General features: G+C 63.1%; 102 protein-coding genes, 2 pseudogenes and 1 riboswitch (2 of these 105 only partly in view). Of the genes and pseudogenes, 45 read left to right on the top strand and 59 right to left on the bottom strand.

The window, feature by feature from the left end; genetic code table 11:
- From IB262_RS15570 to coxB, 6 genes are all read right to left on the bottom strand, one after another.
- Positions 1–451, bottom strand: the 5' portion of a protein-coding gene (locus IB262_RS15570; RefSeq protein ID WP_034801236.1) for a cytochrome c oxidase subunit 3. 428 nt of this gene lie to the left of the window's left edge; 451 of the gene's 879 nt are visible here — the first part of the coding sequence; it begins with the start codon at positions 449–451; the stop codon falls past the left edge of the window.
- A 64-nt stretch (positions 452–515) separates the two neighbouring features.
- Positions 516–1109 (bottom strand): cytochrome c oxidase assembly protein, encoded by a 594-nt coding sequence (locus tag IB262_RS15565; protein WP_192493684.1) that lies wholly within the window; start codon positions 1107–1109, stop codon positions 516–518.
- Between the two features lie 11 nt (positions 1110–1120).
- Entirely contained in the window at positions 1121–1261 is a 141-nt protein-coding gene (locus IB262_RS15560) for a hypothetical protein (RefSeq protein WP_043619862.1), read from the bottom strand.
- The gene (locus IB262_RS15555; RefSeq protein ID WP_034801469.1) at positions 1261–2217 is read right to left on the bottom strand and encodes a heme o synthase; all 957 of its coding nucleotides are present in this window, start codon (positions 2215–2217) and stop codon (positions 1261–1263) included. Before IB262_RS15555 ends, IB262_RS15560 begins: the two co-directional genes overlap by 1 nt.
- Positions 2218–2315: 98 nt before the next feature.
- Positions 2316–4004, bottom strand: coding sequence for a cytochrome c oxidase subunit I (gene ctaD, locus IB262_RS15550; RefSeq protein WP_034801224.1), 1689 nt, complete (start codon positions 4002–4004; stop codon positions 2316–2318).
- A gap of 20 nt (positions 4005–4024) precedes the next feature.
- Positions 4025–4906 (bottom strand): cytochrome c oxidase subunit II, encoded by an 882-nt coding sequence (coxB, locus tag IB262_RS15545; protein WP_034801222.1) that lies wholly within the window; start codon positions 4904–4906, stop codon positions 4025–4027.
- Positions 4907–5272: 366 nt separating this feature from the next.
- On the opposite strand from coxB, the gene IB262_RS15540 reads away from it, so the two are divergent.
- A complete protein-coding gene (locus tag IB262_RS15540; RefSeq protein WP_034801218.1) occupies positions 5273–5803 on the top strand; it encodes an invasion associated locus B family protein in 531 nt (176 codons plus the stop codon).
- Positions 5804–5933: 130 nt separating this feature from the next.
- On the opposite strand, the gene ribB is transcribed toward IB262_RS15540, so the two are convergent.
- The 3 genes from ribB to IB262_RS15525 all read right to left on the bottom strand — a co-directional run bounded on the left by ribB (position 5934) and on the right by IB262_RS15525 (position 11465).
- Positions 5934–7034 (bottom strand): 3,4-dihydroxy-2-butanone-4-phosphate synthase, encoded by a 1101-nt coding sequence (gene ribB / locus IB262_RS15535; protein WP_112975862.1) that lies wholly within the window; start codon positions 7032–7034, stop codon positions 5934–5936.
- Between the two features lie 39 nt (positions 7035–7073).
- On the bottom strand, positions 7074–8171 hold the full coding sequence (aroC, locus tag IB262_RS15530) for a chorismate synthase (protein ID WP_034801213.1): 1098 nt from the start codon (positions 8169–8171) through the stop codon (positions 7074–7076).
- A gap of 114 nt (positions 8172–8285) precedes the next feature.
- Positions 8286–11465, bottom strand: coding sequence for an EAL domain-containing protein (locus IB262_RS15525; RefSeq protein WP_112975861.1), 3180 nt, complete (start codon positions 11463–11465; stop codon positions 8286–8288).
- 296 nt (positions 11466–11761) lie between these two features.
- On the opposite strand from IB262_RS15525, the gene IB262_RS15520 reads away from it, so the two are divergent.
- A complete protein-coding gene (locus IB262_RS15520; RefSeq protein ID WP_034801209.1) occupies positions 11762–12022 on the top strand; it encodes a DUF1344 domain-containing protein in 261 nt (86 codons plus the stop codon).
- Between the two features lie 156 nt (positions 12023–12178).
- Here the strand turns inward: IB262_RS15520 and IB262_RS15515 are convergent, their stop codons facing one another.
- The 4 genes from IB262_RS15515 to IB262_RS15500 form a co-directional block, all read right to left on the bottom strand.
- Positions 12179–12763, bottom strand: coding sequence for a histidine phosphatase family protein (locus IB262_RS15515; protein ID WP_112975860.1), 585 nt, complete (start codon positions 12761–12763; stop codon positions 12179–12181).
- Between the two features lie 47 nt (positions 12764–12810).
- The gene (fabI, locus tag IB262_RS15510; RefSeq protein WP_034801205.1) at positions 12811–13629 is read right to left on the bottom strand and encodes an enoyl-ACP reductase FabI; all 819 of its coding nucleotides are present in this window, start codon (positions 13627–13629) and stop codon (positions 12811–12813) included.
- Positions 13630–13837: 208 nt separating this feature from the next.
- Positions 13838–14929, bottom strand: a complete 1092-nt coding sequence (locus IB262_RS15505; RefSeq protein ID WP_060516310.1) for a DnaJ C-terminal domain-containing protein — start codon at positions 14927–14929, stop codon at positions 13838–13840.
- A gap of 219 nt (positions 14930–15148) precedes the next feature.
- Entirely contained in the window at positions 15149–15601 is a 453-nt protein-coding gene (locus IB262_RS15500; protein ID WP_034801195.1) for an RT0821/Lpp0805 family surface protein, read from the bottom strand.
- Between the two features lie 71 nt (positions 15602–15672).
- Here IB262_RS15500 and pdxH point away from each other — a divergent pair, with 71 nt between their 5' ends.
- Together pdxH and IB262_RS15490 are read left to right on the top strand one after the other, a co-directional pair.
- On the top strand, positions 15673–16362 hold the full coding sequence (gene pdxH, locus IB262_RS15495; RefSeq protein WP_082566261.1) for a pyridoxamine 5'-phosphate oxidase: 690 nt from the start codon (positions 15673–15675) through the stop codon (positions 16360–16362).
- Between the two features lie 30 nt (positions 16363–16392).
- On the top strand, positions 16393–16968 hold the full coding sequence (locus IB262_RS15490; protein WP_162728760.1) for a GNAT family N-acetyltransferase: 576 nt from the start codon (positions 16393–16395) through the stop codon (positions 16966–16968).
- A gap of 33 nt (positions 16969–17001) precedes the next feature.
- On the opposite strand, the gene IB262_RS15485 is transcribed toward IB262_RS15490, so the two are convergent.
- A complete protein-coding gene (locus tag IB262_RS15485; RefSeq protein WP_060584358.1) occupies positions 17002–18033 on the bottom strand; it encodes a polysaccharide deacetylase family protein in 1032 nt (343 codons plus the stop codon).
- A gap of 245 nt (positions 18034–18278) precedes the next feature.
- Here IB262_RS15485 and IB262_RS15480 point away from each other — a divergent pair, with 245 nt between their 5' ends.
- Positions 18279–19556, top strand: a complete 1278-nt coding sequence (locus tag IB262_RS15480) for a D-alanyl-D-alanine carboxypeptidase family protein (protein ID WP_083523616.1) — start codon at positions 18279–18281, stop codon at positions 19554–19556.
- 25 nt (positions 19557–19581) lie between these two features.
- Here IB262_RS15480 and IB262_RS15475 read toward each other — a convergent pair whose 3' ends face one another.
- From IB262_RS15475 to IB262_RS15465, 3 genes are all read right to left on the bottom strand, one after another.
- Positions 19582–20238: a hypothetical protein gene (locus IB262_RS15475; protein ID WP_060603845.1), complete on the bottom strand. Its 657-nt coding sequence runs from the start codon at positions 20236–20238 to the stop codon at positions 19582–19584.
- 6 nt (positions 20239–20244) lie between these two features.
- Positions 20245–21660 (bottom strand): metalloprotease TldD, encoded by a 1416-nt coding sequence (gene tldD / locus IB262_RS15470; RefSeq protein WP_112975859.1) that lies wholly within the window; start codon positions 21658–21660, stop codon positions 20245–20247.
- Between the two features lie 137 nt (positions 21661–21797).
- Positions 21798–22994, bottom strand: coding sequence for a winged helix-turn-helix domain-containing protein (locus tag IB262_RS15465; RefSeq protein WP_060584146.1), 1197 nt, complete (start codon positions 22992–22994; stop codon positions 21798–21800).
- Positions 22995–23126: 132 nt separating this feature from the next.
- On the opposite strand from IB262_RS15465, the gene IB262_RS15460 reads away from it, so the two are divergent.
- Genes IB262_RS15460 through IB262_RS15440 form a run of 5 tightly spaced genes read left to right on the top strand, consistent with a single transcriptional unit; the run spans position 23127 to position 27672 of the window.
- Positions 23127–23807 carry an energy-coupling factor ABC transporter ATP-binding protein gene (locus IB262_RS15460; RefSeq protein WP_060603842.1) on the top strand — a complete coding sequence of 227 codons (681 nt, stop codon included), beginning with the start codon at positions 23127–23129 and terminating at the stop codon, positions 23805–23807.
- On the top strand, positions 23801–24406 hold the full coding sequence (locus IB262_RS15455) for an energy-coupling factor transporter transmembrane protein EcfT (protein ID WP_112975858.1): 606 nt from the start codon (positions 23801–23803) through the stop codon (positions 24404–24406). Before IB262_RS15460 ends, IB262_RS15455 begins: the two co-directional genes overlap by 7 nt.
- Before the next feature lie 36 nt (positions 24407–24442).
- A complete protein-coding gene (locus IB262_RS15450) occupies positions 24443–25006 on the top strand; it encodes a biotin transporter BioY (RefSeq protein ID WP_060584143.1) in 564 nt (187 codons plus the stop codon).
- 4 nt (positions 25007–25010) lie between these two features.
- Entirely contained in the window at positions 25011–26513 is a 1503-nt protein-coding gene (locus IB262_RS15445; protein ID WP_060584141.1) for an AMP-binding protein, read from the top strand.
- Positions 26491–27672, top strand: a complete 1182-nt coding sequence (locus IB262_RS15440) for a thiolase family protein (protein WP_192493688.1) — start codon at positions 26491–26493, stop codon at positions 27670–27672. Before IB262_RS15445 ends, IB262_RS15440 begins: the two co-directional genes overlap by 23 nt.
- 187 nt (positions 27673–27859) lie before the next feature.
- Here the strand turns inward: IB262_RS15440 and IB262_RS15435 are convergent, their stop codons facing one another.
- Positions 27860–28261 carry a thioesterase family protein gene (locus IB262_RS15435; protein ID WP_034801160.1) on the bottom strand — a complete coding sequence of 134 codons (402 nt, stop codon included), beginning with the start codon at positions 28259–28261 and terminating at the stop codon, positions 27860–27862.
- 16 nt (positions 28262–28277) lie between these two features.
- Here IB262_RS15435 and IB262_RS15430 point away from each other — a divergent pair, with 16 nt between their 5' ends.
- The 7 genes from IB262_RS15430 to IB262_RS15400 all read left to right on the top strand — a co-directional run bounded on the left by IB262_RS15430 (position 28278) and on the right by IB262_RS15400 (position 35900).
- Positions 28278–29249 carry a zinc-dependent alcohol dehydrogenase family protein gene (locus IB262_RS15430; RefSeq protein ID WP_112975917.1) on the top strand — a complete coding sequence of 324 codons (972 nt, stop codon included), beginning with the start codon at positions 28278–28280 and terminating at the stop codon, positions 29247–29249.
- 62 nt (positions 29250–29311) lie between these two features.
- Entirely contained in the window at positions 29312–30241 is a 930-nt protein-coding gene (locus IB262_RS15425) for a histone deacetylase family protein (protein ID WP_060516323.1), read from the top strand.
- Between the two features lie 2 nt (positions 30242–30243).
- Positions 30244–30495 (top strand): exodeoxyribonuclease VII small subunit, encoded by a 252-nt coding sequence (locus IB262_RS15420; RefSeq protein ID WP_034801154.1) that lies wholly within the window; start codon positions 30244–30246, stop codon positions 30493–30495.
- 165 nt (positions 30496–30660) lie between these two features.
- The gene (locus IB262_RS15415; protein WP_112975856.1) at positions 30661–31584 is read left to right on the top strand and encodes a pirin family protein; all 924 of its coding nucleotides are present in this window, start codon (positions 30661–30663) and stop codon (positions 31582–31584) included.
- Positions 31585–31830: 246 nt separating this feature from the next.
- Entirely contained in the window at positions 31831–33744 is a 1914-nt protein-coding gene (dxs, locus tag IB262_RS15410; protein WP_034801149.1) for a 1-deoxy-D-xylulose-5-phosphate synthase, read from the top strand.
- Between the two features lie 138 nt (positions 33745–33882).
- The gene (locus IB262_RS15405; RefSeq protein ID WP_060584131.1) at positions 33883–34653 is read left to right on the top strand and encodes a TlyA family RNA methyltransferase; all 771 of its coding nucleotides are present in this window, start codon (positions 33883–33885) and stop codon (positions 34651–34653) included.
- Positions 34650–35900: a class I SAM-dependent RNA methyltransferase gene (locus tag IB262_RS15400; protein WP_112975855.1), complete on the top strand. Its 1251-nt coding sequence runs from the start codon at positions 34650–34652 to the stop codon at positions 35898–35900. Before IB262_RS15405 ends, IB262_RS15400 begins: the two co-directional genes overlap by 4 nt.
- A gap of 128 nt (positions 35901–36028) precedes the next feature.
- Here the strand turns inward: IB262_RS15400 and IB262_RS15395 are convergent, their stop codons facing one another.
- From IB262_RS15395 to IB262_RS15380, 4 genes are all read right to left on the bottom strand, one after another.
- Positions 36029–38215, bottom strand: coding sequence for a methyl-accepting chemotaxis protein (locus tag IB262_RS15395; RefSeq protein WP_246802647.1), 2187 nt, complete (start codon positions 38213–38215; stop codon positions 36029–36031).
- 330 nt (positions 38216–38545) lie between these two features.
- Positions 38546–40624 (bottom strand): methyl-accepting chemotaxis protein McpU, encoded by a 2079-nt coding sequence (gene mcpU, locus IB262_RS15390; protein ID WP_246802653.1) that lies wholly within the window; start codon positions 40622–40624, stop codon positions 38546–38548.
- A 378-nt stretch (positions 40625–41002) separates the two neighbouring features.
- Positions 41003–41755 (bottom strand): crotonase/enoyl-CoA hydratase family protein, encoded by a 753-nt coding sequence (locus IB262_RS15385; protein ID WP_034801139.1) that lies wholly within the window; start codon positions 41753–41755, stop codon positions 41003–41005.
- Between the two features lie 11 nt (positions 41756–41766).
- A complete protein-coding gene (locus tag IB262_RS15380) occupies positions 41767–43548 on the bottom strand; it encodes an acyl-CoA dehydrogenase (RefSeq protein ID WP_060584124.1) in 1782 nt (593 codons plus the stop codon).
- 289 nt (positions 43549–43837) lie between these two features.
- Between IB262_RS15380 and IB262_RS15375 the strand changes: the two genes are divergently transcribed.
- The gene (locus tag IB262_RS15375) at positions 43838–44827 is read left to right on the top strand and encodes a transporter (RefSeq protein WP_112975853.1); all 990 of its coding nucleotides are present in this window, start codon (positions 43838–43840) and stop codon (positions 44825–44827) included.
- A gap of 87 nt (positions 44828–44914) precedes the next feature.
- On the top strand, positions 44915–45349 hold the full coding sequence (locus tag IB262_RS15370) for a VOC family protein (protein WP_112975852.1): 435 nt from the start codon (positions 44915–44917) through the stop codon (positions 45347–45349).
- 131 nt (positions 45350–45480) lie between these two features.
- Here IB262_RS15370 and IB262_RS15365 read toward each other — a convergent pair whose 3' ends face one another.
- On the bottom strand, positions 45481–45909 hold the full coding sequence (locus IB262_RS15365) for a BA14K family protein (protein ID WP_034801454.1): 429 nt from the start codon (positions 45907–45909) through the stop codon (positions 45481–45483).
- A 415-nt stretch (positions 45910–46324) separates the two neighbouring features.
- Here IB262_RS15365 and IB262_RS15360 point away from each other — a divergent pair.
- Positions 46325–47335, top strand: a pseudogene (locus IB262_RS15360) (GH25 family lysozyme); the annotation flags it as partial.
- Positions 47336–47584: 249 nt separating this feature from the next.
- On the opposite strand, the gene IB262_RS15355 reads toward IB262_RS15360, so the two are convergent.
- Both IB262_RS15355 and IB262_RS15350 read right to left on the bottom strand, forming a co-directional pair.
- Positions 47585–48679, bottom strand: a complete 1095-nt coding sequence (locus IB262_RS15355) for a hybrid-cluster NAD(P)-dependent oxidoreductase (RefSeq protein WP_112975851.1) — start codon at positions 48677–48679, stop codon at positions 47585–47587.
- Between the two features lies 1 nt (position 48680).
- Positions 48681–49925, bottom strand: a complete 1245-nt coding sequence (locus IB262_RS15350) for an aromatic ring-hydroxylating dioxygenase subunit alpha (protein ID WP_112770477.1) — start codon at positions 49923–49925, stop codon at positions 48681–48683.
- A gap of 103 nt (positions 49926–50028) precedes the next feature.
- Positions 50029–50230: riboswitch (cobalamin riboswitch) on the bottom strand.
- 317 nt (positions 50231–50547) lie between these two features.
- On the opposite strand from IB262_RS15350, the gene IB262_RS15345 reads away from it, so the two are divergent.
- From IB262_RS15345 to IB262_RS15335, 3 genes are all read left to right on the top strand, one after another.
- Positions 50548–51147: a DUF6656 family protein gene (locus IB262_RS15345; RefSeq protein WP_060516344.1), complete on the top strand. Its 600-nt coding sequence runs from the start codon at positions 50548–50550 to the stop codon at positions 51145–51147.
- A gap of 77 nt (positions 51148–51224) precedes the next feature.
- Entirely contained in the window at positions 51225–52199 is a 975-nt protein-coding gene (locus IB262_RS15340; RefSeq protein WP_089044751.1) for an L-threonylcarbamoyladenylate synthase, read from the top strand.
- Positions 52200–52343: 144 nt separating this feature from the next.
- Complete coding sequence (locus IB262_RS15335; protein WP_112975850.1) at positions 52344–53777, top strand: FAD-binding oxidoreductase; 1434 nt, start codon at positions 52344–52346, stop codon at positions 53775–53777.
- A gap of 69 nt (positions 53778–53846) precedes the next feature.
- On the opposite strand, the gene IB262_RS15330 is transcribed toward IB262_RS15335, so the two are convergent.
- Complete coding sequence (locus IB262_RS15330) at positions 53847–56321, bottom strand: DUF1217 domain-containing protein (protein WP_112975849.1); 2475 nt, start codon at positions 56319–56321, stop codon at positions 53847–53849.
- A gap of 343 nt (positions 56322–56664) precedes the next feature.
- On the opposite strand from IB262_RS15330, the gene IB262_RS15325 reads away from it, so the two are divergent.
- The gene (locus IB262_RS15325; protein WP_034801118.1) at positions 56665–57231 is read left to right on the top strand and encodes a DUF6101 family protein; all 567 of its coding nucleotides are present in this window, start codon (positions 56665–56667) and stop codon (positions 57229–57231) included.
- A 401-nt stretch (positions 57232–57632) separates the two neighbouring features.
- Here the strand turns inward: IB262_RS15325 and ubiA are convergent, their stop codons facing one another.
- From ubiA to IB262_RS15310, 3 genes are all read right to left on the bottom strand, one after another.
- Entirely contained in the window at positions 57633–58592 is a 960-nt protein-coding gene (ubiA, locus tag IB262_RS15320; RefSeq protein WP_112975848.1) for a 4-hydroxybenzoate octaprenyltransferase, read from the bottom strand.
- Between the two features lie 74 nt (positions 58593–58666).
- The gene (locus IB262_RS15315; RefSeq protein WP_051659573.1) at positions 58667–59473 is read right to left on the bottom strand and encodes a MipA/OmpV family protein; all 807 of its coding nucleotides are present in this window, start codon (positions 59471–59473) and stop codon (positions 58667–58669) included.
- Between the two features lie 170 nt (positions 59474–59643).
- A complete protein-coding gene (locus tag IB262_RS15310) occupies positions 59644–60459 on the bottom strand; it encodes a helix-turn-helix transcriptional regulator (protein ID WP_034801113.1) in 816 nt (271 codons plus the stop codon).
- 109 nt (positions 60460–60568) lie between these two features.
- Between IB262_RS15310 and IB262_RS15305 the strand changes: the two genes are divergently transcribed.
- The 5 genes from IB262_RS15305 (at position 60569) to IB262_RS15285 (ending at position 67351) form a co-directional block, all read left to right on the top strand.
- A complete protein-coding gene (locus tag IB262_RS15305; RefSeq protein WP_060516356.1) occupies positions 60569–61765 on the top strand; it encodes an MFS transporter in 1197 nt (398 codons plus the stop codon).
- A 172-nt stretch (positions 61766–61937) separates the two neighbouring features.
- Entirely contained in the window at positions 61938–62978 is a 1041-nt protein-coding gene (locus IB262_RS15300) for a spermidine/putrescine ABC transporter substrate-binding protein (protein ID WP_112975847.1), read from the top strand.
- The gene (locus tag IB262_RS15295; RefSeq protein WP_034801106.1) at positions 62975–65344 is read left to right on the top strand and encodes a GGDEF domain-containing phosphodiesterase; all 2370 of its coding nucleotides are present in this window, start codon (positions 62975–62977) and stop codon (positions 65342–65344) included. Before IB262_RS15300 ends, IB262_RS15295 begins: the two co-directional genes overlap by 4 nt.
- A 108-nt stretch (positions 65345–65452) precedes the next feature.
- The gene (purD, locus tag IB262_RS15290) at positions 65453–66724 is read left to right on the top strand and encodes a phosphoribosylamine--glycine ligase (protein ID WP_112975846.1); all 1272 of its coding nucleotides are present in this window, start codon (positions 65453–65455) and stop codon (positions 66722–66724) included.
- Positions 66725–66829: 105 nt separating this feature from the next.
- On the top strand, positions 66830–67351 hold the full coding sequence (locus IB262_RS15285; RefSeq protein WP_112770484.1) for a plant virulence effector HPE1-like domain-containing protein: 522 nt from the start codon (positions 66830–66832) through the stop codon (positions 67349–67351).
- Positions 67352–67469: 118 nt separating this feature from the next.
- Here IB262_RS15285 and IB262_RS15280 read toward each other — a convergent pair whose 3' ends face one another.
- The 6 genes from IB262_RS15280 to IB262_RS15255 form a co-directional block, all read right to left on the bottom strand.
- Positions 67470–67973 carry a DUF523 domain-containing protein gene (locus IB262_RS15280; RefSeq protein ID WP_110818497.1) on the bottom strand — a complete coding sequence of 168 codons (504 nt, stop codon included), beginning with the start codon at positions 67971–67973 and terminating at the stop codon, positions 67470–67472.
- A gap of 63 nt (positions 67974–68036) precedes the next feature.
- The gene (locus IB262_RS15275; protein ID WP_060584107.1) at positions 68037–68417 is read right to left on the bottom strand and encodes a cupin domain-containing protein; all 381 of its coding nucleotides are present in this window, start codon (positions 68415–68417) and stop codon (positions 68037–68039) included.
- 112 nt (positions 68418–68529) lie between these two features.
- On the bottom strand, positions 68530–70695 hold the full coding sequence (glyS, locus tag IB262_RS15270) for a glycine--tRNA ligase subunit beta (protein WP_060516363.1): 2166 nt from the start codon (positions 70693–70695) through the stop codon (positions 68530–68532).
- 112 nt (positions 70696–70807) lie between these two features.
- Positions 70808–72748 carry a DUF2207 domain-containing protein gene (locus tag IB262_RS15265; protein ID WP_192356882.1) on the bottom strand — a complete coding sequence of 647 codons (1941 nt, stop codon included), beginning with the start codon at positions 72746–72748 and terminating at the stop codon, positions 70808–70810.
- A 109-nt stretch (positions 72749–72857) separates the two neighbouring features.
- Positions 72858–74129 (bottom strand): 3-phosphoshikimate 1-carboxyvinyltransferase, encoded by a 1272-nt coding sequence (locus IB262_RS15260; protein WP_112975940.1) that lies wholly within the window; start codon positions 74127–74129, stop codon positions 72858–72860.
- A 72-nt stretch (positions 74130–74201) separates the two neighbouring features.
- Positions 74202–74750: a LemA family protein gene (locus IB262_RS15255; RefSeq protein ID WP_034801085.1), complete on the bottom strand. Its 549-nt coding sequence runs from the start codon at positions 74748–74750 to the stop codon at positions 74202–74204.
- A gap of 247 nt (positions 74751–74997) precedes the next feature.
- Here IB262_RS15255 and IB262_RS15250 point away from each other — a divergent pair, with 247 nt between their 5' ends.
- Positions 74998–75195 (top strand): hypothetical protein, encoded by a 198-nt coding sequence (locus IB262_RS15250; RefSeq protein ID WP_034801082.1) that lies wholly within the window; start codon positions 74998–75000, stop codon positions 75193–75195.
- Here the strand turns inward: IB262_RS15250 and IB262_RS15245 are convergent.
- From IB262_RS15245 to IB262_RS15220, 6 genes are all read right to left on the bottom strand, one after another.
- Positions 75188–75754 carry an AAA family ATPase gene (locus tag IB262_RS15245; RefSeq protein ID WP_112975941.1) on the bottom strand — a complete coding sequence of 189 codons (567 nt, stop codon included), beginning with the start codon at positions 75752–75754 and terminating at the stop codon, positions 75188–75190. The two genes, IB262_RS15250 and IB262_RS15245, sit on opposite strands and share 8 nt — an antisense overlap.
- A complete protein-coding gene (locus tag IB262_RS15240; RefSeq protein ID WP_060516372.1) occupies positions 75751–76707 on the bottom strand; it encodes a glycine--tRNA ligase subunit alpha in 957 nt (318 codons plus the stop codon). The genes IB262_RS15245 and IB262_RS15240 overlap by 4 nt, the downstream gene beginning before the upstream one ends.
- A gap of 125 nt (positions 76708–76832) precedes the next feature.
- Entirely contained in the window at positions 76833–77024 is a 192-nt protein-coding gene (locus IB262_RS15235; protein ID WP_034801076.1) for a membrane protein, read from the bottom strand.
- A gap of 34 nt (positions 77025–77058) precedes the next feature.
- On the bottom strand, positions 77059–77925 hold the full coding sequence (locus IB262_RS15230; RefSeq protein ID WP_110818499.1) for a S49 family peptidase: 867 nt from the start codon (positions 77923–77925) through the stop codon (positions 77059–77061).
- Positions 77926–78098: 173 nt separating this feature from the next.
- The gene (locus IB262_RS15225) at positions 78099–78869 is read right to left on the bottom strand and encodes a tRNA1(Val) (adenine(37)-N6)-methyltransferase (protein ID WP_060584101.1); all 771 of its coding nucleotides are present in this window, start codon (positions 78867–78869) and stop codon (positions 78099–78101) included.
- A gap of 11 nt (positions 78870–78880) precedes the next feature.
- A complete protein-coding gene (locus tag IB262_RS15220) occupies positions 78881–79102 on the bottom strand; it encodes a DUF2007 domain-containing protein (RefSeq protein WP_034801069.1) in 222 nt (73 codons plus the stop codon).
- A 107-nt stretch (positions 79103–79209) separates the two neighbouring features.
- On the opposite strand from IB262_RS15220, the gene IB262_RS15215 reads away from it, so the two are divergent.
- From IB262_RS15215 to moaB, 4 genes are all read left to right on the top strand, one after another.
- Positions 79210–80226: a polyprenyl synthetase family protein gene (locus IB262_RS15215; RefSeq protein ID WP_034801067.1), complete on the top strand. Its 1017-nt coding sequence runs from the start codon at positions 79210–79212 to the stop codon at positions 80224–80226.
- A 160-nt stretch (positions 80227–80386) separates the two neighbouring features.
- Positions 80387–82222 carry a tetratricopeptide repeat protein gene (locus IB262_RS15210; RefSeq protein WP_060516379.1) on the top strand — a complete coding sequence of 612 codons (1836 nt, stop codon included), beginning with the start codon at positions 80387–80389 and terminating at the stop codon, positions 82220–82222.
- 7 nt (positions 82223–82229) lie between these two features.
- The gene (locus IB262_RS15205) at positions 82230–83141 is read left to right on the top strand and encodes a 4-(cytidine 5'-diphospho)-2-C-methyl-D-erythritol kinase (RefSeq protein ID WP_192493682.1); all 912 of its coding nucleotides are present in this window, start codon (positions 82230–82232) and stop codon (positions 83139–83141) included.
- A gap of 1 nt (position 83142) precedes the next feature.
- On the top strand, positions 83143–83685 hold the full coding sequence (moaB, locus tag IB262_RS15200; RefSeq protein ID WP_034801059.1) for a molybdenum cofactor biosynthesis protein B: 543 nt from the start codon (positions 83143–83145) through the stop codon (positions 83683–83685).
- 293 nt (positions 83686–83978) lie between these two features.
- Here moaB and IB262_RS15195 read toward each other — a convergent pair whose 3' ends face one another.
- Positions 83979–84500 carry a hypothetical protein gene (locus IB262_RS15195; RefSeq protein WP_060602136.1) on the bottom strand — a complete coding sequence of 174 codons (522 nt, stop codon included), beginning with the start codon at positions 84498–84500 and terminating at the stop codon, positions 83979–83981.
- A gap of 175 nt (positions 84501–84675) precedes the next feature.
- Between IB262_RS15195 and IB262_RS15190 the strand changes: the two genes are divergently transcribed.
- Together IB262_RS15190 and IB262_RS15185 are read left to right on the top strand one after the other, a co-directional pair.
- Positions 84676–85833 carry a PA0069 family radical SAM protein gene (locus tag IB262_RS15190; protein ID WP_034801053.1) on the top strand — a complete coding sequence of 386 codons (1158 nt, stop codon included), beginning with the start codon at positions 84676–84678 and terminating at the stop codon, positions 85831–85833.
- Between the two features lie 221 nt (positions 85834–86054).
- Positions 86055–86705 carry a ribonuclease HII gene (locus IB262_RS15185; RefSeq protein WP_060584097.1) on the top strand — a complete coding sequence of 217 codons (651 nt, stop codon included), beginning with the start codon at positions 86055–86057 and terminating at the stop codon, positions 86703–86705.
- A gap of 299 nt (positions 86706–87004) precedes the next feature.
- Here IB262_RS15185 and IB262_RS15180 read toward each other — a convergent pair whose 3' ends face one another.
- The 12 genes from IB262_RS15180 to IB262_RS15125 form a co-directional block, all read right to left on the bottom strand.
- On the bottom strand, positions 87005–87490 hold the full coding sequence (locus IB262_RS15180) for a F0F1 ATP synthase subunit B (protein ID WP_034801048.1): 486 nt from the start codon (positions 87488–87490) through the stop codon (positions 87005–87007).
- A gap of 13 nt (positions 87491–87503) precedes the next feature.
- A complete protein-coding gene (locus tag IB262_RS15175) occupies positions 87504–88121 on the bottom strand; it encodes a F0F1 ATP synthase subunit B (RefSeq protein WP_034801046.1) in 618 nt (205 codons plus the stop codon).
- Between the two features lie 76 nt (positions 88122–88197).
- Positions 88198–88425, bottom strand: a complete 228-nt coding sequence (locus IB262_RS15170; RefSeq protein ID WP_025426100.1) for a F0F1 ATP synthase subunit C — start codon at positions 88423–88425, stop codon at positions 88198–88200.
- A gap of 82 nt (positions 88426–88507) precedes the next feature.
- A complete protein-coding gene (locus IB262_RS15165; protein ID WP_043620932.1) occupies positions 88508–89260 on the bottom strand; it encodes a F0F1 ATP synthase subunit A in 753 nt (250 codons plus the stop codon).
- A 60-nt stretch (positions 89261–89320) separates the two neighbouring features.
- A complete protein-coding gene (locus IB262_RS15160) occupies positions 89321–89680 on the bottom strand; it encodes an AtpZ/AtpI family protein (protein WP_034801042.1) in 360 nt (119 codons plus the stop codon).
- 300 nt (positions 89681–89980) lie between these two features.
- Positions 89981–91102 (bottom strand): cell wall hydrolase, encoded by a 1122-nt coding sequence (locus IB262_RS15155; protein WP_060516388.1) that lies wholly within the window; start codon positions 91100–91102, stop codon positions 89981–89983.
- Between the two features lie 345 nt (positions 91103–91447).
- Positions 91448–93349 carry a potassium transporter Kup gene (locus tag IB262_RS15150; RefSeq protein WP_034801041.1) on the bottom strand — a complete coding sequence of 634 codons (1902 nt, stop codon included), beginning with the start codon at positions 93347–93349 and terminating at the stop codon, positions 91448–91450.
- A gap of 16 nt (positions 93350–93365) precedes the next feature.
- A complete protein-coding gene (locus IB262_RS15145; protein ID WP_112770490.1) occupies positions 93366–94343 on the bottom strand; it encodes a magnesium transporter CorA family protein in 978 nt (325 codons plus the stop codon).
- Between the two features lie 362 nt (positions 94344–94705).
- Positions 94706–95869 (bottom strand): Mrp/NBP35 family ATP-binding protein, encoded by a 1164-nt coding sequence (locus IB262_RS15140; RefSeq protein WP_034801037.1) that lies wholly within the window; start codon positions 95867–95869, stop codon positions 94706–94708.
- 460 nt (positions 95870–96329) lie between these two features.
- Positions 96330–97103 (bottom strand): LuxR family transcriptional regulator, encoded by a 774-nt coding sequence (locus IB262_RS15135; RefSeq protein WP_051659571.1) that lies wholly within the window; start codon positions 97101–97103, stop codon positions 96330–96332.
- Between the two features lie 142 nt (positions 97104–97245).
- Positions 97246–97986, bottom strand: coding sequence for an autoinducer binding domain-containing protein (locus tag IB262_RS15130; protein WP_034801035.1), 741 nt, complete (start codon positions 97984–97986; stop codon positions 97246–97248).
- Between the two features lie 195 nt (positions 97987–98181).
- The gene (locus tag IB262_RS15125) at positions 98182–99000 is read right to left on the bottom strand and encodes an IclR family transcriptional regulator (protein WP_060516565.1); all 819 of its coding nucleotides are present in this window, start codon (positions 98998–99000) and stop codon (positions 98182–98184) included.
- A 154-nt stretch (positions 99001–99154) separates the two neighbouring features.
- Between IB262_RS15125 and IB262_RS15120 the strand changes: the two genes are divergently transcribed.
- From IB262_RS15120 to IB262_RS15100, 5 genes are all read left to right on the top strand, one after another.
- On the top strand, positions 99155–99925 hold the full coding sequence (locus IB262_RS15120) for an SDR family oxidoreductase (RefSeq protein WP_192370695.1): 771 nt from the start codon (positions 99155–99157) through the stop codon (positions 99923–99925).
- On the top strand, positions 99925–100842 hold the full coding sequence (locus tag IB262_RS15115) for a 2-dehydro-3-deoxygalactonokinase (RefSeq protein WP_060584091.1): 918 nt from the start codon (positions 99925–99927) through the stop codon (positions 100840–100842). Before IB262_RS15120 ends, IB262_RS15115 begins: the two co-directional genes overlap by 1 nt.
- Positions 100843–100857: 15 nt before the next feature.
- Positions 100858–101493, top strand: coding sequence for a 2-dehydro-3-deoxy-6-phosphogalactonate aldolase (locus IB262_RS15110; RefSeq protein WP_112975945.1), 636 nt, complete (start codon positions 100858–100860; stop codon positions 101491–101493).
- A complete protein-coding gene (locus tag IB262_RS15105) occupies positions 101493–102377 on the top strand; it encodes an SMP-30/gluconolactonase/LRE family protein (RefSeq protein WP_192370693.1) in 885 nt (294 codons plus the stop codon). Before IB262_RS15110 ends, IB262_RS15105 begins: the two co-directional genes overlap by 1 nt.
- A 96-nt stretch (positions 102378–102473) precedes the next feature.
- Positions 102474–104198 (top strand): IlvD/Edd family dehydratase, encoded by a 1725-nt coding sequence (locus IB262_RS15100; RefSeq protein WP_192370691.1) that lies wholly within the window; start codon positions 102474–102476, stop codon positions 104196–104198.
- Between the two features lie 63 nt (positions 104199–104261).
- Here IB262_RS15100 and IB262_RS15095 read toward each other — a convergent pair whose 3' ends face one another.
- On the bottom strand, positions 104262–105356 hold the full coding sequence (locus IB262_RS15095) for a hypothetical protein (RefSeq protein ID WP_192370689.1): 1095 nt from the start codon (positions 105354–105356) through the stop codon (positions 104262–104264).
- Between the two features lie 357 nt (positions 105357–105713).
- Here IB262_RS15095 and IB262_RS15090 point away from each other — a divergent pair, with 357 nt between their 5' ends.
- Positions 105714–106352, top strand: coding sequence for a PRC-barrel domain-containing protein (locus tag IB262_RS15090; RefSeq protein WP_110818504.1), 639 nt, complete (start codon positions 105714–105716; stop codon positions 106350–106352).
- Between the two features lie 75 nt (positions 106353–106427).
- Here IB262_RS15090 and IB262_RS15085 read toward each other — a convergent pair.
- Both IB262_RS15085 and IB262_RS15080 read right to left on the bottom strand, forming a co-directional pair.
- Positions 106428–106994, bottom strand: a pseudogene (locus tag IB262_RS15085) (N-methylproline demethylase); the annotation flags it as partial.
- 85 nt (positions 106995–107079) lie between these two features.
- Positions 107080–108630 carry a trimethylamine methyltransferase family protein gene (locus IB262_RS15080; protein ID WP_110818589.1) on the bottom strand — a complete coding sequence of 517 codons (1551 nt, stop codon included), beginning with the start codon at positions 108628–108630 and terminating at the stop codon, positions 107080–107082.
- Positions 108631–108722: 92 nt separating this feature from the next.
- On the opposite strand from IB262_RS15080, the gene IB262_RS15075 reads away from it, so the two are divergent.
- Complete coding sequence (locus IB262_RS15075; RefSeq protein ID WP_060584079.1) at positions 108723–109661, top strand: LysR substrate-binding domain-containing protein; 939 nt, start codon at positions 108723–108725, stop codon at positions 109659–109661.
- A 6-nt stretch (positions 109662–109667) separates the two neighbouring features.
- Here IB262_RS15075 and IB262_RS15070 read toward each other — a convergent pair whose 3' ends face one another.
- Both IB262_RS15070 and IB262_RS15065 read right to left on the bottom strand, forming a co-directional pair.
- Positions 109668–111014, bottom strand: a complete 1347-nt coding sequence (locus IB262_RS15070) for an EAL domain-containing protein (RefSeq protein ID WP_246802652.1) — start codon at positions 111012–111014, stop codon at positions 109668–109670.
- A 263-nt stretch (positions 111015–111277) separates the two neighbouring features.
- Complete coding sequence (locus IB262_RS15065) at positions 111278–112996, bottom strand: response regulator (protein ID WP_110818506.1); 1719 nt, start codon at positions 112994–112996, stop codon at positions 111278–111280.
- Between the two features lie 381 nt (positions 112997–113377).
- On the opposite strand from IB262_RS15065, the gene mutL reads away from it, so the two are divergent.
- A complete protein-coding gene (mutL, locus tag IB262_RS15060; RefSeq protein WP_060516411.1) occupies positions 113378–115195 on the top strand; it encodes a DNA mismatch repair endonuclease MutL in 1818 nt (605 codons plus the stop codon).
- Between the two features lie 90 nt (positions 115196–115285).
- On the top strand, positions 115286–115343 hold the beginning of the coding sequence (locus IB262_RS15055) for a DUF2093 domain-containing protein (protein WP_034801006.1). 176 nt of this gene lie beyond the right edge of the window; the window shows 58 of its 234 coding nt (coding positions 1–58); its start codon is at positions 115286–115288; its stop codon lies beyond the right edge, outside the window.

Here is a 115343-nt window from a genome sequence, read left to right as displayed (position 1 = left end):
GCCACGGATCGAGCACTTCGATGCCCTTCGGCGGCCAGACGCCACCGGTGAAGGTAGCGCGGGTTGCCTGGATGGCTTCACCCGGGAACAGGCTCGCATCGAAGAAGGCCCAGAACCAGGCCGCGAAGAACATCACTTCAGAAGCGATGAACATGAGCATGCCGTAGCGCAGATGCAGCGAAACGACGCGGGTGTGGTGGCCCTCGTGCGCTTCCTTCACCGTGTCCGACCACCAGCCGTACATGGTGTAGAGCACGATGATGAGGCCTGCGAGCAGGATCCAGACGTTGGCAAGCTCGAGGCCGAAGATCTTCAGCGAGCTACCCGACAGGTAACGCATGTAGCAGATGCCGCCGAACGCCATGACAAAGGCGCCGATGGAAGCAAGCAGCGGCCAGGGGCTCGGGTCGATGATGTGGTAGTCGTGATTCTTCTGATGCGCACCGGCCATGTCAGTAATCCCCGATATGTCTCTCTCTTGTCGCCCTTCCGGCATAGCCGAAAAGGACCTCCAGTCAAAGTTTGTTCTGTTCCGTCTTCATCTGTGCGACCGGTTTCGACGGTTCGCGCGGATAGAAGGTATAGGAAAGGGTCAGCGTCTTGATGTCCTTGGTCTCCACCGCCTTGACCATGTCCGGATCGACGAAGAATACCACCGGCATCTCCATCTCCTCTCCCGGCTGCAGGGTCGTCTCGGTAAAGCAGAAGCACTGGACCTTGTTGAAATAGGCGCCCGCCTGCATCGGCGTGACGTTGAAGGTCGCCTGGCCCGTCGTCGGCTTCGACGACAAGTTCTTTGCCTTGTACATCACCTGCACCGTTTCACCGATGCGGATGTCGATGTCGCGCTGGACCGGCTTGAACTCCCAGGGCAGGCCCCCCGAAGTGTTCGCGTCAAAGGTGACCTTGACCTTCTCGTCGAGGATGACGTCGGACGCCTGCTCGACGCGCTGCGTCGTGCCGTTATAGCCGGTGACGCGGCAGAACATGTCGTAAAGCGGTACAGCCGCATAGGCCATGCCCACCATGCCGCCAACGAAAGCGAGGCAAGTGCCGACGACGACGCGGTTGGAGCGCTGCGAGCTTGTGGTCTGCGGTGATTTCGTCATGCCATTTCGCCTCAGTTGACCATGCCGTTGCCGAACTTGATCAGCGTGACGATGTAGAAGAGGACGACGAGGCCGAAGAGCACGAAGCCGAGCGCGATGTTGCGGCCGCGGCGCGATTTCTTCTGGGCATCAGTGAGCTTGACGGTTTCCATCAGGCAATACTCCCGGCATTCAGCCAGATATTGACGATCAGGTGATCCGCCATCAGGGCGGAGAAGATCACGAACAGATACATGATCGAGAAGGCAAAGAGCTTCTTGGCCGGCAGCATGCGCTCATCTGATTCCGGCATGCGCAACACGCCGATAGAGTACCACACGAAGCCAAGGCCGAGGGCCGCTGCGACTGCGCCGTAACCAATGCTCGCAAAACCGAGCAAGGTGGGACAGATGCCGATAAGTGCAGTCAGAACGGCGTAGATGACGATTTGCTTCTTGGTGGTCGCCTGGCCGCAGACATTCGGCATCATCGGTACGCCGACGGCGCCGTAGTCGCCCATCTTGAAGAGGGCGAGCGCCCAGAAGTGCGCCGGGGTCCACAGGAAGGTGATCAGGAAAAGCACGATGCTCTCCACCGACACGGCGCCGGTCACGCAGGCCCAGCCGATCATCGGTGGGAAAGCGCCGGCAGCACCGCCGATGACGATGTTCTGCGGCGTCGAGCGCTTCAGCCACATCGTGTAGATGACCACGTAGAAGAAGATGGTGAAGGCGAGCAACCCGGCTGCGAGCCAATTGACGGCGAGCCCGAGGATGATCACGGAAAAAGCAGACAGCGTCAGGCCGAATGCCAGCGCTTCCTGCGGCAGGATCTTGCCTGCCGGGATCGGGCGCTTGGCGGTACGGGTCATGACCGCGTCGATGTCGGCGTCATACCACATGTTCAGCGCGCCCGAGGCGCCAGCGCCGACGGCGATGCAGAGGATGGCGATGAAACCGATGAAAGGATTGATGTGTCCTGGTGCCAGCACCAGCCCGGCGAATGCCGTGAAGACGACCAGGGACATGACACGCGGCTTCAGAAGCTCGAAGTAATCGCGCGCAGAGGCTTCGGACAGGCGCGGTACGCCTTCCATGCCGACTGCTTCGTGATTGTCGATGACCGTCATGTCCTGTCCCTGCAAAAGTCCCGGCCGCAAGGGCCGTGTGTCGCCGGTTGCCCGGCGGGGTGAAGCCGCCGGAACCGGCGGCTTCTGTTCGTTGCCCGTCACTTGATGCGCGGGAGCTGTTCCCACTGGTGGAACGGCGGCGGCGAAGACAGCTGCCATTCCAGAGTGTTCGCGCCCTCGCCCCACGGGTTGTCGCCAGCGACGCGCTTCTTGGCGAAGGCTTCGAAGACGCCGAAGAGGAAGATCAGGACGCCGACGGCTGCGATGTAGGAGCCGTAGGACGAAACCATGTTCCAGCCGGCATAAGCATCCGGATAGTCGATGTAACGGCGCGGCATGCCTGCGAGGCCGAGGAAGTGCTGCGGGAAGAAGATCAGGTTCACGCCGATGAACATGACCCAGAAGTGCAGCTTGCCGACGAACTCGGAGTACATGTAGCCGGTCATCTTCGGGAACCAGTAGTACCAGGCAGCAAAGATTGCGAAGACAGCGCCGAGCGACAGAACGTAGTGGAAGTGAGCAACCACGTAGTAGGTGTCGTGCAGCGAGCGGTCGAGGCCGGCGTTGGCGAGCTGAACGCCCGTGACGCCACCGACGGTGAACAGGAAGATGAAGCCGATCGCCCAGACCATCGGGGTCGTGAAGCGGATCGAACCACCCCACATCGTCGCGATCCACGAGAAGATCTTAACGCCCGTCGGAACAGCGATGACCATCGTCGCGAAGACGAAGTAGCGCTGCGTGTCGAGCGACATGCCGACTGTGTACATGTGGTGTGCCCACACGATGAAGCCGACGGCGCCGATCGCGACCATGGCGTAGGCCATGCCGAGGTAGCCGAAGATCGGCTTGCGCGAGAAAGTGGAAACGATGTGGCTGACGATGCCGAAGCCCGGCAGGATCAGGATGTAGACTTCCGGGTGACCGAAGAACCAGAACAGGTGCTGGAACAGGATCGGGTCGCCGCCGCCTTCAGGCGCGAAGAAGGCCGTGCCGAAGTTGCGGTCGGTGAGCAGCATGGTGATGCCGCCTGCCAGAACCGGCAGCGAGAGCAGAAGCAGGAAGGCGGTGATCAGAACCGACCAGGCAAAGAGCGGCATCTTGTGCAGCGTCATGCCCGGAGCGCGCATGTTCAGGATCGTGGTGATGAAGTTGATCGCACCGAGGATCGAGGACGCGCCGGCAATGTGCAGGCCGAGGATGACGAAGTCCATCGCCGGTCCTGGCATGCCCGATGTCGAGAATGGCGGATAGATCGTCCACCCTCCCCCTGCGCCGTAGGCACCGGCCGGGCCTTCGACGAACATCGAAAGCAGCACGAGCAGGAAGGCAGGAATGATCAGCCAGAAGGAGATGTTGTTCATGCGCGGGAACGCCATGTCCGGCGCACCGATCATGATCGGAACCATCCAGTTGGCGAAGCCACCGATCAGCGCCGGCATGACCATGAAGAAGATCATGATGAGCGCGTGCGCGGTCGTGAACACGTTGAACATGTGCTTGCCGCCGTCGATGGCAGCATCGCCCTCGAAGCCGTAAACCATCTGCGCCAGGCCGTGGAAGATCTGGATGCCTGGCTCCTGGAGCTCGGCGCGCATGAAGATGGACAGCGTGCCGCCGATGATGCCCGCGAAAATCGCGAAGATCAGGTAGAGCGTGCCGATGTCCTTGTGGTTGGTCGACAGGAACCAGCGCTGGAAGAAGCTCAAAGGCTTATGCGCATGGTCTGCGTGGCCATGATCGGAGTGATCATGGCGTTGGTCGTGATGAACGGCTGTTCCAGCCATGGGTCGAGCTCCCCTTCCGATTACTGTGCGGCGTTAGCGGCGACGTCGACGGTCTTGGCCGAGTCGATGGACGCCATGAGCGCCTTGTTCGCATCGCCAACATTCGTTGCGGCGGCTGCGAGCCAGGTGTCGTATTTTTCCTGCGAAACCACGCGGATGGCGATCGGCATGTAAGCGTGGTCCTTACCGCAGAGCTCGGAACACTGGCCGTAGTAGAGACCTTCGCGCTCGGCCTTGAACCAGGTTTCGTTCAGGCGACCGGGAACGGCGTCGATCTTCACGCCAAAGGCAGGCATTGCAAAAGCGTGGATCACGTCAGCAGCGGTGACGAGAACACGAACCGTCTTGCCGACCGGCACGACGACTTCGTTGTCGACGGCGAGCAGGCGCGGATATTCTTTCTTGTCTTCCTTGCCGAGCGTCGCGCGATCTTCTTCCTTCATCATGATGCTGTCGAAGGTGAGCGGGCTTTCGCCGACTTCATACTCGTAGGACCAGTACCACTGGTTGCCGGTCGCCTTGAGCGTCAGGTCCGGATTGGCCGGCGGCGTCAGCTGCGCGGTCAGGAGCTGGAAGGACGGAATGGCGAGGAAGAGAAGGATGACGACCGGACCGACGGTCCAGACGACTTCGATCGCGGTGTTGTGGCTGGTCTTGGACGGAACCGGGTTCGCGCTTTCGCGGAACTTGATCACAACGATGATCAAAAGGAGGAGAACGAAGAGAGTAATCGGGATGATGAACCACAGGGTATAATGTTCAAACCACGTGATTTCTTCCATGATGCCCGTAGCGGCCGTCTGAAAATTCGTCTGCCATTCGACAGGCTTGTCAGCAAAGGCGCTCGAAGCAAAAAGCAGACAGGCAAGCGCTGCCAGAACTGCATAAGCCTTGTTTTTCACAATGTGTCTCCCCAATGCGCTTGATCAGGATCAAACCGGAACGCAGAATCCCTGCGATACTGCTGCGCTTCAAACCACAGTTTGTCCGATGCCGCAACATCTGACCAATCAACCCCATGCGGCATTTTTGCACAAACGCAGCTTTTCACACAGGCACCCCTCGAAACCCGTGGCGAAACCACCTATAGGGGCTCTTCTGCGCGCTTGGCGATCCGATTGCACAGCGCTTTGACGGCGGCGCGCCGGATAGGGCGCCCAACCCGCCCAATTTCCGCCATATGGCGCTGGAATGTGCCCCGCAGGGCTTTTCATTTATTCCTGCGCGCTTCAAGAATAGCCCTGATGATTCGACGTTTTGAGGTTTACATGGGCCTGCCCCTCTTTTCCCGACTGTCGGCCTTCGCCGCCTTCGGCCTTGCCGTTCTCGCTCTCCCGGCTCAAAGCCTGGCCCAGCAGCCCGCCGGAACACCCGGCACGGTCAAGTCCAACCATGGCGCATGGTCGATCGTCTGCGATCAGCCGCCGGGCGCCTCCGCTGACCAGTGCGCGCTGATGCAAAACGTCATCGCCGAAGACCGGCCCGAAGTTGGCCTGTCGGTGGTCGTTTTGAAGACTGCGGATCGCAAGGCCAAGATCCTGCGCGTACTCGCTCCGCTCGGCGTGCTTCTGCCGAACGGCCTCGGCCTGAACGTCGACGGCAAGGATATCGGCCGCGCCTATTTCGTGCGTTGCTTCTCCGACGGCTGCTACGCAGAAGTGGTGCTCGAGGACGAACTATTGAAGACCTTCCGTTCCGGTGCGACCGCGACCTTCATCGTCTTCCAGTCGCCCGAAGAAGGCATCGGCATCCCTGTCGACCTCAAGGGCTTCGGCGAAGGCTACGACGCGTTGCCCTGAACGGCGACAAATTCAAAGACAAACAAAGAGCCGCGCTTCGAGCGCGGCTTTTTTGTTGGCTGCCGCCGAGCATAAAAGACAAGGCCCGGATCGATGATCCGGGCCTGATGCATGCGAGAGCGACGCGTCTTTAGATGATGTCGGTCCCGACGATCTTGATGCCGAAGCCTTCGAGGCCGACATAGTGGCGTTCGCGCGAAGCGAGCAGCCTGATGGAGCTGATGCCGAGATCCTTCAGGATCTGCGCGCCGAGGCCGATTTCCAGCCACTCGTTTTCGCGCGCCTGCGCCTCGTCGTGCGCTTCGCGCTCGTGCTTGCCCTTGCGCGCCGTCTGCGACACGCCGACGCCGACCGAGCCTTCGCGCAGATAGACGATGACCCCCCTGCCCTCATCGGCAATGCGCTTCATGATGCGGTCGATCTGGCAGTCCCTGCCGAAGACGTCGGCGCCGACATTTTCGAGATGCAGGCGAACCGGGATATCGACGCCGTCACGGATGTCGCCAAAGACGACGGCGAGATGCTGCATCGGATCCCAGGGCAGAGAATAGGAATGTCCCTTGGCCGGACCATAGGGCGTCTCGATATCGAAGGAGCCGCCATGCTCGATCAGCGTTTCCTTGCGCTGACGATAGGCGATGAGATCGGCGACCGAAACCTGCTTCAGGTCATGGGTGTCGGCGAAGCTCGCCACCTGCGGCCCACGCATGACGGTGCCGTCGTCATTGACGAGTTCGCAGATGACGCCGATCGGCGGCAGGCTGGCGAGCCTGCAGAGGTCGACGGCAGCTTCCGTATGGCCGGAGCGCATGAGAACGCCGCCTTCGCGCGCGACCAGCGGGAAAATGTGGCCGGGGCGAACGAAGTCCGTCGGCCCGACATTGGGATTGGCGAGGTTGCGTACCGTCAGCGTGCGGTCGTCGGCGGAAATGCCCGTCGTCGTGCCGTGCTTGAAGTCGACCGAGACTGTGAAGGCGGTGGTGTGCGCGGAATCGTTTTCCGCCACCATGGCGTTGAGGTTCAGGCGCTTGGCCTCCTCGCGCGGCATCGGCGTGCAGACGATGCCCGAGGTGTGGCGCACGATGAAGGCCATCTTTTCCGGCGTGCAATGCACCGCCGCGACGATCAGGTCGCCCTCGTTCTCGCGGCCGTCGTCATCGGTGACGACGACGATTTCGCCGGCCTCGAAGGCGCGAATGGCATCGACGACACGCTTCTGATCATAGGACATGGTGTTCTTCCCGAATTGTCTGGGCCGGTTGAAGCCGAATTACTTGAGGCGGCCGGTCTGGCCGCGGTCACGCAGGTAGTGATCGGCGATCGTGCAGGCAAGCATCGCCTCGCCGATCGGCACGGCGCGGATGCCGACGCACGGATCGTGGCGACCCTTGGTACGCACATCGACCTCGTTGCCGTCGCTGTCGACCGAGCGTCGCTCGGTGAGGATCGACGAGGTCGGCTTGATGGCGAAACGCGCGATCACCGGCTCGCCGGTGGCGATGCCACCAAGAATACCGCCAGCATGGTTCGACAGGAAGACCGGCTTGCCGTCAGCGCCGATGCGCATTTCGTCGGCGTTTTCCTCGCCGGTGATTTCGGCCGCACCGAAACCGTTGCCGATCTCGACACCCTTGACGGCGTTGATCGACATCAGGTTCGAGGCGATGTCCTGGTCAAGCTTGGCATAGATCGGCGCACCGATGCCGGCGGGCACGCCCTCGGCAACCACTTCGACGACGGCGCCGATCGAGGATCCGGACTTGCGGATGCTATCGAGATATTCTTCCCAGACCGGCACGATCTCCGGATCCGGTGCGAAGAAGGGGTTGTTGTCGACCTCGGTCCAATCCCAGTTGGCGCGGTTGATCTTGTGTTTGCCGATCTGCACGAGCGCGCCGCGCACGACGAGACCCGGCACGACCTTGCGGGCGACACCACCGGCAGCGACGCGCGCCGCGGTCTCGCGCGCCGAGGAACGGCCGCCACCGCGATAATCGCGGATGCCGTATTTCAGATCGTAGGTGTAATCGGCGTGGCCCGGGCGATAGCGCTTGGCGATCTCGGAATAGTCCTTCGAGCGCTGGTCGGTGTTTTCGATCAGCATCGAGATCGGCGTTCCGGTCGAGATCATCGTCTCGCCGTCCTCGTCGAACATGACGCCGGAGAGAACCTTGACCAGATCGTCCTCGCGGCGCTGTGTCACGAAGCGCGACTGGCCGGGTTTGCGCTTGTCGAGCCAGACCTGGAGTTCGGCGAGCGTGAAACGGATGCCGGGCGGGCAGCCGTCGATGACGCAGCCGAGCGCCGGCCCGTGGCTTTCGCCCCAGGTGGTAACGCGGAAGAGATGACCGAAAGTGTTATGCGACATGAAGGCAACCGACCCTAAGCAAGCAACGGCCGTACGTTTTGTACGCGGATGCCTTCTCTTAGTGGAAAGCCGGAGATGGGGAAAGGCTTTTGCGACCCGACGCGACCTCCTTCATCACGACGCCAGGCGCAAGCCGCGTTCGGTTGCAAAGGCGAGAAACTTCTCCGCGCTCAACGGCCGGGCAAATGCGTAGCCCTGCAGCACATCACAGCCCAGAATGCCGAGCATTTCGGCATGCGCCATGGTTTCCACGCCCTCGGCCACGGTCTCGATATTGAGCGAGCGGGCAATCTCGATAATCGAGCGCACCAACGCCTGCTCCCTGCGGGCGCTCAAAACCGGAACGACGAGCTGGCGGTCGATCTTCAACCGCTTCGGCTTGATCTTCAAAAGGCTGACGATCGAGGTATGGCCGGTGCCGAAATCGTCGAGTTCGATATCGATCCCGAGCTTCTTGATGCCCTCGATGTTGGCGGCGACGATATCGTCGCTTTCGTCGAGGAAGATCGACTCCACCAGTTCGAAACAGATCTGTCCGGGCGTGATGCTCAAGCCTTCAAGCGAGGACAGCAGGTCGTCGTCCTGCAGCCGCTTGGCCGAAACATTGACCGAGATCTTGGGAACCCGAATGCCGGCCGCTGCCCATCGCATCTGATCGGTGAGAGATTTCTCCAGAACGAGACGGTCGAGCATCGCCGTCACGTTGAGTTCGTCGGCGATGCCGAGAAAACGATCCGGCGTCAATATGCCCTCGCGCGGATGCCTCCAGCGCACCAGTGCCTCGACGCCGCAAAGCGCGAGCGTCGTCGCATCGAACTGCGGTTGATACCAGGGTTCGAATTCGTCGCGCTCGATGCCTTCCAAAATCTCGTCGGCAATGCGCTTGGCGGTCACCACTTCCGCCTGCAGCACCTCGGTGAAGAACTGGTAGCGGTTCCGGCCCGCCTCCTTGGCGCGATAGAGCGCGATATCGGCGTTGACGAGCAGTTTGCGCGCGTCGATGTCGGCGCCATGCCCGACTGCCACGCCGATGCTGACACCAAAGCGGCAGGGAAATCCGTTGTAGTCGACCGGCTGCCGCATCGCGGCAATGATCCGGTCGCAACGGGCAGCAAGCGTCGCCTCGCCCTGTTCACCGGTAACGGCGACAACGAACTCGTCGCCACCGATGCGGGCAATGATGTCGCCCGCCGATGTGTTCGCCCGCAGGATCTCCGAGGCATGGATCAGCATGGCGTCGCCGGCTGCGTGACCCAGGGTGTCGTTGATCTGCTTGAACCGGTCGAGATCGATATGAAGGATGGCGATGTCCTCACGGTCGCTGCCGGCGTCCAGAGTCAGTCGCTCCAGCGCCTTGTCGAGCATGCGGCGGTTGCCGAGCCCTGTCAGCGGGTCATGCAGTGCGTTGTGCTCGATGCGAACCCGGGCCTGCTCCAGCTCGGCGTTCTTTGCGTCCGCCATGGCCTTGGCCGCGCGCAACTGTTCCGTCATCAGCACGTCGTCGGTAACATCGAGCGCCATGCCGACGAATTTCCGTGCACCGTCCGGGGCGACGTGCAGCTTGCCGACCGAGCGGATGTGGCGAACCGTTCCGGCCGACAATATCACCCGCACCTGATGCACATAGGTTTCGTCCGCTTCGATGGCGCGATTGACCGCGTTGAGCGCCGGCTGCCGGTCATCGGGGTGCAGCGCTTGAAGCCATGTCTGCTCGTTGGTGGCGCCGTCGGTATAGACCAGCCCGTAGAGCTGATGCATGCGCTCGTCCCAATAGGCGACGTTGTTGTCGAGATCGGCCTCCCACATGCCGCAGCGATAGGAATCAAGAGCGAGGTCGAGACGTCGTGACAGGAGCTCTAGATCCTGTTCACGCTCGTAGAGACCCTTCAGCGCCTGCTCGAGCTCAAGGTTCTGCTGGTCGACCTGTGCCTTGGCCGCACTCAGCCGCTCGTTCTTCAGCACATCGTCGCTGACATCCCAGCTGATGCCGGTGACCTTGGCGCGGCCATCGGCGCCGCGGTGGCTGGACCCGACATTGCGGATGTGGCGCACCGTACCGTCGTGCAGAATGACACGATACTGCGATCGGTACTCGAGGCCGTCATCGAGGCTACGGAACAGCGCATTGGCGGCAATACCTATGTCGTCGGGATGCACGGTCGCGCGCCACTCGTCGTACGTGGGCTCGTCCAGATGCACCTCCAGTCCATGCAGGTGGAACATCCGGTCGTCCCAGGAACGCTGCTGGCTCTCGACGTCGATTTCCCAGATGCCGATCTTCGACGCGTCGAGCGCGAGGTTCAGGCGGTGAGACAGCGTCATCACCTCCCCTTCCCGCGCCTTCAGCTTGGCGATGTTGCGCTGTCGCTCGTTGACGAGGCCGCCAGCCAGGAGGATCGGGATAACCACCACCGTGACGGCGACGGCGATCGCCAATTGGATGAAGATGCTGTTTTCGGGAAGCTGCTGCCATCCACCGACGGGCATGGCCGCTAGCTCCCACACGCCGCCTGCTAGCTCCAACCGGCGGTTGACCGGCGCGGCGCGAAAAAGAGCGTCGTCGCCATAGAACGCATCCTGTATGCGGTCCGGCTCGGAAATATCGCGGATCGCCAGGTGAACGTCGACATGGCGGTGGTCCCGCGCCAGTTCCGGCGCCTCGCCGCCCGACTCGAGCAGGCGCGCGGCGCGGTACAGCGCCTTCTCGTCGAGTATGGCCTCGACGTAGCCCCAACGCTCCATGCGTCCCTGGATCTTGGAAAAGACTGGCAGGAACAGCTCGAAACCATTGCGACCGCTTGGCAACCGGATCGGGCCGATCATCACCGGCCTGACCGTCGAGGACGCGCGCTCGATGGCATGTCTTGTCGCGCCGAATCGCTTGAAGTCGCTGCCGACGAACCATTGCTGGCTCTCGCGCGGAAAGGCGATCCGCACGACGCCACCGGGCGCTGCCGAGGCGCGCACCATCTGCGGATTCTGCAGGAGGAGCTTCGTCGCCATGACGGTGAAATCGTCTGTTGTCATGGCCGGATGCACGCCGATGCTGTTGGCAAAACCGTTCAGCGCGGCAATGCTGGTGTTAACCTCCGATTGCAGGCGGTTGGCAATGAGGTTCAGTTCGTTCTCGACGTCGATCCTGAGGTCGTTCTGGAAGTTTTCACGGTTTTGCCGCTCATAGACATGCCCGCCCGTAAACACGACGAGGCCCGCGATCGCCGCCGGAATGAGCGAGGGTTTCGCAAATCTGGCGGCGGCCCGAATGCGCTGGCGCAGAACGTCAATGATCTTCAATCTCTTCCCCTCGATCCCCAACCAAAGGTAGCGAGCGAGTCTTAAGATTGGCTTTCGTCACAATTCCTTGGCAAACCCTATAATTCATGGGGAAACCACCCCGCCGATACCCGGAGTTCGGCCCCTGCCCGCTTGAAAAATACGGTACCGCCGTCCAGTCTCCAGAGTTCGGATAGACCATCAAAAAAGCGGGGGCGTCCGGCCAAAAGCTACGCCGCAAGGCAATTTTTGCCACAATCGGGGATCAAAGGGGAGTGACAAGGATGTTCGCAGAAACGTTGAAGAGGGCAAGAAGAATGCGTTTTGTTATTGCCGCACTCATGGCCACCGCAGGGCTGCTCTCCCCCTTGTCCGCCCTTGCCGAAAGCGCCGACGTTGAAGCTACCATTACGGGTGTTGATACCGAAAGGCTGAGCCTGTCGCTTGACGACGGCAAGAACTATCAGGCGCCGGAGGAATTCAATTTCGAAGGCCTGAAGGCCGGCGTAAAGGTTCTCGTCTTCTACACGGAAGTGGACGGCAAGCGGGTCATCAACGATCTCGAAATCGTTCAATAGAAAGCGCGGCCTTTCCTACAGGCCGCTGCGCGGTTCGCCCGAACCGGATTTTCACATTTCTGGAAAATGACCTTTTATCGGATGCCCCTCGCGCGGGCATCCGTGTGAAGCGCTTTGCGCGTCGCTGCGCCAATCTACGCCCTACGCTTCAGGCTATCAGACCCAGCCGATGGCATTGCCGGAGATGCGCAGAAGGCGGTCCTGCGGGATCGCCGCGGTCGCGGCCTCCTCGGCTTCCATTTCCCCGAAAAGCTTGAAGAGCACGCGAATGACGCCGCCGTGGCTGACGCAGACCGTCGGCTTCGTCACGTCCCTGAGCCAGGCGGCTATGCGCCAGGACAGAATTTCGTAACTCTCGGCATCCTCACCGGGCGGAATGAAGTCCCATTTCACCGCGCGCCGCTCGGCGATCCTCTGTGGCGCCGAGCGCTTGAGTTCTGGCAGCGTGTGCCCTTCCCAATCGCCGAAGGAAACTTCCTTGAGCCGCTCGTCGGCGCGGTAGGCGGCCGGATCGAGCCCCATGGCCCGCCGGACACGCTCCATGGTCTCGCGCGTGCGGCCGAGCGGACTGGCGACGAAGTCGAAATGCCGGGCGTCAGCGCCGAGGATGCCTCCAAGCGCCACGCCGTTGCCGGTCGCCTGCTGGCGACCGAAGTCATTGAGAGGGATATCCTTTTGCCCCTGGAGCCGGCTTTCGGCGTTCCAGTCTGTCTGTCCGTGACGGATCACATAGATCAGCACAACATGTCTCCGGGCAGCAGGCTGCCGAATCCGCCTTGGCGGTTCGGTCAGTCCTTGATCACGGAGATATCGGGCGCGTCCACAGCCTTCATGCCGACGACATGGTAGCCGCTGTCGGCGTGGTGCACTTCACCAGTAACCGAGCGCGACAGGTCCGAAAGCATGTAGAGGCCGACGTCGCCGACTTCCTCGATGGTGACGGTGCGGCGCAGCGGCGCGTTGTACTCGTTCCACTTGAGGATATAGCGGAAGTCACCGATGCCCGAAGCGGCCAGCGTCTTGATCGGGCCTGCAGAAATCGCGTTGACGCGGATGTTCTTGGGGCCGAGGTCGACGGCGAGGTACTTGACGCTTGCTTCCAGAGCAGCCTTGGCGACACCCATGACGTTGTAGTTCGGCATGACCTTTTCGGCGCCGTAATAGGTCAGCGTCAGCATCGATCCGCCGTCCGTCATCAGCTTTTCAGCGCGACGGGCAACCGAAGTGAAGGAGTAGACCGAGATCTGCATCGTCTTTGCGAAGTTGTCGGCCGAGGTATCGACGTAGCGGCCGGTCAGTTCGTCCTTGTCGGAGAAGCCGATCGCATGCACCACGAAATCGATCTTGCCCCACTTCTTCTCAAGCGCGTCGAAGACCGCGTCGATGGTGGCTTCGTCGCTGACGTCGCAATGGCCGGCCATGAAGCCGTCGATTTCCGCGAGCAGCGGCTCGACGCGCTTTTTCAGAGCGTCGCCCTGATAGGTCAACGCAACTTCACCACCCTGCGCGTGGATGGCCTTGGCAATGCCCCATGCGATGGAACGGTTGTTTGCAACGCCCATGATGACGCCGCGCTTGCCCTTCATCAGACCGGATGCCTGAGCCATGGTAAGTCCCCAATACTATTCCAGCATCGGCCGTCGCCGGTGCCAAAGATCAAAAATGTCACAGACGCCCCACGAGAACGGGTGCGGCAAAATGTCGAGAATTGCCTATGGCATAGCCGCAAGGGTGGTTCAAGCACGGCTGAGATCAGGAACTGTTAGTCCCCGTAATATTGGTTCAGTGTGTCAGCGAACTGTCACAAATGGCCTGTCACAGATAGAGGCCGTCGCGCTGCGACTTCATCAGATCGGTGATCTTGTCGTCGGGCGCCTCGGGCAGGACCAGCCGCAATTCGACCAGAAGATCGCCATGCGTACCATAAGCACCGGGCATCCCCCTGCCCGCAAGGCGGATGACCTTGTCGGAGCCGGACCAGGCCGGCACGACCACCGTAACCTGCCCGACCGGGGTTTCGAGCACCTGTTCGCAGCCGAGCACGGCGCCCTGCAGATCGATCGGCAAGGTGGTCATGAGATCGAGGCCGCGGGCGCGGAACGTCCCGCCCTGGTCGACCCTGAGCGTGACGACGACGTCGCCACGGGTCATGCCCGTCACCCGATAGCCCTGCTCTGCCAGACGAATGCTCTGACCGTCGACGGCACCCGGAGGGATCTGCACCTTCAGGCTTTCGCCGTCTGGAAGCTCGACGGAGAGGCGCTGGCGGTTGATCAGGTCGTCAATACTGACGGCGAGATCGACAGGAAGATCCGGGACCTTCTCGGCCGTCTTTGCCGCGCGACCCCGGATCCGCCGGACGATCGCCGCCACAAGCTCGGCGGCCGGTGCGGCTGCACGCTGCATCAGCGGAGTCTCTGTCTTGAGAGCGCTTTCCTGCTGCGGTTCGGGGGCTGGTTCCGGCTTGCTTTCGGAAGCCTGGGCCGGGCGCTCCGGCTCCTTTGCTGCCGCAGCCGGCTTGGGCGATGGTTTCGGCGTCGGCTTCGGCGATGGGCGGGCCGACTTGCTGCGGGTCTCCGCGCCGAAAATCTGTGAAATGGCGTCCTCGGCGGTCTCGGCGTCGACCGGCGCCTCTTCCTGAGGCCGCATCTTTGCCTTCATCGCCTCCATGCGACGAAGCTCGGCTTCGCGGCGCGCGTAGTCGTAGCGGCTTCTGAGCTTCGGGTCGCGCAGCAGCTCATAGGCCTTGCCGGCCTCGGCAAAACGCTCCGCGGCGTTGGGATCGTCCTGGTTATGGTCCGGATGCACGGCCTTTGCCAGCGAACGCCAGGCGGCCTTGATTTCATCCTGCCCGGCATTGCGCCGGACCCCGAGGATCACGTAGGGATCACGCATGGTTTCTACCATCTTCTCTGATCGGCGGCCTCTCCCTGATGCCCGCCTTTGCCCCGATTGCAGGCGCCATTGTCGCCCGTCCACTGAACGCCGATGATCCGGAGAAGTTGCTAAATAGTGGTTAGCCACGCGGCCTCATGTGGCCGTTGAGACGGCAACGCCGGCCGTCATGCGCGCATTTGCCAAAACGTGGTTAATCACCGATTTCAACGGCTTGCGTCGAACGCTCGCTCAGGCGCGCGGGCCGAAGCTCGTCAGATACCAGGCGCCGTCGCCGCCCTGGCAAGTGCTGCCGTCGAACTTGGCGATGCCTTCGTAGGAATGACGCGTCGTGGTGAATCGGCGGCAGAGCATGCCGCTGGCGCGGTCTTCCTGGATGCTGCTGATGACACCGGCACTGCCGGAGGTCGCATTGGCCCAGGGAATAGGATTGATGGCGCCGCTGTTGAGCTCGGCCGATGTCACGGCGTTGCGAACCATCACCGCATCGGAAAGGCCATCGGAGGTCTTGGCAACGGGAACTGTGCCCGTCGAAACCGTGCGGTCGACTCCGCTGCCGAAAAGGTCGAGGCCAGCCCCCATGCAGCCGGACAGCGCCAGGACCGGCAGGCAAATTGCCGCGCTACGCAGCAAGGCGAAGGAATACCCCTTCTTGGCGTCGATCCACTTTGCTATGTCTTGCACGGCAATCCTGTCAGACTCGCTGGAGCCGCACGTTTCTCGACAAGGTCAACATACAGGCTCCGACATTTTCGATGCGGAAACACCGGTCGGGCTCATCCCGAAGTATTTCCGCGCCAGACATCACGGCATTGGAACGCAATATGGCGGCGAATGAGTTAACAAGCGGTGACTTCACCGAATCAAATGAACCCTTTTCCCTGTTTGGCACATGGCTGAAGGACGCGGAAGGTAGCGAGATCAACGACCCGAATGCGGTGGCGCTCGCAACCGTCGATGCCGACGGACTGCCGAATGTCCGCATGGTGCTGCTTAAGGGTTTCGACGAGCGCGGCTTCGTTTTCTACACGAATTTCGAAAGCCAGAAGGGTGAGGAGATCCTCGGTGCCCGCAAGGCGGCGATGTGCTTCCACTGGAAATCGCTGCGTCGGCAGGTGCGCGTGCGCGGCCCGGTCGAGATCGTCACCGACGAGGAGGCCGACGAGTATTTCAAGAGCCGGCCGCGCGGCAGCCGCATCGGCGCCTGGGCCTCGAAGCAGTCGCGGCCACTCGAAGGCCGCTTCGCGCTGGAAAAGGCCGTTGCCGAATACACGGCCCGCCACGCGCTCGGCGAAATCCCGCGCCCAAGCTATTGGTCAGGCTTCCGCATCTGCCCGACGTCGATCGAATTCTGGCACGACCGCCCCTTCCGGCTTCATGACCGGATGGAGTTTCGCCGCGAGGCACCCGAAGGCGGCTGGGAAAAGGTGCGTATGTACCCATAACCCGCGCGTCCGTCGCAAGAGAGGCGCCAGATGCAATCACGACGCTCGGCTATGCAGGTGGCCGAGCGGATTTTGTCTTTTGCCCGGCCCGAGCCGGGCATTTTCGTTGAGTGCCTATTGATAACGATCGATGTTCGTGACGCGACGCTCGACGATATAGCCGGTTGTCACCGCTGCCTCGATGACGTCGCCCAGGAAGGCCGCTGGCTTTCACGGCTAAGCGCACCACCCTTCGACGGATGCCGCATACATGACAGTCCTGCATCGCGCCCGGGCGCCCAGATCGTTGCTGTCGACGATCGCGTGGTCGGCTGGTGCGATATCCGGCTGGATGCCTCGCCCGTTCGGCGCATGTCGGGACCGTGGGCATGGGGCTCCTCGGTATCTATCGTGGGAAGGGAATTGTACGCCGCCGCCTGCAACTGCGATGCAACGCGCTCGCGAAGCGGATTGGAACGCATCGAGCTTTCCGTCCTTCATGAGAACGCCGCTGCCCGGGCGTTTTACGCGCAGTTTGACTTCCAGATCGAAGGCCGTCGTGTTCGCGACTGGAAACACGACGGTGTTTACCAGGACAGCATTCTCATGGCTTTTGCCTTCAATTGACGTCGAAGCACTCGGCTGCCCAAGTCGCCTTTTCTAGCCGGCCGCCAGGCGGAACGGTATGCCGGAGGCCAGAGCCGAAACGTAGCGGGCGCGCTGGAAATGGCCGTTCAGAGAAATGCGCGGTAGCGCATAAAGGCTGGCTTTCGCGCGAGCGATGAGCGTGCCGGGTTGGGTGGTGACGGCCAGGGTGAAACCCAAATCGGCGACGATGCGGTGGTCGCGTGCGGATACCGCCGGTGCGTCGCCATAGGGATAGGCGAAAGTCTGGGGCGGCCGACCGGTGATCGCCTCGACGCGCCGCAGCGATCCCTCGATCTCCCGCCGCGCCTCAGCATCCGTCAGGCGCGCGACCGCGCGGTGGCTGATCGTGTGGGCGCCGAGGCTCGCGATAGGACTTTCGATCAGGCGCCGCAAACCGGCCTCGTCCAGTGTGAGGCGTTCGGTTATCGCCTGCGGATCGATGCCGCCATCGAGGGCTGCAGCGTTCAAGGAAGCGATCGCCTTTGCCTCATCATGGCCGTGAATGAACGCCGCAATGCGATTGAAGACGGCCTGCCTTTCGGCCGTGGTCGACGCCTGCAATGTTTCTACGCCACGGCCGAAGTCAAAGCGCAGCTTCTCGCGCGTTGCGAGCATATCGGCAAGCGTCTCCCACCAAAGCGTATGGGTGCGATCGACGAACCCGCCGGTAACGAACACCGTGAATGGCGCCTGGTGGCGCTGGAAGACCGGCAACGCGTGCTCGAGATTGTTCCGGTAGCCGTCATCAAGGGTAAAGCAGGCGACCGGCCCACCTTTGGCGGCCAGCGCCTCCGGCAAGTGTTCGAGCGGGGTGAAGCGATAGCCGTCGCGCTTCAGCGTCCTCAACGCGACATCGAGGAATTCCGGCGTGATTTCCAGGTGCGCATTGGGATCGAAGGCACGGGCAGATTTCGGCCGGACATGATGCAGGGTAAAGATCGCCCCCTGCCCGCGCGCGCCGGCAATCAGCCCGGCGCGGCTCAGCCCCCCGGCGACTTCCAGCCCACCGGCAATTGCGGCGCGGCGAACAATTGTCCTGATCATGCCCTTGATGGTCGCCCCCAAATCTGGCCCGCGAGGTTCCGGCGCGGACTATCAGCCTGGAAAGTTAACGGCGAGGGCGTTAAACCTTGTTGAACGGGGAGAGCGTTCATCGGCCATTTACCACAACCTCGAAAACAAGGTCGGCTCGCCACATTCCGCCCTAAAGTTGCAGCAAAGACACGGATCTTGTCACAAAACGAAACAGCTTTGCGCCTTGCCGAGGGCGCTACTCGACGGGGATCGATATGAAAACTTTGCGCTGCCTCCTGCTGGCGACCTTCGCACTGGCGCTCGGGACGGCGACAGCCGTCGCCGGAAGCGCCTCGCTGGTGCTCGATGCGCGCACCGGCAAGGTCCTCTCGTCTGAAAACGCCGATGTCCTCAATCATCCTGCCTCCCTGACCAAGATGATGACGGTCTATATGGCCTTCGAGGCGCTGAAGAGTGGCAAGCTTTCCTGGGACAGCAAGATCAAGGTTTCGAAGGCGGCGGCTGCCAAGCCGCCGATGCGGCTCGGCCTCAAATCCGGCATGACGATCACGGTGCGCGAGGCGGTCCTCGGCATGATCGTGCGCTCGGGCAACGATGCCGCGGCAGCGATGGCCGAGAAGCTCGGCGGCTCCGAGGCGAATTTCGCCCGCATGATGACCGCCAAGGCGCGTCAGCTCGGCATGAGCAAGACCATCTTCATCAATGCCTCCGGCCTGCCTGCCAGCAAGCAGGTGACGACGGCGCGTGAAATGTCGACGCTCGCCGTGGCGCTGATGCGCGACTTCCCCAGGGAGTACCGGCTGTTTGCGACCGAAAGCTTCAATTTCCGCGGCCGCAAGGTGCGGGGGCACAACAACCTGATGTACCGCTACGACGGCATGGACGGCATCAAGACCGGCTACACCAACGCCTCCGGCTTCAACCTCGTCAGCGCCGTCAAGGACGGCAATCGCCGGGTGGTCGGCGTCGTTCTCGGCGGCAAGACGGCGCGCAGCCGCGATGCCAAGATGGCGGCCCTTCTCGATCGCCATGTCGGCAAGGCAGCCAAGGGCGGAAGGCAGCTGGTGGTATCCACGCGCGGCGGCAAGACGGTCGAAGCCCCCGTCGAAGTGGCCGCGGTCGCGACATCCGAGGTTCCGATGCCCTACACCGCACCGCAGCGGGCCAAGCGGGATTCGGTTGCTGCCCTGATTACAGCGACATCGACGGCCGCCATCCCCGCGGAACGGCCGACGGAGCTTGCCGAGATCGAAACGACGGCTGCAGTTCCGGCTGCGTCAGGCGGCTGGCAGATCCAGATTTCGGCCGCGCCATCCGCAGAGGCTGCGCGCATGCTGCTGGCGCAGGCGCGCTCGGAAGCCGGTGCGCCGCTCGCGGGCGCCACGCCCTACACGGAAGCCGTCGGTAAGGGTGCCAAAGCGATCTACCGCGCCCGCTTCGTCGGCTTTTCGAGCCGCGACGCGGCAGCAGCAGCCTGCGATGCCCTCAAAGAGCGCTCCTATGACTGCATGATGCTGCCGTCGCGCGGCTGATTGGCCGCCGGCCTCAGAGCCTTCGTCACTCTTGCACGACGGCTCTACGGAAGCGGTTGGCGAGCCACCAGTCGCACTGCTCCTGGCTATAGCCAAGCAGCAGCCCCTCCTCGCGCTCGTCTTCTGCCGTCCATGGGCGCCAATTGCAAAAGAGCTGGTGGCAGCGTTGCCTGAAGCGCGCGAAACGCCACTCTTCCTCCGGCAACGCATAGGTGAGGTAGAGAACCCTTTGCTCCTTCTCGCCACCGGTCGTTGTCGGGCACATCCGCGAGAACTCGAACATGTCCGCAAGCAAAGTTCCGTCGGCAACGTGCGGCGCGAACAACTCTTTGGTTTCGGCAAGCCAGGGCGACGCGGCATCGTCGCTGAAGAAGGCGAAGGGCTTGCGCCCTTCCAGCATCAGCGGAAGCTCATAGCCGGTGTGCACCAGATAGGGCACGGTATCGAGCGCATGCGGCCGCCGAAGCTCAGCTTCCTCGCCTGTTTCTGGCAAGGCAAGCCCGACGGCCGACGCCAGCAGCGTCAGGTCGTCTTGATCCAGACGGTAGCAGGCATGATCCAGGAAGACGCCGTTGCGCAGGTCCAACGCCCGCGCGATCTCGGTGGCATCGCGATCAAACCTCAGTTCGTGCGTCGGTGTGGCGGTCTTCGGCGACAGAAAGGACAGCTTGAAGACCGCCATCGGACCTTACGCCTGCGTGCCGCCGACGGTGATCTGATCCATGCGCAGATGCGGCTGACCGACGCCGACCGGTACCCATTGGCCGGCCTTGCCGCAATTGCCGATGCCGGTGTCGAGCTTGGTGTCGTTGCCGACCATGGTGACGCGCTTCATCGCATCCGGGCCGTTGCCGATCAACATCGCGCCCTTCACCGGTGCGCCGATCTTGCCGTTTTCGATCAGGTAGGCCTCGGTGCAGCCGAAGACGAACTTGCCGGAGGTGATGTCCACCTGGCCGCCGCCGAAGGAGACGGTATAGATGCCCTTCTTGACCGAGGCGATGATTTCCTCCGGCGTTTTGTCGCCGGAGAGCATGTAGGTATTGGTCATGCGCGGCATCGGCACATGGGCATAGCCCTGGCGACGGCCGTTGCCGGTCGGCTGCATGCCCATCAGCCGGGCGTTCTGCCGGTCCTGCATGTAGCCGACGAGCTTGCCGTCCTCGATCAGCACGTTGTAGCCCGACGGCGTGCCCTCGTCGTCGATGGAGATCGAGCCGCGGCGGGCCTCGATGGTGCCGTCGTCGACGACGGTGACGCCCTTGGCGGCCACCTGCTGGCCCAGCAGGCCGGCAAAAGCCGAGGTCTTCTTGCGGTTGAAGTCCCCTTCCAGGCCATGGCCGACGGCTTCGTGCAGCATGACGCCCGGCCAGCCGGAGGCAAGCACCACGTCCATGGTGCCGGCGGGCGCATCGATCGCTTCGAGATTGACGAGTGCCTGGCGCAGCGCCTCGTCGGCGCCCTGCTTCCAGTTTTCCGCGGTGACGAAATCGCCGAAGCCGCGACGCCCGCCGGTGCCGAAGGAGCCGCTTTCCTGGCGATCGCCTTCGCCGGTGACGACGGAGATGTTGATGCGGGTCATCGGCCGGACGTCATGGACGCGGTGGCCATCGGCGCGAAGGATGTCGACGACCTGCCAGCTAGCGGCGATGGTCGCCGTCACCTGACGGACCTTCGGATCCTTGGCGCGCAGATAGGCGTCGATTTCCTGGAGCAGCGCGACCTTCGCCTCGAAGCTCGGTTCGCCGATCGGGTTTTCGTCGCCGTAGAGTTTCTTGTTGGTGCGCTGAGGGGCTGCGGCATAGGAACCGGCATAACCGCGCGTCACCTGCGCCACGGCATCGGAAGCACGGCGGAGCGCCGAAAGCGAAAGTTCGCCGGAATGCGCGTAGCCGACCGCTTCGCCGGCAACGGCGCGCAAGCCGAAACCCTGGTCGGTATTGAAGCTGCCGCCCTTTAGCCGGCCGTTGTCGAAGGAAAGCACCTCGGCCTGCGCATGTTCGAGGAACAGTTCGCCGTCGTCGGCACCGGCGAGCGTTTCCGAGAGAACCTTGCGGACCGTTGCGTCGTCGGCATCGAAGAGGCTCATCAGATCGGTGTTCATAGTGGCACGCTCCCGCGTCAGGAATTTCTGTCGCCTCCATTTAGGAACGCGGCGGGTTCAAGCCAAGGAAAATATCACGGACCGCATGTTTCCCTCGATCCGCACCGATCGACGCAAGCATGCAGCGGCTCAAGTCGCTACAGCGACGTATTCCAGCCGTCGAGCCGTTCCACCCGCTCGACGCCGGCGAAGCGGGCAACCCGATCGAGCTCGGCATCGATGCGTTCCAGGCGCCCTGCCGAGACGCGGACGCCCTTTTCGAGCCAGAGCTTGCGGACATCGAGGCTGCCGCGCTTGCGGTCCGCCTTCATGTCGATGCGGCCGATCAACCGGTCGCCCTCGATCAGCGGGAAGACGTAATAGCCATATTCGCGCTTGGCCTCGGGCACGAAGATCTCGATGCGATAATAGAACCCGAACAGGCGCTCGGTACGATTGCGGTCGCGCAGCAGCGGATCGAAGGGGCTCAGCACCCGCACCCGGCCCGGCGGCTCAGGGATATCGCCAAGTGCGTCCGGGAATCCAGCGAAGGCGTAGGCGACACGTGGGCGTCCGCCATCGATCGCTTCGATCTGCACTTCCACGAGTTCGTCGCGATGCTCCGCCACCCAGGTCTTGGCCTCCTCGGGCGACACCAGATCCCAGAAGGCTGCAATCTCGCCATGGGTGGCAAAGCCGAGACGCTCCAGCGCACTGCGGCAAGCCCAGTCGATGAACTCCGGATGGCTGACGTCATCCTCGTTGTGGTGCGGCGGGATCACTCTTTCCGTGAGATCGTAGACCTTCTGGAAATTCTCGCGCCGCGCGATCGCCAGCTTGCCCGTGCGCCACAGCACTTCCAGCGCCGTCTTCGACGGATGCCAGTTCCACCAGCCGCCAGACTGGTGTTCGGCCTCCTTCAAGTCTCGGGCGAGCACCGGGCCGCCTTCGGCAATACGCTGATAAGTGTCGTCGCAGCCTTTTTCAAAGCCTTCGCCACGCCACGCCTTCCACCGCTCGACGATCGTCTCACCTTCCCATTTGAAGCGGTGCTTCCAATAGCGGAAGAAGCTGCTTGGAATGATCGAGGCATCGTGGGTCCAATGCTCGAAGAGGTCGCGATCGTCCTCCAGCAGCGCCGTCAGATGCTCTCGACGATAGGTCTGGTTGCGGGAAAACAGGATCTGGTGATGGGCGCGCTCCACCGTGGCGATGCTGTCTACCTGCACGAAGCCGATGTCGTGGATGAGCTTCAAGAGGCCTTCCTTGCCGAGCGCGCGGTTGGGCGCGCCTGAAAGGCCCTGCTTGGCGAGGAAGATGCGACGGGCGTCGCTGTTGGAAAGGCGAATCGTCATGACGATAACAATAGGCTTTTATTCCCATAATTCAAATACCGCATCGGTCCGCGGACTGCATTGCCCTTGTTGTCGCACTTGGCCTATAGAGCAACCCGAAAACGGCGCGGGCCGGAGACAGCGAGGAACGGAATGGACATCCGCTTTACCGATTGCGCGGTCCGCTTCGGCGAGCGGGTGGCTTTGCACCCCTTGACGCTCACGCTCAACGAAAAACGCATCGGCATCATCGGCCTCAACGGTTCCGGCAAGACAACCTTCGCCCGGCTGATCAACGGTCTGGTGAAGCCTTCCTCCGGCGGCGTTACGGTCAACGGGCTCGATACGATCAAAGACGACCGCGCCGTGCTTTCCGAGGCCGGCTTCATCTTCCAGAATCCGCACAACCAGCTGATCATGCCGATCGTCGCCGAGGACATCGCCTTCGGGCTGAAAAACCGCGGGCTTTCGCGCGAAGAAGTCGACCGCCGCATGCAGGCAGCCCTTTCGCGCTTCGGCATCGAACACCTGGCAAGGCGACGCGTGCATGAGCTTTCGGGCGGAGAAACGCAGCTCGTCGCCATGGCGAGCGTCGTCGTTACCGATCCGAAGATCCTGATCCTCGACGAGCCGACGAACCAGCTTGACCTCAAGAACCGCCGCCGTGTCGCCGCGGCGATCGACGACCTGCCGGAGGATACGGTGGTGATCACCCATGATCTCGGGCTCGTCGAGAATGTCGAACGGCTATTGCTCTTCCACGAGGGCCGCCTTGCCTTCGACGGCAACCCGCAAGACGCGATCCGCCGCTATCACGAGATCGCCGGATGCTGACGAGCCTGCACATCGAGGGCAACAGCTTGCTCCACCGGCTGCCGGTCAGGGTCAAGCTGATGGCACTCGTGGCGTCGAGCATCGGCCTTTTTTTGAGCGCTTCGCTCGCGGTTCAGGCGATCGCCTTCATCGTGGCCGCCGCTCTTTATCTCTCCGCCGGCCTCACGCCCAAGGAGGCGCTGAAGCGCGTCGGCTTCGTCTTCCTGACGATCTTCTTTCTGGCGGCCGTCAATCTCTTTTACCTGTCCATTGCCGAGGTCGCCACGTTAACCTTGCGGCTGATGGCGCTGGTTCTGTTTGCAGCCGCCGTCACGGCGACGACGACGATCAGCGCCTTCATGGACGAGATCACCATCCTCTTGAGCCCGCTGGAACGGCTGGGCTGGCTGAAGGCGGCCGATGTCAGCCTGGCGCTCGGGCTCGTACTGCGCTTCGTCCCGGATATCTTTGCGCGCTATCAGGCAATCCGCGAAGCCCATCGCGCCCGCGGACTGCCCGTCCGGCCGTTGACGATCATAGGGCCGCTGATCATCCTGACGCTGAAAGATGCCGACACGATTGCTGCCGCGATTGACGCGCGCGGATTTCGCCGTCAATAAATTCGCGAATTCTAAAAAACAGGGAAGCGGAACTACATGAATACCAGAGATCTCGTGCTCATCGCCCTCTTCGCCGCGATCGTCGTCGTGCTCGGCTTCATTCCGCCGATCACGCTCGGCTTCATTCCTGTCCCGATCACTGCGCAATCCATGGGCGTCATGCTCGCCGGCTGCATTCTCGGCGCGAGGCGCGGCGCGCTCGCCTTCCTGCTGTTCCTGCTGCTGGTCGCCATCGGCCTGCCGGTGCTTTCGGGCGGCCGCGGCGGCCTTGCGGTCTTTGCCGGCCCGTCGGGCGGCTTCATCATCGGCTGGGTCGTTGCCACCTTCGTCACCGGCCTGATCGCCGAGCGCACCGTGCGCGAAGGCCAGGCCGAAACGCGCCAGTTCATCGGCTTTTTCCTCGCCTCCGTCCTCGGCGGTATCGTCGTGCTCTATGCGATCGGCATGCCCTGGGTTTCCGCCGTCACCGGCACCCCGCTCATGACCGTTGCTGCCGGCTCGCTCGCCTTCATTCCGGGCGACCTGCTGAAGGCTGCGATCGCGACGCTTGCCGCACGCGCGGTCTACGCCGGCTATCCGCTGTTGCCGGCCCGCGCCTGAGCCGATGCCGTTTGCCGCCGCGATCCATCGCCACGCGCAAGACCACCCGCATGCCCCGGCCTTCCAAATCGAGGGCCGGGTTTTCACTTTTGGTGACCTCGCACGCATCGCCGGCGCACTTGCCGAACGTTTCGGAGACTTGGTTGGGATTGCCGAACGCCGCAGCGTGCTCGGCGACCGCTCTCGCCTGATCGCACTGGAGACGGGCAATCATCCGCTCTTCGCCGCTGCCTTCCTTGCCGCCACTAGCGGCGGCAACTGCGTCGCGCTGATCGATCCGCATCTGCCGGAGGCGACGCGCCAGACGATGCACGATCGCCTTTCGCCCGATCTCATTGTCAGGGCCGATGGCGCCAACCTCTCGCTCCATGCGCCCGCAAGCGGCAAAACGCGAACCTTTCGCGAGACCGACGGCAACGAGCGAAAGCCGCTCGCAATCGGCGACGACACCGAGCCATTCCTGATCGTCTTCACCTCGGGCACGACAGGAACGCCGAAAGCGATCATCCGCGATCGCGGTTCGTGGCGCAGAAGCTTGGCCACGGGCGAACCCTTCTTCGGCATCGACCGCGCCACCCGCACCTTTGCGCCCGGTCCGCTCGCGCACGGGCTGACACTTTATGCGCTTGCCGAAACCCTTGTCGCCGGCGCCGAATTCATCGGGGCCGCGCATTTCGAGGCCTCCCGGGCGATGTCCATCGTCGAGGCGAAAGAGGTCAAGCGACTGGCGCTGGTGCCGACGATGCTGCGGCGGCTCTGCGCTGCAGCCGCCGACCGGCCGCAAACATCCGTCACCCAGATCACCGTCGCCGGCGCCAAGCTGACCGAAAACGATCGCGACAGCGCGGCACTCGCGTTTCCTCAAGCCGATATCATCGAATATTACGGCGCCTCGGAACTGGGCTTCATCAGTGTTGCGACCAACGGCGACACCGCTTCGGCCACCGCCGTCGGCCGTGCCTTCCCGGGTGTTACGCTCAGCATTCGCGACGACAGGGGGGGCGAAATGCCAACCGGTGAGACGGGCACGATCTTCGTCGACAGCGCCCTCATATCCGACGGGTATGTCGGCACCACCGATGGTGCCGGCTTCCGTCGTCTCGGGTCGCTGGCGACGGTCGGCGATCTCGGCTTCCTCGATGAGTGCGGCACCCTGCACCTCCTCGGCCGGTCCGGCGGCATGGTGCTTTCGGGCGGCAACAACATCTACCCGCAGGAAGTGGAAGCCGCGCTGACCGCAGATCCCGGCGTGCACGCCGCTCTCGTCCTCGGGCTCGACCACCCGGATCTCGGCAGCGAACTCGTCGCCGTCATCGAGCCGGAAGGCGGTATGTTTGATCGAGAAGCGCTTGAGCGTCATCTCGCCGCCCACCTGCCGCGCTATAAGCATCCGCGCCGCATCTGGCTCTGCCTGAATATGCCGATGACGCAGTCGGGCAAGGTGGCGGCGGGCACGCTCAGACAATGGATCGCGGATGGAAACGATGCTCTCGAACTCATCGACTGACCCAGCACGCACACCTGTCATTATCGCCGCTCTCCGCACACCGATCGGCCGCGTCAACGGCACGCTTCGCGATATCGAACCGTCGCAGTTGGCGGCACCGCTGATCGCCCGTATTCTCCGCGATACCGGTGTAGAGGCGAGCGAGATCGACGACGTTCTTCTCGGCAACGCCGCCAACAGCGCCGGCAATCTCGCCCGGCTCGCCGCCCTCGAAGCCGGCCTGCCGGTCTCGACGCCGGGTGTCACCGTCGACCGCCAATGCGGTTCCGGGCTGGAGGCGATCACCCTTGCCGCACGGATGATCCAGGCGGGCGCCGGCCGTTTCTACCTTGCCGGCGGCACCGAGAGCGCCAGCCGTGCGCATATCCGCCTGAGACCGCCGCTGGAGCGCGGCGGCGAACTCGCGCCGGTCAAGCGCGCCCGCATGGCACCAGACGAGATCGGTGATCCGGATATGGGCGTCGCCGCCGAAAACGTCGCGACCGCCTGCAAGATCTCCCGTGAGCGTCAGGACGCCTTTGCGCTTCAAAGCCACCGTCGCGCGGTCGAGGCCGCCGTTGCCGGCCGCTTCGCCCGCGAGATTGTGCCGGTCGAAACGGCAGCAGGCTCTGTGTCGCGCGATGAGTGCCCTCGTGCCAATGCTTCGCTGGAGACGCTGCAACGGCTGAAGCCGGTCTTCGTCGAGGGCGGGACGGTAACGGCCGGCAATGCCTGCCCGATCAACGACGGCGCGGCGGTGGTGCTGGTGACGAGCCTTGCCGAGGCCCAACGACTTGGCGTTTCCTTCGCACTCGAATTCGTCGATGCGGCGACCGCGGGCGTCGATCCCAATCTGCTCGGGCTTGGCCCGGTTCCGGCAATGCAGAAGCTGAAGGCACGGCAATCCGCGCTCGATCCGGCAAAGGTCGATTTCATCGAATTCAACGAGGCCTTCGCCTCGCAGGTGCTCGGCAGCCTCGACCAACTCGATATCGCCGCGGAAAGGGTCAATCTCGACGGCGGCGCCATCGCACTGGGCCATCCCTATGGCGCCTCGGGGGCGATCCTCACCGTCCGGCTTTTCTCGCAGATGCTGGCATCGCCGAAAGGCACGGAAGGACTGGCGATGATGGGCGTCGGCGGCGGCATGGGCATCGTCACCCTGTTTCGCGCGGTTTAGGCGGCGCAATTCCGGACGGAAAACCGCTTCGCATAGTACGCGACACTGGTCTGGTAACGAGATAGATACCCCCTCCGCTCCGCCGGACAGAGGGGGTGGCGCCTTTGCCTGAACGGGCCAAAAACACCGTGAAAGCTGGAGCGTCGTCTTTTGTGACGGCTTCGCGCTTTTCCTGGAATTGCTTTGGCTAGACCGAATAGGCCGCCAGCCATTCGCGCGTCGCCGTCGGCAGCGGCAGCGGCGTGTGTCGCTGCGGATCGACCGCGACCCAGACGACCTCGACTTCGGCAGCAAGTTGGCCGCGTGCTTCGACCTTGACGACAAAACTGATCGAGCTGCCGCCGACCTTCGCCACGTTGACGGTAAGACGGGCCGGCTCGTCATAGCGCAGACCACGGTGATAGACGCAGGCCGAGCGGCGCACGAGATAGCTCGGCTCGTTCACCACATGCGGACGGTGACGCCAGAGGCTGGAAAGCGCGGCCTCGGCGTGGGCATAATAGGCGGCATTGTGCATGTGGCCGTGCATGTCTATATCGCGAAACGGAATCCGGATTTCCGTGACGTTCTCCAGCTCCCTGCCGTCCATGCGAGGCTCCCTGACGATGCGCTCCACCCTCGTTAGCCAGTTCGGCGATCCCCGGCAAGTGATTGCGATGGTCGACGCCGGGCGCGTGGCGCCTGCGGCGGGCGAAGTCGAGGTGGCGCTGTCGCTTGCCGCCATCAACCCGTCCGATCTCATCCCGGTGACTGGCGCCTATAGCGCCCGCACCACGCTGCCCTTCGTGCCGGGCTTCGAAGGCTTCGGCACGGTGACGCGCGTCGGCCCTGGCGTGACGTCGCTGAAACCCGGTGATCGCGTGGTGCCCATCGGTGCCAGCGGTCTCTGGCAGGAATATCTGATCCGGCCGGCCGAATGGTGTTTCGCCCTGCCCGACGACATCGGCGAGACCGATGCGGCCACCTGCTACGTCAATCCGCTGACGGCGCTGCAACTGGTCGAGGCGCTGCGCCAACATTTCGGCCCGCTCGGTGGCCGCCGTATCGGCGTCACCGCGGCAGGGTCGGCGATCGGCGGCATGCTGATGAAGCTGCTGGCCGGCGAAGGCGCGGATGCCACCGGGATCGTCCGCAGCGCGCGCAGCGCCGAGCGGCTGGCAACCGAGGTCCCCGGCCACATCGTGTTTGGCGACGAGGGCCGCGTGCCGCAGCTTCGCCTCGACGCAATCATCGACGCCGTTGGCGGTCCGTTTGCCGGCGATCTTATTCTGCGCACGCTCGAACCGGGCGGCGCCTTCATCCAGTATGGGGCGCTCAGCGGCGTTCCGGTGCCGCAGGCGGCGATCCAGGCGCGGCCGGACATCCGCTTCTCCTTCCTGTGGCTGCGGACCTGGGTGCATTCGGCCGGGCGACCCGTGATCGAAGCGGCCTTTGCCAAGAGTTTCGAAGGTTTGCGATCGGGTCTCTTTTCCAGCCGCATCGCCGAAATCTATCCGCTAAGCAGGCTCGACGCGGCGCTCGCGCATCAGGCGGATCCGAGCCGCGACGGCAAGCTGCTCATCGATCCGCGCTGTTGAAAATTGCGCCTTTCGACCGGCTCGCCATGGACCTTGCAGGGTGGGCGCACTAGGTTCCGGGCATGACCACGTTCCTCTATGAAAATCCGGTCTTTCTGGAACACGAGGTTCCGGAAGGGCATCCTGAGCGGCCGGACCGGCTGAAGGCGCTGAACCTTGCGCTCGAACATCCGAACTTCTCCGATCTCAAGCGGATCGAGGCGAAGAAGGCGAGTGAGGATCTCGTCCTGCTCGCACATCCGGAAGAGCATCTCGCTGCCGTCAGGCGCGCCATTCCGGAGGAAGGCCTCAACCATTTCGAAGCCGACACCTATGCCAGCCCCTTGAGCCTCGACGCGGCGCTAACCGGGATCGGCGGAGCGACTGCAGCGGTGGACGCCGTCTTTACCGGCGAGACCGACAACGCCTTCGTCGCGGCGCGGCCACCAGGACACCACGCCGAAAAGAACAAGGCGATGGGGTTCTGTCTTTTCAACACGGTGGCGATCGCCGCCCGCTATGCCCAGAAGGTCCACGGCGCAGAGCGGGTCGCGATCGTCGACTGGGACGTGCACCACGGCAACGGCACGCAGGACATCTTCTGGGACGACCCCTCGGTGCTCTTCTGCTCGACGCACCAGATGCCGCTCTATCCCGGCACCGGCGCCAAGGACGAGACGGGTATCAAGGGCAATGTCGTCAACGCGCCGCTGTCGCCGAACATGGGCAGTGAACATTTCCGCGAGGCGTTCCGCAGCCGCGTGCTTTCAGCACTCACCAATTTCCGGCCGGACTTCATCCTGATCTCCGCCGGCTTCGACGCGCATCACCGCGATCCGCTGGCGCAGATCAATCTCGTCGCCGAGGATTTCGACTGGGCGACCGGGCGTCTGCACGAGATCGCCGATCGCAGCGCCGGCAACCGCATGGTCAGCCTGCTCGAAGGCGGCTATGACCTTCAGGGCTTGGCCGAATCGGCCGGCCTGCACATCTTGAGACTGATGAGAGGGTAAGCATGAACACCACTACGCAACCGGACGTTTCCGCCCTCTCCTTCGAGCAGGCCGTCGAGGAACTGGAGCGGATCGTTTCGGCGCTGGAGCGCGGCGATGTCGCCCTCGACAAGTCGATCGAGATCTACGAGCGCGGCGAAGCGCTGAAGAAGCATTGCGAGGCGCTGTTGAAGGCCGCCGAGGACCGCATCGAAAAGATCCGCCTCGACCGCGCCGGCAGACCGCAGGGCGTGGAGCCGCTCGACGCCGACTGATCGTTTCAACGCAATTCCGGGCGGAAAACCGCTTCACGCTTTTCCCGGAATTGCCAAGATCGGATTGATCGTCGCGCGGAAACACTGCGTCCTTGCTTCGCCCCTACCCGCCTGATGTCATAGGCGTTAGGACTTGAAGCGACAGCAAAAACGGGAGCACGCGCCATGTCTTTCTTTCCAGGCCCCGACCCGCTCGCCGGCGACAAGCCCGCCTGCGACGCCATCGAACATCTGATCGTTCCGCGCACCAGCGACATCGGCGGGCTGCAGGTTCGCCGCGCTTTGCCGACGGCCAAGCGCCGCCTGGTCGGCCCCTTCATCTTCTTCGATCGCATGGGCCCGGCATTGCTTCGCGCCGGCGAGGCGATCGACGTGCGCCCGCACCCGCATATCGGCCTTTCGACCGTCACCTACCTCTTCGACGGCGAGATCAAGCATCGCGACAGCCTCGGCACCGAGATGGTCATCCGTCCCGGCGACGTGAACCTGATGACGGCCGGCCGCGGCATCGTGCATTCCGAGCGCTCGCCGGAGAACCAGCGCGGTCACGACCGTTCGATCTCGGGCCTGCAGACCTGGCTGGCGCTGCCCGATCACAAGGAAGAAATCGACCCGATCTTCAGCCATACCGAAGAGCGCATGCTGCCGCATATGAGCGACGACGGCATCAAGGCGCGGGTGGTGATCGGCAACTTCGAGGGCGCGAAGTCGCCGGTCTCGGCCTTCACCGACACGATCTATGTCGATCTCAACATTGCACCCGGCAAGAGCGCCCCCTTCGCGGCGCAATGGGAAGAGCGCGCGCTCTATATCCTCTCCGGCGAGGCCATCATTGCCGGCGATCGTTTTGCAGACAACCAGCTGCTCGTCTTCCGTGCCGGCGACGAGATCACGGTCACGGCCGGACCGCAGGGTTGTCACGTGATGCTCTTCGGGGGTGCTGCGCTCGGGTCGTCCCGCCACATCTGGTGGAATTTCGTTTCGTCTTCGAAGGAGCGCATCGAGAAAGCCAAGGAAGAGTGGCGCAGCGGACGCTTCGACATCGTGCCCGGAGACGAAGAGGAATTCGTTCCGCTGCCCGAGGGCTGACCGCGACCTAAAGTGGCACAGGATGGGTGCGGAAAACCGCGCAACATTGCCTCATGGCGCTTGAATCGATTTCGATTCACAGAATCATGCGCTAGTCTCTTGGTTGACGACGCAGGAACGCCTAATTTTGCATTCAGCAACGATTGCGTCTAAAGAGCCGCTTCGACGGTACCCACCAACTATCGCGCGCCCGACCTTTGGGGCGCGCATGAGGCATGCAGCGTGACACAACTGCCAACCAATCCGATGCCGGCTACTCCCTTGCTCGACAAGGTGACCTATCCCGACGATCTGAAGAAGGTCGACGACAAGGATCTGCCGCAGCTTGCCGGAGAAGTCCGGGCAGAAATGATCGACGCAGTGTCGCGCACCGGCGGGCACCTTGGCGCGGGCCTCGGCGTCGTCGAGCTGACGATCGCCATCCACAAGGTGTTCAACACGCCGCATGACCGGCTGATCTTCGACGTCGGCCACCAGTGCTATCCGCACAAGATCCTCACCGGCCGCCGCGATCGTATCCGCACGCTCCGTCAGGAGGGCGGCCTCTCGGGCTTTACCCGCCGCGCCGAGAGCGAATACGACCCCTTCGGCGCCGCGCACTCCTCGACCTCGATTTCCGCCGGCCTCGGCATGGCGGTCGCAGCCGATCTCGACGGCAAGAACCGCAATGTCATCGCCGTCATCGGCGACGGTGCGCTTTCGGCCGGCATGGCCTATGAGGCGCTGAACAATGCCGGCGCGCTCGACGCGCGGTTGATCGTCATCCTCAACGACAACGACATGTCGATCGCGCCGCCGACCGGCGCGATGAGCGCCTATCTCGCGCGCCTTGCCTCCGGCCGCACCTATATGGGCATCCGCGAAGTCGGCAAGAAGCTGACCGCGTATCTCGGCAAGACCGTCGATCGCGCGATCACCCGCGCGGTCGAGCATGCCCGCGGCTACGTCACCGGCGGTACGCTCTTCGAAGAGATGGGCTTCTACCATATCGGCCCGATCGACGGGCATTCCTTCGACCATCTGCTGCCGGTGCTGCGCAACGTGCGCGACAACGCCAAGGGTCCGGTGCTGATCCATGTGGTGACGCAGAAGGGCAAGGGCTATCCGCCGGCGGAAGCTGCCGCCGACAAGTACCACGGCGTCAACAAGTTCGACGTCATCACCGGCGCCCAGGCGAAGGCGAAGCCGAACGCGCCCGCCTATACCTCTGTTTTCGCCGATGCGCTGACGCAGGAAGCCGGCTTCGACGACAAGATCGTCGCCGTCACCGCTGCCATGCCGTCCGGCACCGGGCTCGACAAGTTCGCCAAGGTCCATCCGTCGCGCTGCTTCGATGTCGGCATTGCCGAGCAGCACGCCGTAACCTTTGCCGCCGGCCTTGCCGCCGAAGGCTACAAGCCGTTCGCAGCGCTCTATTCGACCTTCCTGCAGCGCGGCTACGACCAGGTGGTCCACGACGTGGCGATCCAGGGCCTACCGGTGCGCTTCCCGATCGACCGTGCCGGTTTCGTCGGCGCCGACGGTCCGACACATGCGGGCTCGTTCGACACGACCTATCTCGCCACCCTTCCCGGCTTCGTGGTGATGGCGGCTGCCGACGAGGCGGAACTGAAGCACATGGTGCGCACGGCTGCTGCCTATGACGCCGGCCCGATCTCGTTCCGTTATCCGCGCGGCGAAGGCGTTGGCGTCGAGATGCCGGAGCGGGGCCAGATCCTCGAGATCGGCAAGGGCCGTATCGTCAAGGAGGGCTCCAAGGTGGCGTTGCTTTCCTTCGGCACGCGCCTTGCCGACTGTCTGCTGGCCGCCGAAGACCTCGACGCCGCCGGTCTTTCGACCACGGTCGCGGATGCGCGCTTTGCCAAGCCGCTGGACCATGACCTCATCCGCGAGCTTGCCCGCAACCACGAGGTGCTGATCACCATCGAGGAAGGTGCCGTCGGCGGCTTTGCCAGCCACGTGCTGCAGTTCCTCGCCGAGGACGGCCTGCTCGACGGCGGCCTCAAGGTTCGCCCGATGGTCATGCCCGACGTCTGGATGGAACAGGCCAAGCCCGAGGCCATGTATGCCGCCGCGGGCCTCGACCGCGCCGGCATCGTCTCGACCGTCTTCAAGGCGCTCGGCCAAAAGCAGGATATCGGCATCGGCGCTGCCGGCTGAGGCTTCCGGGCGACTTCAAGCAAAAACCCCGGCTCGTCCCCGGGGTTTTTACCTTTCCGGACGGAATTGCAGGAAGGGCTCGATGGCTGCGAGCACAGGGGGCTTGCCATTGCGACGGCAAGTCGCCATGAGAAACACATGTCAGAAGATCGCCAGAACGAAGAACACAAGAACCGGGTCCGCCTCGATCAGCTGCTGCTGAACTCGGGGCTGGTCGCAAGCCGCGCGCGTGCCCGTGACGCAATCCAGCGCGGGACCGTCAAGGTCGACGGCCGCACGGTCACCAAGGCAGCGTCGATGTTTGCCGAGAGCGTGACGATCACCATCGATGACCCGGCGCAGGACTATGTCTCGCGCGCCGCGCTGAAGCTGGTCGCGGCACTCGATCATTTCGGGCTCGACCCCGCCGGCCAAAGCTGTCTCGATATCGGCGCCTCGACTGGCGGCTTTACCGAAGTGCTGTTGAAGCGCGGCGCCGAGCACGTGGTTGCGATCGATGTCGGCCATGGCCAGATCCATCCGCGCATCGAAGGCGACGAACGCGTCACCAGCATTGAGGGCCTCAATGCACGCGCGATGACCGAGGAGGACATCGACGACCGCGAAGTCACCTTCGTCGTCTCGGACGTCTCGTTCATCTCGCTCAAGCTCGCGCTGCCGCCGGCACTCGACATGGCGCTTCCCGGTTCGCACTGCATCCTGCTGGTGAAACCTCAGTTCGAGGCGGGCCGCGACGCCATCAGCAAGGCGGGCCTGCTGAAGGATCCCGACAGCGCGCCCGATGTTGCTGCCGAACTCGAGCGCTGGCTTGTCGAGGACATGGGCTGGCAAAGCCTCGGCCTCATCCCCTCGCCTATTGCCGGCGGCGACGGCAATGTCGAATACCTGCTGGCAGGCAAGAAGCCATGACCACTGAAGCCGTCACCATCAAGCGGCTGGGCGCTCAGGGCGACGGCATTGCCGAAGGTCCTGACGGGCCGATCTATGCACCCTTCACCCTGCCCGGCGAAAGCGTCGCGCTCGCCGTCAACAAATCGCACGGCACGCTGATGTCGGTGAGAGAAGCCTCACCCGAGCGCGTCGAACCGCACTGTCGGCACTTCGGGCCGGACGGCATCAACGGCACCTGCGGCGGCTGCACGATGCAACATGCCTCCGACACGCTCTACCACGGCTTCAAGCGCGATCTGGTGATCGCCGCCCTGAAATCGAAAGGGCTCACACCCGAGGTGGCGCCGCTCATCACCGCCGAGCCCGGCCAGCGCCGCCGCGCGGTCTTCACCGCCCGCAAGACCGAGAAGGACCTGCTTCTCGGCTTCAACCAGGCGGAAAGCCACCATATCGTCGCGATCTCGGAATGTCCGATCGCGAGCCCGGGTATCGTCTCGAAGCTCGCCACCATTGCCAAAGTCGGCGCGGCCATGGCCGTCAATGCCGAGCCGTTCCGCATCACCGTGCTCGAGACGCTCTCCGGCCTCGACCTCTCGGTCGATGGCATCAAGAAGCTCGACGACCGCGAGCGCCGCCGCACGGTAGAAGCCGTGCTCGGCGAGCGCGGCATCGCCCGCGTCAGCCTCAATGGCGAGATCATTGTCGAGCCGGTGAAGCCTGTCATCGATTTCGGCGGTGTTTCCGTCTCGCCACCGCCCGGCAGCTTCACCCAGGCGACGGCGCAGGCCGAAGAGGCAATGGCGAAGCTGGTGCTCGACCATCTCGGCAAGTCCAAGCGCGTCGTCGACCTCTTTGCCGGCTGCGGCACGTTTGCGCTGCGCATCGCCCGCAAGGCGCGGGTGCATGCGGTCGAAGGCGAAGACAAGGCGCTGAAGGCGCTTGATCTCGCCGCCCGCAACACGCAAGGGCTGAAGCCGGTAACGGTCGAGAAGCGCGATCTCTTCCGCCGCCCGCTCATGGCGCAGGAACTGAAGGTCTTCGACGCGGTCGTCTTCGACCCGCCACGCGCCGGCGCGGACGTGCAGTGTCACGAGATCGCCCGCTCCGGCGTCAAGAAGGTCGTCGCCGTCTCCTGCAATCCAGTGACGCTTGCGCGCGACCTCTCGATCCTCGTTGCCGCCGGATACCGCATCACCTCGGTGACGCCGATCGACCAGTTCCTCTGGTCGGCCCATGTCGAGGCGGTGGTCACGCTGGAGAAATGAGAAAGGCCCGGTTTCCCGGGCCTTCGTTATCGTTCGACTTGATGCGTCTGCCAGACTGATTCACGCTTGCGTGCTATCCTCTTGTTTTTGCACTCGTCTTAGCATGAGCCGCGGACGGCGATCCGTCGTCACGCCGCGCGGCGGCGGTGTCCACCCCCACCTGTGTAAGAGCCCTGCCCTTCTCCGAGGTTGAACTGGGCGAGCAGCGCATTGAGCGAGGCTGCTTCCGACGCCAGGCCATGGCTTGCCGCCGTCTGTTCCTCGACCATGGCCGCGTTCTGTTGCGTGCCCTGGTCCATGGTGTTTACGGCCGTGTTGATCTCCTGGAGACCGGTGGACTGCTCGCGCGTCGCGGTCACGATCGCGCTCACATGCTTGTTGATCTCATGAACTTCGGCAACGATCGTCTCCAGTGCCTTGCCGGTATCGCCGACCAGCGTGACACCGTTTCGAACCTGGTTTCCCGAGGTGGTGATCAGCGCCTTGATCTCCTTGGCGGCCTGTGCCGAGCGCTGGGCGAGTTCACGCACTTCCTGAGCAACAACGGCAAAACCCTTGCCGGCTTCACCGGCACGGGCCGCCTCGACGCCGGCATTCAGCGCGAGCAAGTTGGTCTGGAAGGCGATGTCGTCGATGACGCCGATGATGTTGGAGATCTCGCCCGAGGACTTCTCGATCGCATGCATCGCGTCTACGGCGTTGGCAACGACTTCGCCGGACTTCTCAGCGCCGGCACGCGTGCGGGCGACCAGCGCGCCGACCTCTTCGGCGCGGCGAGCCGAGTCCTTGACCGTCGTGGTGATCTCCTCGAGTGCCGCGGCGGTCTCCTCGACCGAGGCTGCCTGCTGTTCTGTGCGGCGGGCGAGATCGTCGGCGGCCGAGCGGATCTCGGTCGCGCCGGCGTCGATGCCGCGGGCATTGGCACCGACAGCGCAGAGCGTGTCGTGCAGCTTGGCGACCGAATTGTTGAAGTCGGCTCTGAGACTGTCGAGGCGATCGGCGAAGGGGTTGTCGATGCGGTAGGCGAGATCGCCGTCAGCAAGACGGCCAAGGCCCGTCGCGAGACCGTTTACAGCCTGCTGGATTTCGGCCGCATCGCGCGCCTTCTGCGCTTCGCGTTCCAGACGTTCGCGTTCCGATAGCGAGCGGTTCGCATCCGCCTCGCTTTCGAGCTGCATCTTGGCGATCGTCGCATCACGCAGGACACGCAGCGACCGGGCGAGATCGCCGATCTCATCCTTGCGCTCGGCCTCGGACAGGTCGACGTCGGTCTCGCCAGCGGCGATCTGGCCGGTGACGCCGATGACATTGGCGACGCGCTTGCGGAAGCGGCTCGCCAGTGTCCAACCGACGATGATCATGATCGCGGCGGCAACGGCAATGACGGCGATCGAAATCATCGCGAGATGCGAAAGGCCGGCAAAGACCGTGGCTTCGGGCACCGAGACCACGACGTACCATTCGGTGTCGGGCAGCAGGTTGACCGGTACGGCGACGGCCAGATGCCCGCTGCCATCCGTGTGCTTCAGCGCGAAGGCCTGGCCGGTGTGGCTCAGGAGGTCACCCCACCCCTCACCCGCGAGCGGCGTGTCCTTTAGCACCTTGCCGAGGACCTTGGCATCCGGATGGCTGATGATGCTGCCATCCTTGCTGAGCAATGAGACGAAACCGGTGCCGAAGGGCTTCAGTTTGGCGAGTTCGGTCGAGAGTTCGCCGAGCGCCATGTCGACGCCGACCACACCGATGAAGGCGCCGTCCTTCTTCAGCGGCACCATGATCGAGGTCATCAGCACGTCCTTGCCGTTGATCGGGTAGACATAAGGCTCGGTGACCATGTCGAGGCCGGTCTTCTTCGGGATCTGGTAGTAGTCGCCGGGACCCAGCTTGTCATAATCGGCCAGCGCCTCGTGGATCACCTTGTCGCCGGAGCGGGCGATATAGGGAACGAAGCGGCCGGTCGCGTCATGGCCGGGCTTGCCGACGAATTCGGCGTCCTTGCCGTCGAAGGCGTTCGGCTCCCAGCCGGTGCTCATGCCGACGGCAAGCGGATTGTCGACGATCCAGCGTTTCATCAGGGTTTCGATTTCGGCGCGCGACGGCTCGCCGGTGCCCTTTACCGCATAGAGCGCGGAGCGGATGTTGTTTGCGAGCGTCTTTGCCTCGGCAAACTTCGTCTCGACGCTGCGCGCGCTTGCGGATGCGGCATTGGTTATTTCGGCGATGCTGCGCTCGCGCAATTGCTGATAGGAGAGCCAGAAGACGACGGCGGCGGTGACCATGGAGGTCAACAGGCCGGTCATCACGATGGCGAACATGTTTCTTGCCGTTGCAGTCTTTAGGATCACCGTATGTCTCCCCTCGCGCCTCCGCCGTTGCGGTCGTGCGCGGCCAAATCATCGATTGCGTGACGGGCACGCTGAGCATTGGGACAGGTGTCTGGGGCACATCGCGATGATGAATGCTGGAGGCGACGTGCGGGCGAAGTCATTTCGCGGCGAAGAAACGGTATGCGCGAGCGCTTTATCAAAGCTTAAGAAACAAGGGGATGACTCGCGATCCTGCAGTGAAAAGCGAGAATCCTGATGCACTGCGCAAAGAAAAGGCCCGGTCTCCCGGGCCTTTTGCTTCTCAAATGTCGGCGAGGACTAGGCTGCCCGGCGGCGGTGGCTGGTCGCTGCCGCGTATACGCTCTGCGTATCGCCGAGGTTAAACTGGGCCAGCAGTGCGTTGAGCGAGGCTGCTTCCGACGCCAAACCATGGCTTGCCGCCGTCTGTTCCTCGACCATGGCCGCGTTCTGCTGCGTGCCCTGATCCATGGTGTTGACCGCCGTGTTGATCTCCTGGAGGCCCGTCGACTGCTCGCGCGTCGCGGTCACGATCGCGCTCACGTGCTTGTTGATCTCCTGGACTTCGGCGACGATCGTCTCCAGTGCCTTGCCGGTGTCGCCGACCAAGGTCACGCCGTTGCGGACCTGGTTGCCGGAGGTGGTGATCAGTGCCTTGATCTCCTTGGCCGCATTGGCCGAGCGCTGGGCGAGTTCACGCACTTCCTGCGCGACGACGGCAAAGCCCTTGCCGGCTTCACCGGCACGGGCCGCCTCGACGCCGGCATTCAGTGCGAGCAAGTTGGTCTGGAAGGCGATGTCGTCGATGACGCCGATGATGTTGGAGATCTCGCCCGAGGACTTCTCGATCGCATGCATCGCATCTACGGCGTTGGCAACGACTTCGCCGGACTTCTCAGCGCCGGCACGCGTGCGGGCGACCAGCGCGCCGACCTCTTCAGCCCGGCGGGCGGAGTCCTTGACCGTCGTGGTGATCTCCTCGAGTGCCGCGGCGGTCTCCTCGACCGAGGCTGCCTGCTGCTCCGTGCGGCGGGCGAGATCGTCGGCGGCCGAGCGGATTTCCGTCGCGCCGGCATCAATGCCGCGGGCATTGGCACCGACGGCGCGGAGCGTGTCGTGCAGCTTGGCGACCGAGTTGTTGAAGTCGGCGCGCAGGCGATCGAGACGATCGGCAAAGGGATTGTCGATGCGATAGGCCAGATCGCCGTCAGCAAGACGGCCGAGACCGGTTGCCAGACCATCGACGGCCTGCTGCACTTCGGCAGCATCGCGCGCCTTCTGCGCTTCGCGTTCCAGTCGCTCGCGTTCCGACAGCGAACGGTTCGCATCCGCTTCGCTTTCGAGGCGGGCGCGCTCGACGGCATTGGCCTTGAAGACGGCGACGGCGGCGGCCATCGAGCCGATCTGGTCGGTCCGCTCTTCGCCGGGGATCTCGACGTTGTGGTTACCCGACGCGAGTTTCTCCATCGCGCTGGTCATATCCGTGACAGGACGGATGACGAGGCGGTTGAGGAAGGTCGCGAGGAAGACGAGCATCACGCCGACCGCAAGGATCGTGGCGATGGTCGCGGCAATGCGGAACTGATCGATCGCCGAATAGGCGGCGTCGGCGTCGATGACGAAGCCGACATACCATTCGACTGAGGGCAGGCCTTGGACCGGAACGAAGCTCACCAGCATCGGCTTGCCGTCGAGCTCGGTGTTCATGATACCGGAGCCGATTGCCGGCGTGTCGATCGGGAAGGCATCGGCGAGCGACTTGGTGACCAGCTTGGCATCGGGATGAACCAGGATCTGGCCGTCCTTGCTGGCGAGGAAGGCAAAGCCTTCACCGCCGACATCGACGCCCTTGATCATCGTCACCAGGGTATCGAGCGAGAAGTCGCTGGCGGCAACGCCATAGAGCTTGCCGTCGCGCTTGACCGGAACGGCGGCGCTGATGATCAGCGCGCCGCTGGACGCGTCGACATAGGGTTCGGTCAGCACGCGAGCGTCAGCCTTGACGGCCTGCTGGTACCAGGGGCGCTGACGCGGATCATAGCCTGCCGGCATCGGATTGTCGGGCCAGGTGATGAACTTGCCGCTTTCGTTGCCAACATAGGTCGACATGAATTCGCTGGTGAGAACGTCGTTCTTCAGGATCGGCTGGACCCCACCGTCATCCGCGACGTTGCCGGTGGCATCAGCCACCATCGCCGTCAGCGTGACGCGGCCGTTCAGCCACTTGGCGACGCTCTGCGCGGCCTGGGTACCGGAGGAGGCAATGTTCTCCTCGACGGCCTTGGTGGTCGTGTCGCGCTGCAGGCTGTCGATGTAAACGGAAAAGCCGGCGAAAGCGCCGACGACGACACAGGACGCGGCAACGAGAATGCGCGTCATGAGGTTCGATCGCTTGGACAAGGTGGGCTCCCAATGGGTGCCGGCGGCGACCGCCGGACATGAGCTCTTGATGATTTTCGCGCAGCATCCCTCGTCCGTCCGTGAAGACGGCGCGCAGAGGCTGACGGGAAAACGTTGAACATGCCCGAAGGCGGGGCCAGCCCTGCTTCATGCGGCTGGGGCCATCCCAAAATACGGATAGGCCTATCGCGCAGGACGCTAGCGACCGGTATTTAAGAACAAATTAAAATTGATCTATTCAAGTTCGCGATGGCGGCGGCAACGGGATCTTTACCGCCGGACGGGTAAGAGCTTGCCCCCGAATGCAAAACGGGTGCACAGCGGCACCCGTCTCACCCATCACAAATCCAAACTGGTTTAGCGGCGCATGAACGCCTCGAAGGCGGCCCGCGCCTCGGCACTCTTCAATTGCGCGGCGAAGTGCTTCGCCTCTTCGTCGATACGCGCCAGCACGTCGCTGCGGTCGCCACGGACGAGATCGCGGGCGATGCGAAGCGCCTCCGGCGGCTTCTTGGCGAGCCGGCCAGCAAGCGCCAGGGTTTCGCGCTCGACCGCGTCCGCGCCGACAATCTTCCAGATCAGTCCCGCGTCCACGGCCTCGCCTGCGGTGAGCGGTTCGCCGGCGGCAAGCAGCGCGAAGGCCCGCTGGTGACCCATGATGCGCGGCGCGATCAGGCTGGAGGCCGCTTCCGGCACCAGCGCCAGGTCGACGAAGGGCGTCTTGAAGACCGAGCGCTCGGACGCAATCGTCAGGTCGCAATGCAGATGGATCGTCGTGCCGATGCCAATCGCGAGACCGTCGACGCCCGAAACGACAGGCTTCGTTGCGGTCGCGAGTGCCTTCAGGAACTCGATCACCTCTATGCCCATGGAACCGCCCATGGCGAAGGCGAGGAAGTCGGCCATGTCGTTGCCGGCGGAGAAGCAACCATCGGTGCCGAGAAAGGCGGTGGCGCGCACGGCCGGATCGCTAGAAGCGACCGTCAGCGCATTGGTCATCTTCGCGTACATGTCGCGCGTGATGGCGTTTTTCTTTTCCGGCCGGTTGAAGCGGATCACCTGGACGCCGGGGTGGGCTTCCGGCCGTTCGATGAGCACGTGGTCGGTCATGATGGGTCCTTTCAGGCCAGAACAGCGCGAGCGACGGCGAGGCTGTCGGCACCGTTGACGACACGGTCTTTCAGCGCGGCAGTCTCGGCCAGCAGGTTTTCGGCGGTGAAGCGGCAGAGCGCGATGCGCTGATCGTCCTTGCCATCGCTGACGTCCGCCAGACCACCCTTGGCGAGATAGGCGCCGGTCAGCGCCAGCCCGAAGAGCCGCTGGTAGGCGGTGGCGCCGGCGAGTGCTTCTGTGAGCTTGCCGCCGGCAACCGCCGCAATCAGCCACTCGGTCGCGGCCGAAAGATCGTCCAGCGCCGCATCGAGGCGTGCAGCCGTCTCGCCAAAACCGTCGCGGTTCGAGGCGCGAACTGCCGCCGCGATCTCGCGCAGCTCGGCAATGAAGCCACGCACGTGGCCGCCATCCGAAAGCGGCAGCTTGCGGGTGACGAGGTCGATCGCCTGGATGCCGTTGGTACCCTCGTAGATCGGCGCGATGCGGGCGTCGCGCAGATAGCGGGCAGCACCCGTTTCCTCGATAAAGCCCATGCCGCCATGCACCTGGATACCCATCGAGGCGACATCGACGCCGGCGTCGGTCGAGAAGGACTTGGCGATCGGCGTCAGCAGGCTGGAGCGTTCCTGCCAGAACTTCGCCTTTTCGCCTTCGGCTGCATGCCCCATGTCGACGGCGTGGGCGCAGGCGTAGGAAATCGCGCGCGAGCCCTGCGTCAGCGCCTTCATCGTCAGGAGCATGCGGGCAACATCCGGGTGCTCGATGATCGGGCTCATGCCCTGCCCCGTCCAGCCAGGCGCCTTACCCTGGGTGCGTTCCTTGGCAAAGGCGATCGCCTTCTGCGTCGCGGCGTCGGCAATGGCCACACCCTGCATGCCGACGGCCAGGCGGGCGTTGTTCATCATCGTGAACATGCAGGCGAGGCCGCGGTTCTCCTCGCCGATCAGATAGCCGATAGCGCCCTTTTCAGCGCCGAACTTGCCGTCGCCATAGATCATCGTGCAGGTCGGCGATCCATGGATGCCGAGCTTGTGTTCGAGCGAATGGCAGAAGAGATCGTTGCGCTCGCCGAGCGAACCGTCCGCGTTGACCAGGAATTTCGGCACGAGGAACAGCGAGATGCCGCGGGTGCCGGCCGGCGCGTCCGGAAGGCGCGCCAGCACCAGATGGACGATGTTGTCGGTGAAGTCGTGTTCGCCCCAGGTGATGAAGATCTTCTGGCCGAAGATGCGGTAAGTGCCGTCGTCGCGGCGCTCAGCGCGGGCCTTGAGCACACCGAGGTCGGAGCCGGCATGCGGCTCGGTCAAGTTCATCGTGCCGGTCCATTCGCCGGAGACCATCTTCGGCAGATAGGTGGCCTTGAGTTCATCGGAACCGTGCTTTTCCAGCGCCTCGACGGCGCCCATGGTGAGCGTCGGGCCAAGCGCGAAGGCCATGGAGCCGGCGTTCCACATTTCCATGGCGGCGACGTGCAGCATATGCGGCAGGTTCTGGCCGCCGAAGTCTTCCGGGGCCGTCAGCCCGTTCCAGCCGCCGGCGATCCAGTTGTGGTAGAGATCGCGCCAACCGTCTGGGGTCTCGACCTTGCCTTCGACGAGGCGCGACCCCTGCTTGTCGCCGATGTTGCCAAGCGGCGCCACCTCTTCCGTCGCGAACCGACCGGCCTCCGAAAGGATGGCATCGACCAGGTCTTCACCGAGATCACCCAGCGCGCCCGATTGCAGCGCATCGCCCATGCCTGCCACGTGCTTCAGCGTGAATGCGATCTCGTCGACGGGTGCCTTGTACATGATGATCCTCCCAGATAGCCAGGTCGCGCCGGGCGCGGCCTCGTGCGCCGAACACTATTGATTTTTACGTAAACGTCAACGTCAATTGCCGTCGGCTTCCCGAACATCGGGCTACGGCCGCCCGTAACAAAACTGTCATCAACGGCGCATAGAAGCCAAGACAGATAGTGCCGCGCGTCGTCGCTGGACGCGCGACTGTCACTTTAGCACTTTGAATGGCTGCGTGTTCCTCCCTCCCGTTGCCAACGATGGATCGGAACAGGCAGCGGACCCTGGACAAGGCGTTCAGATGAACCTGATTTCCCCTGAAATACCCGGCATCGTCTGGGCCTATCGTTTCCTGCCGGGCGAAAGCCGCTGCCAGCGGATCGCCACCGACGCCTCGATCGACAGCCTGCTATCCGGGGAAGGATGGGTGTGGGTTCACCTCGCGCTCTCGGACGCGCGAACGCCTGCGCTCATCGAGCGGATCGGCAACATGCCGCCGCTCGCAGTCGCCACGCTGACGAGCCACGACACCCAGGCGGCCATCACCGTTTCGGACGATATCGTGCACGGCACGCTCGTCGATTTCGAGCGCACCTTCGACGCGGTGACGAAGACGATCGGCTGGCTGCATTTCGCCGTCAGCGACCGCATCATCATCACCACCCGCCTGCATCCTTTGCGCAGCATCGACCGCGTCAAGGCAGCGGTGGAAAAGAGCACGAAATGCGCACGGCCGATCGACCTCTTCGAGATGATCGTCGTCGAATTCCAGCGCACGCTGATCTCGCTGGTTCTGGAACTGACCGAGGATCTGAACGTCATCGAGGACCATGTTTATGGCGAGGCTGGGCATCGGCAGCAGCCGGGGCTTGCGCCGCTGCGGCGCACGGTGGTGCGGCTGCATCGGCACCTTCGCACGATCCTCGCCTTGCTCAGGCGGGCGGGCGCATCGGATGAGGACGAGGTACCGCCCGGGTTCATCGACGCCGCCGAGCGGCTTTCCGACCGGCTCGAAGCGGTCGACCGCGACGTCTTCGCGCTGCAGGAACGCGCGCGTCTGCTGCATGAAGAGATCGACAGCAAGATCTCTTCGGAGACCAATCGGCATCTTTACATCCTGTCGCTGATGACCGCCTTCCTCCTGCCGCCGACGCTCGTCACCGGCTTCTTCGGCATGAATACCGGGGCGCTGCCCTTCGCCGACGGCACCGGCACGCTCTATGCGGCGCTGTTCATCGCACTCTCCATGGGCTTTGCCTGGTGGATTCTCCGGCGGATCGGCATTCTCTGAGACGCGGTTCGGAACCCTCCCCAGGCGTTCGGTGTTGATTGGAGCGACGTCCCCGTAGACCGGAACGACACCGTGGAGATTGGAAACATGGCGCTCAAGCGAATGGACAACATAGGCATCGTCGTCGAAGACCTCGAAGAGACGATCGATTTCTTTCGCGAACTTGGCCTTGAGCTCGAAGGGCGGGCGACGATCGACGGGGAATGGGCCGGGCGTGTCACCGGGCTCGGCGATCAGCATGTCGAAATTGCCATGATGCGCACGCCGGATGGCCACAGCAGGCTCGAGCTTTCCCGTTTCCTCGCGCCACCGGTCGTCGCCGATCACCGCACTGCCCCGGTCAATGCGCTTGGCTACCTCCGAGTCATGTTCGCGGTCGACGACGTCGACGAGACGGTTGAGCGGCTCCGCAAACGCGGCGCGCAGTTGGTCGGCGAAGTGGTCCAGTATAAGGACGCCTATCGGCTTTGCTATATCCGCGGTCCCGAGGGCCTGCTCATCGGGCTCGCCCAAGAACTTTAGCCACTGCAGGACAAGTTTTCGCCAGGCACGGCGCGATCATCGGCCAGGCGCATCGCTCGCAGCTATGGCGGCCTCATGTGATCCCAGGCGAAAAAGGGCCAGGAGCGGAAGCGCCCGGCCCTGCCTACCCTTTAACCATAGGGCGAATAGCACTGGCGGCGCGGGCCGCCATAGGGCTGATAGGTATTGTCGTAGGCCCGGTATGAGCGGTAGCGGTCATAGCACCACTGCACATGGCGGCTGCCATAGACGGGGGCAGGACGCGTGTAGCGCGGCGGCTGGGCGATCGCTCCACCGATAATCACTCCGGTGCCGAAGGCTGCCATCGGATACCACCAGCCATTGTAGTAGCGATAGCCAGGGCGGCGGTAGTTATAACCGCGGTAGCCGTTGTAGTAGTAATAGCCGCCACGACGCTCCATGCCCGGTCGGCGATACTGGACGTTCTGTGCATCGCTCTGCCGCTCAAGGCGCGGCGGTGTCGGCGTGAAGGCCTGCGACGGGGCGGCCGACGTCGCCAGCACAGCCACCGCAACGGCCACGGAAAACCACCGGCTCATCCCGGACTTCAGCACGTTCTTCATAAAATCCCTCCATCACCGAACGCATTTTGCGCGGCCCGGTTTCGGGTTGCCGCGGCATTTCAACCTTTCCATGATTTCACCCGGACCGAGGCCGATACGGGATGTCCCTCAGCCGGGAAATCCGAAATCGACCGATAACGCATAAGTCACCGGTTTTGTTCCATCTTCCGCCTCCTGCGGGATCAGGTGGCGCGGCCAGCACCCGTTGCTGCAGCAAGGCATTGCCGCATCGTCGACCAACGCCTTCCCGGCTGATCGTCAGATCGCGAACATGAAAGCAATTGCTTATATACAGCCACAGGTCGGTATACATTCGCGCGTCGCTCCCGCACAGTCCGCTCGGGGGCTGGGATTTACGATGCGTTAACGATACTGTCGGCAATCTCAGAGAATGGCAAAGCGGTGTATCTCCACGACAGGGATGATTCTGCGCCTCGCGACCTTCATCGGTCTGGCTTTCGCGGCGGCGATCGCACGCGCCGGTGAACTGGAGCCCTGGAAGACCAAGTCGAATGCCATCATCGTCGACGCCTATGAGATGAACAGCATCGACTGGGAAACGATGCTTGGCGACAAGCGCGTTTCCGGTTTCATCGCCAAGGCCTCCGACGGCCTGCCCGAAAGCTTCTCCTGCACCGGCGACCACAACGGCGACACCTTCAACCACTGCAAGACCATGTGGCGCAAATACGCCGTCAGCCGCGAGCTCTACCAGACCCGCCGGATGATTGCCCGTTCGCACGGGCTGCTGTGGGGTGCCTACCATCTTGCCCGCCCGGGCAATCCCGTCGACCAGGCGAACCATTTCCTCGATTACGCCGATCCGCGCGACGACGAACTGATGGTGCTCGATCTCGAGGGCATCGATCCGGACAAGTACATGTCGCTGGAGGACGCCGCCATCTTCGCCGGGCACATCAAGACCCGGACCGGGCGCTACCCGATCCTCTATACCAACCACGTCACCGCCAAATACATCGCCGCGCACCGGGCCAAACACCGGCTGCTGTCGCGCCTGCCGCTCTGGTACGCCCGTTACAAACCGGATATCCGCCAGGTTTTCCCGATGGGCAACTGGGATAGTTACGCGCTGTGGCAGTTCTCCTCGGGCATCAACTGCGGCAAGCGCCGCTGCCCCTACCGCGTGCCGGGAACGCTTGACGACATCGACGTGAACGTGGCGGCAATGTCGCCGCTGGCGCTGAAAGCGATCTGGGCACAGGGCGTCTTGCTGCCGGAAAAGCCACTGCCGCTGATGCTCGTCGCCCAAGCCGAGCGGGGAACGGGCATGCAGGCGATCGCAAGGGCGACTGCGATGTTTAGCGAACCGCTGCTCGTGAGCCGCGCCGACGCTACGAGCGGCGCCGGCAGCGGTGTCGACATGCTGGTGACCGGCTCGATCGATTTCGCCCGCCAGGAACGTGCCCTGCAGGTGGCGATCGCCGGCAATGATGCCGCCCAGGGCGCCTGCTCCAAGACGGAGGCCGGCACCGACGCCCCGGCAAGCATTTCCGCCAATCCGATCCCCTGCAACGCGCCCTAAAGCCTGTCGCGTGAAAAGCATTCACGCGACAGGCTTTAGGCGCTTGTTGTTATGCATGTCGTTGTCGCAAAACCGCTGTACACTTTTACGCGATATGCGTCAGCGCCTTCAGGCTTCGATCTGGACATCGCCAAGCGGTCGCGAGCAGCAGGCAAGGATGTAGCCCTCATCGATCTCGTCGTCGAGAATGCCGCCATTGTGGCTCATATCCACCTCGCCTGAGACCTTCATCACCCGGCAGGTGCCGCAGATGCCGCCTTCGCAGGCAGCGCCGATCCTGACGCCGTTGGCGCGCGCCGCCTGCAGGATCGTCTGGCCGGGCTTGGCCTCGATCTCCTTGCCGCTCATGGTGAAGGCGATCTTGGCGGCCTGGACCTCGCCCTCGTCGGCGGCGCCGGCGCGCACGGCAATCTCTTCCGCGGCGGGTGCCGCCGCCGGCTGGAAGCTCTCCTCGTGGTAGCGGCCCATGTCGAAACCGGCCGATTTCAGCATCTCGCGCACGCCGCGCATGAACGGTTCGGGGCCGCAGCAGAAAACGGTGCGGTCCATGAAATCGGGCGCAAGCAGCGGCAGCTTGGCGCCATCAATGCGGCCGCGAAGCCCGTGCCAGCCGTGGCGTGCCTCATGTCCCTCGACGATGAAGCCGAGGTTCAGCCCGGACATCTGCGTCGCCAGAACCTCCAGCTCCGAACGGAACAGCAGGTCCTCCGGACGACGCGCGCAGGAGATGAAGGTCACATCCGTCTCTGGCACGCAGTCCGCCATCCAGCGCGTCATCGACATCATCGGCGTGATGCCGGAGCCGGCCGAGATAAACAGGTATTTGTCGCCGGGATGGCGGACGAAGCTGAAATCGCCGAGCGGGCCAAAGGCGCGGAGTTTCATTCCGGGCTTCAGGTGCTCGAACATCCAGCGGGTGCCGATGCTGTCTGACTGCGCCTTGACGGTCACGGCGATCGACAGCGGCCGCGAGGGCGTCGACGACAGGGTGTAGGTGCGCATCACTGGCTCGTCGGCGACGGGCAGTTCGAGGGTCACGAATTGCCCGGGCAGATAGCGAAACCAGGCGGGCTTTTCGGTCCGGAAGGTGAAGGTCATGACATCGGCGGTCTCGACGACCGCCGATGTGCATTCGAGCATCTGCTGCCGGTCGATCCAGACATGCAGCGCGTCGAAATGGTGAAACGAAGAGGCCATCTGCATGTCAGGCGACCCTTGAAAGCGGAGCCGCGTCGCCGGCAAGGCGCTGCTCCATGAACTTGCAGTACCACTCGACGAACTGCATGACGCCACCCTCGTGCTCGGGCGAATAGGGACCGGGCTCATAGGCCGGTGAGCGGATGCCGAAGGCATTTTCCTCGACGATCTGACGGTCCTGATCGTTGGTCTCGGTCCAGACATGCGTCAGTTCTTCTAGATTGTAGTCGACGCCTTCGACCGCATCCTTGTTGACGAGCCACTTCGTCGTCACCTGCGTCAGTTCGGGCCCGAGCGGCAGCACCCGGAAGGTGATGGCGTGGTCGGCGAGCACATGGTTCCAGGTGGTCGGATAGTGGAACATCAAGAGCGTGCCGATCTGGCTCTGGGAGACGTCGGCGGACAGGGCCCGCCTGACGGCGCGGGCGCCCGACATGGTGTAGCTTTCGGCATTGTCGACAAGCGGCATGCGGGCGGCGCGGAACTGACCGGTCGGCGACATCTTAAATTCGCTCGGCAGGCCCCCGGCCTCGCACTTCGCCCAATGTTCGGCGATCACAGGATCATCCTTTGCGCCCTGCACCCCGGTCGCCGTCGGCGCCTCAGGATAGGTGCGGCAGAGTTCCGGATGATTGGCGGCGCAATGGTAGCATTCGCGGTTGTTTTCCCAGACGAGCTTCCAGTTGCCCTTCTCGATGATGGTGCTTTCGAACGCGACCTTGGTTTCGCCGAGCCGATGCGGCGCGAGATACGGTAAGGCCATGTCGCGGAACGCCGTGAAATCCATCGGCTTTTCCGACAGGTTGATGAAGATGTAGCCGCCGACCGTTTCGCAATGGATCGGCTTCAGACTGTGGGCGGCCTTGTCGAAATCCTCTCCCATCTGCCGGGCGAAGAGCAGCGAGCCATCGAGTTCGTAGGTCCACTGGTGATAGGGACAGACAAGCTTTGCCGACGAGCCTTTCGCCTGCGTGCAGACGCGCGAGCCGCGGTGGCGGCAGGAATTGTGCAGCGCCCGGATGGCGCCCTGGCGGTCGCGGGTGATGACAACGGGGTAGTCGCCTACCTGGACGGTGAAGTAATTGCCGGCCCGCGGGATCTCGCAGTCATGGCCGATAAACAGCCAATCCTTGTACCAGATGTTTTCCAGATCCTGCCTGTAGTAGTCGGGATCGATGTAAAAGGCCCGGTCGAGGCTGTAGCCGTCCCGCCTGCCCTTCAGCTTTCGAAGCATATCGTTTCTGGTGTCCATGTCCTGTCCTCATGCGCCATGTTTCGGAGAGGCAGGACAGGAACCCGCACGGGCGCACACCCATGCGTTTGAGGCTCCGATCCGGCTGCCCGCCGCAACCCGTTACGGTTATGTCCGTCAAGGCTGGTTTCCGGGCTCAGGAGCCGTCCTTTCGGACCTGCCCGGCGCCTTCCCGGACGAACCGTCCAGTGGCCTTTGCCGAGGCTTTCGCTCCACCACCGTTGCGGGGGCAGCGCCGGGATTTGACCGGCTTCCCAATTCTCCATCTTCCCTTCGAAGACGGCACCTTGAGTAAGGATATGTAATCGCGGAAGTCGCCTTGGCAGCTGCCCGATAGCGACATCCAATTCCAGAATGACGACACGGAAAAAACCGTGACAAAAGGCCACCGTCTTAGAATTTTTACATTGCAAACATATAGATAGATCACATCTTGGGCATTTGCCGACTTTTGCGGCGCGGTCGGCGCAGATGCGGGAGGGCTTCGCCCGTTTGCGACATCGCGTCAGATAGAGAACGCTAATGATGCAGCCAGGACGAAATCATTCATTAACCATGAGCCGCTAGCCTAGCCGGCGGACGAGAGAGGTCCTGCAGGCAGGCAGATGGCGCGCTGACGATCATGGCAAAGTTGAGATACTACGACGCGACAGCCGAGAAGCTGCCGACAATCCCGCCGAAGGTGGCGGTTCATACCGAATTCCTGCGCACCGGCCGGATCAACCGCAGGCAATGGTTGCCGAGCGAACGCCGGTATTTGAGCTATGAGGAAGTCGCAGACAGGACGGGCAAGAAGCTCAGCACCGCCGGCGACACGACCCATAAGCGGATCAACGGGTTCCACACCTCGATCCAGTTCCCGAAGATGATCTTCCACCGCACGCTCGTCGGCCGGCCGCATCTCGGCTACTGTCACGTGACGGCGGCGCGTACGCCGGTTACTCCCTCCAAGGACATCACCTGGTCCTTCTACTTCGCCAACTTCTTCTGCAACCTGGGCGACGAGACGCATTTTTTCGAGAGTATCCAGCCCGGCTATTCACGCATGTACTTCGCCGTCGCCATCGAACCGGGCGCCGAAGCCGGGCAAATGGTCATCAACCGCAACTTTCGTGACAACGGGCTGCTGTTTCGCACCGATGATCCCAAGGTCGCGCTGAAAAACGTACTGATGCTTGGCGCCAAGGATGACGCGTTGCGTCGCATCATTCGCAGCCTCTGAGCCGAACCGGTTCCTTCAAAGAAAATCGTTCTGTTTTTCCGGTGCGTCCGTTAAGGAAGCGTCGGAAAGGAAACGGCATGGCTGAGATCATCGACACGGATAGAGAACCGGACCGCGCGATCGCGCGCGCCTGCGCCGTTCTTGCCGAAGGCGAGCCGGTCGCCATTCCGACCGAGACCGTCTACGGCCTTGCCGCCGACGCTACCAATCCCGATGCGATCAGTCGCATCTACGAGATGAAGGGGCGCCCGCGCTTCAATCCGCTGATCTCGCATGTTTCCGACATGGCGATGGCCGAAGCCCATGTGCATTTCGATCCGATTTCGAGGCAGCTGGCCGAAGCCTTCTGGCCCGGCCCGCTGACGCTGATCCTTCGGCAGCGCGCCGACAGCACGGTTCATGCGCTGGCGTCCGCCGGCCTCGACACGCTCGGCATCCGCATGCCCGACGGTTTTTCCCGCCGGGTAATCGCCCACTTCGGGCGACCACTGGCCGCACCCAGCGCCAATACGTCGGGCAAGATCAGCCCGACCAATGCGGTCCATGTGGAAGCCGATCTCGGCGACAAACTGAAACTTATCCTCGACGCCGGCCAGGCCCAAATCGGCCTTGAGTCGACGATCATCAAGGTCGATGGCGACGAGATCCGGCTGCTTCGGCCGGGTGGCCTCGATGCCGCCGAGATCGAACGCCTGCTTGGCCGTCCGGTGACCCGGCCGGAGACGGCGGGAGCGACGATCGAGGCGCCGGGCATGCTCGCCTCGCACTACGCGCCCGGCGCTGCCGTCCGGCTCGATGCCGCCGAGGTGCATGCGGGCGAAGCCTTGATCCGTTTCGGCGGCAATCGGATCGCCGGCGAAGAGCAGGCGGCCGTCGTTCTCGATCTCAGCCCGACTGGCAATCTGCGCGAAGCCGCCGCCAATCTCTTCGACTATATGAAGCGGGCGGATGCCAGCGGCGCAGAGACCATCGCCTTCGGGCCGATCCCTTCGGACGGGTTGGGGGAAGCCATCGTCGACCGGTTGCAACGGGCGGCGGCACCACGAGGGTAAGATAGTGTGCGGCATCTTCTCCGCACCCACCCTCATCGAACGGCACCAATTGCGGTTATGATCGCCGCCAACCAGGAACCGAGGACCAGATCCTCAGATCGACCGATCCGATAGCGCGCGCAGGCGCAATGCGAAGTGAGGCCCATGACCACCCTTCCCTCTCCCGAACTCATCGCTTCCTTCGCCGAGATCGTCGGCAACACCAACGTGCTGACGGACGAAGCCGACAAGGCGCGCTATCTCGTCGAATCGCGCGGACTCTACCTCGGCACGACGCCGATGGTCCTGCGTCCGGCCAACGTCGACGAGGTCTCGCGCATCATGAAGCTCGCGAGCGCCACCCGCACGGCGATCGTGCCGCAGGGCGGTAACACCGGCCATGTCGCCGGGCAGATCCCGCGGGAGGGCAAGGCAGACATCGTTCTTTCGCTGGAACGGCTGAACCGCATTCGCGACATCGATCCGGTCGGCAATGTCATCGTCGCCGATGCCGGCTGTATCCTCGCCGACATCCAGAAGGCGGCGGACGAGCACAATCGCCTGTTCCCACTGTCGCTCGGCTCGGAAGGTTCAGCCCGCATCGGCGGCAACCTCTCCACCAATGCCGGCGGCACCGCCGTTCTTGCCTATGGCAATATGCGTCAGCTCTGCCTCGGCCTCGAAGTGGTGCTGCCGACCGGCGAAATCTGGGACGGGCTGCGCCGGTTGAAGAAGGACAATACCGGTTACGACCTGCGCGATCTCTTCATCGGTGCCGAGGGCACGCTCGGCGTGATCACCGGCGCCGTGCTCAAGCTTTTCCCGAAGCCGCTCGGGCATCAGGTCGCCTTTGCCGGAGTCGGCAGCGTCGAGCATGCGCTCGCTCTGTTCGAAAAGGCGTCCAGCCTTTGCGGGCCGGCGTTGACCGGCTTCGAGCTGATGCCGCGGCTCGGCGTCGAATTCACCACCAAGCACATCCCCGGCGTTCGTGATCCGATGGAAACGGTCCATCCCTGGTACGCGCTGATCGATATCTCGACGTCCGATAGCGCCGAAAGCGCGGAACGGATGGTGCAGGACCTGCTGGAGCAGGGATATGCGGCCGGCCTCGTCGAGAATGCAGTGATTGCCGCCAACGAGACACAGGCGAAGGCGCTGTGGCACATGCGCGAGAGCATGTCGCCGGCACAAAAGCCCGAGGGCGGCTCGATCAAGCACGATGTCTCCGTGCCCGTCTCCAGCATTCCGGCCTTCATGAAGGAGGCGGATGCCGCCGTCGTGAAAGCGATCCCCGGCGCCCGCATCTGCTCCTTCGGCCACATGGGCGACGGCAACATCCATTACAACATTTCGCAGCCAGTCGGCGCCGACAAGCAGGCCTTCCTCGACCGCTGGCGCGAAATCAACGCCATCGTCCACGGCATCGTTCTGAGCTACAACGGCTCGATCTCCGCCGAGCACGGCATCGGCCAGTTGAAGCGCGACGAACTCGCCGAGGTCCGGGCGCCGATCGAAATCGAGCTGATGCAACGCATCAAGCACGCGTTCGATCCTGCAGGTATCATGAACCCCGATAAAGTGCTGCGCGCCGACGGTTGACGACGCGCCGTTTCGCGCGGTGCGCGGCGATGCAGCAACAGTCTTGGGCTGACCGTCAGACGGCGTGCGTCAGCGGCCGCCTGCGCGCAATTGCGAGAGCGACAGCAAGGTCTCGGCACTGACGCCAGCGCTGCCGCCGCCAGTCAGAATCGCGAGACCGGGCGATACATCCTGGTTGTTCTCGACGTCGTAGAGCGCCGTGAAGCGTTGCAGAAGCTTCTCAAGCTGACCCGGCTGCTGCAGTTCCTTGATGTTGACGGTGCGCTCGATAAAGGCCGCCTGGGCCTCGATCTTGGCGTTCTGCAAGCCCTCCGGCATGCTGTAGGCGGTCTTGATGACCTCGAACAGGGCGCGATCGGCCAGGATGTCGTAGGCCGTGTTGATGTCCGAGGCCTTGCGCTTGAAATAGAGCGCCAGGCGAATGCCGCCGTTATCGGCGCCCTCCTTCTCTTCGAGCGACTGATTGAGGAAGAGATCAACGGTGGTGACGAGACCGCGGCGGGTCTGGATCTGCCCTGCCTCGCCCCTGACGATCTTGCCGTCCTTGTCGAAGTTGAAGGACGAGACGATCTCGCGATACTTCAGCCCATTCGGGTCGGTGTTGATGAAGCTCTTCGGATCTTCGAGATCCGACGTAAACATACTCCTGAGATAGTCGGACTTGACCGTCTCCGGATCGATACCTGCGCCGACGAGAACCATGTCGACCAGCCGGCGGTTCTTGAGGAAGGCATCCAGCGTTTCGATCTTCGCGATCTCGGAGGTGTAATATTTGGCTTCTTCCTGGGCCTTTTCCTTCGCGATCTTCTTCTCGTCGTCCGTGCCGAAGCGGGACTTGGCGACGATATAAGCCCGCGCCGTATTCATGATGTCGCCGTCGCTCTGGGCGAGTTTTGGTGCGCCGAGAGTCCCGTCCGGATTGAAGTTGAACGCTTTCACGAGCTTGACGTAGCGTTCGTCGCGCAGCGTGTTGACGTAGCTTCTGGGATCGTTGAGATCGCTCGTCAGAATGCGCTTCAGATCACGCTTGCTCAGGCCCTCGTCTTCGAGACCGAAGGCGCTGAGCGTGAACTTCAGTACGCCACTGTCGGCCAGCAGCTTGTCGACCGACTCCATCGAATTGACCAGCAGCTTGAAGCGCTTGACCAAGGCTTCGTCTTCGGCATCGCCCTTGTCATTGTAGCGGACCATGTAGCCGTCGGACGTCTTCTTCAACTGATCGGCGTCCTGCGCCGTCTTGCCGGGCTGCAGCGTGCCGTCGGGCCGGAAGTTGAAGGCTTTGTGCATTTCCTTAAAGGCGGCATTGTACTCGCCGCCCTGCGTGTTGACGTAGCTGTTCGGGTCGTTGATGTCGCTGGTGAGGATGTTTTCGATCGTCGACGGCACGGTCGTCGACGCTTTGAGGCCGAAGGCCGTGACGAGGTAGTTGAACAGCCGGCTGTCGCTGGTCAGCTCGGAGATGCTGGTGACGCCGGCGATCTTGCCTTCGTAATATTCCTTGTTCAGCAGTGCCCCGGCGCCGGTCAGGCGCGCGCCGCCGAGCGGCGTTTCGCCCGGTTTCTTGAACACGTAGATGTTGTTGAGTTCCGTCTTCTTTGCGTCGCTTATCGCCTTTTCGCCGGCCGGCACGCTGCCATCAGCGTTGAAGTTAAAGGTTTCCGCCAACTTGATGTAGGTTTCGAGATTGCGGATGCGCCCGTTCAGCGTGTTCAATTCCTCGCCGAGCGATGCGAGCAGCGCGGGCGCCTGGTCGCGTGGCGGAAGCTTGGCATCGAGATCGGCGACGATCGCGTTGTGCTCGTCGATCTTGGCCTGAATCGCCGGCTTGTCGGCAGCGGGCGCCTCCGCAAGTTCGGACGTCAGCCTGTTAATCTCCCCGAGGGACTTGAGCCGCGTCTGAAGGTCAGTCTGCAGCTTGAGCGCTTCTTCCCGCCTCGTCACAGCGGCCGTGCGGCTTGCGGTCAGAGCGGCAGGGTCGCTGGTCAGCGCGTCGCGGACCTCGGTGTAGTTGAACGTCTTCGGGTCAATATCGAAGACGGTGAAGGCAAACGAACGCAGTCGTTCGTTGCCGAGGAACTTGTCGACATCGGTGACGAGATCCATGGCCGCGCCAAAATAGGCCATCTCTCCGCGCATGGCCGTGTCGAGGCTGGCGATCCGCTCGTTGTAGAGACCGATCAGCGCATCCTGCTGTGCGTTGGTTTGAGCCACCGGCTTCGACGAGCTGAAGCTGAAGGCCTGCGCGAAGTTGCGGTAGCGTTCATCGGTGAGACGGTTGGCAAAGCTGCTTTCGTCCGAAAGATCGCTTTCCAGCACCTTGCGCATGAAGGCCTTGGCATAGGTCATGTCCTCCAGGCCATGCGCTTTCATCGCGTATGAGTAGAGTCGATAGTCGTTCAGAAACTCCTCGACAGTTTTCACGCTGCCGATGTTCTCTTTATAATACTCCGCTTCGCGCGCGATCTGCGGCTGCTGGGCAATGCGGTTGAGGCTGCTCCTCATGTCCCGCGTGATGCGACTGTAGTCGAGATAGGTCGATACCATGCCCTGGCGCCTTGTCGGTTACCCATGGGGACAGGCTGGACCCGAGCCCCGAAACAGAATTCTGACGCGTCATGATTGCAGGACTGGCTTGCGTGTGGCTTTTCCCGGCAGTTCGAACGACGGCAAAGGTGCGCCTGATCGGAACGAATGCGGCCGCGCTGTTGACGAAACGGAAACCCTGACCGGTCGGCTTTTGCTAACCATCGAGAAACGCAAAGTTTTCTTAACCGCGAATTTTAAGTCGTTCGGAAAGGGCGCCGCCTATTCTCCCGCTCATAGAGGACGAAAAGTCCCGACGAGAAGACCGGAAACCGGCTCTCAAGGAAAAACAAGGGCGATTGAAATGCGCAACACACTCTCTCAACCCGCATGGGTCGAAAACACGCTCCGTCTTGATCCGCAGCGCTTTCCACAGCAGGCGAGCTACGCCTTGCGCGGTCACACCGGTAATGTCACGATCAGCCTGGACGAGCGTGGCGCAGTTCTGCGCAAGGTGCTACCATCGAGCGGCCTGCCGCTTTCGATCGCACTGCCGGCGCGCGCATTCAAGGGGGTCGCGGCTCGCGCGATCGATCACGGCGACGGAGACGTTACAGTGACGCTGGAACTTCATCACGACGACCCGGACCTCTGTGTCCCGCTGCTCGTCGCACACGACCTGTCCGACATCGCAGCCGACTGGCGCGCCTGGGCAGAAGCTTATCGCATTCCGATGCTCATGGTCGAAGCGGATGGCGTGGCAAGGCCGCTCGAAGAGCACCTTGGCGACGTGCGCACCGCGCCCGTCAAGCCGCGCCGCCGCCACTCCTTCTTCGCAGAGCGCCGCCCGCGCTTCCTCGTGCGCCGCTCCACCGGCACGCTTGGCGTACACATGAAGATCGACGGGCGCGAGATCATCGCCCGCAGCTGATTGAAGAGCCTACCTCCAGCGCGACAGCCGGCCGTTCCCTGCGGCCGGCTGTCGCGTTTGGCGAGGTCAGATCTGTCGGGACATTTTCTTCGTGCACGCATGCACTGGGGTCGTCGCCGCCTCCCCCGACGATTTACCGAATGTTCCCCCGGAAACAGTTGCGTCGCCTTCTTCGTGCCATATGGGCTGCATAGCCAAGACCACGAAAGAAGGAGAAACCCGATGCGCAAGCACATCGCCTCAGTCGTTGCCGCCGTCCTGTCCAGCTTCCGTGCGCGTCACGAGGCGAGGAAGCGCAAGGCCGCCCGCGACATCAGCTGGGCCTGAGATTTTTGCGGCCCGCAACAGGCAGGCCGACCATGGGGCAATGAAGACGATCCTCCGCCGCAACGGAGGATTTTTCATATCAGGCGCAGGAGAAGCGCCAGCACCAGCCCGGCGAAGATGATCAGACCGACGATGCTGTTGAACTTGAACAGCGCCAGGCACTGTGCAGGATCATGGATGTTCAGGACGAGGATCTGATAGGTCAGCATCGCTGCTGCGATCAGGAGGCCGACATAGGCGACGGCACCGGCGCCGGCTGCAACGAACGACAGAAGGACGAGCAGCGTCGCGATGCCATAAAGGCCGATCAGCCAGGGGCGCGGGTTTTCACCGAAACGCCGCGCCGTCGAGCGCACGCCGATCAGTTCATCGTCCTCCTTGTCCTGGTAAGCGTAGATCGTGTCGTAACCGATCGTCCAGGCGATGGCAGCGCCGTAAAGCAGAACGGCGGCAACCGACAACGTGCCGAATTCGGTCGCCCAGCCCATCAGCGCGCCCCAGGAAAACGCCAATCCCAGAAAGAACTGCGGCCAGTCGGTAAACCGCTTGGCGAAGGGATAGATCGCGACGGTCGCCAGGGACAGAATGCCGAGCACGATCGAGAAGGTGTTGAACTGCAGCAGCACGACAAGGCCGACAAGTGCCTGCAGCACCGTGAACACCTTGGCCTGAAGGCGCGAGACGCGCCCCGACGGCAGCGGCCGCGAGCGGGTACGGGCAACCTCCATGTCGATGTCGTGATCGACGATATCGTTGTAGGTGCAGCCAGCACCACGCATGGCGATGGCGCCGACAGTGAACAGGAAGCAATGGAACAGGAAGCGGCCGAAGGAGAATTGACCGGCACTCGCCGACACACCCGACGCCAGGGCCACGGACCAGAGGCAAGGCAGCAGCAGCAATTGCCAGCCGATCGGACGGTCCCAGCGGGCAAGCTGCGCATAGGGCCAGAGCGCACGCGGCAGCACGCGATAGACCCAGTTGTTGGACGGCGCGTCCTGAACGCGGCCGGAATCGGCAGAGATTGTGTTCATATCCCTGTTTGACGCCGCAGGCCCGGCCGGTCAAGCGGCGAGATCGCCGCCGACCACGGGAGGAAAACGCCTGATCAGGGAAGCGTGAAGTCGAAGCGGTAGGTGGCCGACAGACCGACGAGAACCTGGTTGCGGCTGCCGCGTTCGCGAACGAGGCTGGAATCGGCCGCCGGGCCAAGCAGGCGCTTGTATTCGGCATAGGCGCTCGTCTCGAGCTTTTCGGTTGCCTGCCAAGTGATCGCAGCACCGACACCGGCCGAGCCGACGCCGCCATGCGGGGTATAGTTGCTGAGACCGGAGGCCGTCGCCTCGCGATCATTCACGCCGTAATAGGCCGTGTAGTAGCCGCTGCTGGCTGCCGACAGGCGCGGGCCGCCGGAAATGCGGACATTGCTGCTAACATCGGCAAAGGCGTCCGCCGCGACATCGGCAACGACGCCGTGGTGACTGCGGATACCCTGGCGGACTTCGGCGCGCACACGCAGCCAGTCGGTCGGGTAGACCTCGGCAAAGCCGCCGGCTTCACCGCCGAACTTGACCGGATCAAGTCCCTTGAGGTCGCTGGACGTGCCGGCATCGCGTTCGAAAATCAGCTTTCCGACGAGACCGGCGCGGAAGCTGCCCTGGTCGACCAGCGCATAGGACATGTTGTCGTTGCGCGAGGAGAAGCGGACCGTGCTGCCGGCCTTGCCGAGCGAGATCAGCGGGGCCGCCTGGAACATGCGCTTGGAAGCGCCTTCGTATTTCGGGCCGTAAAAGCCGGTGGCGCCGACCTTCAGGTACCAGTCACCGGACCAGAAATGTTGGCCGTCACCGGCGGAGGCGGCATTTGCCGACAGCAAAAGGGTTCCAGAAAGGAAAACAAGAGAACGGATACGCAAGAAACAACTCCGGAAGATTCATTCGCCGGGGCGAAATTGGCCGTGCCGTCGGGCCGAAGGAGGGAGTGGGCAGGAACGGCACAGGGCGAGTTATTGGCCCTTGTTCCTACGATTCCGTTAACCAGGTCAATTCAGCTTTCGTTTCCCATGAGCGCCGTAGCTGCCCGCGGTCACTGGCCGAGATAGGTCTTCAGATAGACGCTCGGCGGGCTGCCGAGCATGCGGCGGAACATCGTCGTAAAGGCCGCGACGTTCTCATAACCGGCATCGAGCGCCACATTGATGATCGGCTCGCCGTCGGCCAGAAGCGGCAGCGAGGCAAAGATGCAGGCCTGCTGGCGCCAGGTGACGAAGCTGACGCCCGTCTCGTTGCGAAACAGCCGCGTGAACGAGCGGCGGCTGAGACCCAGCCTGTCGGCCCACTGGTCGATGCTTGCGGCCGCCGACGGCGCCTGCAGGAATTGCCGGCAGAGCGCCGCAAGCTTTTCGTCGCGCGGGAACGGCAGGCCGAGTGGGCGCTCCTGCAGCCGGCCGATTTCCTCCAAAAGCAGATCAGTCACCAGTTGTTCGCGCCGCTCCGACATCGCCTCGTTCTCTACGCTGACGAGCGCATCGACGAGGCTGCCGGCCAGCGGGTTGATTTCCATGACCATCGGCCGCTCGGCGCGCAAAAGGTCCGGCGCGAAATAGATCGAGTGCATGCGCACGTCGCTGATCATCTCGGCCGAATGCTCCACGCCCGCCGGGATCAACAAAGCGTGGCCGGGCGGCACCATCCACCGCCCGCGCTCGGTGCGCATCAGCACGACGCCGCCGCGCGCCCACCACAGCTGGGTCCGGGTGTGTTTGTGAAAAGGCACGAGGAGGCCGGCATTGTAATCCCGTCCGAGCGCGAGCACCGGGGCGTTTCCCGTCTCGACCCAGTCGAGGTTCCGGAAGTGATCGTCATCGGGAAGCTGCGGCAGCGGATATCGGCGGATCGGCATTTGGCCCACTCACGAAAGAAATCGACCAGATCACAAAAGCAGGCCAACCGCAACCTCAGTAGAGATAGGCCACGCCGCACACAACCTTCGAGACGGCAAGGAATCACCCATGTCTACCGTGACTTCAACTTCCGGGATCTCCCCGGAGAAGACGGCTTTCTCCGTCATCCTGGCAGTCAGCTTCTGCCATATGCTGAACGACATCATGCAGTCGCTGCTGACGGCACTCTATCCGCTGCTGAAGGCGAACTACTCGCTCGACTTCGTGCAGATCGGCCTCCTGACCTTTACCTTCCAGCTGACGGCATCGATGCTGCAGCCGGCGGTCGGCATCATCACCGACCGCTGGGCCCTGCCCTATTCCCTGCCGCTCGCCATGCTGTCGACCTGCAGCGGCCTGATCCTGCTCGCAAATGCGCATGATTTCTGGGTCCTTCTGGTTGCTGCCAGCCTGATCGGCGTCGGCTCGGCGATCTTCCATCCGGAGTCCTCCCGCATCGCGCGCCTCGCCTCCGGCGGCCGCCATGGCCTGGCGCAGTCGCTGTTCCAGGTGGGCGGCAATGCCGGCAGCGCGATGGGTCCGCTGCTCGCCGCCTTCATCGTCATCCCCTTCGGCCAGGGCAGCCTCAGCTGGTTCTCGATCGTCGCGATCATCGGCTTCTTCGTGCTCTCCTGGGTCAGCACCTGGTATGTCCGCCATCGCCGCACGACCATGAGCCGCGCTGCGCCGAGCCGGGCACTGCCTCTGCCGAAGGGCCGGGTGATGTGGGCTGTTGCCGTGCTCGTGCTTTTGACGGCCACCAAGAACGTCTACATGGCGAGCATCTCCAGCTACTTCACCTTCTTCGTCATCGAGAAATTCGGTATCGACGTACAGCAGGCGCAGTTGATGCTGTTCCTGTTCCTGGGCGCTGCCGCAGCCGGGACCTTCCTCGGCGGCCCGATCGGCGACCGCTACGGCGCCCGCTTCGTCATCTGGTTCTCGATCCTCGGCGTCATCCCCTTCGCGCTGATGCTGCCCTATGCGAACCTCTTCTGGACCGGCGTGCTCTCCGTCATCATCGGCCTGATCTTCTCCTCGGCCTTCTCGGCGATCGTCGTCTTCGCCCAGGAGCTGGTTCCCGGTCGCGTCGGACTGATTGCCGGCGTCTTCTTCGGGTTCGCCTTCGGTTTCGGCGGTATGGGCGCTGCCGTACTCGGCATCTTCGCCGACCGGCAGGGCATCGAGTTCGTCTACACGATCTGCTCCTATCTGCCGCTGCTCGGCATCCTGACGATCCTCCTGCCGAAGATCCCGACGCGATAGCCGCCCCGGCAGAAAAAACAGAAAATCGGACCGGGCGCCGCCATGCGGCGCCCGGTTTTCGTCTGCGCGGCCAACGGCACGCGGCACCCCGGCCACTCGTCGCAGCCCTACGTAATCATTCATCAATTTTTGCGCGCTACGGTCGTCTGACGGGCTTGGGCAGGGGTACACAATGCAGGGGCGAACGGCGATTCCGGCCTTACTGGCGACGTTGCTCTTTGCAACGGCGGCACCGGCCGAGACCCTGAACCTGCTCATCTGGGAATCCTATATCGACCAGAAGATCCTCGACCGCTGGTCGTCGATTACAGGCGTGTCAGTGCACCAGGTCTATTACGACAGCGGCGATACCCGCGACGAGGTGCTGGCCGATCCGAACAGCCGCGTCGATCTGGTGGTAACCGGCGAAAACAGCGCCGCTCTCTTCGGTCGCAAGGGCGTTCTCGAAAAAATCGACGAGACCAACGTCGCCTCGCTCAGGGACTATGACGAGAGCTGGCGCAAGCGCTGCTCCGGCCGGGGCCTGCCCTATCTCTGGGGCACGATGGGCATTCTCTACCGTTCCGACGTCTTGGCCGAAGCGCCGACCTCCTGGCAGGATCTGATGCACCCTGCCGCTGCGCTTGCCAAGCATGTGGCCATGTACGACGACCACAACGAGGCCTTCGTCGCCCCGTTGATGCTGCTCGGCCAATCGATCAATACCAACGACAGCAGCACGCTGAAGGCCGCCTTTACGCTGATGAAGGAACAGGCCCCTTCGGTGCTCACCTACGAATACATCATCAGCGCGATCCAGAACCCTGCAGTCAGCAAGGACATCTACATGGCGCTCGGCTACAGCGGCGACCAGCACGTGCTGAACGCCAAGGCCAGCACCCCTGGCGTGTGGCGTTATGCGGTTCCGAAGGAAGGCACACTCTCCTGGCTCGACTGCATGTCCGTCGTTGCCAATTCGCAAAACAAGGATCGGGCGCTGGCGCTGCTCGACTATCTCGGTTCGCCGGGAAGTGCCGCCGCCAACGCGCTGGCGCTCAACATGCCGACGGCAAGCCGGGCGGCCCACGCACTCCTGCCGGAAGAGGTTCGCTCCGACCCGGCGATCTACCCCTCGCCCGACATTCTGGCCAAGAGCCAGTATCAACAGGAACTGTCCACAGAGTCGGTGCAACTGCGCCGGCGTATCATCAGCACATTGGCGAATTTCCAGTGAACCTCGGCAAACGCGCGCTCATCCTGATCTTTCCCGTGGTGCTTGCCGGCTATCTGCTGGCGGCGGTCTCGGTCCACGTCACGCAGAGCCGCTCCATCCGCGCGCTCGAGCATGCCAAGCTGTCGCAGCGCCTTGAACATGCGGCCGCCGTCTTCCAGAACGAGATCGGCCGCAGCAAGGGCTTTCTCAATGCGCTGCTGAACGGCAATTCGCTGCGCCAGTACGTTTCCGAAACCGATGCGAGCTACAGGGCCAATGCGCTCGGCGTCCGGCTGCAGGAGAGCGTCAAATCGCTGCTCGACGATCCGACGGGTTATGTTTCGCTCGCGCTTCTGAGTTCGGAACTCAAGTCCGAATACTATTTTGAAAACAGCTGGGATCCGTTCGCCGAGATCGACGAGGCGCAGCTCAACCTCGCCCGCCGGCTGATCCGCGAAGACAAGCTCGCCGACTGGACCTATCTCTACGAAGCGGGCCAGAGACCGCGCATCGTCTATTCGTTCTTCCTCGACCCCATTGCCTTTACCCGGCCGTTGCCGAGCAAGAAATCGAACGCCCTGCTCGTTCAGGTCGCGATCCAGCCCGACCGCTTCCTCGACATGCAGCAGGCGCTGAAGAAGGAATACGGATCCGACATCGTTCTGCAGCCCTGGCCGCAGGCCATCACCGACGACCTTTCGGCAAGCGTGCATCTCGGACCTTCGCTTTATGCGACGCTCACCGTTTCGAGCGAGCATTTCGACGCGCTGATGGCGCGGCAGAAAATCCTGCTGGCGCTCGGCGCCGTCGCCATGAGCCTGTTCTCGATCTGGCTGATCATCATGTTGATCCGCCGCTTCATCACCGATCCGATCGCCACTCTCGACGCCAATGTGATGGCCGTGATGGTGGGTGCGCGCGACGAAATCCGCGATATGGAAGAAAAGGGCGAGATCGGGCGTCTCACCGAAAACATCCGCGAACTGCACCGCCAGTCGGTGCAATCGCTGAAGCTCGTGCAACGCAGCTCCTGGACCGATACGCTGACCGGGATCAGCAACCGTGGCCACTTCAACGCACTCGCCGCCGGCGTCGTTCGCGAGGCGATCGCGGCCGGCGAGAAGTGCAGCCTGCTTTTCATCGACATCGACAACTTCAAGTTCGTCAACGACAAGCATGGTCACGAGATCGGCGACGAACTCCTGAAAACCTTGGCGGCCCGCATCGCCGAGCGGGTCGACGTGATCACCGAGCGCCGCGGCCAAAAGCCGGCGATCCTCGCGCGCCTTTCAGGCGACGAATTCGCCGTGCTGGTGCGCTCGCGCCCGGGCGACGGAACGGTCCGGGAAATCTCGGGCGCCATCCTCTCGCTGTTCGAGGACGGCTTCGAAGTCTCCGACAAGCGTTATCCGGTGACCGCAAGCATCGGCGCTGCGATCTGCCCGGATGACGCCACCAACCTCACCGAACTGATCGCGAATGCCGATGCGGCAATGTATCAGGCCAAGACCAGCGGCAAGAACCGCTCCGCCCGCTACTCGCGCGCGCTTCACGACAAGCGCACGCGGCTGCGCCAGATCCAGGACGAGCTGCGCTCGCTCGATCCGGACGAACAGTTCCACCTCGTCTACATGCCGATGGTCGATACCGAGGGCCGGGTCACCGGCTGCGAGGCGCTGCTGCGCTGGTACTCGCCGGTGCTCGGCAATGTCACCCCGGATGAATTCGTGCCGATCGCCGAAAGCTCAGGGCTCTTCACCAAGATCGACTGGTGGGTGATCAACAAGGCGATGTCCGACTGCGGCCAGTTGAAGGCCCTGTTCGGCCCCGAAACAGTGCTCGCCATCAACATTTCCTCGGCCGAACTGCATTCCAAGGCGATCGCCGACCACTTCGCCGACTGCCTGGAACGGCATGGGCTGGAGGCACGCTCGATCGAGATCGAGCTTACCGAAACCTTCGCCGTCAAGTTCAGCGACCAGCTTCGCCGCAACATCGATGCGCTCCGCCAGAACGGCTTCCGGCTTTCGATCGACGATTTCGGCGCCGGCTACACGTCCGTGCAGCAGATCATCGAATACACCGCCGATACCATCAAGCTCGACCGGGCGCTGGTGTCGAACCTCACCGCGTCGCATTCCCTGCCGGTATTGAAGGCGCTGATCGCGCTCTGCCACGCCAAGGACGTCGCGGTCGTCGGCGAAGGCATCGACACGCCGGAGAAACTCTCCATGCTGACGGCTGCCGGCTGCGACCTGTTCCAGGGCTACCTCATCAGCAAGCCGCTGCCGATCGAGGATCTGGCGATCTGGGCGCTGACACGCACCGCGCGTTATGCGCACGACGAAGCGCTGGACGAGCAACAGAGCCGCCAGGCCATCGCCTGAGATGGTGGCGATTGCGAGAATCGCCGCCCGAACTCCCGTTTTCCCTTGACCTTGCCGCCCTGCCGTCCTAACCGCAGCGCAACATTTTTCGGGATATCGGGGGCTGCAATGAAGGTTCTTCTGATCGGATCGGGTGGGCGCGAACACGCCCTTGCATGGAAGATCGCGCAGTCGCCGAAACTGACGAAGCTTTATGCCGCACCGGGCAATCCCGGTATCGCCGAAGAAGCGGAAATCATCGCGCTCGACACGGATGACCATGCAGCGGTCGCCGACTTCTGCCGCAAGGAGGCGATCGATTTCGTCGTGGTCGGACCTGAGGGTCCACTGGTCGCCGGTATCGCCGACGTGCTGCGCGCAGCCGATATCGCCGTCTTCGGCCCGTCTGCCGCCGCCGCCCAGCTTGAAGGCTCCAAGGGCTTCACCAAGGATCTCTGCGCCCGCTACGATATTCCGACCGGCGCCTATGGCCGCTTCACCGATGCGGAGAGCGCCAAGATCTATGTGCGTGAACACGGCGCACCGATCGTCATCAAGGCCGATGGTCTCGCCGCCGGCAAGGGTGTCACCGTCGCCATGACGCTCGACGAGGCGCTCACCGCCGTCGACGACTGTTTCGCCGGCGCCTTTGGCGCCGCCGGCGCCGAAGTGGTCGTAGAAGCCTATCTCGATGGCGAGGAGGCAAGCTTCTTCTGCCTCTCAGACGGCAAGACGGCGCTGGCGCTCGCGTCGGCCCAGGACCACAAGCGCGTCGGCGACGGCGATACCGGACCGAACACCGGCGGCATGGGCGCCTACTCGCCGGCCCCGGTCATGACGTCAGAGATGATCGAGCGCACTATGAAGGAAATCATCGAGCCGACGATGCGCGGCATGGCGGAAAGCGGCCATCCCTTCTCCGGCGTGTTCTTTGCCGGGCTGATGATCACCGCCAAAGGACCGGAACTCATCGAATACAACGTCCGCTTCGGCGACCCGGAATGCCAGGTGCTGATGATGCGCATGAAGAGCGATCTTCTGCCGCTTCTCTATGCCGCGGCGACCGGCACGCTCGCCGGCATGACTGTGGAATGGCGCGACGAGACGGCGCTGACCGTCGTGATGGCCTCCAAGGGCTATCCGGGCAGCTACGCGAAGAACACGCCGATTGACGCCCTCCCCGCAGCATCCGACACCACCAAGGTGTTCCACGCCGGCACAGCGATGAAGGATGGAGGCCTGGTCGCAACCGGTGGCCGTGTGCTCAACATTACGGCGACAGGGGCAAGTGCCGGCACGGCCAAGGACAGGGCCTATGCGGCGCTGTCGGCCGTTTCCTGGGACAACGGCTTCTACCGGCACGATATCGGCTGGCGCGCGGTCGCGCGCGAGAAGGCCTGACCGGAAACCGGTCAATTCGCGGATCATTCTATTTTTACCAATTCTCCTGACGGGAAAGTAAGGGAGCGCGCATATTCTCGCCGGTAACGATCCGGGAGAAAAACGATGCGCCTGTTGCTGATCACCACCGTCCTTGGGCTTGCTGCTGGCAACGCCGCGGCGTCGTCGATCGAAGCCATCGCCTCCGGCACGACCGACAATGCCAGCGTCTCCACGGTTTCCTGCGTCGATTGCCCGCCGTTGCAGTCGCGGAAGAAGGTCACCTACGTCGTCCCGACGATCGCGGCGGGCGACGAGACGATCGAGCTCAAGAAAATCAACGGCGAGATGAAGATGGTGCGCACGGAGGCCTGGCTCGGCGGATCGCCGGTGGTGTTCGTCAGCAAGCCGTCCCACGAGATGATCAGGACGGCTGCGGCCGAAACCGACGATGCTGCAACGGTGACTGTCTCGAACATCGCAAACGACCAGAACCCGCAGGCTTCCAGGCCGGAGTTTCTTTCCATCGATCAGACCGCAAAGACCGCCGCGGTGACCCCGATCGGCGCGTCCATGGTGGCTGTGCCCGTGGCCGACGAGAGCTCACAGGATTTTGATCCGTCCACCCTCGAACTTCGGCTAGACTGATCGCCTATCGGGAAAGTTCCCTGCCCCGCTCAGCCGTCCCCTGCATTTAAAGGCTGACGGGCGTATCGCTGTAAGAGCGAGAGATTGCGCCCCTGAGAGAAGCGGGGGCGCAATCTTTTTATTGCGAGCCTTCCAATTCATCGATCCGCGTGACCAGCGCCTCTATCTGTCTGTCAGAATAGACTTCGACGCCGTTGGCGAGGAGCAAGGCGGCCGTTACGCCTTCACCCGGATGGCGCGCGCCGGAAAAGCTCCCGTCATAGACGAAACCCGACCCGCAGGACGGGCTGCCATCGATCAGGAGCGCGAAGCGACAGTCGGCTTGCCTGGCAAGCGAAAGAGCGTTTTCGGCAGCCTGTATGAACCCCTCGGTGACGTCGCCGCCGTCTATCTCCACCACCCTCGCCTTGCCGGCGAGCACGTCCTTGCCGACAGCGCCGGCGGCAATCTCGGCCGGCGGACGCGGCACCGGCATGCCGGCCGACATTTCCGGACAGATGGTCACGAGACGGCCTTCCGCGCGCCAGCGGTCGATCGCCGGGTGCAGGAGCGGCTTCGACTGGCCGTCATAGCGGACGGCATGGCCCATGAGGCAGGCGCTGACGAGAATTTTTGCGGGCATGCCTTTCTCTACTCCGGCGCCATGTCGGTCAGCAAGCGAGATCGTAGTGACCCGGACAAGGGATCAGATCCAGCGGTCGTTTTCCGCGGTGCGTTCGCCACCCTCGTGGCCGGTGTTGAGCGTGCCGCGCGGCTCGATCAAGAGCATCTTCACCTCGCGCTCCGCATAGGGCTTGTGTTCGACGCCCTTCGGCACGACGTACATTTCGCCGGGACCGAGCGTCACAGCCCCATCGCGGAAATCGATGCGCAATGTTCCTTCGAGTACGATGAAGGCCTCGTCGGTATCTTCATGATCGTGCCAGATGAAATCGCCTTCGATGCGCACGATCTTGAACTGGTAGTCGTTGAGTTCGGCAAGGACGCGCGGTTGCCACTGATCGCTGAAGAGCGAGAGTTTTTCGGCAAAATTGATCGGCTTGTAGGCCTTTGTCGCGATAGTCATCGGCTGTCTCCATCTTGCGTGATCGAGACAGCATATAGGTCGCCGGGCAGCGAGCCGCTTGAACGTTTGTGCGCGGGTGTGAGGCCGCCGGTCTCCCGGCGGCGACCCGGCCTTAGCCGACGATCTTCGAGAAGTCCGCGACCGTGCCGGTGGCCGAGCGGATCAGGCCGAGCAGCGCCAGACGGTTGGCACGGATTGCCGCATCATCGTCATTGACGAGTACGTCGTTGAAGAACTGGTCGACCGGTTCGCGCAGCTTGGCCAGCGCTTCCATGGCCGAACGGAAGTCTTCCTTGGCGATCGCATCGCGTGCTTCAGCCGAAGCAATTTCGACAGCCTGGTGCAGCGCCTTCTCGGCGTCGAGACGGAAGAGGCCGGCATCGACGGCGTCGGCGACGGCAGTGCCCTTCTTCTCTTCGGCTGCGAGGATCTGGGTGGCGCGCTTGGTGCCGGCCAAGAGGTTGCGGCCTTCCTCGTCGGTGATGAAGGCGGTCAGCGCTTCCACGCGGCGGGCGATCATCAGCAGGTCGTCGGCTTCCGGCGTCAGCACGGCGTCGATCAGGTCGTGACGGGCGCCGAGGTCGCGCAGATAGACCTTGAGGCGATCATGGAAGAAGGAGAGCAGATCGGCCGAAATGTCGTCCGCAAGCGCCGGCTTCTGCGCGCGCAGGGCGACGAGTGCCGTCTCGAATACAGGCAACAGCGCCAGGCGCGCCTTGCCTTCCAGGATCAGGCGGATCACACCGAGTGCGGCGCGGCGCAGCGCAAAGGGGTCTTTCGAGCCGGTCGGCTTTTCGTCGATCGCCCAGAAGCCGACGAGCGTGTCGAGCTTGTCGGCAAGCGCAACGGTCACTGCCACCGGATCGGTAGGCGCACGGTCAGAGGGACCATTCGGTTTCCAATGGTCCTCGATCGCCGTGGCGACAGATCCGTTCTCGCCCTGAAGCAGGGCGTACTTGTGCCCCATGATGCCCTGAAGCTCAGGGAATTCGCCGACGGCTTCAGTGCGCAGATCGGCTTTGGCCAGCACGACGGCGCGGTCGACGAGCTTGGCGTCGGCGCCGGTGACCTTGGCAAGTTCACCGGCAAGCGCGCGGATACGCGCGACGCGTTCGCCCTGGGTGCCGAGCTTGGCATGGAAGGTAACGTTCAGCGCATCGAGCTTGGCCATGCGCTGATCGAGCGGCTTGCCGAGGTCCAGATTGAACTTCTTGGCGGATGCTTCCAGCGTTTCGAGATCCGGCAAGTTGCCCTGGTCGCGGTGCCAGAAATGCGCTGCGTCCGAAAGACGGGCGCGCACGACCTTGCCGTTGCCATGCACGATCTCCTTGCCGCCGTCCTTCGCCTCGATGTTCGAGACCAGGATGAACTTGTTGGAGAGCGTGTCGGCGCCCGGCGCGCGGGTGACGAAGCACTTCTGGTTGGTCTTGATCGTCAGTCGGATGATTTCCGAGGGGATTTCGAGATAGGCTTCCTCGAAGCTGCCCATCAGCACCTGCGGCCACTCGACGAGGCCGGAGACTTCTTCGAGCAGGCCTTCGTCTTCGACGAGCTCAAGGCCGTTGGCGAAGGCGACATTGCGGGCGTCGGCCAGGATCATTTCCTTGCGGCGCTCGCCATCGAGAACGACCTTCGCCTTTTCCAGCTTCTCGGCATAGTCGGCAAAGCGGCGAACCGTGATCGCTTCCGGTGCATGGAAGCGGTGACCATAGGTGACGTTCGAGGCGACGATGCCGTCGACTTCAAACGGGATCACATGGGTTTCCTCGGTTTCCGACCCGAAGGTGCAGACGATCGACTGCAGCGGGCGGACCCAGCGCAGCGCGCCGGGCCTGGCCGATGCCACGCCGGAACGCATCGGCTTCGGCCAGGGGAAATTGCGGATGATATCCGGCATCGCCTCGGCGATGATCTCTTCGGCGGGACGGCCCGGCTTGACGATATGGGCGACGTAGAAGTCGCCCTTCTTCGGGTCGCTATGGACATGCGCCTCGCTGATCGAGGAAAGGCCGGCGCCGCGCAGGAAGCCTTCGATCGCCTTCTCGTTGGCGTCGGTGCGCGGACCCTTGCGCTCTTCGCGAACATCGGCGGAGCGGGCGTTGAGGCCGCGGATGTCAAGCGTCAGCCGGCGCGGTGTCCAGTACTCGCGCGCCCCCTCATAGGTCAGGCCCGCTTCGACCAGGGCATCGGTCAGCAGCTTCTTGAGGTCGCCGGCCGCCTTGCGCTGCAGGCGGGCAGGAATTTCCTCGGAGCGGAGTTCGATAAGAAGATCGGGCATGGGAGTGACTTTTTCTGTTCCTGACGGTTGCGGCGGACTTAGCAATCTCTGGCAAGATTGTCACCAAGCGCCGCGATGAATTTGGTTTTCCAAGGGCAAGTGCGAGGCGGATTTACCAGCCGCCGCCACCACCGCCACCACCGCCGCCGCCGGAGAAGCCGCCGCCGGAAGAAAAGCCCGACGATGACGATTTGGGTGGGGGCGGCAGCGACGACGTCATCGTGTCGGCCATGGATCCGGCAAAACCGCCGATGCGATCGCCGAAGGTGCTCGAGCCGAAGCCGTCACCGTGATACCAGCCCGGCTGATAGGCAGCGGCCGCAGCCGCCCCAGCCGCCGCGGCAAGCAGCCAACGATCGAAGGTCTCGGTCCAGGGCTTCTCGACGCCAAGCGCCACGGCGTAAGGGAGCAGCGTCTCGAAATGCCGGGGCGACATTTCGGGAGCGCCTTGCATGTTCATCCGGTCTTTCTCGGCGAGCGTCATGTATTGCCTGAGCCCGTCGATGCCATCCATCATCCGCGTTCCGAGCGGCGTCGGCGCACCCATCAGGAAGAAGAACAGCACGTTGACGAGCACGATCGCACCGATCACGAAGAGCAGCGGCAGTTCGTCGGTTTCGGCTGCCGAATAGAAGACGGCCGCAAGGATGGTCGAGAAGATGGTGAAGGCGACGAAGCCGATGAAGGCGACCACGACGATCGACATGATCCGGCTCATCAGGCTCCTTTCGCGGCGAAGCGACTTGCCGAAGGAGACTGCGAGGATCGAGACGAAGAAGGCGATGAAAACAGGAACGATCACCAGCGGCAGGCTGTCCTCGCTGAGATCCCCGAACAGGAACACGGCCGCAACCGCCAACACCGAAAGGATGACACCGGCGACGATGTAACCGCTGTTGGCGTGGTAGTACTTGCCGCGATGCTCGCGCTCCATGGCGTTGCGGAAATCAGCGCCGGTCGCCTGCACCCGTGTGCCATGGGCGCGGTCGATGGTGAGCTTGCCGCCAGCGGCATTGACCGCCTTCATCACGGCCGCCTCGCCGGTCGGCAGCTTTTCGTCGGGTTTCTTGCCGGTGGCGGCAATGACGATGGCGTTCTTCAGGTCTTCGAGAACCACGTGGCCCTTGACCGCGAGATTGAGTGCTGCCGCCGACAACGCGGTCCAGCCCTCACCGGAAAAGCCCCTGTTGTCGATGTAATTGACGAGCGCCGGTGAGATGCCCTCCGGCGGATCCCAGCGCGGCACCATGACGCCGCGGTCCGGGTCACGCCCGGCCCTGAGCCAGGCCTGGCTATAGTAAAGCAGGACGACGGCAAGGCCGGCACCGGCGATGACGAGCGCCAGATGGTCGTGCAGCCACCAGGCATTTTCCTGGCTGGAGGCGGGCCTGTCGATGCTGCCCTTCGGCATCTTGATGGCGATCGTCAGCCCTTCGCGCGGATCGAGACGTCGGGTGGTGGCAAAGAAGATTTCGCTGCCGTCCCTGGATGCGCGCGCATCCTTGCCGGTCGCGCCATAGCTGCCAGTGAAATAATCGAGCGCTTCGGCCCTGACGCCGTCCGGCAGCGTCACGGTCGCACTCGCCTCGTCGATCGGGAAATCCCACTCCGTACCGGTGACGTTCCAGTAGAGTTCGTCGTGATCGTCAAAGAAGCGGACCTGCCGGCCAGTCTCGTAGGTGAACTGGAAGGTATGCTCGCCCCGCTCCAGAAAGACCTCGGCCGAACCGGTGTAGATGCGGATGCCGCCGTTGATCGTCTCGGTGCGGTAGGGCTCCTCCTCGCCGTCACGCTCGACCGAGAGCAGCTTGAAATCGACCTTGCTGCGCTTGCCCTTCGCGTCGGTGAAGGTCAAAGGCATGTCGCGATAGATGCCGCGGCGGATCTTGTTGCCCTCGACCGTCGCCGTGATCGTCTCGGTCACCGTCATCGTGCCGTCCTTGGCGACATCGATGACGGAGCGATAGGCGGAGAAGACCTCCTCCGCCCGACCGACGCCTGCCGTTGCCAGCAAAAACACCAGAACGGCAAATGCGGCAGCGAAACGGACCATGCGGATCAAGCTTTCTTCCGGTTGAGGTTCAAGACACGAAATCGGTTCTTATGGGTGAGAACGGGATGCGCGCGGAAACCGCAGACACGGCCGCACATCCCGCACGGTATCAAGGCCGGTCGCCGGTAAATTCGACGCCGAGCGAGGCGAGCGCATCCCAATAGGCCGGGTAGGTTTTGGCAACGCAGCCGGGATCTTCGATGGCGATGCCGTGGATCTTCAGGCCGGCAAGCGCAAAGCTCATGGCGATGCGATGGTCGGCGAAGGTGTCGATCGAGGCGGGCAAGGTCTGGCCGGCAAGCGTGGGATCGGAAGAGACGATCAGGTCGTCGCCTTCCTCATGCGCCAGATCCGGCCGGATCGCGGTCAGACCGAGCGACAGCGCGCGCACGCGGTCGCATTCCTTGACGCGCAGGTTGGCGAGACCGACGAAGCGCACCGGCGTGTTGTTGAAGGCGGCAAGCACGGCGATCGTCGGGATCGCGTCCTGCATCTGCGAGCCGTCGATGACGGCGGGCAGGTTCGGGAAGCTCGCGATCACCGCATGGGCGCGGGCATCCGGCTGCGAGAAGGCGTCCGCCGGAACGCCGATATCGATGGCGCCGCCGGTCAGGACTTCCGCAGCCCAGAGATAGGTCGCCGCCGAAGCATCCGGCTCAATGACATAGTCGGCTGCCTTGTAGCCGGTCGGCGCGACCTGCCAGACGGAGGGGCTCAGCTGCTCGACTTCGGCGCCGAAGGCACGCATGGCGGCAACCGTTAGGTCGATGTAACCGCGCGCGCCGATCTCGTCGCCGGCAAGCTCGATGCTGACAGGACCCTTGGCGCCGGGGGCCGCCATCAGCAGGGCCGAGACATACTGGCTCGACAGGCCGGCATCGATGACGACGCGACCGGCCGGGAAGCCGCCGGTGCCCTTGACGATGACCGGCGGGCAGCCGGTTTCGGAGGTGACTTCGACGCCGAGCGTTCCGAGTGCCTCGACCAAGGGCTTGATCGGCCGCTTGCGCATGTGCTGGTCGCCATCGACCACGACCGTGCCATCGACGAGCGCGGCAGCAGCCGTCAGGAAGCGTGTCGCCGTTCCGGCATTGCCGAGGAACAAGGGAGCTGCCGGCGGGAGCAACTTGCCCGTGCTGGTGACGACGAAGGTCGTTTCATCCGGCTCGCTGACTTCGACGCCCATCGCGCGCAAGGCTTCCGCCATGTAGCGGGTGTCGTCGCTCTTCAAGGCACCCGTCAGCCGGCTCGTGCCCTTGGCAAGGCCGGCCAGAAGCAGCGCCCGGTTGGTGATCGACTTCGAGCCCGGCGGGCGCACATGACCGCGGAGCGGGTGGTCGGTCGGCAGGATGGTCAGTTTTTTCATGCTATCGGAGGTCATCGAATAGGTCTCTTGATGCGAATGGCGCCGCGGCGGGATCCCGCGGCGAGGAATGTTCGGGAGGCGTGGCGGTCAGAACTTGACCTGCGGCACCGCGCGGTCGGCTTCGTTGGTGATCTCGAAATAGCCGGCTTTGACGAAGCGGAAGGCGTTGGCGATCAGGTTGGACGGGAAGCTCTCGACCTTGACGTTCAAGTCACGGGCCGCACCGTTGTAATAGCGGCGCGACATCTGGATTTCGCCCTCGATCGTTTCCAGCGAGCGCTGCAGCTCGGCGAAATTCTCGTTGGCCTTGAGGTCCGGATAAGCTTCCGCCAGCGCAAAGAGCTTGCCGAGCGCCTGGGAGAGCGCGCCTTCCGCCTGGGCCCGCCCCTCGACGTCGCCGGCTGGTACCGCCTGTGCGCGGTTGCGCATGGCGATCACCTCTTCGAACGTCGACTTCTCGTGTGCGGCGTAGCCCTTCACGGTTTCGATCAGGTTCGGGATCAGATCGGCGCGGCGCTTCAACTGCACATCGATACCGGACCACGCCTCCTCGGCGATCTGCCGCGCCTTGACGAGACCGTTATAGACGAAAACCAGATACAGAATCACGACGACGGCGATTGCCAGACCGATCATAGGGCACCCTCCAAAAACTCGCGCAGAGATTAGCATTCGCTTCTCAGCTTCAAAGCGCTTTCTGCAGCATTTGGCCAGAGAAACCTGCTCCTCCCCAATTCCCGCCTGCACCGTGAACACTGTGTTTCCCGATGCCACGCCTTTTCACGTCAAAAGACCGGCTTTCCTGTTCCATCGGGAACGGCGACCGGACCGGTGATGGGCGATAGTCGGTTCATCGAACAACACCGGAAACGAAGTGAAGACCATGAAAACGCTCGCAACTCTCATCAACGTGATCGCCTTTACGGCGCTCTTCGTTGCCTATGCGAGCGCCCATTCTCCGGAACGGCCGAGCGGTGTTCGCCGCGCTCTTCAGACCTACTCCGGTCAGGTCTATACCGGCGCCTATCCCACAATGAAGCCGTACTGCAAGAACGACGCCGGCACGACCTTCGTCATCTGACAGTTGAAGGTTCAGCGATCCGCGCCGCGATCGCCGCTGCCGCCTCATCAGCGCCGAGCGTCGTCACATCGATCTCAATCAATCGGTCGCTTCTGCCGCGCAGCAGCCGGTGCGCGCGCCGCAATCCCAGAAGAACTTCCGGATCGGTCAGCTTGTGCAGCTTGCTCCGGCCGGCGCGTGTCAGGCGCTTGACATTTTCCTCGACGTCGCAATCGATCACGACCGCAACGAAGCGAGCGCCGCGTTTTTGCGCGAGTGCGGCGCAGTCCTCGAAGGCACGCGTGTCGGTGGTATCGTCCGAGAGCGCATCGGTGAAGATGAACGACCGTTCGGCTGCCGCCCTTTCCAGGTGCTCGAACACGCTTTGGCGGACCGCCGATCGAAGCGAGCGATAAAGCGGGTCACTGCGCGCAAACAGTGCCTCGGCCGGATTGATCAGCGTGTGATTGTCGGCGAGCCCCGCGCCCAGCCTTTCAGCAAGATGGCGCGCGATCGTCAGCTTACCGGTGCCCGGCCAGCCGTTGATGTGAGCGACAAGGCCGGACGGTTCTACGCTCAAGCGGCGTCCCGGTTGAGGTTCGCGCCACCGGCGTCGGTCAACAGGAAGGCTTCGCCGCAGGCCTTGGCGAGCGTGCGCACCCTAAGGATGTAGCTCTGGCGCTCGGTGACCGAGATCACGCCGCGGGCATCGAGCAGGTTGAACACATGGCTTGCCTTGATGCACTGGTCGTAGGCTGGGAAGACGCATTTGTGCAGGTGGTTGTTGCTGTGGTCGCCCGGTGCTCCGGCAGCCAGCAACGCCTGGCACTCGGCTTCCGCATCGATGAAGTGCTGATGCAGCATCGCCGTGTTGGCGTATTCGAAATTGTAGCGCGAATATTCCTGTTCGGCCTGCAGGAAGACATCGCCATAGCTGATCTTCTCGGCACCCTCGCGACCGTTGAAGTTCAGGTCGTAGACGTTGTCGACGCCCTGCACATACATGGCGAGGCGTTCGAGACCGTAGGTCAGTTCCCCCGAAACCGGCGAGCACTCGATGCCGCAGACCTGCTGGAAGTACGTGAACTGCGACACTTCCATGCCGTCGCACCAGCACTCCCAGCCGAGACCCCAGGCGCCGAGCGTCGGGCTTTCCCAGTCATCCTCGACAAAGCGGATATCGTGCAGCAGCGGGTCGAGGCCGATCGCCTCGAGCGAGCCGAGATAGAGTTCCTGCAGGTTGGACGGGTTCGGCTTCAGGATTACCTGATACTGATAGTAGTGCTGCAGGCGGTTCGGGTTTTCGCCGTAGCGGCCGTCGGTCGGGCGACGCGACGGCTGGACGTAAGCCGCACGCCAGGGACGCGGGCCCAGCGCGCGCAGGGTCGTTGCCGGATGGAAGGTACCGGCGCCCACTTCCATGTCGTAGGGCTGCAGCACGGCGCAACCCTTGTCGGCCCAGTAATTGTGGAGTGTCAGGATCAGAGCCTGAAACGAGCGCTTCGGGTTCATATGATCAGGCAGAGTGGTCATGGATCGCGTCCGGATTTCTTCTAGAAAATGTGCCGGACAGGTGCCACGCCTGATGACAGGGGTCAAGCGCTACGGCAGCGGGCGGGCAAATAGACCGCAGCCACACTGACGCGTTCCGACCGCCCTCACTCGCCGTCGCGCTTCAGCCTGTATTCGCCGGTCTCCGGGTCCTGCACCAATGTTCCCTGCGCCCCGGTCTGCTCCTCGCGGCGAGCCTGTTCGCGCTGGCGCGTCAGCTTCTGGGCATCCGCCACGAACTTGCGATAGCCGAGCCAGAAGACGAAACCTGCGATCAGGAGCAGGATGAGTTGCGGCATTTTCCCTCCAAGGACATTTCAGGCCGGGCAGGCATCAAAGCCCGAACCGCGCCCACAATGCCCTTTCCTCGATGGCTTCGGCAAGTCCCGCCGCTGCGGAAGCGGCCATTGGCTCGACCAGAGCACCGGCAATGGCCGCGCCGCTCTGCCGGCGGCCAAAAAGGCTGCGCACCGGCTGGATGAGCTCGAGCCGCGCCTTGTCGCCATAGCGCTTCTTCACCTCGCCGCGCAGATCGCCGAGACTATCGATGATGCCGAGCTCCAGCCCGCGCCGGCCGGTCCAGAAAAGGCCGGAGAAGATATCCGGATCGTCGGCGAGCAGCTGGCCGCGACGGGCCTTGACCATCTGGATGAAGGTATCGTGGATATCGAGCTGCAGGTTCTTCAGGAATGCGATGTCGTTTTCCTTTTCCGGTTGGAACGGATCGAGCATCACCTTGTTTTCGCCAGCGGTATAGACACGCCGCTCGACGCCGATCTTCTTCAGGAGTTCCGGAAAACCGAACCCGCCGGAGACAACGCCGATCGAGCCGACGATCGAGGTCGGGTCGGCAATGATCTCGTCGCCGGCAAGCGCGATCATATAGCCGCCGGATGCGGCGACGTCCTCGACGAAGATCAGCACACGCTTTTTCTTCTCCTGGGCGAGATCACGGATGCGTTGGTAGATCAACCGCGACTGCACCGGGGAGCCGCCAGGCGAATTGACGGAGATCGCGACAGCAGGCGCGTCCTTGTTTGCGAAGGCCTTTTCGAGAAGCGGGGCCGCTGTCGCCAGGTTGAGCGCCGGCCGGAACTGACCGCCGCCGGCCATGATCGCGCCGTGGAGCCGGACGACGGGGATCGTCACACCTTCCTTGCGAAAACGCTTGGGCAACAACCGTCTCAAGAACGTCTTCATTTCAACTCCTGCCTGCTGGGACATGCCATGATTTTGAGCCGGAACGACCGGAAATCATAGACATGACCGCGTCTCATCGGCGAAAAGCGGAATGCTTCGCTCGATCGCCCGCCAGGGGCTCTTCCATGCCATGTATGCACTGATGCGGCGAACGCAATGCCGCATACGGTAAATCAGCGGCGGCGATAGGCGGCGCGGCCATTGTTGAGGTCGTCGACATGGTCTGCGAAGCGATGCCCCTCCTCGTGCATGACGAGCGGGGCGCGGAAGACCAGCCGTTTGCGGCTCTGCTTGATCGCCGTCACCAGGATGCGCACGGCGTTTTCACCGACCCGCGGATGCAGCGCCGTGATCTCGATGCCGCCAAAGCGGCGGCCGCAAGCGGCGATGATCTCGGCGATCGATTCCGGCCGAGCGATCAACGACAGTTGCCCGCCGGGCTTCATGATCGCGCCCGCCGTCTTCACCCAGATCTCGAACAGCCCGTCGCTCATCGCATGGGCCTCGGCCTTGAGCGCATCCGGAGTCTTGCGGTCCGAGGCATCGTTGAAGGGTGGGTTCATGATCACATGATCGAAGCTGTCATCCGCCAGACCCGTCGCGACACGCGCCTTGCCGGTCAGTGAAACGTCGGCCTCAACGACCGAGACGCGCGAGGAAAGACGGGCGTTTTCGGCAAGCGCCAGGCTGCGGCGGGCAAACTCCGCCATAACGGGCGAGCGCTCCACCAGCACCACTTCCGCATCGTCGATCCGCGAGGCGACGGCCATGCCGGCTGCACCCGCGCCCGCACCGAGATCGGCGACCCGGCAGGGACGATCCGATGCAACGAGCGACGCAAGCAGCATGGCGTCCATGCCGGAGCGATGCCCCTGGCCGAGTGGCTGGACGACATGGAACTTGCCGCGGTGAAATGCATCGACGGTTTCGGTCGCAGCCGGCATCGGCTCCGTGCTCAAGGGCGCAACTCCGCCTCGAGCCCGGCATCGATCAGGATCCGGCGCGCCGCGTCCGCGTCTTCCTCGGCGACCAGAAAGCGACGGGGCAAGAGGCCGAGCGAGCCCTCAAGAATGCTCATCCCCTGGTCGGCGATGAGGCTTGCGATGCCGGCATCCTTCATCAGGCTCTCGGCAAAGGAGAGCACGACGGCATCGTTGGTACGGATCAATTCCTTCATCCGGCGGTTTTTCCTGTCCTATTTCAGCAAGCGGGACAATTCGCCTCTTGCCGCACGGGACACCCCTTCCTATTGTCGAAAGCGACAATGAAAACAGGAGTCCCGGTGTGGGCGTAGTGATACCGCTGGAAGACAGCAAAAACAAACAGGCGTCCGTAAAGCCGCTCGTTGATCTGACCGCTGCGGACATGGAGCGCGTCAACCAGCTTATCCTGTCGAAGGCCGGCTCCGACGTTCAGATGATTCCCGAGGTCGCCAACCACCTGATTTCTTCGGGCGGCAAGCGTCTGCGCCCGATGCTGACGCTCGCCTCCGCTGCGATGTTCGGCTACGAGGGCGACGCCCACGTCAAGCTCGCAACCAGCGTCGAATTCATGCACACCGCGACGCTTCTCCATGACGACGTCGTTGACGAAAGCGACCTTCGCCGCGGCAAATCCACCGCACGCACGATCTGGGGCAACCAGGCAAGCGTGCTGGTCGGCGACTTCCTGCTCGGCCAGGCCTTCCGCATGATGGTCGATGTCGGCTCGCTTGACGCGCTCGACGTGCTGTCGACGGCAGCTTCGGTCATCGCCGAAGGCGAAGTGCTGCAGCTCTCCGTCGCCAAGAACATGGAAACGACCGAGGACGACTATCTCCAGGTCATCCGTGCCAAGACCGCAGCCCTTTTTGCCGCCGCCGCCGAAGTTGGGCCGATCGTAGCCCAGACCAGCAAATCGGACCGCAATGCGCTGAAATCCTACGGGATGAACCTCGGCCTCGCCTTCCAGCTCGTCGACGACGTGCTCGACTATGGCGGCTCGTCGAGCGACCTCGGCAAGAATGTCGGCGACGACTTCCGCGAGGGCAAGATCACCCTTCCTGTAATCCTCTCCTATCGCCGCGGGACGGCGGAAGACCGTGCCTTCTGGCGCGAGGCGATCGAAGGCGGCGACAGCAGCGACGCGAACCTCGACAAGGCACTCGGCCTGATCAAGCGCTATGGGGGCTTGAGCGACACCATCGCGCGCGCCCAGCATTACGGCACGATTGCCCGCGATGCGCTGGCGCCGCTGCCGGCGTCTCCCTGGAAATCGGCGCTCACCGAAGTCATCGACTTCTGCATCGATCGCGTCAGCTGACGGGCTCCGGGCAGGTCAGAACGAGCGACAGGATTTTCTTGCCGCGTTGCGCCAAAAAAGCCATTCTGTTCCTCAAGAGTTGCGTTGGGCTATATGTGGCTGACTCCGAAAACAACCCTTAGTGGTGCGAAAGCCGAGCAATCGGCGCGAAAGGTTTGACATGCGGCAAAAGACGATTCTCCGCCTCCTCAGCGGCGCAGCACTGCTGGCTCTCGCTGCTGTCAGCGGCGGCTACCAGGCATTTGCCGAGGAGAAGACCGCAGCCGTCGAGGAAACTGAGCCGTTCGACATCAAGTCGGTCAATACCTTTTCCGGCGCATTTCTCGCTGCCCGCACCGCCGATACGGACCGCGACTTCGCTTCCGCCACGGAACTCTACCGCATCGCGCTGCAGTTCGAGCCGAACAACAACGACGTCAAGCAGCGGCTGATGATCACGCTTCTGATGGCGGGCCAGTTCGACGAAGGCGCGAAGATTGCCGAGCAGCTGAAGTCCGACCCGGCCGTCGAGCGCATCACGACGGTCATTCGCGCAATCGAGGCGATCCGCAAGCGCGAGTATCGCAACGCACAGAAGCTTCTGAACTACCAGGGTCCGAACGATCTCGACCGCCTGATGAACGGCCTGCTTTCGGCCTGGGCGAAATTCGGCCAGGGCAAGCCGAAGGAAGCACTCGCCGAGATCAACGGCCTTGACGGTCCTGAATGGTTCCGCGTGTTCAAGAACTATCACGCGGGCGCGATCGCGGTTGCTGCGGGTGACAAGCAGACGGCGCGCACCAGGCTCAACGATGCCATTCTCGACCGCGAGGGCGGAAGTGCCGCTCCGGACACCTTCATGCGCGCGGTCGAAGCGCTTGCCCGTTTCGAGGCGCGCGAAGGCAACAAACAGAAGGCGCTCGATACCGTCGCCGTCGGCGAAAACATGGTCAACAACTACACGCCGCTGCAGGCGCTGAGGACCGATATCGAGAACGGTGTTCCGCAGGAACAGCAGGTCAAGAACGCCACCCAGGGCGCTGCGGCCGTGCTCTTTTCGATCGGTGCGGCACTCAACCGCGACGGCGCCGAGGACATCGTCTCGCTCTACCTGCAGACCGCGCGCCGGCTCGACCCTGACAGCGCCGACATCCTGGTCATGCTCGGCGGCATCGCCGAAAACCTGAAGAAACCGAACGAGGCGATCGAACTCTACAAGGCCATTCCCGAGACCTCGCCGATGCGGCGCGTTTCGGAACTACAGCTCGGGCTCAGCCTCGCCAGCATCGGCAAGGTCGACGAGGCGAAGAAGCACCTGAAGGCGCTCATCGACGTCGATCCGAAGAACATCCGCAACTATCTCGCCTATGGCAGCGTGCTTTCCGACGCCAAGGACTACAAGGAGATGGGCGAACTCTACGATCGCGCCGTCGAACAGATCGGCTCCGTGCCGAAGCGCAGCGACTGGACCGTGTTCTTCCAGCGCGGCATCGCCTATGAGCGCCAGAAGCTCTGGGACAAGGCCGAGCCGAACTTCCGCAAGGCGCTGGAGCTCAATCCGGACCAGCCGCAGGTGTTGAACTATCTCGGCTATTCCTGGGTCGACATGAACATCAACCTCGAAGAGGGCCTGGAGATGATCCGCAAGGCCGTCGAGTTGAAGCCGGATGACGGCTATATCGTCGATTCCCTCGGCTGGGCCTATTTCCGCATGAACCGCTTCGACGACGCAGTCGTGGAACTGGAGAAGGCAGCCGAACTGATGGCCGGCGACCCGACGATCAACGATCACCTTGGCGACGCCTACTGGCGCGTTGGCCGCAAGCTCGAAGCCGTGTTCCAGTGGACGCAGACGCTCGAACTGAAGCCCGAGGAAGCCGAGATCCCGAAGATCAAGGCAAAGATCGAGAACGGCTTGCCGCCGCTCAAGGAAACGGTCCCCGCCTCCGCCGATGCCAAGGAAACCGCTCCGAAGAAGGTGACCCCGGAAGCACCGGCGCCGGACAAGAAGTCCTGATCGTTCCATGTCGGAAGGTGACATCGCGGGCTTCGCGCTGACGCGCGCAGCCCCCGCCAAGATCAATCTGGCCCTTCACGTCGTCGGCCAGCGCGCCGACGGCCACCATCTTCTCGAAAGTCTCGTCACTTTTGCCGATCGCGGCGATCGCATCGGTCTCTCGCCGGCGGATGCGGATCGCTTCACGGTTTCGGGCGCGTTTGCCGCCGCGCTGCCGATGGATGCCGGCGCGGGCGGCAACCTGGTTCTGAAGGCACGGGACCTGCTGCGCGCCGAACTGCAGGCAGTTGACCGCGACACGGCCGGGCCGGTCCACCTGCATCTCGAGAAGAACCTGCCGCTCGCCTCGGGCATTGGCGGCGGATCCGCGGATGCGGCGGCGACGCTTCTTGGGCTTCTCGATCTTTGGGGCGCGACGATCGAACCCTCCCGCCTCGGCGCCATCGCGCTGCAGCTCGGGGCGGACGTGCCGATGTGTCTTGCCGGCACGCCACTGCTCGCGAAGGGGATCGGCGAGGACATTACGCCGCTTGCGGATTTCCCCGCGCTGCCGGTCGTGCTGGTGAATCCGCTCGTCGCCGTCTCGACTCCGGTTGTCTTCCGGGCCCTCGCCAACAAGACGAACCCGACGCTCGTTGCGCCTCACAGAGCCGGTACGGCGGCCGAGTGGATTTCTGCCATCGCCACGATGCGCAACGATTTGCAGCTGCCGGCAGAGGGCCTTGAGCCCGTGATCGGCACGGTCCGCAAGGCATTGACCGAAGCCGGAACGGCGCTCACGCGCATGTCGGGCTCGGGCGCCACATGCTTCGGCCTTTTCGACAGCGACGTGCGCGCGGCTGCGACAGCGCGCGCTCTTTCGGAGGCCTACCCCGGGTGGTACGTTCTCGCCTGCAGGACAGTGGGCAAAGGGAAATAGCATGGCCGGCATCGACGAAAAGCGTCCGTTCATTCCTGTCGGGATCGCCATCCTCACGGTCTCCGACACGCGCACGCGCGCCGACGACAAGTCGGGCGACACGTTGGAAGCGCGGGTGCGTGACGCCGGCCATCGGCTTGAGGCGCGCGCCATCGTTTCCGACGACAAGACGAAGATCTACGACCAGGTGAAGGCCTGGACGCTCGATCCCAACATCGACGTGGTGATCACGACAGGTGGAACGGGCTTCACCGGGCGGGACGTGACGCCCGAGGCGCTGGAACCGTTGTTCGAGAAGCGCATGGACGGGTTCTCCGAAGTCTTCCACCGTATCTCCTTCGAGAAGATCGGCACCTCGACGATCCAGTCGCGGGCAACTGGCGGCGTTGCCAACGCCACCTTCATCTTCGTCCTTCCGGGTTCGCCCGGTGCCTGCCGTGATGCGTGGGACGGCATCCTCAAGCAACAGCTCGACTATCGGCACATGCCCTGCAATTTCGTGGAGATCATGCCGCGGCTCGACGAGCATCTGAAACGTGGCTGAAGAGCTTGGACCGTTCCGGCTTGGCCGACCTGTTACCTTAGTAACTGACGGTCGCTTCTCCTCTCGTTAGTCTCCAAGCGTTGACACAGCGAGGAACGACCGCCGCACGTTCTATTCCTCGCGCCGCCAGACCCTTCCGCCTCTGTCCCCCAGGCGGAATGCAATGTTGGATACGACGGGCAGCCAGAATGCTGCCCGGATAGAAATCTACCAAACAAGGTCATTTGAGAGCCGCTTGGAGGTGCCGTCCCCCCGGGACTGGCACCTTTAATTTTGCGCGCTACGAACCGGCGTTACCGCCTGGCTTCGACGGCGACCCAGGCCGGAACAAGTTCGGTCGAGAGCTTGCGGACAGAGCGGACATTCGTCATGGCATCCAGGCCCGTATTGCCGCGGGCGGCCGCAAGAGCATCGTTCTTGCGCAGGAGAAAGCCTGTCTCCAGCGGCTTTCCCCGCCGGGTCAGCCGGCGGAAGAAAGGCCTGCGATGCAGTCTCGAACCGGAGAAGCGGGCCGGTGCCTTGTTCATCGACACGTACTCGGCCAGTTCATCGATCCAGCGGCCGATCGGGCGGGCGCCCGGCTCCAGCAACATCAGCCATTCGCCACGCGCCGAACCCACCACATCGGCGAGATTCCAATCCCGGCAGAAACGGCATCCAGCGGCATCGGCCACATCGGACGAACCATCCTTCGAACCGTGATCGAGGATGATCACATCGCTGACCAGCCCCTCCACCGCGCCGGCAACCAACACAGCAAGCGTCTGCGCCAGTTCGGCTTCGTTGTCGCGGGTTTCCATAATGATCGTGAGCATGGTTTCTCGTAACGCATCGGCACGGCAATTGCTACATCCAGGACATCGACCGAAGCGGTGCCTTGATCGACAAAACCGAAATTGCAATTTTTTGTTCTTGAATTGTTCCCTCATTCGCGATAGGAAAATAATCAGAACAAAACGGGATCAAATATCTGATTCCGGGGAGATTCCAATGACCGAGCTGTCTCAGATCAGGCAGGGTGCTCTTGCGCCCGCCAACACGGCAGATGTGGCCGAAGCGATGATGAGCGCAACGGGCCTCCGGATCGACATCGATCGCCGCCGGGGGCGCGGCGCCGGGATCAACATGTCCGGCAGGTTCGAACCGCGCAGCCGCGAGACGTTCGACGACGGTTGGGAAAGCCTGGAGGATCTGCCGCCGTTCAAGACCGAGGTTCAGGTCGAGAAGCCGCGCACGGTGATCACGAGGAACGAGTCTCCCGACATCTCCTTCGACCGCTCGATCAATCCCTATCGCGGCTGCGAGCATGGTTGCATCTATTGCTTTGCCCGCCCCACGCACGCGTATATGGGCCTATCGGCCGGCCTCGACTTCGAAGCAAAACTGTTTGCCAAGCCGGATGCACCGCGACTTCTGGAGCGCGAACTGGCGCGGCAGGACTACAAGGTGAGGCCGATCGCCATCGGCACCAACACCGACCCCTATCAGCCGATCGAGAAGGAGTGGCGCATCATGCGCCAGATCCTCGAGGTGCTGCGGGACGCCAACCATCCGGTCATGATCGTCACCAAATCAGCGATGGTCACCCGCGATATCGATATCCTGGCGCCGATGGCGGAAAAGGGACTGGTGCGCGTCGGGATCTCCGTCACGACACTCGACCGGAAGCTCGCCCGCACGATGGAGCCGCGCGCCTCGACCCCGAGCAAGCGGCTGGAGGCGATACGCATGCTTGCCGAAGCCGGCATCCCGGCCGGTGTTCTCGTTTCCCCTATCATTCCGGCGCTGAATGACCACGAGATCGAGCGCGTGCTCGAAGGCGCAAGGACAGCCGGCGCGACCGAAGCGAGCTATGTCCTCTTGCGGCTGCCGCTCGAGGTCAGCCCGCTCTTTCGCGACTGGCTGCTGCGCAATTATCCGGACCGCTACCGGCACGTCATGTCGCTCATCCGCTCCATGCGTGGCGGCAAGGACTATGACGCCGAATTCGGCAAGCGCATGAAGGGCGCCGGCCCCTATGCGTGGCAGATTGGCCGCCGCTTCGACCTGGCGGTCAAGCGCCTCGGCTTCAACCCGACGCGCCGGCAGCTGCGCGACGATCTCTTCGTGCCGCCGCTCGGAACGGGGGTGCAGCTCTCGCTTCTTTGAAGGCTTTCCGGTCGCCTGGGTAGCCATCCCGCAATTTCGTAATCGGCGCGCGGCGAGAGATGATCGCCCCGCACCGCCAGGCGAACCCGATAGCGGGCGCCTCAGATTGCATAGCAGTTCCGGTGCCCCTTACCCGCCGTGGGCCCCGGTAATCCCCCGTCCGCCGCCGCACTCGGACCTGGGGGCTTGAAGAGAATCGGTCGATCATGCGAATTAGACTTATGTCTCGCAGATCGTCCGATTCTCCCCTTTTTCCCGATATCATCGAAGCGCCCGATTTCAATTTCGAGCTTTCGGCCAAGGGCGATGGCTTCTGGCCGGTCGCCGGAGCGGATGAGGCCGGGCGTGGGCCGCTCGCGGGACCGGTGGTCGCCGCCGCCGTCATCCTCGATCCGGACGCCATTCCCGCAGGCCTCGACGACAGCAAGAAGCTGACGGCGCAGGCGCGCGAAAAACTGTTCGAAGAAATCCTCGCCACGTCCGAAGTGTCGATCGCCTCGGCTTCGGCCGGCACGATCGACGCCACCGACATCCGCAAGGCAAGCCTTGAAGCCATGCGACGCGCCGTGGCCGGCCTGCCCTCGAACGCACGCTTCGTGCTCGTCGACGGCCGTGACGTGCCGCCCGGCCTCACCTGCCACGCCAAGGCGGTCGTCAAGGGCGATGCGCGGTCGCTGTCGATCGCCGCCGCTTCGATCGTCGCCAAGGTCACCCGCGACCGCATGATGGCCCGTGCCGATCTCGCACATCCCGGCTACGGCTTCGCGCTCCATGCCGGCTATGCGACGGTGACCCACCGTCGCGCCATCGAGACCCACGGCCCCTGCCCGCTGCACCGCATGAGCTTCCGGCCGCTGCGCCGGGACGACTAACCTTTGCGCAATCCCTGACCAGCGCTACGCAGGCGTTGTCGGTTCCGCTTCCGACATATCTCGTCAACAGCTTTTCTCGCGTCAAAAGCCATACCGGCGGCGCGCATGCTGACGTGCGCCACGCTAGCTCTTGAACACTGGTCCTACTTCGGCGGCCAAACCTGATGTGGCGAAACGCCTACGCAAATCTCTGACGGAGGCTGGCACCACCCATTGTTCGGGCCAACGCGGTCTCTGCAGACAGGCATAAAAAAAGCCCCGCACGAAGCGGGGCTTTCTCCAATCGAATGTCCGAGCGCTTAGTTCAAGCGTGCCTTGACGTCGCCAAGTGCCTTCTTGAACAGATCGCTCTGGGCGCCGGCGTCGGCCTTGGCGGCAATGACCTTCTCGGCAGCGGCGATCGCGAGATCGACGGCAGCGGAACGAACCGCGTTGATCGCGTCGCTTTCGGCCTGCTTGATCTTCTGTTCCGAAAGAGCCGTGCGACGAACGACGTATTCCTCGGTCTTCTGCTTGGCTTCCGCGGTCAGCATTTCGGCTTCGCGCTGGGCGGCAGCGACGATGCCAGCAGCTTCCGCTTCGGCATCCTTGCGCTTGCGCTGGTATTCAGCGACGAGGCCCTGTGCTTCTTCGCGCAGGCGCTTGGCTTCGGTCAACTCGTTGCCGATCTTTTCGGCGCGGGCGTCGAGCGCCTTGCCGACCATGCCCGGAACCTTGAGATAGGCAATCAGGACGAAGAACAGGATCAGGCCAACGAAGGCATAGAAAGTTGCATCAAGATGCATAGTTCAGTGCTCCTCAGTTGCCAGCCGATGCCTTGACGGCAGCGGTGATCTCGGCCTTGGTGACGGTTCCGCCGATCAGCTGCTTGACGACAGCCGTTGCGGTTTCCTCGGCGATGGCGCCGACGTCGGCCAGTGCCTTTGCCTTGATGTCGGCGATGCGGTCTTCTGCAGCCGAGATCTTCTTGGCAAGGTCGGCTTCGACGGCGGTGCGGTCAGCATTGGCCTTGGCCTTTGCGGATTCGCGGGCGTCGTCGGCGATCTTGTGACCCTTGGACTTGGCGGCTGCCAGGTCCTGCTCGTAGGAAGCGATGGCAGCGTCGGCTTCGCCCTTGAGGCGGGACGCTTCATCGAGATCCTGAGCGATCCGATCGTGACGGGTTTCCAGAATTCCGCCGATGCGCGGAATGATGACCTTCGACATCAGGAGATAGAAGAGGCCGAACGTGATCGCGAGCCAAAGCAGCTGCGATGCGAAATGGGTCGTATCGAAGGGCGGGAACACGCCGGAGCCAGCCTCGCCTTCGTGAGCCACACCCGTTTCGGTGTGCACCTCACCGGCCGCAGCGGCATCGTGTGCTTCGGCGCCTTCAGTGGTGGTTGACTGCTGGGCATAAGCCGCGGTCACAAACATGCTCACCTCCAGGTGCACTCAAGAATATGCGCGGCCGCGACCTTTTGACGGGTCGCGGCCGAAACTCCAGCCGATATTAGACGGCGAAGAGGAGGAGCAGGGCTACGAGCAGCGAGAAGATGCCCAGAGCTTCCGTAACGGCGAAGCCGAATACGAGGCGGCCGAACTGGCCGTCAGCAGCCGACGGGTTACGCAGCGCGCCAGAGAGGTAGCTGCCGAAGATGTTGCCGAGGCCGAGAGCCGTGCCGGCCATGCCGAGGCAAGCGAGACCTGCGCCGATGTACTTTGCTGCTTCCGCTTCCATGTTTGAACTCCTTCGAATGGTGTTGCGGCTTAGGATTGCGCTTCCGGCGGAGGTCCGGCCGGAAGCAAGCGACTGTTATTCCTTAGTGGCTTCCGGGATGGACAGCGTCGTTGAGGTACATGCAAGTCAGTACCGCGAAGACATAGGCCTGGAGGAAGCAGACGAGGAACTCAAGACCGGTAATGGCGACGGTCATGATGAGCGGCAGGATGGCGCCACCGATGCCGACCGCGCCGAGGGCGCTGAGCGAGGTGACGAAGCCTGCGAAGACCTTCAGCGTGATGTGGCCGGCCAGCATGTTGGCGAAAAGACGGACCGAGAGGCTGATGGGGCGGGAAAGGAACGAGATGACTTCGATCGCGACGACGAGCGGCAGAAGGACGCCAGGAACGCCATGCGGCACGAAGAGCTTCAGGAAGCCGAGACCGTGCTTGTAGAAACCGTAGAGAATGACGGTACCGATGACGAACAGCGCCAAAGCGAAAGTGACGATGATCTGGCTGGTGACCGTGAAGAAGTAGGGCATCATGCCGAGCAGGTTCGCCGTCAGGATGAACATGAACAGCGAGAACACCATCGGGAAGAACTTCATGCCGCCGCTGCCGGCACCTTCGCGCAGCATCGAGGCGATGAATTCGTAGGACATTTCCGAGACCGACTGCATGCGGGTCGGGATAAGACCGCGCTGCGACGTCGTCAGATAAAGAAAGCCTGCGGCAACACCCACGGTCGCAACCATGAACAGCGACGCATTGGTGAAGGAAAAGTCCATTCCGCCAATTTCGATCGGGACAATCTTATTGACCAAGAACTGGTGGGTCGGATCGTTTGACACCGCGCTTCTCTTTCGTTCTACCCGCCCGAGAGCGGAAACCGTTTTCTTCGGGGCAACGCCTCAGCGGGCGTCGCCGTCCTTCTTGTCATTCCCAGAACCGCCTCTTCCGGCTTCCGGTGTCGCCACCATACCGGCCGAGCGCAGCACATTCAGCACGCCAGCGCAGAAGCCGAGAAGCAGGAAGATAATCAATCCCCACGGCCCTGTACCCGCAAAGTGGTCCAAAAGATAGCCCAGAAACGCCCCGACAACGATGCCGGCGATGAACTCGCTCGAGAGCTTCATCGCCGCCGCATAACCTTTACGGCTTTCGGCGGCCCTGGCTTCCGCTACATCAGGCGTATTGGGCCTCTTGGCCTCAATCTTGTCGCCGAGCTGCTTCAGCCGCGCTTCCAGACTTTCTTCAGGTTTCTCCGCCACGTGGCTACTCCCTTGTCGTCCTTATCGGGTCTCAGACCGCGATTTCGGTCATACAATAGGCCTTCGCACAAGCCACGTTTCGGCCCCATTTGAAGTCGCGCGCAACATAGTTTTAGGCACCCGCATAGTCAAGGCGTGCAGGTCGCTTGATCGTGGACAATGTTTTCCATGAAATTCAATGGGTTAAGCACACGTTCATCGATCTTCGACAAGGTCGCCGCAGGATTCCGGCCGGAGACCGGCGGGAATCCCCCTTCCGCGTGTGCGCAGGAAAGGCGGCGGAATCGCGTCGGGCGCGGATCAGCTCCAGCCGCCGCCATAGGTGCGATAGAATATATGCATGCCGATCTTGCCGACCCGCTTCATCGTCTTCGCCCACGGCGGATTGACGTAGGTTGCGTGGTAATGGGTGGCAGAGCCCACTTCCGGCAGCCAGATCTTGCCGGCGGTGACGGCCATGGCGACTTCCTTGGCGGTCTTCCAGTGCGAGCGGGAATAAATAAGGTCGCGTATCATGTCGCAGGCGAAGGAAAACTGGCAACGGTTGCGCCAGGCCTTGTTCTGATAAACAACGCCGCAGATGGTCTTCGGATAGGTGGGATTGCGCACGCGATTGAGAATCACTTGCGCGACCGCGGCCTGACCCTTGAGCGGCTCGCTACGGGCTTCGAAGTAGATGCCTTCGGCCAGGCAGGTCTGCTCTTCCTTGCTGAAGACCGACCCCGGCAATGCGGTGGCGGCCCAGGCGTGGTCGTCCGGCGCAATCTCGGGAATGAAGCGACCGGCGTTCCTGTCTTCGCGCAGGATCGAATCGAAGGGCGATTCACGCGCGTAGTCCGGCTCGGGCCGGACGTAAGCAGTCGCAAGAATGTCGGGGCGATCATTGGTAACGAGCTTGGCCAGCATCGGCGAAACGCCGGGCTCCGCCTTTGGCGGCGTCTTCCGGTAGAAGGCGGTGGCGATCTCGATCTCCTTGCCTTCGATGCGGGACTTGGCGAAGACCATCTTCTCCCCCTCCCCCAGGCTTGGCTCCATCAGGGAGCTGGTGCGCTGCAGGATGGAGCCGGCGGAGAAATCCTTCGGCGGCGTTACCGGGGTCACGGCGACGACGCGGCCCTTCTTGGCCTGACGGTTGACGCGGTCTTCGTCGGGCGTGCCCGAATGTTTGGTTTCCGCGGTCAGCGCGACGCGGCTGCCGTCCGGCATGGTGATGCCGGCGCCGCCGTCAAGCGCGCCCGTGGTGACCGGATCGGCAAACACCATTTCGGCTTCGTGGATCGAGCCGGCCGGCGACGGCGTCATATACATGCGCCAGCGCTCGCCGCCCCGGTTGATGCCGGACAGGAAGGTCGCGAGGTCGGCATAGGCCGCAGACGAGGGAAAGCCGAGATAAAGCGCAAGGCCGATGATCGCGGGCGCCATCCAGGCGGACGGGTTCAGGCGAGACTTTATACGCAGGTTCCGACTCTTACGCACCAACCGACTCCACGCAACGCTATCAGGCGGCACGGCTTCGCCCGCGCCGGCTATGCGCCAGCGTCGAGAATTCCGCGCGGGAAGATTAGACAATCAAGCAACCGGACACTTCGCCGGGACTGCTCCGTTCGTGCTTTGAAAATGAAGCATTAACCTTGATGTTTGGTTAATGCGCGATCGCTGAAAGGTGGATGCCCCCACAACGCAACGAAGCCGCCTCCCCATCGGAAGGCGGCTTCGTCGCGTTGTATATCCGGCCCATCTCGCGCCCGGCCAAGGACCGGGCGAACGTCAGATGATCACGTGCGAGCCGAGTTCGACCACGCGGTTGGTCGGCAGGCGGAAGTAGTCCGATGGATCGATTGCCGCATTCGCAAGCGCGATGAACAACCGGTCCTGCCAGTGCGGCATGCCGCTCTCGGCATCGGGCACGAGCTTGCGGCGGCCGAGATAGAAGGACGTCGACATGATGTCGAACTTCAGGCCCGACTTGCGGAAGAGACCGAGCGCCTGCGAGACGTTCTGCGTTTCCATGAAGCCGAAGCGCATTTCGAGCAATGTGAACCGGTCCGACAACGGCTGCATGCTCACCCGTTCCGACTTCGGCACCTTCGGCGTATTGGCCGTGCGGATCGTCAGGATGAAGTTCTGATTGTGCAGCACGTGGTTGTGCTTGATGTTGTGGAGCAGTGCGGCCGGCGTCGATTCCGGATCGCTCGTCAGGAACACGGCGGTTCCGGGCACGGCCACCGGCGCATGTTCGCTCTTGCGCTCGATCGACTTGATGAAGCTCGCCAGCGGTATGTCGATGTGGCGGGTCTTGGCGTGCAGGATTTCGGTGCCGCGCCGCCAGGTCCACATGATGATGATGAAGGTGGCGGCGATCAGCACCGGAACGTAGCCGCCGTCGTGGATCTTCAGCATGTTGGCGCCGAGGAAGATGAACTCCAGCGCGAAGAGCGGCAACAGCACAGCGGCGGCCGCAAGCGCCGACCAGTTCCAGCGCATGCGCAGGAACTCGAAGGAAAGCACCGTCGTCACCACCATCGCGCCGGTCACCGAGATGCCGTAGGCGGTCGCCAGCGATTCGGACGAACCGAAGACGAAGACCAGCGCCATGACGCCGAACATCAGGAGCGTGTTGACGTTCGGCAGGTAGATCTGGCCCGTATGGGTCTCGGACGTATGGAAGATCGCCATGCGCGGCAGGAAGCCGAGGTGGATCGCCTGGCGCGTCAGCGAGAAGGCACCGGTTATCACCGCCTGGCTGGCGATGATGGTTGCCGCCGTCGCCAGAATGACCACTGGCAGCAGTGCCCATTTCGGGAACATCAGGAAGAACGGGTCGGACATCGCTTCCGGGTTCTTCAGGACGAAGGCGCCCTGGCCGAGATAATTGAGGGTCAATGCCGGAAAGACGATCAGGAACCAGGCCCACTGGATCGGCCGGCGGCCGAAATGGCCAAGGTCGGCGTAGAGCGCCTCTGCACCGGTCACCGTCAGGAAGACGGCGCCGAGCACGATGATGCCGACATAGCCTTCGCTGAGCATGAAGCTCACGGCGTAGTAGGGATTGAAGGCCTTGAAGATCGATAAGTCGTCGGAGATGTGCACGAAACCGATGCCGCCCATCACCAGGAACCAGACGAGCGTGATCGGACCGAAGAAGTTCGAGACCGCCGCGGTTCCCTTCGACTGCACCGCAAAGAGCATCAACAGGATGACCACCGCGATCGGCACGACATATTCCGACAGCGCCGGCGTCACCAGCTTCAGACCTTCGACCGCTGAAAGAACCGACAGCGCCGGCGTGATCATCGCGTCGCCGATAAAGAGCGCGGCACCGGCGATGCCCATGAAGAAGAGGATGGCGGCGTGGCCGTTGGCGGACTTCATCAACAGGGCAAGCAGCGACAGCGTACCGCCCTCTCCCTGGTTGTCAGCGCGCAGAAGAAACAGCACGTATTTGATCGTGACGATGATCGTCAGCGTCCAGATCATCAGCGAGATCAGGCCGATGATCTCCGCATCGGTCACACCGTCATGGGAAACCGGGCGCAACGCTTCGCGAAAGGCATAGAGCGGGCTGGTGCCGATATCGCCATAGACGACACCGATCGAACCAAGCCCGAGGACCAGCAGACGGCGCAGGTCCTTCGGCTCATGAGTGGAAGGGGCATGCGATTGGGTCATGCAAACCTACTGGCGTTCAAAGCCAGCCTTTCCAGCGGAAAAAGAAAAAGGGGATCACGGCCGATATCACCATCGCCGCGATCGCCCAGGGATAACCGAATTGCCATTCCAGCTCGGGCATGACGCGGAAGTTCATGCCGTAGACCGAGGCGACCAGCGTCGGTGGCAGAAGCACGACCGACGCGATCGAGAAGATCTTGATGATGGCGTTCTGCTCGACGTTGATCAGGCCGAGCGATGCATCGAGCAGGAAGGTAATGTTGCCGGAAATGAACCCGGCATGTTCGGACAGCGATTGGATGTCGCGCGAAATCGAGCGGCAGAGTTCGCGCGTTTCCTTGTCGTCCTGCACCTGCGGAACGGTGTAGACGAATGTCAGCAGGCGCGAGAGCGAGGCGAGGCTGTCGCGGGTCTTGGCGACCAGACGATGATGCCCGGCAACGTCGCGCAGGCGCGCCTCGAGAAAATGCGGCGGGCGGCGCTTGCCGGCAGCCTTGTCGCCGAAGACGGCGATCGACAGATCGTCGATCTTGGTCACGGCCTCTTCGAGAATTTCGGCGGTCCGGTCGGCGATCGTTTCCAGGAGCCGGGTCAGAACCACCGCGCCGTCTCGGCAATTTCCGGGGAAGCGGTGCATCGACGCCTTGAAGAGGGCGAAAGATCGGGGCTCGGCATAGCGGATGGTGACGAGCCGGCTACCCGCCAGGATAAAGCCGATGTCAGTCAGGCCGGGTATCTCCGTGTCCGAACGAAACACCAGTGACGCCGTCATGAACACGGCGCTCTCCTCGATATAGAGACGGCTCGAAGGCTCGATGTCCTTGAGGTCGTCGCGCGTCGGGATGGAAATGCCGAGCAGCTTTTCCATCATCAGATCTTCCGCCTTGTTCGGCTCGACCAGATCCAGCCAGATGAGGTCCGAACGCAAGCTCTCGGGCGGGTCGGCGGGCGTCAGGACGACGGCCGTGCCATCGGCGCAATAGCCGGTGATCATGCGAGCGTCCTCGTCATGCCAACCTTAGGGTCGAATGGAAGAGGCGAAAGATCGTGCGCCACAAAATACCCACAATAGAGATCCATCGGATGGGACGTTCCGCCAGTCAGGACAAAGTCTTCAACTCAGTCATCGCGAGAGGCCAAGATCTCGGGCGAGAGGGCGTCAAGTTGGGCACCTTCGCAAGTGCGGCAAGGCATATGGCGCAACGCAAACGCAAAATCAATGCCCTCTTGCAATCCGGCACGCGGGCATGCGCCGCCAGTTCGGCGCCACCCTATAGCATGTTTGCTTAAATCAAAACCGAATCAAGGGCAAAACGATTCGTGCCCGACAGCCGGGCAGAACCGCTTCGAGACAAACTACTCGAACACGATGTTCGGCGCGGCGCGGCTCTTGTCCTGCTGCGTGGCCGATACCTGTTCCCAGACCTTTGTCGCGATATCGCGGTAGACGCGCGCGACCTCGCCTGCCGGGTCGGAGGCGACCAGCGGCGTTCCTGCATCCGACGTCTCGCGAATTCCCATCGTCAGCGGCACTTCGCCGAGGAAGGGCACGCCGATGCGTTCTGCCTCCTTGCGGGCGCCGCCGTGCCCGAAGATGTCGTAGCGGTTTCCGGTGTCGGGCGCGACGAAGTAGCTCATGTTCTCGACGATGCCGAGCACCGGGACTTCCACCTTGCGGAACATGGCAAGGCCCTTGCGCGCATCGATCAGCGCCAGGTCCTGCGGCGTCGAGACGATGACGGCACCGGCAAGCGGCACCTGCTGGGCCATGGTGAGCTGGGCGTCGCCCGTGCCCGGCGGCATGTCGACGACGAGCACGTCAAGATCGCCCCAGGCGACCTCGCGCAACATCTGCAGAAGCGCCGACTGGATCATCGGTCCGCGCCAGATCATCGCCACTTCCTCATCGACGAGGAAACCCATGGACATGACCTTGAGGCCGTAATTTTCCATCGGGCGGATGAGCCGGCCCTCGATCTGCTGCGGCCGGCCGGAAATCTTCAGGAGCCGCGGCATCGAGGGGCCGTAGATATCGGCATCGAGCAGACCGACTTTCAGGCCGTTTGCCTGGAGTGCCAGCGCCAGATTGACCGACGTGGTCGACTTGCCGACACCGCCCTTGCCCGAAGCGACGGCGATAATCGCGCCGACGCCGGGGATCCCCGCCTTGGCGGGCGGTCCGCCAGCCGGACGCGGGGCGTGGGAGTGGCCTGCATGGGACGGTGCCTGCGGCTGCGGGCGCTGCACCGGCGCGCTGCCTGCGGCTGCCTTGCGGTCGGCCGTCAGAGCGACCATTGCCGCGGTGATCCCGGGAATGTCACGCACCACGCGCTCGGCTGCAGCCCGCATCGGCTCCAGCTCCTTGGCGCGTTCGGCCGGCACGGTGATCGAGAAATAGGCCTTGCCGTCGGAGATGAAGACATCAGACACGAGCCCGAGGTCGACGATATTGCCTTCCATGCCCGGGCCACGCACCGTGCGCAACTTTTCGAGCACTACTTCTTTCGTGACTTCCGGCATCGCGCCCTCTCATTCTTTTGTTATCTCTTAGATAGTCGAGGCGGGGCGCTTCGCCAATGCGACATATCGGAAAAAGGAAGGGCCACCACCCGCCTCGGTGTCCGTACATCCGGGATCACCTTTAAGGCGGGCAGTGGCCCTTTCGGTCGCGACCTTCTTGGGCGCTGTCTTCTTTTTAGTCCCCTCTGGACATGCCAATAGAAATGCAGGATGCGTGCCAGTTTCAGATCTGGCGGAAATAGGCAGCAATTTCAAAAAGATAATCTCGACCGCCATTCATCGGCCGGCGATGGCATATGCCCAGTTTCTGAGCAACCGTCTGCAAATCGTCCAAGGATGGAGCAGATCGCCCAGATGACGGAACCTTGGCGACAGCATGCCGGGCTTCCCCAAGCTTCTTTCGATCGCATCAGGTCGAGGACATTCAGGAAGAGGCTTGCGGCGCAGGGCCGACTTGGGGCTAGCTGATGTAGCCCTTCTTCATCGCCTTCACGACCGCCTGAGTGCGGTTGACGGCATCGAGCTTCTTGGTCACGTGGTTGAGGTAGTGGTTGACCGTATGCTCGGAGAGCCCGAGGATGCCGGCGATCTCGGCGCTGGTCTTTCCGGCAGCCGTCCAGCTCAAACACTGGATCTCGCGCTCCGAAAGTGCTGCGCCGCTGCTCTTCCACACGGAGCCGATTTCGGCGAGGCGGTTATAGACATGGATTGCAATCATCTGCAGTTCCATGGTGACGGTCATCGGCAGTTCGACCAGCGGGCCCATCAGGATGACAGCGCCGCGGCCGCCCTCGGCGTCATGAACCGGGAAGTAGCTTGCCTGGAAGATACCGTTTTCGCGCAGCATCTCGATGTATTCGGCCGCCGATTCCGGTTTGCCGCCCTCTCCCTCCCAGGCTGCAAGCGTCACCTGGAACGGCGTCGTCGTCTCGCGCAGGCGGCGCACGCCGGTGCTGAAGCGCAGCATCGACAGGCTGTCATACTTGTTCAGCAGCTCGGCCGGCATGTTGGAGATGACGGTGCTCGCGGCGAGGCGCTCCACGTCGATCGAGGGGATCGAGCAGATCAGAAACGTCTTGAAGCCAAAAACCTGCGTGATCCGCCGCATATAGCGGATGATATCGAACTGGGTCTCAAGCTTTGCGATCTCGGACGCGAAATCGCCGCCCCGGGGCAGATCTGCGTCAGTCATCCCGGTCGTCATCGTATCCTGCATTCGCGCGTTCCATGGCATTCATCACGTATCAAATAGACCGAGCCGCCTGCCAATGCCAACAGATGATCGAAAATCCCTGCCGCTTCGACCCAAAAGTCTGTGTATTTCCCCTCGTGAAGGCCGATATTGCCATCAGCTCGCGCGCGACGCGTGCCGGCGATCAGTTGATCAACCCGGCGCGCACGGCCTTTGCGACGGTCTGAACGCGATTGACCGAATCCAGCTTGCGCGTTGCCCGGTTGAGGTAGTGGTTGACGGTATATTCGGACAGCGCCAGAATTTTCGCCATTTCACTGGTGGTCTTGCCGGCGGCCGCCCAGCGCAGGCACTCGACCTCGCGGCGTGAAAGGCTTCCCGCACCGCGCTTGTCGCGATCGCGCACCTCCATGTATTTGCTGTAGAGCACGCCGGCCCAAAGGTTGAGCTCCTGAAGCTCGTCATTGGAAACCACGGGACGGTCGCCGCCAAAGGCGATCGCGGCGCGGTGGCCGCTCGCATCGTGCACCGGCAGATAGAGGCCGCGCGGCATGTTCGCCTGCTCGAAGACGCAGACCGCCGCATCGCCCTTGCCGTCGGCTCGGCGGCGCGCAAGCTGGTGCGCGTCGTAGGTAAAGGGGATGGTGCTGCGCCGAAGCCGCTGGATCACCGGGCTGCCATTGATCAAGCCGGCACTGTCATAGCCTTTGAGAAAGGCGGCCGGGTAGTTCGTCATCAAGGCGTTGACGGACAGGCTGTTGCTCTCCGTTTCCGGAATGGCAAGCACCAGGAAACCACGGAAACCGTAGGAATCCGCAACCTGGGCGATCACGCGCCTGATATCCTCTTCGCAACAAATCGGCCCACGGATGGTTCGCCCATCAGGAAGCGCCAACGCCGACAAATTCGCGCTGAAATCAATCATCTTCCGCCCTTCTCCACATCCGGTTCCATGCGGGAACCGGCCGCTGACGCCGCATGAAGATCACGTCAAAAATTTATACCAATACCAAAAACGAACCAGACTAAGACCATCCACGAACCTGAGTCTGATATATTAAAGCTATCGAGCGAGACGCGCCACGTCCAGTCGATGTTTCTAATTTACCGTAAAGTGAATTCAAGGTCCACCACGGCCGGGCCCAAGACGGATCGCCGCGTCCTCGCCAACCGCTTGCGCCGCTGCCCGAACCGCTGCCGCCCAGGCCGACAATTGCTCCATGGTCACCCGATAGGCGGGCCCGGTTACCGACAGGCCGGCCGCAAGTTCGCTGCCGGGAATGAGGATAGGTGCTGCAACGCAGCGGATCTCCGTCTCATGTTCCTCGCGGTCGAAAGCGTGGCCGTCGCGCCGGATTTCCTCGATCTCCGCCAGCAAGGTGGCAGCCGAGCGATGGGTGTGCGGCGTGAAGGCGTGAAACTCGGTTCGGGCCAAAATACCTTCCAACTCCGGCTGTCCAAGCAAGGACAGCGCCGCCTTGCCGATGCCGGTGCAATAGGCCGGCGACGCCTTGCCGATCTGCGAACTCATGCGCACCGTCTGGCGGCTTTCTACCTTGTCGACATAGACGATCTCGGTCTCGCGCAGAATGCCGAGATGCACGGTCTCACCGGTCAGTTCGTGCAATCGCTGCAGGTGAGGCTCGGCAACGTCGCGAAAGCGATTGGCGGACCAGGAACGATAGGCCAGCGTCAGCAGCCGAAGGCCAGGCTCATAGGAGAGGTCGCGGCGCTGGATCAGCAGTCCTTCCTCGACCAGATGGCTGAGCAGCCGGTACAACGTGCCGCGCGGCTGGCCGGACCGGGCGAGAATATCTGTAAAGCGCTGCGGGCCATCGGCGGTGACCACCGCTTCCAGGACGGTGATTGCCTTGCCGAGCGTGCCCGTGCCAGCCTCCGCACGCACTTCGTCCCCTCCGCCTGCCGCTTCACCCGTCATCGTCGCTCGCTTGTTTGTTTCCGATTGCAGTCGCGCGATCGGGCGCGCGACCTTGACAAGGTAGACGCTTCGACGTGATAATTCCATATAATAAAATCAAGTTCCAAATAATGGAACAACTCTTCACCATAGGACTGATCGGGGATACAGGAATATGCCGGTGCCGAAGGCACAATTTCATGATCTCAAAGACCGCGCGGTGCTGGTCACCGGTGGCGGTTCCGGCATTGGCGCAGCGCTTGTAGAGGGCTTCGTCGACCAGGGTGCACGGGTGGCCTTCGTCGATATCGACGAGAGGGCAAGCCTCGACCTCGTCGAAAGGCTCGCCATCAAGGCAAGCACGGCACCGGTCTATATTCCCGCCGACTTGCGCGACATCGAAGCGGTAAAAAAGGCCGCGCAGACTGCGGCGGCCGCTCTCGGCGCGATCCACGTGCTCGTCAACAATGCGGCGCGCGACGATCGCCAACCACTCGAAAGCGTAACCGAAGAGAGCTGGGACGAGAGCCAGGCGGTCAACCTCAGGCACCTCTTCTTCATGAGCCAGGGGGTTGCGCCGCATATGCGCGAAGCCGGCGGCGGGTCGATCGTCAATTTCTCGTCGATCGCCTATCTGCTCAACATGGCCGAAATCCCGGCCTATGCGACGGCGAAAGCCGCGATCGTCGGCCTGACCAAATCGCTCGCCGGAAAGCTCGGCCAGGACAACATCCGCGTCAACGCGATCCTGCCCGGCATGATCGTCACCGAGCGCCAGAAACGGCTGTGGCTGAGCGACGCGGCAATCGCCGGCATGCAGGAACGGCAGTGCCTGAAGCGCAGCCTCACCGCCGACGATCTCGTCGGCCCTTGCCTTTTTCTCGCGTCGGCGTGCTCGTCGGGCATGACCGCGCAAACAATGATCATCGATGGAGGCGCACTTTGATGACGGCAGCCTATTATGCCGCAGTCGACTGGGGAACCACGAGTTTCCGGCTGTGGATCATCGGCGAGGACGGCTCGGTGCTCGCCGAGCGCCGAAGCGGCGAAGGCATGACCACGGCCAACAAGGCCGGGTTCCATGCGATCCTCGAAAAGCACCTGGTCGCCGTCGATGCGCCAGGCCACCTGCCGGCGATCATCTGCGGCATGGCCGGCGCCAAGCAGGGTTGGGTCGAGGCCGGCTATCTCGATACGCCGGCCGCGCTCGCCGATATCGCCTCCCATGCCGTGGCAGTGCCGGATCTCGATCGCGACATCCGTATCCTGCCGGGTCTGGCGCAGCGTGATCGGCGGCACCCGGATGTGATGCGCGGCGAGGAGACGCAATTGCTCGGCGCGGCAAGCGACCTCGGTCGCGGTCTACATCTCGTCTGCATGCCGGGCACACACAGCAAATGGGTGCGGCTCGAAGACGGCGCCGTCAGCGGCTTTTCCACCTTCATGACCGGCGAATTGTTCGACGTGATCTCCAAGCACTCGATCCTCAGCCACTCGATCGCCGACGCGCATGCGTTTACCGGCGATCATCCCGCCTTTGCGGCGGCGGTGGCCGAGGCACGCACAAATCCGGCGCTCGCCACCAGCCTGATCTTCGGCGCGCGCTCAGGCCAATTGCTGCACGGCGCAAGCGCGACCGACGCCAAGGCATTGCTGTCGGGCACGCTGATCGGCCTGGAGATCGCCGGCGCGCTGGCTTCAGCCAAGACGATCGACAGCATCTGCCTCGTCGCCTCCGGATCCCTTGGTACGCTTTATCAGGCCGCGCTCGAAAGCCTCGACTGCCCTCTTCAGGTGGTCGATGCCGACACGGCCGTCCGCTCCGGCCTTTCGACCGCCGCCCAGGCGATCTGGCCCCTCTGAACGAAAGACACGCTCATGACCCGCATTCCCTTTCCGTCGATGAAGTACCCGCTGATCGCGATCCTGCGCGGCCTCAAGCCCGAGGAAACCGCAGGCGTCGTTGGTGCCCTGATCGAGACCGGCTTCTCCGCGATCGAGATCCCGCTGAATTCACCCGATCCGTTCCGCTCGATTGAGACGGCCGTGAAGATGGCGCCCGAGGGATGCCTGATCGGCGCCGGCACGGTGCTGACGACGGCACAGGTAGAACAACTCGCCGATGTCGGCGGCCGCCTGATGGTGAGCCCCAATGTCGAGCCGGCGGTGATTTCTCTCGCCGCCAAAAAGGGCATGGTGACCATGCCCGGCGTGCTCACCCCGACCGAGGCGCTTTCGGCCGCGGCGGCGGGCGCCACCGGCCTCAAGTTCTTCCCGGCAAGCGTGCTCGGCCCGTCCGGCATCACCGCGATCCGCGCGATCCTGCCGCCGGAGCTGGAAATCGCTGCCGTCGGTGGCGTTTCGGACGCGAATTTCGGCGACTATGCCAAGGCCGGCATCCGCAGCTTCGGTCTTGGTTCCAGCCTCTACAAGCCCGGCATGAGCGCGGCTGAAGTGCGCGAGCGCGCCGTTGCCACCATCAAGGCCTACGACGCCGTCTACGGAGCGCGCTGATGAGCGACACCATCCCCTTCTCCGGCAGCATTCTCTGCGAAGCGACGTCGATCCTCGGCGAAGGTCCGACCTATGACCCGGCCACCGGCACCGCCTGGTGGTTCAACATCAAGGGCCAGGAACTGCATGAACTGCACCTAGAAAGCGGGCGCAAGACCGTGCACGCCCTACCCTTCCTCGGCAGCGTGCTCGCCGTCATCGATCCGACCCGGCAGCTGATCGCCTCCGACCAGGGCCTCTTCATCAGGGATACGCGGACCGGTGCCTTCAGCCTGCTGACCACGCTTGAGGACGAACCCATCAATCGCTCGAACGACGGCCGGGTTCATGCGTCCGGTTCGCTCTGGATCGGCACCATGGGCCGCAGCGCCGAAAAGGGCTCCGGCGCGATCTATCACGTCGCCGGCAGCAAGGTGACGAAGCTCTATGCCGCCATCACCATTCCCAACAGCATCTGCTTCTCGCCGGATGGAACCGTCGCCTATTTCGTCGATACCGACATCAATCACCTGATGCGCGTCGATCTCGACGCCGCGACCGGGCTGCCGAAAGGCGAACCGAGCCTGCTCGTCGACGGCAGTGGCGAAGCTGGCGGCATCGACGGCTCCGTGTGCGATGCCGACGGTCTGATCTGGAACGCCCGCTGGGGCAGTGGCACGGTCGATGTCTACCGCCCCGACGGCGCGCGCATCGCGCGCTACGCCGTGCCGACGGGCCAACCGAGCTGTACCGCCTTCATCGGAGCGAAGGCCGATCGCATGCTGGTGACATCCGCCTGGCAGGACATGGACGAGGCAACGCGTGCGGCGGACCCGCATGCCGGCAAGACCTTCGATCTCGGCGTCAGCGTCAAGGGCCGGTTCGAACCGTCTTTCCGTCTCTGACCGGAAATTCTTGGCCGAGTAACTCTTGGCGAAGCGCCAATAAAAAGTCATACAATTCAGCCACGCGTTTGATCGCATGGTGAGGAGGAAGCTCGCATGAGCGACAAGAAGAAAGAACTGCGCAGCCGTCACTGGTACGGCGGCACCGACAAGGATGGGTTTATCCATCGCTCCTGGATGAAGAACCAGGGATTTCCGGACCACGTATTCGACGGCCGCCCGATTATCGGCATTTGCAACACCTGGTCGGAACTCACGCCCTGCAACAGTCATCTGCGCATTCTGGCAGAGGGCGTGAAGCGTGGCGTGTGGGAGGCCGGCGGTTTCCCGGTCGAGTTCCCGGTGTCTTCGCTCGGCGAGACGCAGATGCGCCCGACCGCGATGCTCTTTCGCAATCTGCTCGCCATGGATGTCGAAGAGGCGATCCGCGCCTATGGCATCGACGGCGTGGTGCTGCTCGGCGGCTGCGACAAGACAACCCCCGGCCAGTTGATGGGTGCGGCGTCGGTCGACCTGCCGACGATCGTCGTCTCCTCCGGCCCGATGCTGAACGGCAAGTGGAAGGGCAAGGACATCGGCTCCGGCACGGATGTCTGGAAGTTCTCCGAGGCCGTACGCGCCGGTGATATGAGCATGCAGGAATTCATGGCGGCAGAAAGCGGCATGTCGCGCTCACCGGGTGTGTGCATGACGATGGGCACGGCCACCACCATGGCGTCGATCGTCGAGGCGATGGGCCTGTCGCTGCCGACCAATGCGGCGCTGCCGGCCGTCGACGCCCGCCGCATGGCGCTGTCGCACATGACCGGCAAACGCATCGTCGAGATGGTGCATGAAGACCTGCGCCTGTCGAAAGTGCTGACCAAGAAGAATTTCGAGAACGGCATCATTGCCAACGCCGCCGTCGGCGGTTCGACCAATGCCGTCGTGCACATGCTGGCGATCGCCGGCCGCGCCGGCGTTGATCTCTGTCTTGAGGATTTCGACCGCGTCGGCAGCCAGGTGCCGTGCATCGTCAACTGCATGCCGTCCGGCAAGTATCTGATCGAAGACCTCGCCTATGCAGGCGGCCTGCCGGCGGTGATGAACCGCATACAGCATCTGCTGCATGCCGACGCGCCGACAGTCTTCGGCGTGCCGATCAGCAAATACTGGGAAGATGCCGAAGTCTACAACGACGACGTCATCCGCCCGCTCGACAATCCGCTGCGGGCTGCCGCCGGCATTCGCGTGCTCAAGGGCAACCTTGCCCCGAACGGCGCCGTCATCAAGCCGTCGGCCGCAAGCGAGCATCTCCTCGTCCATGAAGGTCCGGCCTATGTCTTCGAGACGATCGAGGAGCTGAAGGCAAAGATTGACGATCCGGACCTGCCGGTGACCGAAGACACGATCCTTGTGCTCAAGGGCTGCGGACCCAAGGGCTATCCGGGAATGGCCGAGGTCGGCAACATGCCGATCCCGCGGCGCCTCGTCGAAAGGGGCGTGCGCGACATGGTGCGCGTGTCCGACGCCCGCATGTCCGGTACCGCCTTCGGCACCGTGGTCCTGCATGTCAGCCCGGAATCGAATGCCGGCGGGCCGCTCGCCATCGTCAAGACCGGCGACCGTATCCGCCTCGACGCGATGAAGGGCGAGCTCAACCTGATGATCAGCGAGGAAGAGTTTGCGACGCGCATGGCCGCCTGGCAGGCGCCGCCGCCGAAATGGACCCGCGGCTACTACAAGCTCTACCAGGACACGGTGCTACAGGCCGACAAGGGTGCGGACCTCGACTTCCTCGTCGGCGGCAGCGGCAGCGAAGTGCTGCGCGAAAGCCACTGACGGCTTCGGACGCAGTTCGAGGCAGACGCGTTTCAAATACCCCGCCCGTCAGGCGGGGTATTTTTATCCGGCCAGGGGACGGGAGCCCAACGGCGAAAGCCTTGCGGCCGGCGAACGCAGTCGCGACCAGGTTTCAAAGCCGTAGATGGCGAGCCCGAGCGCAATGAAAAACTCCTTGTACTCGGTCGGGTCCCAAAGGCGCACGAGCGTGGAAGCCTGGAGAATGAACAGCTCCTGGATCGCGACGATCAGAATGGCGCCTGCCGTCAGCACGATGAACTCGCGCCAGTGCCCTGCCCTCAGCGCGATATCGGCAACCATCAGCAGTATGATCACGGTCATCATCACCATCATCTGCGTCGGCAACATGCTCCAGTTGTCGCTGTTGAAGGCGGCCATCGGGGCGCTTGCCGCCAGCACCAGCACGCTCGGCGCAAAAGCATCGAGCCGACCAAGGCTGATGCTCTTGCGCAGATAGAGCCAGACGAAGGGCGCCAGCGTCAAAAGGAAGAAGCTGCCGGTGTAGTAGAGCAGTTCCGAGAAGCCGGTGGAGATGTTGTGCAGGTTCAATTCCTGCTGCTTGTTGAGCGCGAGCAGGCCCTCCGGCGTGGCGATACCGAAGACGCGCTGCATCCAGGATATCTCCTCCATGCCGACCACGAAGAAGCAAAGCGCCAGAAGCGCTGCAAAAGCCGCGGCCATCCAGGCGCGACGTCCCATTCCTGAACGGACCACGCGCAGTTGCCCGACGGCAGCAAACGCAAAGAAACCGCTGGCGATGAAGATCAGCAGGGCAGAGGCCCATTCGACCAGGCCGTCTTCACGCGCCAGAAGGCTGAAACCGAGGGGATCGGCAACGAACACCAGCGCCATCAGCACGGCGAGCATCCAGCCGGCGACACAAAGCCCAAGCTCGCGGCCGGACGCCAGCCGCAGCTCCGGCGCGCCCAGCCAGGCGGCATCGCGGGTAAAGCCCTGAACAGCCGCGAGCGACAGGCTCAGAGCCACCCAGGCATGCCAGAGATTGTAGGGCTCGACGCCAGGAACCCGTTCCGAAAAATAGCGCAGCCCAAAAAGATTGCGCTCGATCAGAACAAGGCCGGCCATCGCCAGAACGGAGAGCAAGGAAACAGAAAGAAAGCGGCGCGGCAAAAACATCGTGAAAACCATCCCGGGATAACAGGGTGACGACGCTGCGCGCTATTTCCTGCCATCTGCCAAGTATCGACAAGAACGCTCAAGAATTCATGAATGGCACAAAGTACATAATTGATCACTAAAATACATATATTCGAAAACCAAAATACATGTCCGCGCGAGATTGCCGACAATCCTTGGAAAATCGCGGCGGAGGGTCACGTTCAGCGGCAACGGACCTTTCGACCTGAAACTTTGACTATTTTTTCCGGAACCGTTCGGGCTCCCGGGCGTTGACACCATATCACCGGCGCGGTGGACCTGGCGGCAGAAGCCAGGCCGCGCCCTGATCGAAACGTCAAGGAAAGGCAGTTTGAGATGATCAAGAAACTCGTAACAACCGTCGCAGCCGGCGCGCTCTTCGCGGGTCTTACTGTCGCCCCGGTGGCTTTCGCGCAGGACGCAACCAAGCCGATGGAACAGCCGCAGACGATGCAGCCGGCGCAGCCCGCCCCGGACGCCATGGCTCCGGCCGATCAGGCTGAAACGAAACCGCCGATCACGGAAACCAAGACCGCTGATGTGGCGCAATCGGACGCCACCTATCTGACCGAGCAGGCAAGCGACCAGATCGCAGCCAGCACCTATATCGGCCAGAGCGTCTACAATGCCGGTGACGAAAGCATCGGCGAGATCAACGACCTGATCATGAAGAAGGATGGCGGCGTGGAAGCGGCCGTAATCGGTGTCGGCGGCTTCCTGGGTCTCGGTGAAAAGGACGTAGCGGTTCCGTTTGATCGCATCACGATCGCCGAGCAGCCCAACACGGACAAGCTGAAGCTGACGACCACCGAAACCGCCGATACGCTGAAGGCGGCTCCGGAGTTCAAGACGAAGGCACAGCAGGTTGCCGAACAGAACGCCAACCAGCCGGTTGACACGTCGACGACCTCTTCGACCACGACTACTGCACCGGCACAGCCGATGCAGCAGGGTACCGAACAGCCGCAGCAGTAACGTCGTAGCATTCCAAGCTGTTCAGTACGCCTTCCAACGGGCGGCGGTGCCAGGCATCGCCGCCTTGGCTTTGCGTCAGACGAGCACTCCGTCGCGTTGGGCATCGTAAATGCCCCCGTGGATGTTGCGGCTGGCGACGGCATCGCCGATGCGGAACATGTCGAAGCGGGCATCGAGGTTTTTCTGCGGGGTGGGGTTCTCACCGCGAAGCAGTGCCTTGTAATCGACGCCCCCCAGCTTGCGTGAAAGCGGCTTCAGTTCACGATAGAGGTCGTCCATCGGCACCGTGCCATGCTCGACCACCAGTGGCGCGACGCGCCCCTTGATCGTTGCCTTGTCCGAAAAATCGGAACCGAGCGTCGCAACAAGGCCATTGCACTCCCGCCGAACGGATTTCACCCGCGTGTTGATCGTCACCCGGACATTGTGTTCGGCAAAGGCGGTCGCATAGGGCACATGGTTCATGCCCGCGACCTCGGGCGCGAACATGCGCTCGGGCGAGACGATCTCGAGCGCGCCGCCGCCGCGCGCGATCAGCTCGGCCGCCATCATGCCGCTATAGGCGCCGTTGTCGTCATAGAGCGGCCCCTCCGGCTTCACCGTCCCGGCGATGATATCCCAGCTCGACACGACGAGGTCGTCGGCTCAGGCGGTAAGACTGCAGCAGCGGATCTTTCGACGATGTCGTTTCCTGTTCCTTGAAAGGCGACCGAGAATGCCGGCTTCGTCAGTACCAAGCATCCGCCATGCTCTCCTTGCGGCGCGTGACATAATCGATCAGCGCCTCGTCAAGCGCCACATCCAGCGGCGGCGCTTCATATTCGGCAAGCGTCTTCTTCCAGGCGCGGTTGGCACGCGTCGCCATGTCGGTCTCGCCCTCCTCAACCCATTTCTCGAAGGGCTCGTTGTCCGAAAGGGCCGAATCCCAGAAGGCGGTCTGGTAGTTGCGCATGGTGTGGTCGCAGCCGAGGAAATGGCTGCCGGGACCGACCTGCAGGAAGGCGTCCATGGCCAGCGTGTTGTCGTCGACGACCACGCCGGCAAGATAGGAATGCAGCGCGCCGCAGAAGTCGGTGTCCATAACGAACTTCTCGTAGGACATGGCGAGCAGCCCATCGACGAAGCCGGCGGAATGCAGGATGAAATTCGCGCCGCAATGCACCGCCGAGAGCATCGACATCGCGCCTTCCTGCATCGCCTGTGCATCCGGCAGCTTCGAATTGGAGAAATTGCCGGCACAGCGCAGTGGCAGGCCGAGCCGGCGCGCAAGCTGGCCGACGACCATGCTGCCGATCGCCGGTTCCGGCGTGCCGAAGGTGGGCGAGCCCGAGCGCAGCGACATGGACGACAGGAAATTGCCGAAAATGACCGGGGCGCCCTTGCGCTCCAGCTGGGTCAGCGCACAGCCGGCAAGCGTCTCGGCATAGGACTGGGCGATGGCGCCGGCATTGGTGACCGGCCCCATGGCGCCGCCAAGGATGAAGGGCACAATGACCGCGGCCTGGTTTGCCCGCGCATAGGCGCGCAGCGACTTCGTCATCGTCCCGTCCCAGACGAGCGGCGAATTGACGTTGACGTTGCCGAGGATGACGCAGTTGCGATCGACGAAATCGCGACCAAAGAGAATGCGCGCCATCTCGATCGAATCTTCGGCACGGTCTTCCGCCGTGATCGAACCCATGAAGGCGCGGTCGGAATATTTGATATGGCTGTAGACCATGTCGAGGTGGCGCTTGTTGACCGGCACATCGACCGGCTCGCAGATCGTGCCGCCGGAATGGTGCAGCCAGGGGCTCGACTGCGCCAGCTTGATCAGGTTGCGGAAGTCCTCGATCGTGCCGTAGCGCCGGCCCTTGTCGAGGTCCATGACGAAGGGCGAGCCATAGGCCGGCGAGAAGACGACGTTGTTGCCGCCGATCTCGACATTGCGCGCCGGATTGCGGGCATGCTGGGTAAACTGGTGCGGCGCCGAGGCGACGATTTCCTTCAGCATGCCCGGTTCGAAGGTCACCCGGACGCCGTCGACCTTCGCGCCGGCCCTTCGCCAGTAATCGAGAGAAACCGGGTCGTCGCGAAACTCGATGCCGACTTCGGCAAGGATTCGATCGGCAATCGCTTCGATCCGAAGCAGGCTTTCCTCGCCGAGGATATCATAAGTCGGAATGTTTCTGGTGATGTAGGGAACACCGAGGCTGCGTCCTGCGCCCTCGCGCCGGTTCGGCCGTGTACCGCGTGTCCGTCTCGGTGCCGCCGCGTCCGTTGCCAGTGCCGTATCCATGCCCATAACCTCCCATCATCTCAGATGATGCTATGGGAGAAGAATTCCACTGTAACGCTGGAAAAATTCGATCCATGCTATAAGCGAGGTTTATGGAAAACCTGCGCCGCCTGCTCCCGTCCGCCGCAAGCCTCATCGTGTTCGAGGCAGCCGGCCGCCACCAGAACTTCACCCGTGCTGCCAACGAGCTCGGCATGACCCAGGCTGCCGTCTCCTACGCCGTGCGCGGTCTTGAGGAACAGCTGGGCGTGCCGCTGTTTCATCGCGTGCACCGCGCGGTCGAGCTGACGGAAGCGGGCGAGAAGTTTCATGCCGACGTCTCCGTCGGCCTGTCGCGCATCCAGAAGTCGGCCGAAGACATTCGCGCAAAGGGCCGCGAGACCAACGTGACGCTCGCGGCCTCCACCGCCTTTGCCTCGATGTGGATGCTGCCGCGCCTCAACCGCATGCGCGAGGACCTGCCGGAAATCGATCTCCGGATCCAGACCAGCGTGCGCGACCTCGATCTGGAGGAAGAGCCGATCCCGCTCGGCATCCGCGGCGGCGACCCAAGCCATTGGCCGCGTTACCATGCCGCCCTGCTCGCCGACGAGGTGGTCAACGCGGTCGCCACACCCGCCTATATCGAGCGGCACGGCTTGCCGAAAACGGCCGCCGACCTGCCACGCCACAACCTCATCCACCTGGAAGAGCCGGTCCGACGCGCCTGCGACTGGACCGAGTGGTTTGCGAGCGCCGGTCTTGCCTATCCCAAACAGGCCCGCCGGCTTTCGATCAACGACTATGTCCTGGTGATCCAGGCGGTGCTATCCGGCGAAGGCGTGGCGCTCGGCTGGGAACACTTGATCTATCCGCAGATCCGCTCGGGCGCGCTGGTCCCGGTCGCCGGACACGTGCTGAAGACGGGCCTTGCCTTCTACGTCGTCTGGCCGAGATCGCGCGAACTGAATGCGCAGGCCAAAAGGGTGCGTGACTGGCTGCTGGATGAGGGGCGGCGCGACCGCGCAGCGATGTCCGGCGCCGAGGACTAACCCGGATCAGGCCTGGGCGGGAAGATCGCGGTAGCGATCGGCAAGATAGCGCATCGTCGCCACCGCATCGGCGGGCTTTCCGTAGAAGTAGCCCTGCCCCAGTCCGCAGCCGAGCGCCTTCAGTTTCAGGGCTTCGGAAAAATCCTCGATGCCTTCGGCGACGACTTCGAGCTCAAGCCCCTCGCACATCGACACGATCGCCTTGATGATATGCTCCGAGGCACGATCGGCAGAAATGCGCGAGACGAAGGCCCGGTCGATCTTGACCTTGTCGAAGGAGAAGTCGCGTAGCCGGCCAAGGCTCGACTGGCCCGTGCCGAAGTCGTCGAGCGAGACGCGGACGCCGGCGGCGCGCAGTTCCGCAACGATCTTCTGGGCGATATCCGCATCGGCCATGACGGCCGTTTCGGTGATTTCCAGCTCCAGGCGCCGCGGGTCGAGGCCGATCTGGGTGATGATCGACAGCAGGCGCCGGCTGGTGGTCGGATCCGTGAGCTGCGCCGAGGAGAGATTGAAGGAGAGGAAGAGCTCCTTCGGCCAGGAAAGCGCGGCATGGGCTGCCTTGCGCAGCAGGACCTCGGCGAGCGAATCGATGAAACCACGCTCTTCGGCGAGCGGCACGAACACCGCCGGCGAGACATAGCCGAGATCGGCATCGCACCAGCGCGCCAAGGCCTCGAAGCCGACAACCGCGTCGTTGCGCAGATCGACGATCGGCTGGAAGTGCACGTCAACCTCGTTGGCGATGATGGCGTTGCGCAGCGCTTGCTCAAGCTGCGTCGCGCGCTTCATCTCCTGGGCGATCTCCTGCGAGTAGACGGTGATCTGCCCGCGGCCGCGGCGCTTCGAGCGATAAAGCGCGGTATCGGCGCTTTTCAGGAGGTCCTCGAATACCTCTCCGGCAAAGGGATAAACGGCGAAACCGAAGGAGGCGGACAGACGAACGTGACGGTCGCCGAGATCGAAGGGGGCCGACAGCACCTCCTTCAGCATCTGTCCGATCTTCTCGGCGCCCTTGCGCTCGAAGATCAGCGGCAACACGAAGGCAAATTCATCGCTGTCGAAACGGATGATCGTGGCACCCTCGGGCGCGCAGGCCTTCAGGCGATAGGCCACCTGGCAGAGGATCTCGTCGCCCGCTTCCGGTCCGAACAGGTCATTGATCGGCTTGAAACCATCGATATTGGCAAGGCCGATGGTGAACGGAGCCGGGTCACTGGCACGCTCCTCGGCGAGATCAAGGACACACTGGCGCAGGCAACGGGCGTTGCCGAGCCCGGTCAGTTGATCGACATCACCCCGGGCCGCAGGCGCCTCGCGGCCAACACGGTGGTAAGGTGTTTCCGCTGTCATCATCGCCGTCCCCCACTCATCTGGCAGGGATGGCGTGCGATCGAGCCCGCCGCCAGCGTGCGCCACGACGCAAACCGGCTGTGTCTTTCCGACACGACCGGGGCTTGGGCAACGAGGTGGATGCGAGGCATACGGATGGGGCTCTACACTTTAGCGGCAATTCGGGGCAGACGATCGCAATCGGCGGTTAACAATCCGATATCGTGCCGCTCCAAGATTTGCCATTGGCCTCCCCAATTCTAGCGAGTTGACACGCCTTTTACTCAACCTGCCGTTCGTACTGCCTTCACCGGCATGAATTTTCTCAACACCGCCTCGATCATATCGGGGCTCACCGGCTTCATGATGTGGTCGTCCATGCCGCATGCCTTGCATTGCTGCAGGTCGATATCCAAGGCCTGGGCGGTAACCCCGATGATCGGAGTTTTCTGTGCGCGTCCCTTTTCAGCCGACCGGATTGCGACGGTTGCGTCGAAGCCGTTCATGACCGGCATCGACACATCCATCAGCACAAGGGCCGGTTGCAGTTCGTGCCAGAGTTCGACGGCCTCGCGACCGTTGGCGGCGATCCGATGCGAAACGCCGAGCCCCTCGAGGATCTGGGTGAAGACGAACTGGTTGATCTGATTGTCCTCGGCAACGAGCACGTCGACCTGCGGAGCCGGCGGCGGCGGCGCGATCTCTTCGGCCTCGAACGACAGCGACCATTCCGGTTGCAGCGCGGCACCCGCGCGCTCGGAACAAACACGGAAGACTTCCGCAAGCACCGCCGCCCCGTCCTGATCGGCGGACACCGGGAGGATCGGGCTGTCGCGCCAGCCGGCAGCGATCTTCTGCCGCTCGGGGAAAGCCGCGTCGAGCAGCAGGATGTCGAGTTTCAGCCCCGCCTCGTCGACAGCAGCGCAGAAGGCGTGCAATTCGTCGACATCGCGAACGGCGCAGGCGTCGAGCCCTGAGCCGCGCAGCCGGGCGACAAGCCGCTCCTCCAGCGCTCGGTCGTCGGTCGCCAGGAGCACCCGCAGGCCGCGCGCCGGCAAGGTCTCGATCATCGACCCCGCCTCGACGAGCTGCTGGACATTCAGCGCCCGGAAAGGATCGTAGAAATTCTGCGCCGCGGCAAAAATGCTGTAGTCGCGGATCTGCAGGGTCACCTCGCCCGAGGGTTCCTCGCCGCCCTGATACCAGACGGCAATATCGGTCACGTCGTTCATGCAGGTGACGACGAAATGGCGGCCGGGCATGCCGACGCGGTACTTGCGGGTCAGCACCCAGAGGTCGCTGCCGTCGGCACGCACGATGTGCTCGGCCTGCGAAAACGGCTTGCCGGTTTCAAGCACCGTGCGATCGGACTGTTCGAAGCGCTCCGCCAGGTCGCTCTCGACCAGGTCCCAGGCTGAGCGGCCGAGGATGGCGTCCTGCGCCAGGTCATGGATCAGGCAGAAGGCCTTGTTGACTGCGATGTAATTGAGATTGCGATCCTTGACGCAGATGGGATTGGGCTGCGCGTCGAGGATCTGCTCGGTCAGCTCCACCCGCTCCAGGTCGGTCTGAAGCTGTTCGTCGCGCTTCTTCTGGTCAGAGACGTCGCTGATCGACAGGATGCCCATGCCGCTCGACAGGCGGCGCTTGCGCATCGAAACCCAGCGGGTGCGGCCGGCACGCTCTACGCTCTCGTAGCGCTCGCGCCAATGCAGCGCCATGTGCTCGGCAATCCATTCCTCGCGGTTGGTGCGTCGGCGGCTGTTTTCCGGGACGGTGCCCGGACGGACACCGGTGTCATAGACGGCACCGAGGAAATCCCTGAGCCGTGCGCCCGGCATCAGGGCTTCCGCCGGCACCGGGAAAAATTGCAGCATCGTGCGGCTGGCAAAGAGAATGGTATCGTCCCGGCTGCAGACAAGCACAGCGATGCCGAGTGCGTCGCAACTCGACTCAAGAATGACCCTGTTGATGTCCGCGCCGTTCGGCGCCCCATCGCTCATCGCACTGTCCTCACTCGCCTACCGCATGTGTCCCTGGATCGTCAGATCAGGGGGAACAGGCGGCCATCCAAAGTGCCACAACGGCCTGCCGCGTCTTCATAATGACGCGCGGCGCTGCAACGGCGGTTTCATTTCGGGACATGCTGGGGTGGCCTTGGCAGGCGTCTCTTCGAGCGGCGGGAGTGCGGCGTCCAGCTACGCCGCAAGGCTCAAAAGACAAAACCCGTGATCATTCAGGTTGTTGTGGAAAATCGCAGCAGAGTGTTAAGGGCCGATTAAACCCTCGATCATTTTTCAAGGGTGTCGGCACCAAGCGCTCGCGGCCGGGGACGAGATACCGTCCCCTCTTCCGTTTCCGCGGCGAATCCCGGAAAATGGGCCATGGCCATCAAGCAGCTTTCAGAAACCCTCATCAACCAGATCGCCGCCGGCGAAGTGATCGAACGTCCGGCCAGCGCCGCTAAGGAGCTGATCGAGAATGCGCTCGACGCCGGCGCGACCCGCATCGAGATCGCGACCGCCGGCGGCGGCAAGACGCTGCTGCGGGTCACCGACAACGGCTCGGGCATGGCACCTGGCGACCTCGAACTTGCGGTTCGAAGGCACTGCACGTCGAAGCTCGACGACAGCCTCTTCGACATCCGCACCCTCGGCTTTCGCGGCGAGGCCCTGCCTTCGATCGGCTCGGTCGCCCGGCTGTCGATCACGACGCGCACGGCCGGCGCCAGCGAAGGCGCGGTCATTGCGGTTACCGGCGGCAAAACCGAGGCGGTCCGCCCCTCGCCGGCCAATACCGGCACGGTCGTCGAAGTGCGCGATCTCTTCTTCGCCACCCCGGCCCGACTGAAGTTCATGAAGACCGAGAAGGCGGAAGCAGCCGCCATTTCGGAAGTGGTGCGCCGCATGGCGATCGCGTTTCCGGCGGTCCGTTTCGTGCTCTCCGGCAGCGACCGCTCGACACTCGAATTCCCGGCAACCGGCGACGACCGGCTGGCGCGCATGGCGCAAGTGCTCGGCAAGGATTTTCGCGACAATGCGATCGAGATCGATGCGGCGCGGGAAGACGTCGAACTGACCGGCTTTGCCGGCGTGCCGACTTACAATCGCGGCAACTCGCTGCAGCAATATGTCTTCGTCAATGGCCGCCCGGTGCAGGACAAGTTGCTGCTGTCGGCGATCCGTGCCGCCTATTCCGAGACGATCCCGAGCGGCCGCTATCCGGTCGCCGTGCTGTCGATCACGCTCGACCCGGCGCTCGTCGACGTCAACGTGCATCCGGCGAAGTCTGACGTGCGCTTCCGCGACCCCGGCCTGATCCGCGGGCTGATCATCGGCGCGATCCGTCAGGCGCTGACGCGCGACGGCGACCGCGCCGCAACGACGGGCGCCCGCGGCATGATGCAGGCGTTCCGCTCTGGCGATTACCGCCCGCAGCCCTGGAGCGCCGAGACGTCGCCTTCCCGGCCGACACAATTCGACGCGATGCTGCGCCACCTCGGCGAGCAGCCGCAGGCAAGCTTTGCGGCATTTTCCGCCCCTTCGGCGCGCGTTGCCACCCCGTTTGAGCGGGAAATGCCCGTGCCGGCGCCGGAGGCCAAGCAACCGCCGCCGCCGCAATCGTTCCCGCTCGGCGCCGTGCGCGCCCAGCTGCACGAAAACTACATCGTCGCCCAGACCGATGACGGCCTCGTCATCGTCGACCAGCATGCCGCGCACGAGCGGCTGGTGTTCGAGGCGATGCGTACGGCGCTGCATTCGCGACCGGTCGCCGCCCAGGCGCTGCTGATCCCGGAGATCGTCGACCTGCCCGAAGACGATTGCGACCGGTTGATGGCCCATGCGGAGGAGTTCTCCCGCCTGGGTCTCGCGATCGAGCGCTTCGGACCGGGCGCGATTGCGGTGCGCGAAACGCCGGCCATGCTCGGCGAAATGGATGCCGTCGGTCTCGTGCGCCAGCTCGCCGACGAGCTTGCCGAATGGGATACGGCAAGCGGGCTGACGAGCCGGCTCGAATATCTCGCCGCGACCATGGCCTGCCACGGATCGGTGCGCTCGGGACGGCGCATGCGCACCGAGGAGATGAACGCGCTTTTGAGGCAAATGGAGGCGACGCCCGGCTCGGGCCAGTGCAATCACGGCCGGCCGACCTATATCGAACTCAAGCTCTCCGATATCGAACGGCTGTTCGGCCGGAGCTGATCTTCACGCCTGGCGAAATGCGACTGGCATTTTTCCGGACGGCGAGCTAGACCAGAGAACCAATAACGAAGACGGAAACAGGCGCCGAGCATGATGAACCGGTTTGAAGGAAGCGCTTCGCGCGAAGCGAAGATCCGTTATCTCGACG

It is taken from the genome of Ensifer sp. ENS02 (assembly GCF_014851885.1).
Classification (GTDB): domain Bacteria; phylum Pseudomonadota; class Alphaproteobacteria; order Rhizobiales; family Rhizobiaceae; genus Ensifer; species Ensifer adhaerens.
This window is presented reverse-complemented; position numbering and strand designations above follow the sequence as displayed.

Bases quoted from the DNA above. Each gene is read 5' to 3' on its own strand.
- IB262_RS15105 (WP_192370693.1), top strand. From the start codon at position 101,493: ATGAGCGACACCATCCCCTTCTCCGGCAGCATTCTCTGCGAAGCGACG.
- IB262_RS15090 (WP_110818504.1), top strand. From the start codon at position 105,714: ATGATCAAGAAACTCGTAACAACCGTCGCAGCCGGCGCGCTCTTCGCG.
- IB262_RS15235 (WP_034801076.1), bottom strand. From the start codon at position 77,024: ATGCCGCAACTCATCCTGCTCCTGATCGCAGGTTTCGTCTTCTGGCTC.
- IB262_RS15225 (WP_060584101.1), bottom strand. From the start codon at position 78,869: ATGCCGGCTGCGACCGAAACCGTCGATGCATTTCACCGCGGCAAGTTC.
- ubiA (WP_112975848.1), bottom strand. From the start codon at position 58,592: ATGAACACAATCTCTGCCGATTCCGGCCGCGTTCAGGACGCGCCGTCC.
- IB262_RS15450 (WP_060584143.1), top strand. From the start codon at position 24,443: ATGAATACCAGAGATCTCGTGCTCATCGCCCTCTTCGCCGCGATCGTC.
- IB262_RS15195 (WP_060602136.1), bottom strand. From the start codon at position 84,500: ATGCTCACGATCATTATGGAAACCCGCGACAACGAAGCCGAACTGGCG.
- IB262_RS15505 (WP_060516310.1), bottom strand. From the start codon at position 14,929: ATGGTAGAAACCATGCGTGATCCCTACGTGATCCTCGGGGTCCGGCGC.
- IB262_RS15415 (WP_112975856.1), top strand. From the start codon at position 30,661: ATGTCTTTCTTTCCAGGCCCCGACCCGCTCGCCGGCGACAAGCCCGCC.
- moaB (WP_034801059.1), top strand. From the start codon at position 83,143: ATGGCCGGCATCGACGAAAAGCGTCCGTTCATTCCTGTCGGGATCGCC.
- IB262_RS15385 (WP_034801139.1), bottom strand. From the start codon at position 41,755: ATGACCGACCACGTGCTCATCGAACGGCCGGAAGCCCACCCCGGCGTC.
- IB262_RS15135 (WP_051659571.1), bottom strand. From the start codon at position 97,103: ATGCCATGGAACGCGCGAATGCAGGATACGATGACGACCGGGATGACT.
- IB262_RS15370 (WP_112975852.1), top strand. From the start codon at position 44,915: ATGGCGCTCAAGCGAATGGACAACATAGGCATCGTCGTCGAAGACCTC.
- IB262_RS15285 (WP_112770484.1), top strand. From the start codon at position 66,830: ATGCGCCTGTTGCTGATCACCACCGTCCTTGGGCTTGCTGCTGGCAAC.
- IB262_RS15150 (WP_034801041.1), bottom strand. From the start codon at position 93,349: ATGACCCAATCGCATGCCCCTTCCACTCATGAGCCGAAGGACCTGCGC.
- tldD (WP_112975859.1), bottom strand. From the start codon at position 21,660: ATGAACACCGATCTGATGAGCCTCTTCGATGCCGACGACGCAACGGTC.
- aroC (WP_034801213.1), bottom strand. From the start codon at position 8,171: ATGTCGCATAACACTTTCGGTCATCTCTTCCGCGTTACCACCTGGGGC.
- IB262_RS15555 (WP_034801469.1), bottom strand. From the start codon at position 2,217: ATGACGGTCATCGACAATCACGAAGCAGTCGGCATGGAAGGCGTACCG.
- pdxH (WP_082566261.1), top strand. From the start codon at position 15,673: ATGCGGAAACACCGGTCGGGCTCATCCCGAAGTATTTCCGCGCCAGAC.
- IB262_RS15430 (WP_112975917.1), top strand. From the start codon at position 28,278: ATGCGCTCCACCCTCGTTAGCCAGTTCGGCGATCCCCGGCAAGTGATT.
- IB262_RS15475 (WP_060603845.1), bottom strand. From the start codon at position 20,238: ATGGCGGTCTTCAAGCTGTCCTTTCTGTCGCCGAAGACCGCCACACCG.
- IB262_RS15230 (WP_110818499.1), bottom strand. From the start codon at position 77,925: ATGAAGACGTTCTTGAGACGGTTGTTGCCCAAGCGTTTTCGCAAGGAA.
- IB262_RS15465 (WP_060584146.1), bottom strand. From the start codon at position 22,994: ATGACGATTCGCCTTTCCAACAGCGACGCCCGTCGCATCTTCCTCGCC.
- IB262_RS15080 (WP_110818589.1), bottom strand. From the start codon at position 108,630: ATGGATACGGCACTGGCAACGGACGCGGCGGCACCGAGACGGACACGC.
- IB262_RS15485 (WP_060584358.1), bottom strand. From the start codon at position 18,033: ATGATCAGGACAATTGTTCGCCGCGCCGCAATTGCCGGTGGGCTGGAA.
- IB262_RS15250 (WP_034801082.1), top strand. From the start codon at position 74,998: ATGAAAACGCTCGCAACTCTCATCAACGTGATCGCCTTTACGGCGCTC.
- IB262_RS15120 (WP_192370695.1), top strand. From the start codon at position 99,155: ATGCCGGTGCCGAAGGCACAATTTCATGATCTCAAAGACCGCGCGGTG.
- fabI (WP_034801205.1), bottom strand. From the start codon at position 13,629: ATGGCTCAGGCATCCGGTCTGATGAAGGGCAAGCGCGGCGTCATCATG.
- IB262_RS15170 (WP_025426100.1), bottom strand. From the start codon at position 88,425: ATGGAAGCGGAAGCAGCAAAGTACATCGGCGCAGGTCTCGCTTGCCTC.
- IB262_RS15280 (WP_110818497.1), bottom strand. From the start codon at position 67,973: ATGCCCGCAAAAATTCTCGTCAGCGCCTGCCTCATGGGCCATGCCGTC.
- IB262_RS15065 (WP_110818506.1), bottom strand. From the start codon at position 112,996: ATGAGCGATGGGGCGCCGAACGGCGCGGACATCAACAGGGTCATTCTT.
- IB262_RS15205 (WP_192493682.1), top strand. From the start codon at position 82,230: ATGTCGGAAGGTGACATCGCGGGCTTCGCGCTGACGCGCGCAGCCCCC.
- IB262_RS15175 (WP_034801046.1), bottom strand. From the start codon at position 88,121: ATGTTTGTGACCGCGGCTTATGCCCAGCAGTCAACCACCACTGAAGGC.
- IB262_RS15310 (WP_034801113.1), bottom strand. From the start codon at position 60,459: ATGCCGATCCGCCGATATCCGCTGCCGCAGCTTCCCGATGACGATCAC.
- IB262_RS15395 (WP_246802647.1), bottom strand. From the start codon at position 38,215: ATGTTCGCCATCGTGATGACCGGCCTGTTGACCTCCATGGTCACCGCC.
- IB262_RS15070 (WP_246802652.1), bottom strand. From the start codon at position 111,014: ATGACAGCGGAAACACCTTACCACCGTGTTGGCCGCGAGGCGCCTGCG.
- IB262_RS15190 (WP_034801053.1), top strand. From the start codon at position 84,676: ATGACCGAGCTGTCTCAGATCAGGCAGGGTGCTCTTGCGCCCGCCAAC.
- IB262_RS15140 (WP_034801037.1), bottom strand. From the start codon at position 95,869: ATGCCGGAAGTCACGAAAGAAGTAGTGCTCGAAAAGTTGCGCACGGTG.
- IB262_RS15300 (WP_112975847.1), top strand. From the start codon at position 61,938: ATGCAGGGGCGAACGGCGATTCCGGCCTTACTGGCGACGTTGCTCTTT.
- IB262_RS15375 (WP_112975853.1), top strand. From the start codon at position 43,838: ATGAACCTGATTTCCCCTGAAATACCCGGCATCGTCTGGGCCTATCGT.
- IB262_RS15240 (WP_060516372.1), bottom strand. From the start codon at position 76,707: ATGACCACTCTGCCTGATCATATGAACCCGAAGCGCTCGTTTCAGGCT.
- IB262_RS15100 (WP_192370691.1), top strand. From the start codon at position 102,474: ATGAGCGACAAGAAGAAAGAACTGCGCAGCCGTCACTGGTACGGCGGC.
- mcpU (WP_246802653.1), bottom strand. From the start codon at position 40,624: ATGACGCGCATTCTCGTTGCCGCGTCCTGTGTCGTCGTCGGCGCTTTC.
- IB262_RS15460 (WP_060603842.1), top strand. From the start codon at position 23,127: ATGGACATCCGCTTTACCGATTGCGCGGTCCGCTTCGGCGAGCGGGTG.
- IB262_RS15440 (WP_192493688.1), top strand. From the start codon at position 26,491: ATGCTCTCGAACTCATCGACTGACCCAGCACGCACACCTGTCATTATC.
- IB262_RS15420 (WP_034801154.1), top strand. From the start codon at position 30,244: ATGAACACCACTACGCAACCGGACGTTTCCGCCCTCTCCTTCGAGCAG.
- IB262_RS15155 (WP_060516388.1), bottom strand. From the start codon at position 91,102: ATGGCGCCCGCGATCATCGGCCTTGCGCTTTATCTCGGCTTTCCCTCG.
- ribB (WP_112975862.1), bottom strand. From the start codon at position 7,034: ATGTCCTATGATCAGAAGCGTGTCGTCGATGCCATTCGCGCCTTCGAG.
- IB262_RS15265 (WP_192356882.1), bottom strand. From the start codon at position 72,748: ATGGTCCGTTTCGCTGCCGCATTTGCCGTTCTGGTGTTTTTGCTGGCA.
- IB262_RS15560 (WP_043619862.1), bottom strand. From the start codon at position 1,261: ATGGAAACCGTCAAGCTCACTGATGCCCAGAAGAAATCGCGCCGCGGC.
- IB262_RS15210 (WP_060516379.1), top strand. From the start codon at position 80,387: ATGCGGCAAAAGACGATTCTCCGCCTCCTCAGCGGCGCAGCACTGCTG.
- IB262_RS15400 (WP_112975855.1), top strand. From the start codon at position 34,650: ATGACCACTGAAGCCGTCACCATCAAGCGGCTGGGCGCTCAGGGCGAC.
- IB262_RS15260 (WP_112975940.1), bottom strand. From the start codon at position 74,129: ATGACCTCCGATAGCATGAAAAAACTGACCATCCTGCCGACCGACCAC.
- IB262_RS15350 (WP_112770477.1), bottom strand. From the start codon at position 49,925: ATGGACACCAGAAACGATATGCTTCGAAAGCTGAAGGGCAGGCGGGAC.
- IB262_RS15355 (WP_112975851.1), bottom strand. From the start codon at position 48,679: ATGCAGATGGCCTCTTCGTTTCACCATTTCGACGCGCTGCATGTCTGG.
- IB262_RS15405 (WP_060584131.1), top strand. From the start codon at position 33,883: ATGTCAGAAGATCGCCAGAACGAAGAACACAAGAACCGGGTCCGCCTC.
- IB262_RS15425 (WP_060516323.1), top strand. From the start codon at position 29,312: ATGACCACGTTCCTCTATGAAAATCCGGTCTTTCTGGAACACGAGGTT.
- IB262_RS15490 (WP_162728760.1), top strand. From the start codon at position 16,393: ATGCAATCACGACGCTCGGCTATGCAGGTGGCCGAGCGGATTTTGTCT.
- IB262_RS15380 (WP_060584124.1), bottom strand. From the start codon at position 43,548: ATGTACAAGGCACCCGTCGACGAGATCGCATTCACGCTGAAGCACGTG.
- IB262_RS15075 (WP_060584079.1), top strand. From the start codon at position 108,723: ATGGAAAACCTGCGCCGCCTGCTCCCGTCCGCCGCAAGCCTCATCGTG.
- mutL (WP_060516411.1), top strand. From the start codon at position 113,378: ATGGCCATCAAGCAGCTTTCAGAAACCCTCATCAACCAGATCGCCGCC.
- IB262_RS15480 (WP_083523616.1), top strand. From the start codon at position 18,279: ATGAAAACTTTGCGCTGCCTCCTGCTGGCGACCTTCGCACTGGCGCTC.
- IB262_RS15325 (WP_034801118.1), top strand. From the start codon at position 56,665: ATGCGCAACACACTCTCTCAACCCGCATGGGTCGAAAACACGCTCCGT.
- IB262_RS15565 (WP_192493684.1), bottom strand. From the start codon at position 1,109: ATGACGAAATCACCGCAGACCACAAGCTCGCAGCGCTCCAACCGCGTC.
- ctaD (WP_034801224.1), bottom strand. From the start codon at position 4,004: ATGGCTGGAACAGCCGTTCATCACGACCAACGCCATGATCACTCCGAT.
- IB262_RS15185 (WP_060584097.1), top strand. From the start codon at position 86,055: ATGTCTCGCAGATCGTCCGATTCTCCCCTTTTTCCCGATATCATCGAA.
- dxs (WP_034801149.1), top strand. From the start codon at position 31,831: ATGCCGGCTACTCCCTTGCTCGACAAGGTGACCTATCCCGACGATCTG.
- IB262_RS15095 (WP_192370689.1), bottom strand. From the start codon at position 105,356: ATGTTTTTGCCGCGCCGCTTTCTTTCTGTTTCCTTGCTCTCCGTTCTG.
- IB262_RS15180 (WP_034801048.1), bottom strand. From the start codon at position 87,490: ATGCATCTTGATGCAACTTTCTATGCCTTCGTTGGCCTGATCCTGTTC.
- IB262_RS15520 (WP_034801209.1), top strand. From the start codon at position 11,762: ATGCGTTTTGTTATTGCCGCACTCATGGCCACCGCAGGGCTGCTCTCC.
- IB262_RS15365 (WP_034801454.1), bottom strand. From the start codon at position 45,909: ATGAGCCGGTGGTTTTCCGTGGCCGTTGCGGTGGCTGTGCTGGCGACG.
- IB262_RS15145 (WP_112770490.1), bottom strand. From the start codon at position 94,343: ATGATCACCGGCTATTGCGCCGATGGCACGGCCGTCGTCCTGACGCCC.
- IB262_RS15345 (WP_060516344.1), top strand. From the start codon at position 50,548: ATGGCAAAGTTGAGATACTACGACGCGACAGCCGAGAAGCTGCCGACA.
- glyS (WP_060516363.1), bottom strand. From the start codon at position 70,695: ATGCCCGATCTTCTTATCGAACTCCGCTCCGAGGAAATTCCTGCCCGC.
- IB262_RS15435 (WP_034801160.1), bottom strand. From the start codon at position 28,261: ATGGACGGCAGGGAGCTGGAGAACGTCACGGAAATCCGGATTCCGTTT.
- IB262_RS15445 (WP_060584141.1), top strand. From the start codon at position 25,011: ATGCCGTTTGCCGCCGCGATCCATCGCCACGCGCAAGACCACCCGCAT.
- IB262_RS15455 (WP_112975858.1), top strand. From the start codon at position 23,801: ATGCTGACGAGCCTGCACATCGAGGGCAACAGCTTGCTCCACCGGCTG.
- IB262_RS15305 (WP_060516356.1), top strand. From the start codon at position 60,569: ATGTCTACCGTGACTTCAACTTCCGGGATCTCCCCGGAGAAGACGGCT.
- IB262_RS15330 (WP_112975849.1), bottom strand. From the start codon at position 56,321: ATGGTATCGACCTATCTCGACTACAGTCGCATCACGCGGGACATGAGG.
- purD (WP_112975846.1), top strand. From the start codon at position 65,453: ATGAAGGTTCTTCTGATCGGATCGGGTGGGCGCGAACACGCCCTTGCA.
- IB262_RS15340 (WP_089044751.1), top strand. From the start codon at position 51,225: ATGGCTGAGATCATCGACACGGATAGAGAACCGGACCGCGCGATCGCG.
- IB262_RS15255 (WP_034801085.1), bottom strand. From the start codon at position 74,750: ATGATCGGTCTGGCAATCGCCGTCGTCGTGATTCTGTATCTGGTTTTC.
- IB262_RS15220 (WP_034801069.1), bottom strand. From the start codon at position 79,102: ATGAAGGAATTGATCCGTACCAACGATGCCGTCGTGCTCTCCTTTGCC.
- IB262_RS15540 (WP_034801218.1), top strand. From the start codon at position 5,273: ATGGGCCTGCCCCTCTTTTCCCGACTGTCGGCCTTCGCCGCCTTCGGC.
- IB262_RS15275 (WP_060584107.1), bottom strand. From the start codon at position 68,417: ATGACTATCGCGACAAAGGCCTACAAGCCGATCAATTTTGCCGAAAAA.
- IB262_RS15110 (WP_112975945.1), top strand. From the start codon at position 100,858: ATGACCCGCATTCCCTTTCCGTCGATGAAGTACCCGCTGATCGCGATC.
- IB262_RS15125 (WP_060516565.1), bottom strand. From the start codon at position 99,000: ATGACGGGTGAAGCGGCAGGCGGAGGGGACGAAGTGCGTGCGGAGGCT.
- IB262_RS15130 (WP_034801035.1), bottom strand. From the start codon at position 97,986: ATGATTGATTTCAGCGCGAATTTGTCGGCGTTGGCGCTTCCTGATGGG.
- IB262_RS15115 (WP_060584091.1), top strand. From the start codon at position 99,925: ATGACGGCAGCCTATTATGCCGCAGTCGACTGGGGAACCACGAGTTTC.
- IB262_RS15335 (WP_112975850.1), top strand. From the start codon at position 52,344: ATGACCACCCTTCCCTCTCCCGAACTCATCGCTTCCTTCGCCGAGATC.